Genomic DNA, 114535 nt, shown 5'->3' with positions numbered 1-114535 from the left:
GAAGGCCGGGCAATCCCCGGATTGCAGGGAATGGTGTATTCGGCGATGTCGACGCCGTAATGCGTCAGCCCCACAATCCACACGTCGCTGGGTTGTTTATCCAAGGTGACCAGGCTGCGATCTTTCAGGTAATCCAGTTCGCGTCGTACCTCATGTTGGGTGGCGTCGGGATAAATCCCCTGAATGGTCGACAGCACCAGCGCTTCGTGGGGGTCGACAGGGCGCGAGTTGTTGAGGGTTAACAGCAGATACCAGCGCATCGACTCTCGACGAGAACGAGCCATATCAATCATGTTCATGCTTTCGTGCTCCGCTCTTGGATGACTTCGAGCTTGGTAAAAACGCGGTCGATCTTGGCTTCGAGAATGGTTTGATTACGTACCCAATCTTCTCGGCGAACGTATTGGAGCGGCAGTTCGGCCTGCCATCGGAGAAACGATTTTTCCAGTTGCTGGACCGCTTCGGCGTCCTTGTCCTGACGTTCCAGCACTTTGGAAAAGTTGTCCTCCCAATGTTTACTCGCTTCCAGTCGGGCTTTTTCCTGCCCGGTAAATCGCTCGTTGAGCCGGCTTTCAAACTGCCGGAGCAGCAGCTTGAACAGGCCGAACACCAGCGTGGCGAACACTCCCAACAACGACAGCGCCCAGCCGATCAGTTGGCTGAATTCCATTTGCATGCTCATTTCCCTGTGACCTGATCAATTAAAAGGCCCAGTTGGGTGGCCGTGTTTCGGCAAAGCTCGGCGTACCGGAGATGATGGGCCAGGAGTCGAGATTGGCTAATACCGGAGTTGAGCTGTTCAACGGCCCGGGCGTTTTCGGGCGTTGCAGCAGCTCCGCCGGGATTTGTGCGGGCTGGCACTGCGGCACCGGTGGCTTCGTCGTAAACGCGCACCCAACCGGCAGTAAACACACAGTCAGGTAGAGGCTTAGGCGGCGCATCAAGCGCTTCGCGATAGAGGTCATTAACACGGGCAATCTCTCCGGAAAGGCGGTCGGTGGTGGTTCGGTTTTGTCGTTGTTGGTCGGCAAGGGTTGCGGCCAGCCGATCGGACCGAGCCTGTTCGCTCTGGAGCAATCGCACCGCGTCTTGGGCGCTCTTTTCGTTAGCGCGGGCCAGTACAGCTTCGGCGATGGCGTGTTCCAAGCGCAAATTGGCCAGGGCGGTGACGCCAATCGATTGGGCCTCGGTGAAGCCGTTTTTGTATTGCGCGTGGCCATACAGCAGGAGCGTGGCCACGCACAACACAGGCATCAGCCAGCGAGCTAGTGTCTTCATCCAGTCGAAGTTCATAGACCGGCCTCACACAAACGCTGTTCGGCGGCGCGGCGCAGTACCAGTCCTTTGAGGCGCTTGCCGCCCGCCGAAGTCCAAGCCGGCAGCTGTTGACAGGCTTCGGCGATGCGGCCTTCATGAAGCAGACGCAGCACCGTGGAGTTACGTCCGTCCTTGAGCCAGACAAAGCCGTCTTTGACACCGGGCTGGCCCGGTCCAAGGTTGTAAATGAACGACAGAAAGCCGGCTTTGGTGGTCGCTGAAGCTGCGCGGCGCACAGGCTCCGGTACGGCCTGATCGAAAACGCGCTCGGCCTCTTCGAGCCCTTGGCGCGTCAATTGATCGCACTGCGCAGGCGTGGCGGAATCACCGAGTTTCACACCCTTGGTCCAACCGTCGCAGATGGTCGGAATGCCGACCGGATCGACGTAGGCCAGGAGATTGCGGCCTTCGAAATAGCCCACTGTCGGAATAGCCAGGCTGACGGCCAAACTGACCGCCTTGAATTTATTATTCATGCCGCACCGCCGCATGCGGCACGCAGTTCCACCAACCGCTGTCGACCGAACTCCGGAGCAGACTTCTTGAGCGAGGAAACACGTAGCGTTGGCCGGTGCGGTGATGGATCGCTGAGGCGAGATTTGTGCACGAGACGCAGGTGCTCTTCCACCTTTGCTGCTTTATATAAGGCCAGTTTGGTCAGGTCGCGAACTTGGGCCCGCATCTCAAACGGACAGGCTTCAAAAATTTCGCGTTGAAGGGCGACATCACCGGCAGCCTGAACGATCAAGGCGGCATAGTGACGGGGACGATTGAGGACGCGGGGCGATTGACTGTTCATGCCGCCAGTGTTGATGGCGGCCATGATTCAATGTAGATAAAGAGGCTTCAGTAGACTGCTAGAGCCCGCTGTGGACGGGCACTAATTCAGCAAGAGCGGGGCTTGATCGAACAGGTCAAGTTCGGGATGAGTAGGCGTTTTGAGGATTTCCCAGATTCTTCGATCACTCAGTTTGTTACTGCGCGCCAGCTCGGCCACCAAGGTGTTGGCGCTTATGCCTTCGCGCACGCCCTGAACAAACTGGTTATTGATGTCATGGTCACGCAAGCAGCGTAACGCCGCGTCACAACGAGGGATGTACAGCTGCACATTGGCCCAGCGCTGAGCCATAATTTCCGCCGCTTCAATCCCGATCACGTTGACTAGGGCCGCGTGACGGATGATGCCTAAACGACGTTTGCCCTGGGCAACGGGCCACGTTGTTCCTCCCAGTTCGTCGACCAGACGCTGGGTGGCTGGCATGCCAATGGCATCGGCAATTTCCAGCACCTGCCGTGGCAGCATGCCTTTAACCTGGTCGATGTTCATCGGGTCGGTCTTCCTTTGCGTTGGGCGTCGTAGGCCAACGCGGCAATCAAACTGCGCAACTGGTCAAAGTCGCACCATTCAACCCGCTCAATTTTGAACATGCGCAGGGCCATGGCGTCGGCATACTCCCATGGCCGCGAAGCTTCGGCCAGAAAAGCTTCGATCTTGCTGACCAATTTTTTTCGCTCGGCGGCTGGGTTAGGAGCTGCTCGACTGGTCTTTTGCGCAATCTTTGGCACCCAACCAAGGCGGACAAACTCGGCAATGACAGCGACAATTTGGCGAGGGGACAAGTCTTTGGCTGAGCGCACACCGGCTACACGAGAGAGTAGCGCTCGGTAGGTGTCGTCATCCAAGCCCAGTTGTGATTTGGCGATGTGAATCTTGGCGAGGCTGCTCATGCGATGGATCTCGGGTCGATGGCGTGCTGGAAGGCGGACGGGTCGCGGCGAGCCATAGAGGCCATGAAGCGAATGCACAAGGTCAGTGCCTCGGCGCTTTCTTCAAAGCCTCCGGTCTGGCGAATGCATTCAATATCAACGGCCGTACCGGAGCCGATGACCAATTTCAGCTTGGTCGCGCCGATGGCTTGTAGACGCTTTTTCTTGAGCGCCCGGCATCGCGCCGAGCGGTCGCGACTCAGACGCTTTTTGCGGTCGTGCTTGGATTCGTGGGACATGTCTGGCTGCTCATCAGTACCGGACAACCACGTCCGGCAGACCAACCGGTGACCGGGTGGTTTCGCTATTTGAGTGAGGACTTGTCTAGGCGGGCTAAGCTGTGCGTGCAGGCTAGAGATCTGCGCACTATTTACCCTTACTGGAAAGTCCTCATGAATGAAGAAACACAAGTAAAACTGCTGGAACTTGCTGTGGGCATTACCCGTTCATTAATCGAAGCGAAAAACCTTTCGACTAGTTACATCGCCGCTAGGGACACACCACGAACCAAAGAGACGGATCCTGCGCAGGCGGTTAGCTACTACTTCAACCACCTCAAATCATTAATGGAACCCAACACCTAAGTTCCGCCGCTCGTAGCTGCTGGTCCTGGACATCAGGGCCAACAGCAAAACATCCGTGCTGATTCCGACCTCCAGCGCTGGATAGTGCAGGTCAATCAATGCGTTGATTTCCTGTGCCAGTAGCAGCTTCTCCTCAGGCGTTGGCTCGCGGTAGCTTTCATCACTCATAACTCTTCTCCATATCAGGCAGCTCATCAGTACCGGGCAACCACGCCCGGCAGACCATCCCGGTAATCCGGGTGGTTTCGCTTAATGGAGGGTGGCGTTGCTCGGCTGTCGACGACAGGCCGGCAGACCGCCCAGTCTTTCTTCGCAAGCGGCCATACCAAACAGTATTTGGGAGATGCGAAGTGCCTCGGTCTGCACCGTTTGCCCGAATGCCCCGACCCTGGCGCCGGACATGTCCAGAGATACAGTCGGTGTGCCGGCCTCACCGAGTTGGTCTTCAATAGTGATGGTGATCTTGGCCATGGGGTGTCCTATCGCTGAGCATGGAAAGTGATGTGATAGTCGCGGGCGATTTGCCGCACTCGCTTTTCGGTCATGTGGTTTTTCTTGGCGATCCATTTTGGTGAATTGCCCAAGTCGGCATCAGCCATGATCAGGGCTGCGAGTTTTTGCTCATCTGCCTGTACAGTCTCTGCCGCAGGCTCCTTTAACAGCGGCATGTCGGGCGCAGCCGTGGTGGCAGCGGAGGCGAATAAATGGGCGTAGACCGGCGAACGCTCCGGGTTGATGGTGAAGGTCGTGGGGGCGCTGCTCATGCAGTGACCGATCTCTAAAACCTTACCGCCACGCGAGATAAAATCAGCGGTTAACCGGGCAAGCCAAGCGCGCTCGATTGCATGCTGGGGTGTATGGATCGGCAGCGGGTCATTGTCGGTATTGTGAAAACGCTCCATGTCATACCCCTGCAATATCAAGGCTGATTGGCTGGTATTGATCGGTATCGCCGATGCGTTCATACACGCGGATGTAAGATTTGGAGCCGATCACCTGACAGGCTTCGCCAATGGCTTGCATGGCGCGCTGCCAGCGTGCATCGGCAATTTCTAAACGACGCAGGGCAAGGACTCGCGCCGTGCGGATGTCGCCTTTAGTGTCGGTGCGGAACGCGTCGTTGACCAGCGTTACCACCTCCGGGCGAGCCCCAGCAGTCCATTCTTCAAGGCATTCATCAATCAAGGCCCGCGCCGCCTGGAGACGTTCGTCGAACGCGATGCTCTCCTGAATGGCTCGTTGGATTTTGTAGCGACCATCGAAACTGATCAGGCTGACGTTGCCTTTCTTGCCGCCCAGCTTGGCGCCGTATTCCTCGGCACTCATCTCGACGAAGGCGTCGATGTCACCGAACGCAGCAGCCTTGAACAGGGCCAAACCTTGGCTGGCTGCTCGGGCTTTTTCGATCAGTTCCAGCACCAGGGCATCACGAGCCAGGTCAATCGGCTTGATCATGCTTTCGGCAATAAGACGGCGTTGCGCATCGACGCGATAGCCTTCGGGGATGGTGTGTTGTTGTGCAGTCATTACAAGGTTCCTCAATGAAAAGTCGGGTGTGCCCAGTCGTCAGGACGGTTGGCGCTGATGGTTTCGCACCACTCCAGGGTCACGCCCTGGAACAACACGGTGTAACGGGTGCTACCAGCGCTTGCATGGCGCTGATAACCGCTGACGGCGCGGGCGTCGATCAGTGCCCGACCAGCCTCGGGAACGATGGTCAGTCGATTTTGGATCGGGTCGAGTTTCAGCAGCCGGATCCGCATTGATTGCAATGTGCGGGCGGCGTGGTTGAAGACGCGCAGGTGTTCCGCCAAGGAGGGGGTCAACACTTTCAGCGAAGTGCGGTTAGTGCAGGCGAGCATGGGCAATCTCCTGATGGCAGCGGTCGGGGTTGTGAGTGCAGTGCTGGCAGGCGCGCCAGTGCTGCATGGCCTGCGGGTTGTGAGTCGGTGCCGGTTTTTCGCGAAAACTTTGGCACTGGTCGCTGGTAATCACGGCATCTAGCGCCACGCACTCAATGCGACCGAGGGTTTCCATCACCCGCCGCTCGACACCGGCCGTGCTCGGTGAGGCGTAGCGGTTGGCCAGGACAAGGCTGACGGCGGTGCGGCTCATACCGATGCGTTGGCTGGCTTTGGTTTTGTTGCTGGCGGCGACTTCGGCGGCGAGCAGTCGCACGAACAGCGGTGGCGTAGGCCCCCAGGCGGCGAGTTGAATGCTCATAGAACATCCTCAGTAGGTTCTTCCTGACGAAATACGACTTCGCCCAGGTTGGGGTCGAAGACCTGGCCGATGCGCTGAATCATCGGTGGGCGTGGGCCGGTGTATTTACCGTGCCCGAGGCGGTAACGCGCCTTTTTGCCGGGTTTGCTGGCTTGGACCTCGACGACATAGCCCGCACGCTTGAGCCATTTAAGATAAGACCTGGCTGTCCAGGTGGTGGTCGGCACCACAATGGAGGCTTGCGCGGCCAGTTCATCAGCATCCAGTTCGCCCAAGATGCGCAGAGAACGCCACATCGCTTCGGTGCCTTTTCCGGCGGTGCTGGGCTTGCCGTCGCGAGTGACGGCGGGCGCCTCAGCCCCAATGTCCTTGAGGAGGCGCAAGGTCTGCTCTTCGAACTTGGCCCCAGCGACAACCTCAACAAAACCACCTTTGATCAGCGATTGCAGGTAGCTGCGCACGGCGGTGTCGTCGGTACTGGCACGACGGGAAATTTCATAGGCTGTAAATCCGTTGCGCCCAACACGGATGGCTTCCCAGATGCGCTGGCGATTGCCTTTGGTGCCCTGCATTTCCAGATCAATCTGTTTACGACCACGTCCCCCAGCCATTACACGCCCCTCCGCACAGGAGCCTCGCCGGTAAACCAGCCACGATTACCCCAAGCTGCCAGGTCGATGTCGTCCATGGCCATGGCCTGGGTTTCGCTGTAGACCTTGTAGAGATTGACAGCGACGCGGCGCAAGCAGCCCCGCACTTTGTTGCGCAAGTCTTCCAGCAGGTCGTCGGCGATGGTCAGCGAGGGATAGCAGGCTTTGGCCAGGCTGCGCAGGTCATCAAGGGTAGCGGGTTGAGCAGGCACCCATTCCAAGACGCGGTTATGCAGGCGCTCCAGCTTGGCCAGGCTGCTGGGAACACGCTCCTCACCGATCAGGACGATGGTGCCCTGACTGGCGTTATAGATATCAGTCAGGACATTGGCCACGGCTTTTTCGAGCAGGTATTGCACATCATCGATCAGCAACGGACGGCCACTACGGGACAACTGTTCAGCCACCTGGTCGACCATCACTGACAAGGTCGCACCAGGGGCGATGCTCATCTCGCGCAGGATCGCCTGCAAGAAAGCTTTCTTGCTCCAGGTGTCGCGACATTCAACGTAATAGGCACGGTGCAGGTTGGCGGCGAAGGCGGCGCCCACGCTTTTGCCCAGGCCACTGGCGCCGTACATCACCACCAGACCAGGCAGGCCCAGCGGGCGGGAATGGGCGCGCTCGATAGCGGCTGACAACAGGCCGACGTTGGTCAGCGGGACGATTTTTGCAACAGTCATGTAAGGCTCCTTGAAGATCTTGTATTAAGCGCGGGCTTGTTCTGCGAACTCGAACATGCGGCGGATCGAGGCGAAGTCCGGGTGTTTGGAGTAGCGGCTGTGCCATTGGGCTTCTTCGCTTGTTAATACTTCGCCTTGACTCAGGCGGTCAGCGAATTGATGCCAAAGGTGATAGCGGGCCGTAGGGTCGGATGGCAGGTCGAAGGTCTGCACCTGCGGAGCTGCCAGTTGGGCGAAGCGTTTGGCTTCGGCGAGTTGCTCCGGTGGCAGCTCGTAGTTGTTCGATGCAGCGGTGATGACGCGCATTTCGACGTCCTGCCCGGTGATGGTCTTGGCCTTTTTTACCAAGCGGGACAGTTGGCCGCGCTCGCGTTTTTCGCTGGCTTTTTCGAGCATGGTTTTCGGCATGGCCGGGCTGGCGTTGCCATCGAGCAGCGCTTCGCCAATCAGCTCGCCGTCCAGGGTGTGGACCCACACACGGCTTGCGTCGCGGAAGTCATAGGCCACGCGGACCTCTTCACCGTGGAAACCGTCCAGGTCTCGCAGGAAGTAGGTGCCGCTGTTCCATTGCACCTGGCAGCGGTGAACAATGCGTTCAACTTGTGGGCGGGTCAGGCTTTCCACGATGTTGCCGTCTGCCAGCAGCGGCTCCCAGCCTTCGGCTTCTGCCGACTTCCAGGCCTCCATTGGGCTCTGATTGCGTTTGCGTAAAGTCTGGAGGTCGCGAAACTTCGGCAAGCCACGGTGAGGACGATGGTTGTACTCATCCAGTGCACGTTGTAGCTCGGCAAAGAACACGGAGAATTCGGGTACGACGGTCGGGGCAAGGCCCAAGGCAAGTTGCTTACGTGACAGCTTGTGGGTTTTCGTGGCGGCTTCCTTGTCCATATCGGCGCCAATGTAGCTATCGAACGTCTTGGCCAGCCTGACCAGGATGGTTTTGTGTGGTCGCTCAATCACGCCCCGCGCCTGGGAGTTGTAGGGCAGCGAGTGCGTGATGGTGCCGCCCAGGCGGTCGTTGACTTCATAGACGACGGCGTTGTCAAAGCCGCTGCCATTGTCGACGTAAAACACTTTGTACATGCCGCAGCGGGTGACGCTGTCGCGCACTGTGTCCAGCGTGGCCAAGGTCGATTCAGCCAGGTTCACCGAGAAACCGACGATGCGGCGCGTGGCCCAGTCGATGACCATGGTGATTTCCGGGCGGAAGATTTGGCCCGTCAGAGGATTGATGACTTCAGCGTCAAAGGTGTGGCCGTCAGCCACCCAGACGTCATTCGGCCAAAGCATGTCGGATTTACGGCGGTTGTAGGCTTTCAGAGCATTCAGTTCATGCGGCCCCATGCGCCCGTGTTCACGGACCGAGGGGCTGAGCTTTTTCAGCCAGCGCCGTACCGCGTGGATGCTCGGGCAAACGCTGCTGCGTACTTCACCATGAACCTGCTTGAACTGTTCGTATGCCGCTTCAACGCTCGGTTTCTGCGGACGCTGATAATGCTTGAGAAATTCGCCAGCCCAGGCTGGGACGCTCATGTCTTTCTGCCGACGAGCTGGCGCCAGACCTGTTTCACCGTGGGCGCGAAAGTCGGCGAGCCAGCGCTTGAGGGTGCGCTCCGAAAGGGAGCGGTCATCGGTCTTGCGGTCGTTGGCACGGACTACGCAGTCGGCCAGATAGGGGCTGAGGTCGTTGGATTTAGCCAAGGCAACCAAGGTCAGGACAGCGCGATTTTGACTGACCACTTGGCTCATGCGCTCGATTTCGCGGACAAAAGCCAAGCGGGCGGTCATGACGCTAGACTGCGAATCGTTTAAGCGTGACGCTGTTTTTACGTCACGCCCTGCAAGAATGACATGCGGTTCGATGGCCGGCTGAGGCGCCTCGTTGATGACGCTGGCAGTGATGAGGGCAGTTTGAGTCTCAATAGGCAGAACGGCGAAAGCATACTCAATGGCCTTGCTGCCAAGGCGTTGCTGGCCCTCCCAGCATTCTCTTTTGGAACGTAGTTGAATGGCACGCTCCGTACCCGGCATACCAGGCAAGCCAGCCAGTTCACCTGCTGAGTACCATTTACGCATGGCCGTCACCTAATGCACGCTTGAGTTCACGAGCCTTTCGCCCTGCGTCATCACGTATGCGCTCTAAGCGACCCAACTCTGCGTTTAGTGCGTCACGCCCGTAGGCAATGCGCCCGCCACGCTGCTTCGCCTGCCAATCAGTCAGCGCATGACAGCTGCAAACTTCTTCCAGTAATGCAGCCCTGTAAAAGGGCAGATTGTGGTCGGAGCGTGCGGGACTCGACCAGGCATCCAGCATGTGCTTGCTAACGTCATCTCCAGACAGTCGAGACATGCGAGCCGCGATCTCATAGCGGTCTAAATCCGACCCTTTGAGAATCTCGCTAATCAACTCACTGACCTGTGCAGCATTGTTTCCGTTACCTGGTATAGCCAAAACCGGCTGTGGGACGGAAAAGATGTCTAAAGTCCGGTCGTCGTTCATCTTGCGCATGTCTATCCCTCCGTACCGGTTTTACGGTGCCGAAGGTCATAAGCTAGGTTATGCTCTTGGCTATAAGTTGCGTTGGTCTCGGCACGTTGTGCGCGGATACGAAAGGGAGTGCCGTTTGCGTTCCATCGATCTGGCCACAAGTCGATGGGATCGAGACCTAAAGCTTTAGCAATTGCTCGCTCCATCCGTGGGTAAGCGGTCCGTTTGGCGTTCTTGACAGCGGTGTCTGATACTTCAAGGTCGCGGGCAAGCATTGCTAAAGATGTGCCATGGGCACGTAGTTGATACTTGATCCATTCCCAGCGTTGGGCTGGGCTGATGGGGATTTCGGTTTTGTTCATGCCATGCGTCCATTTTTAACCACCGGGAAGGGTGGCTTTTTTTGGGTGTCTAACGTCACCTTCGGCATAAACATAGCCACTTGTTTCCATGCGGTAAAGCGAAAAGTGTCATTTCGCTTTCCGTTTTGGCTTTGTATGAGGATGCTTATTGCTATGTCATTGAAATATATAGCTTTCCTTTTGAAGCGAAATTTCGCTTTCCCTAAACAAGCTCTTTCGTATTCCCCACAGGGGGAAACGAAATGAATGAAGGGATAGCGGGACGCGTACGTCAGTGCGCAGAGTTGGCCGGAAGTGGCGATGAGCTGGCTAGAATCACATCTATCCCTAGGCGCACGCTGGAGTACTACATGACCGGCCGTAGCGAGCCAAAAGTGGCTAGATGTGTGGAGATCGCTAAGGCCGTTGGAGTGGATCTCGGGTGGCTAGCATCGGGAGAGGGCGACAAGCACAAAGGGACAGCCACAGCCTCATGGGATGAGGACACCTATGTCTATGTCCCTCTCTACGATACGTATTGCAGTGGGGGGCATGGATCGTGGAATGCGGACGCGAAAATCCTAGCTATGCTCGCCTTCACAGCGTATTCCATTCGCAAGAAAGGCTTGGAACCGTCCCGGCTGTCAGCTATCCGAGTTGACGGTGATTCGATGGAAGGGCTTTTAAGTGATGGCGATACTGTCCTTATTGACCATGGACGAAGCATGCTTGAGGGCGAAGCTGTCTACGTTATTCAACTCGATGACCATCTGTACGCGAAGCGCCTGCAACGCCAGTTCGACGGGTCAATCAATATCATCAGTGAGAACAAGGCTTACAGGGATATGGTTGTGCCCAAAGAGCAACTGAACGATCTTCACATTGTTGGTCGAGTGGTATGGGCGGGAGGCTGGATTTAGACGTTGTTCGGTTAGTGCCAAGGAGCCCGCTAAATCTGGGCTCTCCGCTTACTTTTCCCTCCATTTTGCTTTGCGGCAGTCTTGGCACTAATTTTTGACCAGCTCGGTAGGAAGGCTTTTCTATACCCCTAGCCCTGTTGAACCAACCGCCCTCAGCCCACATAAACCCGGCTCAACCCACCGCCCCCTCCCCAATGCCAAAGCTGTCACTAACTCACACCACTGACACCAATAAGAACGGGCGAACTGCCTGTGATACCGAGCCCAAGAATCAGGCGGGCTGCTATACGAAGCAGTCGAAGGGCTGGAATTGGGGCGGGTTGAAGTTTGGGGTTGGGGCTTCGGACAAGGCCTGGAGTCCTACAGACGCCATGAATCTTGGGGATGTTTCCGACAGGTCCTGGCGGTTGTCGGGTAGGAAGATGAGCGGATAGGCTTTGTCGGTCGCTGCACATCAACGACCGGGCCTGGAAACCCGAGGTAGGAGCTATTCAGTAGTCCAGACGAGATACGGAGCTTCCCAATGTCGAAAGAAAAATTACCCACTCCCGAAGCCGATGACGTTTCCCCCTACGAATCCCTCGATTCCAAAAAACTCCACGACGCCGCCGACCGCGCGCTCAATCACTACCTCAATCCCTACGCCCTGAAATCCCCCGTAGCCCGCAAGCCGAGCACGATGTTTCTCGTTGCGCCGGATATCAAGGACGAAGACCTGTTGGCCCATACCTGTGAATCGTTGGCCCAGGCCAGTGTGATGGCGGGTGATTTTGCGGGGTATCTGGAAGGGCCGCATCGACACACGGCGATGGCGATTCAGCAGATTGTGATGCTGGCGGAACTGGCGGTGAATCGGATGCTGGACAACGTTGTCGTGCCGAAATCTGCGCCACACAGTTGATTCATTGTGGGAGCGAGCCTGCTCGCGATGGCGGTGTGTCAGTCGACATCCATGTTGAACAAACAATCGCTATCGCGAGCAGGCTCACTCCCACAAAAGCAGTCCGGTGCGTGGTTGGGAGTTAAAGGACTTTCAAATCCACCGACACATGCCCCCGCGTCATCCGCGAATACGGGCAGAGCTGATGCGCAGCCTCAGCCAGTTCCCGTTTCACCCCCTCCTCCAACCCGGGAAAATTGACGTTCAACCTGACCGCCAATTGAAAGTCCCCAGCACCGGTTTTACCCAGATCCACCTCGGCATCCACCGACGTGTCTTCCGGCAATTTGATTTTCATCTTGCCCGCCGCCACCTGTATCGCACCGATGAAACAGGCGGAATACCCCAGCGCAAACAGTTGCTCCGGATTCGTGCCCGGCTTGCCCGAGCCGGGCGAGCTGAATTTGACGTCCAACTCGCCATCGCTGGATTTTCCGGTGCCGGTGCGGCCGCCGACGGTGTGGGTTTTTGCGGTGTATAGGACGGTTTCCAGTGCAGTGCTCATGATCGTGACTCCTGATTGGAAGCAACAGATGATGGGGCCGGGAGTTCAAGCCTAGCAGCGCAACCCAGACTCACAAGTGACGTCAGTCGGACGAAAAAAAGGCACTGAGCGGGTAACCGCCAGTGCCTTTTTCACGCCCGAAACAACCGTCAGCGAGACAACATAAACGTGTCGTACTCCAGATCTTCCAGCGCCGTTGAAAGCCTGTGTAAACCCAGCAATACACAGATCAGCAACGACAGCGTAAACCCGTACCCGAAGAAGCTTGGCCCCAGGTACATGCTGAACAGCGTCAGCATCGCGTTCAACACCGCAAACAGCACACACAACTCAAGCACTACGGTGCGCTTGTCGAGGTAAAAGAACACGTTGAGCAACGCCATGAACACCACTTGAATGCTCACACCGATCAGGTCGATGTAGAACAGCGGCAGGTAATAACTGGAGATGCCCAGCCAGTCCAGCAGGCGCGGCGCGAACAGGAACAACAGCACCGCCGTCAGCCCCTGGACCTTGCAGATTTCCAGCAGACCCTGGCGGATCGACAAGGTCATTTCGGTTTTGAGCTGCCCGATGTGCTGCAGGGTTTCCCCCTCGCGGATCGCCCGGAACAAGCGGTCGTACCACTCCGCAAAATCAGTCTCGATGCGCACCAGGAACACCGCCATGCCAGGGATGATCGCCAGGTACGCGAGGAAGATCGGCAAGTCGTAAAGGATCGAGGCGCGCAGCGGGCCGACGATTTCGTTGGAGGTACCGGGATTGAACCAGAACAGGAATTTGTCTATCCAGATCCCCAGGTTGTAGAAGAAACCGGTGGCGAGCAGGCTGAGGAACACGTTGCGCCGGTCGAGGAAATCGAAGGCGATCAGTTTCTCGGCGCGGTACTCGCGCAGGATGTCGTAGAGGAACAGAAACAGCAGCGTGCTGTGCCCGATCAACAGCGCCAGCAGCAAGCCCGGCATCTGCAAAAAGCTCAGCAGGTAGGCGCTCGCGACCATCAGCGTGTAACCCACCAGCATCACCAGCAGAATGCGGTTATAGGCCTTCATCCCCGAGAGGAAGATGATCACCAGCCACAAGTTGCACAGCACCACGAAGTTCGCCAACACCAGCACGCGGTAAATCAGCGGCTCGTCGAATAACAGGCCCAGCACCACAATGCCCAGCAGTCCGGCGCCGAGGGTGACCAGCAACAACACGCCCAACAGGTTGGGCAGGATCTGATCGTACTTGTGCTCGAACAAGCGGTCGGAGACGAAGCGCGTGAAGAACAGCTGCAAGCCGCCCGTCAGGATCAACGAGGTGGCCATCAGGTACGTCACCGTCACCAGGAACTGCCCGACCAGTATGTTCGGCAGCAGCAGGCCGATGCTGATGATGCCCACCAGCATCACGCTGATGATCGACAACACCCACGGCCCGGAACTAATCAGCCCGGCGTAGACGTAGGCGTGCAAGGTCGCGGTGTAGGAATCGCGGGAAAGGATTTTTCGCAGTTCAAAGCCAATACCGGCCATTTAGCTGTTCTCCATGGCGGCTTGATACAGGTCGCGGTAACGCTGCAGCATCAAGGCTTCGGTGTAATAACGAGTAACCCGCGACAAGCCGCTGGCCTGGGCGGCCTGCCAGCGGCGCGGGCTGCGCAACAGTTCAAGGATCGCCGTGCATGTGGCTTGTGGGTCGGCAATCGCCACCACTTTGCCGGCGTGGCCGAGGTCGCGGTCTTCAGCGCTGCCGCCTTCGATCAGCTCGCGGCACGAACCCACGTCGCTGCTGACCACCGGCGTACCGGCGGCCCAGGCTTCGAGGATCACCAGCGGCTGCGCTTCACTGATCGAGGTCAGCACCATCAGGCCGAGTTTCGGCAGGATGTCCTGAATGCGCTGGAAGCCAAGAAAATGCACCTTGCCCTCCAGGCCCAGGCTGGCCATCAGGCTGCGGCATTCGCTGACGTACTCCGGGTCTTCCTCTTCCGGGCCGACGATCCAGCCTTCGGCCTGCGGCATGGCGCTGATCACGCCGCGCATCGCCCGCAAAAAGGTTTTCACGTCTTTGATCGGCACCACACGGCCGATCAAACCGACCACCGGCGCGATGCCGTGAGCGCGGGATTCCAGGGCCGCGGTCCACACCGGCAGGTCGATGCCGTTCGGAATGACTTGGGTGCGGGCCGCGAGGGCGCCGTCCTTGATCTGGCGCTGACGGTTGCCGTCGTAGAGCGCGATGATGTTGTCGGCGCTGTTGTACGTCAGCTGGCCGATGCGCTCGAAGAAACGCACCCACAACGTGCGGATGTAACCCGAGCCGGCATCGAGGCTGCGGTTCAGCGCCTGACCGGAACTCTCGGCAATCCAGCTGGCCTGGGCCAGGTCGATCTTGCGTTCCTTGGTGTAGATCCCGTGTTCGCTGAGCAAATAAGTGCAGTTCCAGCGCTGCTTGAGGATGCAGCCCAGAAAGCCCGCGTACCCGGTGGAAATCGAATGCAGCACCCGCGCCTTCGGCATCCGTTGCGCGGCTTCGGCGAGCATCAGCAACGGCGACTGCATCGCGCGCAGGGTCCAGAAATAATTGACGAAGGACGGGTCGGCGCAATGCTGGCGATAACCTTCGCTCAACGACTCCCAACTGGCCCGGCTGCGCAGCACGTCGTCGAGGGTCATGCGGCCCTGGGCGATGCAGTCGAGCAAGCGTTCGCCCAGGGCCGGGTCTGGCGCGTCCGGGTGATGCAGGAAGCGATATAAATCCTGCAACTGCTGTTCGTCGGCCTCGCGAGGCACCACCAGTCTGCCGGTCGGATGGGTCGCATCTTCGAGAAACACTTCTTCGATGTGCAGCACGTTCGCCGGAACTTCGTAGCGCCGGGTCGGATAGGCCTGACGCTGGCCGCCGATGAACATCACCGAAAAGGTCAGTTCCGGCAGGCCGAGGATCATCTGTTGAATCCAGCTGGAAACGCCGCCACGCACGTAAGGCCAGGTGCCTTCGAGCAGCAGACAGATGTCGGCAACCGGTGCCTGTTCCTTGTGACTCATGTCCAGCTCCTGACCAATGCGGCGAACGGCGGCCGCTGACGGGTTTCCTCGGGAAGACGGGCGAGCAAACCGGGAATTTCGTGGTAACGACCGGCCTCGAACGCCAGCTCCGCACGAAACGGCAGCACCTGCGCCGCGCCCATGCCGTTCTCTTGCGCCTGACTGAGCAGCACTTCGGCACGCTCGACGTCTCCACGCTCCAGCGCAATGCGCCCGGCCAGCAGAAACAGCTCACCGCCCTCGCCCGCTTTCAAGCCTTGCTCGGCATGTTCGCTGGCCTGGGTCAGCACATGGTCGAGCACACTGCCTTGCGCCAGGCCCAGGTACGCCAGCTCCCAATACCAGCGCGCCAGCCTGCCGTGCAGCGCTCCCGCCGCCTTGGTGTTGGCGTCGGTCAGTTCGCCGAGTGCGATCTGGATGTGCAGGTTGATATCGCTTTCCTGCTTGTCGAGCATCGAATACGCCAGCAGGCGCACATCGTCACTTGGGTCACCGAGGGCCAGTTTGAGGATCGGCACCGCTTCTTTGCCGGGCATGCGCCGAGTAGCCAATAGCGCCGCCAGACGCTGATCCGGATCGGGCGCATGCCGTAAAACATCCTGCAAACCGCCATCGGCAAAGATCGGCGAGTGCAGTTGCAACTGCGCGCGGAACGGCAGTTTCGGGATGCCCACCGCTTGCCACGCTTGCTTGTCGCGTTTGCGCGGCAGGTACAGCGCCGGGAAGATCGCCGCCACCACGCCGACCGCGCCGAGTACTGGCACGAAGAACGCCAGGCTGAAAATAAACAGCGGGCTCCACGGCAGCGGCGAACGGTAACGCGCCGGCAGCAACAGCCACACGGCCGCGCACAACATCACGCACGCCAGGCCGTGGCTGAGGGTAAACACCAGCAATTGTTGTAACTCGGGCGCCGCGAGCCACAAGCTGGCCCAACTGCCCGCCTCTAACAACAAGGCTCCGCTAAACAGCCACTTGCTGATCATTCAGGCCACACTCGTTGAACAGGAAATTACGCAGCCCGTTGCGTTCACAGCCAGGCTCCAGGTTGAACGGCAACACGCGCACGCCGAGGCTGTCGAGGCTGCTTTCAATGCCAAAGTGCTCGTGCAACATCAGGTTCATCCGCGCCAGATAGCCTTCGGTGCCTTGCGGACTGGTCAACGGCAACAGCACCAGCAACAGCTGATGATCGCGGTTGTTACGCAGCGGCAATTGCAGGTCGAGGCCACGCTGGCTGCGTTCGAACAGACGCGACAGCTCTTCGTTGGGACGGGTCATTTCGAAGGCAAAAAGACCGGCAGCCAGTTTGTGCTGCTCGACATCCACCAGCGAACGCTTGAGTTGCAGGGTGAACTGCTGCGCATCGGCGTCGGCCAGTTGCAGCACTTGCGGGTCGCGGCGCAGCAGGTCGGCGATGTGCCCGGCGAGTAATGCCAACAGGCTCAGGGTGCGATCCTGGAAAGCGAAGAACGGCATCTGCCGCACCGCCAGAATGGCCAGCAAACGACCTTCGGCATCGATCAGCGGAATACACGCCTGCAACGACGAGAACTGCGCCGAGCTGCCGGCATCAATCAGTTCCTGCCGCACGCTGACCAGCTCACCGCGCTCCAGGCACAACTTGACCAGACCGTCTTCGGTGCCCAGCGGCCCCATGATGCCGATGGTCGCCAGAGCTTCGGGCAATACGTTCTCTTCACGCTCATCGACGCGATACAACCCGGCCACGCGCAGCGCACCGTACTGTCCGAGCATGGCCACGATCGGGTCGGCCAGCGCGGCCAGTGCATCGCCTTCGTCCGGCATCACCCGCAGCTTGTCGCGCAAGCCCAGCAAGGAGCTGCGCAAACTTTGATCGCTGCCCGCTACACGCTGCTCCAGCAGGTCGTGGGAGACCCGCAGAATCTGGTGCGCGCGGGTGAATTCGTCGAGTCGATACTGACGGTAATCGTTGGCCATCTGCAGACGCTGCAAGCGCCGTTCCCACAGATCGCGAACCTCGCCCACCAGCATGCCGCTGACCAGCACGCCGACAATAAACGACGGATCCAGCTGCGCGTAGGCTTCATGCCCGATATAGCGAAGCGCAAACAGTGCCGCCACCAACAGGCTGGCGCTGAGCAAGCCGCGCACGAACCCGTAGCGCACGCCCAACAGCAGCGGCGCCAGCACCGGCCAGGGAAAACCGGCGTGCATTTGCAACGGGTCTTGCGGGGTCAGCCACAAGCCCAGGCCAATCGCCGCGCCGGTGACCAACAGCGTTTCCAGCCAAGACACCGGGCCGCTGGCACGCGGCGCGAGGCTGTAATCCATGTGAGGAGAATTCATTGCATTCACTCGAACCGAAGGGCGCCAACAAGTGTGTCGAGCACCGTTTGCGCGGTGCCGGCGAGGCTTTCACGGGACCAGCCCGCACGCGCGCCGCTTTTGCTCCAGAGCACACGACCGCTGCTGGCTTCGAGCACGCGCAGGCTGATGCCGACTGCCGGTTCGCCATCCAGACCGTTCTTGTACTGCCACTCTTCAACGCTGCCGGCGACCACATAATCGAGCTTCTGATCACGGGCCCAATCGAGGGCTCCGGCCAGGCGTTCGTTGTCGTCCATCAGTGCTTGTTCGCCCTGAGTACTGCCCGGGTAAACCCGTGGTTGCAGACCGTGGCTGCTGAGCACGCTGAGCAGGATCTGCTCGGCGCGTTCGCCGGCTTGCGGGGTTTGCGAGTAGTTGATCATCGGCACAGTGCCCCACTTCGCAGTACGCGAAAAATCAGGGCTGGTGTCGCCGGTGAAGCTGGCGCAACCGGCGACGAACAGGACGGCCAGAGCCAGGCTCAGATTACGAATTGCTTGCATCAGTTTTTCTCCCGTAAACATTTCATGATCAGCGTCCGAATCGCACGCCGTAGCTCACACCCAGTGTTCCGCCTGCCTGACCGTCCCCGCCTTGTGGCGCGGATTGGTAGCCTACGGTGAGGGCCAATTCGTCACCGCCCAGCACTTCGACGCCGATCCCGGTGTTGATGCCGTAGTTGAAGGTTTGATCCAGCCATTGCCAGCCCGCCGTCACGTCCACCAGCCAGGTGTATTGCGGGCGAGTGCGCACCAGCGCGCCCGGCAAACCGCGACGCCATGAACTGCCGACATACAGTTGGCCGTAACGGCTTTGCAGCAGATCGTTGGCCGTCACGACCGCGGGGTCGTCCGAGTCATCAACACTTTTCACCGGGCCGTCGTTGGCGCTGGACAGATAGTCCAGGGTGCGGTCCTTGACGTTGTTGTGCTGATAATCGACACCACTGCGCACGGTCCAGTTAGGTCCGGCAAATTCCAGCGTGTGGTTGTATTCCATCTTCAGCGCCTGGCCGTTGCCCAGAGAATCGCCCGCACGCGTCGAGAACGATTTCTGTGCCACTTCCCAGCTGATCTGATCCCGCGCCGAGAGCCCGTGACGACCGCCGACCCACACACTGTCGTGCTGGCCGAACGCGCGCATCAGGCCGCTGTCTTCGCTTTTTCGATGCCAGTCCAGACCGGTCTCGATCTGGTCACTGGCGCTCAATTGCCAGGTCCGGGACACGCCCAGGCCATTTCGGTCGTCGTCATCGCGCTGACTGGTGTCGGCAAACAGCTTGTAGCCGCCGTCCTCCACCGAACGTTGCAGGGTCAGCGCAGCGTTGCGCTCATCACCCATGCGCGATTCGATCAACTGATCGCTGTTGTAGGTGCCATTTTCCAGCTCCAGATTGGCGTACCACTGGGCGCCAAGGTTGTGCGCGATTTGCAGGCGCGGGGCGTTGAATTCCAGGCCACCGAAATCCTGTTGATGCCAGGACAGCTGCGCGCCTTGCGGCGTCAATTCCTGCAGCTCAACAGCCTGACGGCGCAACTGCTCGCGCACGGCGGCCGGTTGATCGTCACCCAGGGCGGACTGACTGAGATCGAGGGCTTCGTCGAAGCGGCCGAGACGACTCAAGGCCTGGGCGCGTTGCGCCGGATTGAGGTCGCTACTGGCCAACAGCGTTTCGACTTGCGCCTTGTTACGGCTGCGCAACGCCTGCTGGATTTCTTCGTAACGCTGGACCTTCAAGCCTTGGCTGCGCGCCCACTCCAGCCACTGGTCTTTCTGCGATTCCTGGTTCGTCGCGTCGAGACGCGCCAGCAACCGCTCGAACCACAATTGCAGCATCGCCGGCGAGCCGTCCTTCCACTTCGCGACTTCCTGCTGTGCCTTGGCCGGCGAATAACTGCTGGCCATCAAACGCAACCAGATCGCGTAACGCTGAGACGACGGCTGAATGTTTTCGCCTTCGGGACTGCGCAGCAGCTTCAGGCGCAACCGTTGGGCTGCGTCCTGATAACCGGCGCTTTCGAGGGCATCGGCGTAGGCCGCACGCACCAGCCAATCCTGCGGACTGTTCTTGAGGTACATGCGATACCAGGCCAACGCTTCGGCATCGCGACCGAGCATCTGGCTGGCACTGGCGAACGGCAACCAGAGGATTCGGTCCTGACGCGCCTGGGGTTTCCATTCGGTCAGCAAGGGCTTGAGCGCGGCGGTGTTGCCTTGATCGACGTACAGCCACATCAGGCGCTCGCGGAACAGGTTGTCATCCGGGAAACGCGACAGGCCCAGCAGGTACAAGCGCTGCGCCTCGTCGATATTTCCCTGCTGAACCGCCAACGCACCGCGAATCGCCAGCACTTGTGCTTGTTCGTTGGCGTCCGGGTATTGTTCGGCGTCTTTGAGCAGCGCGACCACTTGCGGCCAGTCCTGCAATTCCTGGGCTTGCTGCAAGGATTCAACCAGACGCTGCGGATCCCGGGTGCGGTGCCAACTGCCGACCATCATGGTCAGCGCCCGCTTCGGATCGCTGGTGCGATACATCGTAATCAGCTGACTTTCGTCGCCGCTGTTGAGCGAGCCTTTGAGGGCGAGGAGTTTTTCCAGGGAAACCTGCAACTCGCCGTCGAGTTCCAGATCCCAAGCCAGTGCCGCGCGCAAGCGCCAGTAGCCCGCATCGGTGATCTTGCGGTTATCGACCTGCAACACGTCCCACGCCTCCTGATTATCAAACAGCTTCAGGTCGGTATTGGCCCAGTCGATGCGCTCGGTCATGGTCAGCGCGAAGCGTTTCGAGTAACGCTGGTAAACCTCGGCTTTCTGCGCGAACTGCCCGGTGTTTTCCAGGTTTTGCAGCAGGCGTGACCAGGCCAGGCGATGCGCCGGGTGCTTGCGCAAGTAGGCGTGCAACCAGGCTTCGGCTTGCGTCGGCGTGCCGCGGGATTCGTGAGCGTAGATCAGCGCATCGAGTTCAACGTCGGTCAGTGCACGTTGCTTCATGATCTCGGCGAGCAAGGGAATCGCTTGGTCAAAGTCGTACTGCTGGCTCGCCAGACGCCAGGCGTGTTCACGGGTTTGCGGGTCTTCGTGCAGTTTAAGCAGGCGAATCCAGTAGCCCAAGGCAGCCTGACTGTCGCCACGCCATTCGCCAAGATGCGCCATTTGCTCAAGCAACGCCAAGTCATCCGGGTGCTCAGCCACCAGCTGCTGACCACTGTCCCAGGCACCGGCCAGGTCGCCGAGGGCCAGGCGCATGCTGAACTCCTTGCGCAGGATTTGTGGGTTGTCCGGCTGCAACACGCGCCACTGATCCAGAAAGCGCTGCGCCAGATCAAAGCGCTTGCTGCCAACGGCAACGTCGACGCCCTGCTCCAGCCATGCCGAATCGGTTTGCGGATCCTTGAGCTGATCCAGTTCATCGGCCAGTACGCGCGCGGCCTGTTCACCACGGCCGGCGGCCAACAGACTGTTGAACGCCAGTTGCGCGTATTCACGACGCTCGGACGCTTGCTGGCTGTCTTGCTTGAGCAGCAGATAAATGTCGGCGGCGCGGCCAGGTTGCTCACCGGCCAGGTACCACTGCGCGGCGGACTTGAGCGAAGCGATGCGCTGGCCTGGATCACGATCGGCGATTTCTTCGTAGACGCTGGCCGCAAACGCCGGCGCCTGTAGCGTGAGCGCCAGCTTGGCCAGGTTGTGCAGTTGCGGCAGCGGCAACAGGCGGTGATCGAAGCTTTGCAGGCGCTCGATCAAGGCTTTCTGCGCGATCGGATCATTGGCTTTCGCCGCTTCCAATGCATCGAGTTCCAGCCGGTAATAGGCCTGCAACTCGACGACCGGTTTCGGCCAGTTCTCGAGGTGCTGACGCGCTTTCGGGTAGTCGCCGAGACGAATCAACAGATCAACCAGTTGCAAGCGCAGGTGATCGTCATCCGGGTGCGCGGCCAGCAGCAGTTCGGCGTAATTGGCCGAGACCGCATCCGGCTCGCGGCCATCGGGCTGGAACACTTCTTCGCGCTGGAACGTCAGCCACAACAGGCCGCCCACTGCCACCGCTACCACCGCCAATGCCCAGGGATTGAGCAGGCGGCGGCTTTTAGTTGCAGAGGAGTTAGATGCAGTAGAGCTGACCATGACTCACCTGCTTCATTGGTAATTGAAAAGTCCACAGGCCGGCGGATGCCTTGCCTGCAAAAGTTTGCCCATCCACTTCCACCCGGCAGCTGCTCGCCGAGCGCACAGAGAAGGTCAGGTCGACTTGCCCGGCAAACGAAAAGCTCACGTGTTTTTCATCCACATATTTCCAGTCCAGCAACGGCAGGTTGGCCTCCTCCAGCGCCGGCCGTTCATCCCGATTGGGACGCAACACCAGCAACGCCTGGTCGCTGCTCAACGCCACATACCGGCCTTGCGGCAAGTCACGAACACCGGCGACGCCTTGCGAACGCAGCAGATCCGGCCAGCCCATTTGCGGGTCGAGTCGAAGGGTACGCAGTGCGTCCATGCCGCGAACCTGCCAGTCGCCCTCGGCGGTGCGCGCCAGACTGGCCTGATACAAACCGTGCACACGATCGAGGTAGTCGCTCATCCACAGCGACATCGGCTGCTGGTCCTTCATGTAGCCGTAAATCTCGTTCATCACCTTGATCGAGGCCTGCTTGGTGCTCGAATAGAAGTGGTAATACAGGTGCAGACCGCGCAAGCGCCGTGGGCTGTCGGTGAGTTCGAAGGTATCGATCACATCGCGGAAACCGTAATACGGCCCCTTCCACAGGTTGGTGTAGAGGTTCTCGTTGATGATCGGCGCGTAGTACTGCAAGCCGCCTTCGGTGGGGCGCAGTAATGGATTGAGGCCGGTCAGCGACGGATTGGCCTTGGTCAGCAGGGTCTCGGCGCCGTTGACGTTTTTCAGACCCGCGTCGTAGGCCAGCTTCAGGGTCGCTGCCGAGGGCAAGGCATCGCCCGGCCAGAAGACCAGCTTCACCGGTTTTTCCGGGGTGGTGAGCTGCTGGTTGATGTAATCGCGCGAGCCAAAAATCTCGCGACGGAAATCGATTTTGTCGTAGCCCGGGATGGCCATTTTCAAGCCGTATTCCGGGTTGAAATTCTCACGTTTCTGCGCCACTTCCGGCTGCATGAAAAACGGATGGCTGAAGGTGTGGGTGGCGACTTCGACTTTCGGGTTGGCAAACAACTCACGGGCAATGGGCTCCAGTTCGCGAGCCAGGAACGGGAACATGCCGCGCGGTGAAATCTCGCCTTCAACGATCGACACCGAGGTCAGGAACGGGTTGGGTCGAATGAAATCGTCGAGCACCTGCTTGCCGGCATACGGCGTGCCGCGCACTTCGGCGCGCGACGGAAAACCATCGCCGTCGATGTGCACGGTGGCGATGCGGCGGCCGTTTTCGGTGGTCGTGTCGGGGCGTGGCTGAACCGGCAGACGCAAGCTGGCCTGGAGGAAAGCGAACGGATCGAGAATCCAGCGGCTGCGCTCGTTGTTCGTTTCAAGAAGGTAGGGCGCAAGGGCGACGCCGCCCCAATCGGCTACCGCCACCGGGGCAAATGTCTGGCCGTCGGCAGCGGTCAGCAGTAACGCGGCTTTCGGACCTTTGGGCAGCAGGGAAATCGCGGTCAGGTCACGGGATCGGGGCTGTACCGGCGCTTCGAAGGCGCCGATCAGCGCCTTGTCCTGATAACTGATGGTCAAGGCCTGAGTGCCGATCGGCGCCGAGCGGTTCAAGCCCAGGCGCTTGAGCAGCAGCGGGTCTTGAATCGGCAGGCCGGAAAAGAACACCACCGGAACCTGTTCGTCCAGACGTTTGCCGATCCAGCTATTGAAAGCCGACGCGTCCTGCGGCGGGCCGCTGGTCATCCAGGTAACGATCCCGGCGTACAAACCGCTAAAACGGTGCTCCGGCAGCGAACTGTCGACGGGCAGGTAATCGACCCGGTAGCCTAGGTATTCGAGCAAACCGCCGAGCAAAGTGTGCCCGGCGTTGCGCACCAGATCGCCTTCGCGCGGATCGTAAAGCAGCGCGATTCGGCGCGGCTGGATTTCGATGCTGCTGATGCCCATCGAGTCCAGCTCAGGCGTACCGATGTAGGGAATGAAGCCCTCTTCGCGCAGACGCGCGGCCAGTTTGCGCGCTTCATCGCGGCGTTCTGGCGGCAAGTAGTCGATGGCGACCAGCGGAATGCCTTTGGCGCGCAACGGCTGGATCTGCGTTTCCAGCCACTCGCGGTCGGCTTCCGGTACAGGGCGATAACGCTTGGCGGAAGCGTCCCAGCCGGCGTGAATGGATTCGATCGCCACCGCGGCGGCCACGCCATCGAGGTCGGGCAACACTTCAAAGCCACGGTTGAAAAACAGCTTCAGGTTAGGCTGACGCTGGTGCAATTCCCGCAGGAAACCGGCGAGTGCCAGACGCTGTTTTTCTCGCGCCGACTCCGGCAGCAACTGGAAGCTGTCGAGGGTATCGAGAAACAACCCGGCGTAGCCTTCGGCCTGCAATGCCTTGGCTCGGCCGAACAGGTGTTCACGCCAGGCGGGCGCCGTGAGGTCCATGACTTGGCTGTCCCACGCGCCATTACGCACTGGGCTGACCGCACCGGTGAGGGAGGCTTTGTCGAGTTCGGCCTTGCCGCCATTGAACTCGCCCACCGACAGGTAGGCGAACGGTTGGCTGCCCAGTTTGCGCAGGGTTTTGACGTCGCCCGCGGTCATATGCCCCGGCTCGACCACCGACCAGTCGAACTGAGCCAATTCTGAAATGGGCGGTTGATCGGCGTACCAGAAAACTACGCTAGCGGGTTGCGGCAATGCAGCGGCCTGGACGGTGGGCCCGCTCACGAACAACGCTAAAGCGGCGAGCAGCCGATTAGCGGCCGCGCGGACACGCGTCCTGCGAAAAACGATTTCCATAACTCACTCTTGAATGGACTGAACCGATACTGCTTGGATGTCGGACAGTGAAACCGGCCGGGTTACAGGCTGCGAATAAGCTGCGACAGCCCCTTGCCGATGGCGGTCGGTTCCGGAAGCTTGAAACGCTCCAGCAGGCGACTGTTGTTGGCGCGCGAATGGCGAATGTCGCCTTGACGTGGCGCGTGATGAATCACCTTCAACGGGCTGCCGGTGACGGTGCCCAATTCGGCAATCAGATCGTTGAGGCTGGTGGAACGACTCAGGCCAACGTTTACCGCGCCGGGGGCCGGTTCACTGACTTCCAGGGACTGCACGAGAATGCTCACCAGGTCCTGGACATAGACGAAGTCGCGGGTCTGCGAACCGTCACCGAAAATCGCCACCGACTGCTCGGCCATGGCCAGCTTGGTAAAGATGCTGATCACGCCGGAGTACGGCGATGACGGATCCTGGCGCGGGCCGAAGATGTTGAAGAACCGAAAGATCATCGGTTCCAGGCCATGCTCGCGGCGATAGAAATCAAGGTATTGCTCGCTGGCCAGTTTGTCGCTGGCATACGGCGTGAGCGGGGATTTTGGCGTGTCTTCGTGAATCGCCGTGCCTTCGCCGTTGTTGCCGTAGATGGCCGCGCTGGAAGCGAATACCACGCGCTTGATCCCGGCCTTCACCATGCTTTCGCACACGTTTAGGGTGCCGACGAAGTTGCTTTGATGAGTGCTGACCGGATCATCCACCGACGCTTGCACCGAGGCCACCGCGGCCAGGTGAACGACAGCACCGCAATCTCGCATGGCCTGCGCCACGACGGCGCCGTCCGCGACATCACCAATGACCAGGTTCAGATTGGCATTATCCATCGGCAGATTGCTGACCTTGCCGGTCGACAAATTATCCAGCACGCGAACCTTGTAGCCTTTGCCAAGCAACGCTTCTACAAGGTGCGAGCCAATAAACCCTGCACCGCCAGTCACCAGTATTCGCTCAACAAACATGAAATATCTCCCTGAACATTAGAGCGGATACGAGTGATTAAAGTCCGCCGGTTCTATGGCGCAAGGCCATCAAAACGCGGCTGATAATGGGAGATCGGATTGGCACTGTCAATACTTTGTCTAACTTATCGCCGAGCGGTGTTTTCCACTAAAAACGTCATTTATTTGGCGACATTTATTGGCTACAAGCTGTCATACAATTGCCACCGCAGGCCGTCAAACTACGTTTAGACCGGAACTCACGCCATGCCTCAAGCCCTTCTCGGCGTCGAGCTTCGCCACGCCTTAGAGTTATGCAGACTTGCGACCGAAACAGGCTGCCTGGCGGCCGGGTTTACGCTGTTCGATGCGGGATTGCAGCCGACGTCGATTACGGAGTCAGCATCATTTCAAGCACACGAATCGATCAGATGAGCTGTAATCAATCGTGGGTCGGGCTATTGAGCGCTTGCGCTCTTGCAGGAAAACAAACATGAACATCTGGCTTGCCGCCGCCCTTGCGGCCATGGTTTCCCTATCTGCACAGGCGGTCACCAAAGTTACGCCGCGGGTCGAACGAGTCGCTTTCGACAAAGGCGCCGAAGCCGTCGAGTTCAACCAGTCCATCCAGGGCCCGCTCACCGCGCAATACCGTATGAGGGCGAAGGCGGGTCAAATACTGACCGTCGACCTCAAGCCCTCCAATGCATCGGCTTACTTCAACATCACCGCCAAAGGCGCGGACTATGCGCTGTACAACGGCTCGATCATGGGCAATCACTTCTTGGGGCCGTTGCCCGCCGATGGTGAGTACACGGTTCAGGTCTACCTCATGCGCAACGCTGCACGGCGCAATGAAGTGGCGAACTACAACCTTTCATTAAGCCTCAGCCCCGCTGATGCCACCGATAGCACTCGGCCGTTCGACCAAACCCTGGAATTGCAGGGGATTCGGTTTCATGTAGCGACCGAGGGAATCATTGACAATCGCGTGCTGCGCATTTCGCCTCAAGGGCTGGAGACCAATAATTCAGACATCACACGGCCATTGACGGGAAACATCGTCCGGGCAGAGGTGGCGGACCTTAATCGGGATGGTTCGCCAGAGCTTTACGTCTTCGCCCGATCACCGGGACGCGGATTGCCAGGTGAGCTCGTGGCGTATTCGGCGAATCGCAAAAAATCGCTTAGCGAAATTTATCTTCCGCCGGTGAGTGAGGACGCGAAAGCAGCCGAGGGCTATCAGGGCGAGGATGAGTTTGCGGTGGTAGAGAACGCGTTGGTGCGGCGGTTTCCGGTTTATGAAAGTGCGGATGCCGGGGCCGGGAGAACGGGGAAGATGCGGCAGATTCAGTACAGGTTGGTGCCTTGGGAGGCGGGGTGGGTTTTGCGGGGGGGTGAGGTTATGGAGTATTGAGCATTCGGTAACTGTAGAGCCTGCACAAGGTCGGTATACGGTCCTAGGAGATTTCCTTCAAGTTTTGGCGATTGTCATGAACTGGAGCTTTGTAAGCAAATCGTTATTCTTTCGTCCAAACAGATTCGTCGTCGTTTTCTATTCCCCCTGACATTTTGCTTAGCACAGGAATGAACAAATGACTCCTGCTGAACAGCTCATGCGAGACGAAGCTATCTATTTTGCGCGATCGAATAAGAAAGCCATAGCTAGGCGCCGGAAATCGACAATTCGAGACGTCTCTACAAAGCTGGGGTCGATAAAATTGACTACCGTATCCCTGAGCGACACACGCGAGCCGATTTAATGGCTCAGCTCGGGTTAGGATCAGGAGCACATTCATGATATCGATCAAGCTAGGTTTTACTAAGGGCACCAAGAGTCCCTTTGCCGACTTTATTCGTAACGCCAAGTCGGAGCAGAAAAAGCGTGTCTACAGTGAAGTGCTGACGGAGGCTACCAAGCAGCAAAACCTCGTGATGATGGAAGCTGAAGCCAAACGAGGTTAACTCAAGGTTCTGATAAAGAAGCCCGGCCAAGCGCCGGGCTTTTTTTATTTGTATGAACGCGGGCCTGAGAGGCGTGTAGTCCGTCCTAGGAAACGTCCCGCAACTCGTATCGGCTTTCATGAACTGGCGGAAGCGGTTCTGCATCGATAGCCTTCGGGTATCGCTGCAAATCAGTGATCGGCTTTGACAGGCTGACAACCAGAAACTTTCACTCGTCCTGATAAAACGGCATGCTTGCGCATGTGCAGTTTTTTCATGGCGGCTGTGCGTGGGGCATCTTCGGATGCACCGGCTTTCTGGTTTGCCGGTCTGTCAACCCGCGTACGGCTGCCACCCTTCCCTGTTTGACAGCAGGGGCATGGCAGCTCCTTTTACAAACCGGAGAAGCACCATGAAAAAACACAGCCCCAACCCGCCGGACTCGGCAAAAGAGTCGCCCGACTTATCGGATCTCTCCAAAGCCACCGAACGAACCATCAGCGCCCGCCTCCGCAACCCAAATCACCTCGACCCCATCAGCCACGTTTTCACCATCCTCCCCGACGTCGACACACCAACCTTGCTCGCTCACGCCTGCGAAACCCTGGCCTCGCTCAATGTCATGACCACCGAACTGGCCTGCGAACTCGAAGGCTCGCGGCGCAACGTGGCACTGGCGATTCAGCAATTGGCGGTGCTGGGCGAACTGTTGGTAAACCGAGCGCTGGACAACCTCGACCCGCCCGATGGCTTGTCCGAAGTTTCGTCCGCCAGCCACCACTGAGTGGTCGCGCTCTTTTACCGAATGGAGGTTTTGTCATGGATCGATACATGCCCGTCACCGGCATCGACTGCACCATCGCGTCGCTGCTGATCGACACCGAAGCACCGCTGGACGTACTGCATGAAACCGCGGCTTACCGCATCCGCACGGCGACTCAATTGCTGGAGAGCTTTGCCGTGAGCGAGGGGGTTCACAGTGAATTGGCGCGAGTGTTGGTGACATCACTGCGCGATAGCTGCGATTTGATGGATGTCGTTGGGCGAAGATTGCAGGCTCAAGTTTCGGCATAGAAAAAAAATGGGCGACCTAACTGAGGTTGCCCATTTTTTATGACTACTGGCTTTACATCTTGAAGCCAAAGTCCTGGACGCCATCCATTCCGGTCAACGCTTTCTCCGTCGTCACATATAACTCGCGTATATGTCCAACCAAAAACGTCCAGAACGCCGGTTCATTAACGGTTTGCGCGACCAAGTCTGCTGGCAGAAACCGATTCATCTCCTTGCGAAACTCGAACACCACTTTCGGATCAGAATCGAGCTGCTCTGAACGTTCCTTGAACAACCTCAAGAACTCATCCTGCTCGCAGTGATGATCGCTGAGTTTCTTTCCAATCAAATCCAGTTGCGGCGTTACGCCTTGCTGACGCAGCCAGACCATGTCCCAGAGATCCCTGTTCTTGATTCGATTAGGACGCAGAGCAAAAGCCACAATCTTGTCGGCATAAATTTCTTCGCGTGTTTCTGCCTGCAAAATCAGGCCACTCGTGCCCATGTCGACGCCATACGGATTCAACAGCAACATGGGTTGTGGCTGATAACTTGGAATGGAGCACACATCTATGTTGATGCGCTGCGCCGGAAGGTCTTTGCGCCCGGGTCGGGTCTGAACCTTCAGCTTCCAGGTGTCGACATTCCCTTCCTCACGAACAGGCTCACCGACTTCAACTTCAAGGCCATATTTGGTTTTCAGCGTTGAGACAAGAACGTGAGCAAGCTCAGTCAGACTCTCCCGATTGAAGTCAGCGCCACCAGTGAAATCCAGATCCTCGCTCAAGCGGTTTGAGCCGTAGCAGGCACGCAAGCAGGTTCCACCGATGAAGGTGAGTTTGGCGAGCATGCCGGCAGAGCTCAGTGCAAGCATGATGTCGTGGTGCAGCAATTCCTTTTCCACCACGACCCGCAATGGCGCCAGATCCTGTTTGTTTTTAAGTGCTTCATCTACCAGTTCATCAAACAAACTCATTGGGGACGCTCCAATCGATCAAATCCATGTTTCGTTTCGCGGCCTTCATGTCCCGCAATGCTTGTTGCGGTGATGCCCGCCATAGGCGGCAACGCGCGTCATAGTGAACCAGGCCAACCAGGTCCTGAGGTTTCTGGCGAGTGTGCACGAACTCGATGGTGCCCCAGCGCCCGCATGAAATGGTGCTGCTGCGACCGGAAGACATCAGCGTGATCCAGTTGATGGGGATCTGAGAAATAACGCCGCTATCGCTCAATGCCGTTTCAAGGCTGATGTAGTTGAACTCCTTGGCTCGTAGCCTGGCAGCGGCATGAAACAGCACCAATCCGCTGGACGGTTTGGCTGCTTCAAACAGGTAAAGCCCTCTGCACACCCGAGCCAGATGACCTTCCGAAGCTGCGCGGCTCAATAAGGTTTTGTAGGCACCTTCGGAAATATCGGGCACCAATGATCTGAGATCGTCTGGAGTGAATAGATAGCGTTCTTCGCTGGCCAAACTGGTCAGTTTTTGAAGAAGCCGTCCCATTGGCTGGGTGGATTTTGAGTGTGGATGCATACCCAAGGACTCTACAGAAGGTTTCACTTTCTGTAACTTACTGTTGAGTCCGATGGATTGGCAAATCATTTCTGCATCCATGAGTCAAGCACACTGAAAGCATGGGATGAATGCTCGCAGCCCTTCTACACTCAATCCCCACAAGACCCACTCTCACCAAAAGAGCTCCCATGACAGCCCTAAAAGAACGCTTGAAGCAAGGCAAGAATGCCCGCAAGAATTGCCCCCGCAATGCTCAAGCGTCCACGGGAAAAACAAACCGCGACCCACTCCCGCTGATCAAGGCCTCCAGCGAAGGCCGAATCAAATCCCTTGTAGAACTCCGCTACGGCCGCATGCTCGTCTCCCCCTTCACCTTCTATCGCGGCACCGCGCTTTTGCAGGCCCACGATCTAGCCTCCACGCCAAACATGGGCCTGACTTCGCCCATCTGCGGCGATTGCCACCTGATGAATTTCGGCGGGTTTGCCACGCCCGAACGCAATCTGTTGTTCGGCGTCCACGACTTCGACGAGGTCCATCCCGGCCCTTGGGAATGGGACGTTAAACGGCTGGTGGCGAGTATCGTGGTGGCCGCCCGCGATCTGCGTCATGGCGAAACGGTCGAAGAAGCGGTTTGCCGCGAAGTGGTCGCCGCCTATCAGGAAACCATGCTTGAGTGCGCCGAACAAAGCTCGCTGGAAACCTGGTACGAGTCCATCCGTTACGACGACTTGCGCAAGCAGGCGAACAAAAAAACGCTCGAGCATATCGAACGCGCCATCGAAAAAGCCGAGGGCCGCTCCCACGCCGAGCTGCTGCCGAAAATCAGCGAGCGTGACGCACACGGTCAACTGATCATTCGCGATGACCTGCCGGAAATTTTCCATCTGCACAAAAACACCACGTTGCTGGATGCCGACGATGACTGGCTGTGCCTCTCGGATTGGCGGCCGATCTTCGACGCCTTCATGCGCGAATATCCCGGCACGCTGCAGGCTGACCGACGAGCGTTGTTTTCACGCTTTCACGCCCAGGACATGGCATTCAAAGTGGTGGGAGTGGGCAGTGTTGGCACCCGTTGTCTGGTGGCCTTGCTGACTGACGATCAGGAGTTCCCGCTGTTCCTGCAATTCAAGGAAGCACGGCGTTCGGTGCTGGCCGATTACGTAAAGACGAAATCAAAAGTGCGGCATAACGGTCAGCGGGTGGTCGAGGGTCAGCGGTTGATGCAGTCGGCCAGTGACCTGTTTCTCGGCTGGACCACCGGCCCCAGCGGTCGACACTTCTACGTGCGGCAGTTGCGCGACATGAAAATCTCGGCCGAGCTCGAGACTTTCGATGCGGACACCTTCGCCGCGTATGGTCGCGTCTGTGGACGCGCCCTCGCCCGCGCCCATGCAAAATCGTCCGGGCAGGCCGCGCAGATCAGCGGTTACTTCGGTAAGAGCGATGCGCTGGCCGACGCGTTGTTCAAGTATGCGAAAAGTTATGCAACACAGAATGAGCAAGACTTTGAGCGATTCCAGCAGGCCTGCCGCAAAGGCCGGTTACAAGCTCGCTCCGAGGCAGACTTTGCGGCAGATCATTTGCCCTAAGCGGATAACGCGGTCCACCCACATGAATTTTTCTTCACCCCTTCAACCCTCTCCAACCGGTACATTGCCCTCGCTCATTCAAGAAACTACGGTTTGCCCGCCCTCCCGCGGGCTTTTTTTTGCCTTTTTATTGATTACCTGCGGTCCGTAATCCAATACCACGCCTAGAACTGTCGCAAATCACTCCCGACAACCTTATTGGGTGTACCATCGTTGTCTGTTCATCAGATATCAGTTAGCCATGTCCACGCTTAGCGAAGAGAGCCGTCAGATCGTAGCTTCTCTGACGCACCGCGTTGGCCCCAACGCTGACATTGCAAAGACCGCCCACGCGATCATTTCAACCTTGCAGGCCATGGACGTAGCCCTCACGCCCATCATCGGCCATCAAGGGGTTGTCGCGCTTTATCGCCGCAGCCTGCACCTGTGCGCCTCCACTCATCCGCGTCTGGCCGACACCTGCGACAGAGTGCCGGCCGGCATGGACCTGACAGCCCTCACCTCCGTACTCGTTGAGCAAAGCGAAGCCGATGCGCTATTTTTCGGCGAAGTGCTGCTGACCACTTTCTACGAACTGCTGACCACGCTGATCGGGCCCTCGCTCACCGCACGTTTACTTCGTGACGTGTGGGAACCTTCTTTGAGCGACACCCCTTCGCAGGAAAATTCGCCATGAGCACCAAAGTGACTATCAACCGTCTGGCCACCGGCGTGCCAGGACTGGACGAGGTGCTGGGCGGAGGTTTGCCGGAGTTTTCGTTCAACCTGATCGCCGGTCCTCCCGGCTGCGGCAAAACTACCCTGGCGCATCAGATGATGTTCGCCCTGGCGACGCCTGAACGTCCGGCGCTGTTCTTTACCGTGTTGGGAGAGCCGCCGCTGAAGATGTTGCGCTATCAGCAACAGTTTGATTTTTTCGACAGCGAAGCGATCAACCAGTCGATTCGCTATATCAACCTGGCCGACGACACCTTGGCCGGTAATCTGGACGAAGTGCTGCGACGTATCGTCAGCGAGGTCGAGACTCACTCCCCGGCGCTGGTATTCGTCGACTCGTTCCGCTCCGTGGTGCTGGCGAGCCAGACTCAGGACAACCCCAACAACAATCTGCCGCAGTTCGTTCAGCATCTGGGCATGTTGATGACCACCTGGCAGGCAACGACCTTCCTGATTGGCGAGTATTTCACCGAAACCGACACCAACCCGATTTTCACCGTGGCCGATGGCCTGATCTGGCTGCGCCAGAGCGTTCAGCGCAATTCCATGGTGCGCAAGATGGAAATCATGAAGATGCGCGGCCAGCCAACATTGCCAGGACTGCACACCTTCCGCATCGCCACCTCAGGGATCAAGGTGTTTGCGCCAGCGACGTTCGACGCGGTTGAAGCACCGCTGGAGTTCCCGATCAAGCGCCTGAAAATGGGCGTGCCGCAACTCGATGAGATGCTCGGCGGAGGCCTGCCTCGTGGCTATTCCTTGCTGGTGGCCGGACCGTCAGGTTCGGGCAAAAGCATTCTGGCGGCGACATTCCTGGCCGAGGGCGCGCGCAATGGCGAAACCGGCGTGATCGCGGTGTTCGAACAACGGCCAAGTCACTCCCAGAACACGACCCTTGCGGACCTGATTAAGAATGGACAGATCGGTCTGGTGGACAGCCGTGCACCAGACCTGTCCATCGACGAAGTCGTGCAGTTGCTGTTGAGCGAGATCGCCCGATTGAAAGCGACCCGCGTGGTCATTGATTCGCTGTCCGGGTTCGAACTGGCGCTGGCGCCGACCTTCCGCGAAGACTTTCGTGAGTCGCTGTCGCGCATGGTCACGGCTCTGACCAGCGCCGGGGTCAGTGTATTGATGACCTCGGAGCTGGAAGACCGCTACACCGATTTGCGTTTCAGCCCTTACGGAACTGCTTTTCTTACCGACGCGATCATCGTTCAGCGCTACATTGAAGTGCAGAGTCGCTTGTTGCGCATCATGGCCGTGGTCAAGTTGCGGGCCAGCACCCACTCCGATGAGTTGAGGCTTTACAGCATCGACGATAAAGGCCTGCAGATCGGTGAAATGTTGCCAGATCAGGAAGGTTTGCTCGGAGGCCGTCCCACTCGGCAGCGTTCGGGCAAAGACAATGGATGAGCAAAAAACATGAATGAGGCCAATGGCAAGAACGAGCGAGCGATGGCCACTGCCGCGCGCGAACTGTTCCTGCTCGGCCAGAAAACCGTCGAAGCGCGCGCGGTCCTGGCGGCGCTGAACAAGGAACTGAGCGAGGCCAACACCCAGCTCACCGATCACCAGCAGATTGACCAACTGATCGAGGCCAATCAGCAATTGGTCCTGGCGATTCTGTTGGCGCAGTCGGATGCAGAAAAACCAAAGCGCACGCAGGAAGAACAGCGACTGTTCCTGGAAATGCGTGAAGCCAACGCGCAATTGGTGATCGCTGCCCTGAGCGCGCAAGACCTGCAAGCATCAGCCGAACACACTCTGGAACAACAACGAAACATTCTCACCCTGGTAGCCCACGAACTGCGCAATCCGCTGACGCCCATCAGCATGATCGCCGGGCGTCTGATACGCGTGCCCAGTGAGGAACTGCCGCGTATGCAGGCGCTGATCGAAGGCCAGGTGCAGCACATGTCGCGGCTGGTGGAAGATTTGCTCGATGTATCCCGCGCCAGCACCGGCAAGTTGCGCCTCGATTGCCGCATCGTCGACATGGTGCAGATCATTCAGGACGCCATCGCCGTGTGCAGCCCGGTGATGATCGCTCAGCACCTGCATTTCACGGCTGAGTTGCCCACATGTGCGCTGGCGGTGAATGGCGATCCGGTAAGACTCACGCAGATTCTCGGCAACCTGCTGGGCAATGCGGCCAAGTACACACCGGCGGGCGGCACGGTCACGCTTTCGGTCACCACCGAAGACGATCTGCTGGAGATGAGCATTTGCGATACCGGCATCGGTATTTCCGCCAAGGCGCTGCCGTTTATCTTCGAGCCTTTTGTGCAGGACGTTCACGCCGTCGGTTTCAACGGCGCAGGTCTGGGCATTGGCCTGACGGTCGTTCGCGAGCTGGTCGAAGCCCATGGTGGCACGGTGATCGGCATGAGCGACGGCGACGGCAAAGGCAGTACCTTCATCGTGACGTTACCGCTGGAGGTTTGAGTTTTTTCGCTGGCCCCATGATGCTTGCGCGACGCCCCCCCCGAACCGGAGCGCCCTATGCCGTTGTTGTCCCTGCCCTGCAAACGCTTGACGCTGGCAGTGCTCGCCCCTGAACAGGCGGCACTGGAAAGCGATTTCTACCGACGCAACCAAAGGCATCTCGCCCGGTGGTCGCCGATTCGTCCCTCCGATTACCACAGCCCTGAAAACATTCGTCCGCGCCTTGAGGTGCAAGCCAGTGCGTTCGAGGCCGGCCTGGCGGTGCATTTCGCGCTGCTGGACCCGGACAACGGCCAGATGATCGGCGCCTGCAATTTCAGCGGCATCACTCGCGGGGCGTTTCAGGCGTGTTATCTCGGTTACCACATCGACGAATCCCGTCAGGGCCAGGGATTGATGCAGGAAGCACTGGAAGCAGGCATCGGCTACATGTTCGATGAGCAGAAACTGCACCGGATCATGGCCAATTACATCCCCGGCAATGAACGCAGCGCGCGACTGCTGGAGCGTCTGGGATTTGAACGTGAAGGCTACGCCAAGGCTTACCTGAGTATTGCCGGGCGCTGGCAGGATCACGTGTTGACCGCGTTGATCAATGATCGCTTTGAAGCCCCGGAACAGCGCTGGTCCAGGCGCCTCTCGTAATACTTCGCGGCCGTTCACACTTCATTAAGCATTCGCCCCGTATGCTCGGGCTTCCCGGTCAACCTGTTCGGTAGCCAGAAGCCTATGTCGCGTCCTGCCACTTCACTGTTTCTACTGGCTGCCCTGCTGTTTTTCTTTGCCTTGGGCAATCATCAACTGCAAGGCTCCACCGAGGCCCGGGTGGCCGGGATCGCCATGCAGATGCACTTGGACAACGACTGGGTGACGCCACGTTTGTTTGGCGAACCGTTTCTGGAAAAACCGCCTTTGAGCTTGTGGCTGGATGCCGGCGCCATCCGTGTATTTGGTGGCACGCCGTGGGCGGTGCGACTGGCCTCGGCGTTTGCCGGGCTGTTCAGCGTGATGCTGTTGTACGCGATGCTGCGGCGGTTCGGCCGGCCCAAGTCGCTTGCCTGGACAGCGGGGATCTTTCTGGCAACCATGGCCAGTTATTGGAGCAACGTGCGCGGCGTCGGTGAAGACGCGCTGCTCGCCCTCGGCGTGACCCTGGCGCTGCTGGCGTTCTTTCACGGGCAACGGCAATCGACGCCTGGCAACGCGCTGCTGTTTGCCTCGGGAATCGCTATCGCCACATTGAGCAAAGGCGTCCTGGGCCTGGCGATGCCGGGCGTGGTGATTTTCGCGTATCTGCTGGCCGATACCTTGATGGACCGGCGCCTGAAAATCTCCGACTGGTTGCGCCCCGGTTTACTGACGCTGGCTGGATTGATCCCGCTGATGATCTGGCTCGCCGTGTTGTATCAGCGTGGTGGCGCGCCGGCCGTGGGGGAAGTGTTGCTGACCAACAGCGTCGGGCGCTTCAGTGGAACGTTCGTCGAGGCCGGGCATTACGAACCGTTCTACTACTACCTGGCCAAGCTGCCCCAAGCGTTTCTGCCGTGGAATATTCTGGTGTACCTGGGGTTGTGGCATTTTCGAGAAAGCCTGGTGGCCAATCGTTATTTGCTGTTTTTCACCCTGTGGATCGTGGCGCAGTTTGTGATGCTGACGTTGGCGTCGAGCAAGCGCACGGTGTATCTCATGTCGATGACGCCCGCGGCGGCGGTGATTGCGGCGGAGTATGCGAGCGTTCTGTTCGATCGGCTAAAAGCACGCGAAGGTGCCTCGAACCTATGGGGTGGCATTGCACGGCATGGACGCGGCGTGGCCATTGGCGTGATCGCGTTGGTGATTGGCAGCTACCTGGCCGCCGCTCAATGGGCGCTGCCCCATGCCGATCGCAAACTGTCCTTCCTGCCGTTGACCTTACAGATCCAGACGATGCAGGCCAACGGGCAACACGTCGCCCTGTTCCAGGCGAACGAACGGGTGGGCGGTGCCAGCGTGTTCTACACCCGGCAAGTGCTCAATGGCCTGGACACCGAGGCGCAACTGCATGAGTTTCTGGCGGCCTCACCCGCCAACGTTGCGGTCATGTCGGGAGAAACCGAACCGGCCGCGCCGTTGAAAGTGCTCAAGACCATGAAGGTGGGGCGTCAGGCTTACTACTTTGTAAATCAGTAAGCGGCTCAGCGATTGGCGCTTCAGCCTTTTGCAGCACCGGCATCTCCAGCCGCGCTCTTCCATAGAATGCCAACGCTGTCAGCAAACAGGCCAGCCACACGAAGATCCCGGCCCAGAAGGTGTGGGACATGTAGTGCCAGCCTTGCAGGACACGTGTCGTGCCGTAGACGAACCCAAGCAGCAACGCGCCATACATCAGCGCCTTGGAGTAGCGCCAGCGGTAGCGGCGAGCCACGAAGTACAGCGCGAGCATGGTGAAACCGCCGGAAGCATGGCCACCCGGCCAGCAACGGCCATCACCGGCTTCCCTGAACAACTGGAAGTTGTTGTACCACTCCACGTGAGGCAATTTCCCTCCGTAGAGGGTCGTTTCAATCGGGCAGTACACGCTGGTGTGCGACTTGAGGAAATGGATCACACCGGTGCAAATGGCAAACGCGAAGACGACGAACAGGAAATCCCGACGATGTTCGCAGGCAAATCGCAGCACCGGCGCCGCTTTGCTCCGCCCCAGAAAACCACCGAGACGCGGGTGCTTTGAAGTGTTGATCAGCGGCCAGACAAACGACAGCATCGCGCCGATCAAGGCAATCTCAGCGGTCCAGTTCGGAATGATGCGCGCCCACTTGTGGGTGAGCTTTTCAAAGAAGTGAACCTTGTCGAGCGGAAAGATCTGGGCGACCGGATCAAACAGAAGATTACTGAAGGCGATGTCGATTTGGGTCATGTCGAACATCAGGAAAACCAAGGCCGCACAGGCCAACGGGATACCAAAGTTCGCCCAATAGAAGCGCTGGCGGGAAGAAGTCAGCATGGTACGTCCTGATCCTGAGGAAAAATCATTGGGTGGTCACCGAGCGCCAGTCGGAGGCTTCAATGAAACCGAGCATGCGCGGTGCCTGAGAGGGGTTGGCCGAGATGAACAACGAGGCGCCGTAACCGAGGGTAGAGGTCGACACCTTGAGGTCTTTTTCGAGTTGCGCCATGCATTCGCTGTGGGTCACCAGAATCAGATTGCGACCGCCCACTTTATGCGCCAAGGCATCACGCAGCATCGTGCCCCTGCAGCTGATCAGCCAGTCTTCGCCCACACCGACCTTGTTGAACATGTAGCTGGCTGTCTGTGAGGTGCGAGTCATCGGGCTGTTGTAGATATCGGTCTTGTCCAACCCCAATTGTTCGAACCGCGCACCGACACTGACCGCGACGCTGCGCGAGCGATCGGTAATGCCATCGTTGCCGCTCAGGCACGCGGCTTTCGAGTGATCACAGCGCTCGACATGGCGCACCAGCACAATCACATCGCCTTTGGCCCAGCCGGCGGCCAACGCTCGTGCGCCCGCCGCGGTGCCATGCGCCAGGTCCGGCACGGCGGCTGGCTGCAACAGCCATAGGCTCAATGGAATCACCAGCAGCGCCGAAGCCAGTACCACGGCGGTGTTTCGATATCGGGTCAAACGGCCCAGGTTAATTGAGCGTTTTATCCCGAACAGATTCAGTCTCAATTCCACATCAAGCCGCCTCGCCGGCATGCATTACTGTCATTAGGTGCCGCGAGGGTAGAGAGGCGCGCGTCGGCAGCCGGTGAAACCCATGTGAAAAAAAGCTGAAGCCGCCCACAAAAACCTTGTTACAGAATCTGTCCGACAAAATCCTTTCAGCTCTCACGATTGCTGCCGATACAAGCCTGCTACACACCCTTGCTGGCACCTAAAAAAACAACAATCTTCCAGCCAACCGACGATCGAAAGCGTAACGTTCCTGGAGGAATTTGATGAATAGCTGGTTCGGCAACATCAGCGTGAACATGAAACTGGGCCTGGGGTTCGGCCTGGTCCTGGCACTGACCTGCGTACTGGCCCTGACCGGCTGGACGAGCCTGGGTGGGTTGATTGACCGTAGCAACTGGATGAGCGACATCACCCAGCTCAACTCCGGCTTGACCAAGCTTCGTGTGGTTCGCCTGCAATACATGCTGACCAACGGCGATGAAACCGCCGCTCAGAACGTACAGACCACCCTTGACGCCTTTTCCGCTCAGCAGCAATCGCTGCTGTCGAAATTCAAGAGCCCGGAAAACCTCAAGCTGCTCAAAGAGCAAGGCACTTACATCGACGCCTACAAGACGTCGCTGAACAAAATGCGCAGCGCCTACCGCACCGGCAACAGCGCCCGCGACGCCATGGGCGCCAACGCTGAAACGGCCAGCAAGCTGATCGACGCCATCAGCACCCGCGTGCAACAAATGCCCCCGAGCGACCAGCGTTTCGAACAGTTCCAGGCCATCACCGCCGCCAAGGAAGCGTTCATCCTGGCCCGCTACGAAGTGCGTGGTTACACCGCCACCACCAATGCCGAGACCGAGCAGAAAGCCGTCGTCCAACTGGATTCAGCAATTGCCAGCCTGAAACCTCTCAACGTGCAATTTGCCGAGACCCAGCAAGACGCCCTGCGCCAGCTGGAAACCGCACTTGGCAATTACCGCAGCGCGTTGATCGCCTATAAAGCCGCCAACACCGATGCCGTGCAGGCGCGCAAGGAAATGACCGACCAGGGCGCCGCCATCGTGACCCTGAGCGATCAGCTGTATCAGATCCAGCTCGATCGTCGCGACGCCGAAAGCGCCCAGGCGCGCACATTGCAGCTGATCAGCACATTGCTGGCGTTGCTAGTGGGCATCATTGCTGCCGTGATCATCACCCGTCAGATCACCGGCCCACTGCGCGACACGTTGGCCGTGGTCGAACGCATCGCCAGCGGCGACCTGTCCCAGGACGTCAAAGTGACGCGCCGCGACGAACTCGGCGTGTTGCAGCAAGGCATCGCGCGCATGGGCGTGACCCTGCGTGACTTGATCAGCGGGATCCGCGACGGCGTCACCCAGATCGCCAGCGCCGCCGAAGAATTGTCCGCCGTCACCGAGCAAACCAGCGCCGGCGTCAACAGCCAGAAGATCGAGACCGATCAGGTGGCCACCGCCATGCACGAGATGACCGCCACCGTGCAGGAAGTCGCGCGCAATGCCGAAGAAGCCTCCCAGGCCGCAGCCGCTGCTGACGGCCAAGCCCGTGAAGGCGACAAGGTGGTCAACGAAGCCATCGCCCAGATCGAACGTCTGGCCACCGAGGTGGCGCGTTCCACCGAAGCGATGAGCGTGCTGCAACAGGAAAGCGACAAGATCGGCAGCGTCATGGACGTGATCAAAGCCGTCGCCGAACAGACCAACCTACTGGCGCTCAACGCGGCGATTGAAGCGGCGCGTGCCGGTGAAGCCGGTCGTGGTTTTGCGGTGGTTGCCGACGAAGTCCGCGGTCTGGCCCAGCGCACTCAGAAATCCACCGAAGAAATCGAAGGCCTGGTGGCCGGTCTGCAGAATGGCACTCAACAAGTGTCGGCCGTGATGAACAACAGCCGCGCGCTGACCGACAGCAGCGTCGCGCTGACCCGCAAGGCTGGCGTGTCGCTGGAAAACATCACCCGCACGGTGTCCAACATCCAGTCGATGAACCAGCAGATCGCTGCAGCCGCCGAGCAACAAAGCGCCGTGGCCGAAGAGATCAGCCGCAGCATCATCAACGTACGCGACGTGTCGGAACAGACCGCCGCCGCCAGCGATGAAACCGCTGCATCCAGTGTTGAACTGGCGCGGTTGGGCAGTCAGTTGCAGCAGATGGTGAGTCACTTCCGCGTTTGACATTCACTTTGTGGTGAATCTGATCGTTCCCACGCTCCCGCGTGGGAATGCCTCAATGGACGCTCTGCGTCCGCTTCGGCGTGTGACGCAGAGCGTGGGAACGATCAACTGTGCGGTGAATGAAAGAACGATTCGCGGGCAAGCCAGCCCACTCACCGCGTCCCGCGCTGACGTAATGACGACGGCATAAAATACGCGTCTTCCGGCACCGGCTGGGCGAAGTCCACGGTGGCCGACTCTTCGTTATCCAGGTTCTGCACGTAGTAACGGCGCGCCTGCAGATCGTGGAATACGTCCAGCGCGCTCCAGGTGGTGGGCAGGTCGTAGAAGTTCTTCAGGTACGCCATCGACACCCGCCACAATTCCCCTCGCCCGTCATATTGATCCACCAGCGCGGCGCCCCAGCTGTCCTCGTCCAGAAACAACACGCGCTTGGAATAGATATGCCGCGAGCCAGGCTTGAGCGTGCCTTCGACCACCCAGACCCGATGCAGCTCATAACGGGTGTATTGCGGGTTGAGGTGGCCCGGTGTGAGCAACTGTGCGTACTTCACCTCAGGGCTACCGACTGTGTAGCTGTTGTAGGGGATGTAGATCTCTTGCTTACCCTTGAGCTTCCATTCGTAGCGGTCCGGCGAGCCGTTGAACAGGTCGGTATCGTCCGCCGTGCGCAGGCCGTCGGACGAGGCTATCGGCGTGTCATACGCAAGGTTCGGCGCCCGGCGCACACGGCGTTGGCCGGCGTCGTAGACCCAGGCCTGACGCGGGTCCTTGAGCTGGTCCAGGGTCTCGTGGATCAATGCCGCACCACCGGCCAGCCGGGCCGGGCTCTTCACGAACGCCAGGTAATAAAACAGGATGTTTTTCAGGTCGGCAAACTGCCCGCCCGGGCGGTAATAGTTGAACAGCCCCTCCTGCTGCGAGGTCACCAGCGCGAAGCTGCCATTGCGTTGTACCGGCGCTTCGGAGGCACGACGGACCACATAGATGCCGCGATAACGGGTGATGTGGTTCCACAGCGCCTCGATCCCATCCTTGGGCACCGGGAACGGCACGCCGCCATAGGCATCGGCAAAACCGGTACCGCCATCGAGCAGCTTGGCCGCAGTGGCATTCTTGAAGGTGTTGTCATACAGCCACTGCGGCGCGGAGCCCGAGCGACGGCTGATGTACACCGGCATCTGGAAGGTGTCGGGGTAGCTGTTGAACAGTGCGATCTGGCCCGGGCTGAGGCGGGCCTTGTACTGCTCAAGGTTGGCCTTGGTGATGGTGAACAGCGGCTTGTCCGCCGCATACGGGTCCAGGTGATGCTGGCCGGGCGTATAGCCCTTGGGCGCCTGGGTAATGCCGCCATCCCACGCCGGAATGGTCCCGGCCGCGTTGCCGGCACGCTCGGCACCCAGCGGCGTCAGCGTGGTTTTCAATTGCTGGGCTTGCTCGGGCGTGATGGCGGACAGCGCGCTGCCGGCCGCCAGACTCAACACCAGCGCCAGGGTGGTCTTGATCAGTGCAGGGGTGTGGAACATGGACGTTCTCCGAAATAAAACCCGCAGTTAGGGAGTGCGGTCTGCAAAACACAGCAGATCCACTGTGGGAGCGAGCCTGCTCGCGCAAGCGGTGCGTCAGGCGACGTTTGTGTTGGCTGTGCGGCCTTCTTCGCGAGCAGGCTCGCTCCCACAGGGTCTGCACTTGCCCATAAGTTGTTCTGGGCAATCACAAGAAGTACTTGAGGTTGAAGCCGACGTTGTCACGGTCGCGAATACCGTTGTTCTGCCCACCACCGTAGAACTCGGTGTATTGCAGTTCGGCCTCCAGCCTGTTCTGGTAGTTGGCCTTGATCCCCAGGGTGTAGGCCTTGCGGCCTTCGATGGTGTTGCCCGCCTGGTAGCTGTTGCCCTTGAAGTCATCCTTGTAGACGACGTAGGGCGAGACGTTGACCCCGGCATACACGTCGTTCCAGGTGCCGTTGAACATCGCGGTGTAGCTGTAGGAGTCGCGGTTGACCTGGTCGCCGCGATCACCTCCGGAAACATAGGAATAGTTACCGGTGCCGGCGTAATAACGGGTGCTGCCGTCATAAGCGGTGTAATGCAGGCTGCTGCCACGCAGGTGCTCGGACGCCAGTTCGAACACGCCAAACATCGAGTCGAACGACAGGCTCGGGCCGAAGTTGTAGATGGTGCCCAGGGAGGTATTGAACGCTTCAACCCGTTCGGCGTTGTTGATCTGGCTGTCGAGCGTGACGCTCTGCCCGCCAATGTTGATGGTCTGGCCGGCCGCCGCTGCGGCAGCGCCGTTGGCCAGGTCGCCAATCAGGTCATTGGTGGCGGCGACCCCGATGGGCAGGTTCGGCCGATAGGCCACTTCACCGAACACCGACGCCTGGCCCAGGGTGGTGTTGAAACTGAAGCCGTACATGCGGATGTCTTCGGCGTAGCGACGATGCGCCTGAATATTGCCCAGCACATCCGCGGTCGCCAGGCCGTTGGCCAGTTGCCGGGCCTGACTGCCGGCGACACCGGCCAACAGATTGGTCAGGGCGTTCATGTCGATGCCTTGGTAATTACCCAGATCGGCGGAGACGGTCGGTTCCTTGGCGTGATAGTTGACCATGTACAACCCGAACTCGGTGCTGTTGAACTCTTCTGCGATATAGCGAAAAGCGAAGCCGAACTGGCCGTCGTTGCGCGCGTTGTAGTCCTTGCCGACCGAGGCCACCTTGAGGGTGTTGCCGAAGGCCGGGGTCACCCCGTTGGCGTACAGGCCGGTGGTGCTCAGAGCCTGGTTGAGCAACGGGTTGTTGCCCAGCGCGCTGTACAGACCGATCACGTTACCGAAGCCGGGCACCGGGGTGTCCAGCGCGGTACCGGTAAAGTTGTTGTAGGCGGTATTGCCGCCATCGGCGAACAGGTCCGTCTGCGAGTAGAACGTGCCAACCGGATCGATGCGGGTTTCCTTCCAGTTCATCTGGTAGAAACTTTCCATGGTCAGGGTGTCGGTCAGGCCGATGTTGAAGCTGAGCGCTTCCACCGGTACCAGCACTTCCTTGACCTCGGCCCCGGGCAAACGGTACTTGGCTGCGTCCACCGGGTTGGTGGTGTTGATCCCGCCGCGGTAGAAAATCCCCTCGCCCCAGTTGAACACCTGGCGCCCAAGACGTGCAGTGACCGGCATCTGTGCGACGTCCCAGCTCCCATGGACGTAGGCGTCGAGCATTTCCACCCGGCTGCCGGCAATGTCGCGGGTCTGACCAGTGAAGTGGTCGTCCTGGGGGTAACTCTGACTCGGTTGCGACGGGCTGTTGTTGCGGTAGTAATCGTTGCGCTTGTCCATCAGCTGGGTGTCATAGAACGCGGTGCCGCGCATGAACAGCCCGTAGTTCTGATAGTTGGCCTCAAGCTCCGAGGTGATCTTGTAAACCTCGGAAACCAGCCCGGTGTCGAAGTTGCGATTGCCATCGTTGGTATTGACGTCGTCGTTGCTCTTGTCCCGGCCCTGGACCCGCCACAAGCGGCCATAGGACAAGGTGCTGTCGAACGAGCCTGTGACCTGTTTGTCCAGCACGCTGAACTCCACAGCCTGCACCCTGTCGACCGCGCACAGTTGCAGCAGCCCTGCCAGCCCGACTCCGGGTAGCGCCGCGCCAGTCAGGCGCAATCGAATCCTCATGATCTGTTCCTCCTTCCCTATTCTTTATGTTTTTGAGTCCTGGCAATGTTGCCGCGATGGCTATGGCGCCAAGCCCGCTCTGACATAAATTCGGCTGTGCGCGCCGAAATGTCCCAGCAGCTTGAATAGCTTCTGATTCAGAGCGGGATGGTCGTAGTCTTCGCGCTGCACCTGATTGCTGTCGCTGAAATCGCTGGTGATCGGAGCCGTCTCCAGCCACTGCCCGATGGCCTCATCAAACGCTGCGGATTCGTCGGCGGACTGAGCACTCACCACGTCACGCAGGTAATCCACCGAGTACGGTGGGTAACTGGCGTCTTGTGCCAGATCGCCGTAAACCTCGAGCATCGGACGTGCCTCGCCGGCACGCACCAGGCGCCGAAGCCAGACCGACTGATATTTCTCCACTTCCATGTGCCGGGTGGCGACCCGTTCGATGGCCGCGTGTTTATCGGCATCAAACCCGGCCATCGCCTTGCCTTCGATCAGCAGCAGACTGGCCAGCTCGACGCCGGGCAACGGCTTGGCGTGATAAGGCTGGGTCAGGTCCTGGACGTGGTGCAGGCCCCAACCGAGAAAACGATAGCCCCAGTAAGGATGGCCACTGGCAAATGCCAGTCGCGCCAACCCCATGTACTGGTAGGCGCGCCAGTCCGGCCAGCTGCGCTCAAGAAATCCGGCAGCGGCATACACCACCGCGCTTTCATGGAAGAACCCCATGTGGAGCGGCGCCTGGGAGCTGTACTGAAACCGCGCATCGCCGAAAGGCTGCGGGCCGAAGCCGTACAACGCGGCCACCTCGCCGGGGTTGTCGCTGAACAGGTTGATGTCGTGGCCGTAATCGGGCTCGTCGGCGGCGCTGGCCAGCACGGCCAGGGGCGCTACTTTTTCGCCGTTTGCCACGCGGATGAAATGCTGGCGATTCCACGGTGAAAGGGTCTGTTCGACCATCACCTGCTCGGCCTGGAGGTGTTCACGCTCGGGCAAATCCTTGCCCGGCAGCGGCTGGATGACCATGGCCAGATGAATCTGAGGATTGATCCGCAACGCGGTGAGGAAATCGTGCTGCAGAGTGTCCCCAGGCACGGCGGGCAGCTTCAGGTCATCGGGGCGAGGCGGATACTGGACGAAGTGCTGACGGGCGAAGCGTTCCTGTTCTTCCAGCAGCGCGGTCACTGCTTCGTACTGCTGCGCGATAAACTGCTCCAGTGGCTCGACTTCGACCGAAGGTGCTTCGCGCAAGGCCGGCAGATCCTGCAACGCCAGGTAACTGCCCACCGTATGGTTGGACCAACCCCAGGCCGTCGGGGCCGCTCCACAAAGTAGCAGCAGGAGAAATGTCAGCTTCATTGCTTTTGGTTCTTATTAGATGTGCCGTGGGGGTTGAGCCTAACAACCGACCTTGACCCTGACACTGTCCAATCTCACCAAAAAAGTTCTCCGATAGCGCCACGCCGAGATGTCTTTTTTGTGGGCGCGGGTGTGTGCTGACACACGAGAAGAATGGGGCGTCAGGGGTGTTCAGGTTGTACACGGCCCCTGTAGGAGCTGCCGAACGCGGCCCGAACCTTCGCCAGTTCCTACAGGGATTGCATCTGGCGCGAAACACGCGTCAGGCCGGGTAGCCGGTGATCTTGCGAATGCTTTGGTACAGAGGCTTGAGCTGTCGGTACATGCGCAGGTAGACGTCTTTGTACAGTTGCTCATAGATCTGCTGCGCCTCGGGTTGCGGCATGAATACCGCGCCGACCCGGGTCATGGCAGCCATCGCCGTGGGAAAATCCTCGTGCAGCCCAAGCCCTACCGCGCAGCAAATGGCCGCTCCCAGACCGGACGCTTCGTAGACATGCGGACGCTCGGCCGGCAGGCCGAAAATGTCGGCTGTGAGCTGCATCGCCGCATCACTCTGGGAGCCTCCACCGGCGACTCGCAAGCACTTGACGGAGACCCTGGAACGCTTCTCGATGTTCTCCATGCCTTGGCGCAAGGCATACGCCAGTCCTTCGAGGATCGCCCTATAGATATGTGCGCGGGTATGCACATCACCGAAACCGATCATCGCGCCCTTGGCTTCCACACCCGGCTCGCGAATACCGGGCGACCAGTAGGGTTGCAGCATCAGGCCCATGGACCCCGGCGGCACTGCGTTAACCAGCGCGTCGAAGAGTTGCTCAGGCTCTACTCCCTGTGCTTTGGCCTGCTGCATTTCCCGCAGACCGAATTCGTTCTTGAACCAGCTAACCATCCAGTAGCCGCGATAAATCATGACCTCGCAGTTGTATTGATCCGGCACCGCAGATGGGTAAGGCGGAATCAAAGGGACGATTTCCAGGTAGCGCGACCGCGTACTGGTGATCGTCGCCGTGGTGCCGTAGGACAGGCACACCGTGTCCGCGTCGACCACGCCGGAACCCAGCACTTCGCAGGCCTTGTCGGCACCGGCGGCGATCAGGGGCAGGCCTTCGGGAATGCCGGTGTGGCGGCTGGCTTCGGCGCTGATATGGCCCAAGGTTTCACCGGGTTTGTGCAGGCTGGGTAATTGCTCGGGACGCACCGCCAGTGCCTGCCATTTCCAGTCGGCGGGAGCAGCCCAGCGCAGGCGTTTGAAGTCGAAGGGCAGGTAGCCGACGCAACAGCCCACCGAATCGACAAAACGCCCGCACAGGCGATGGGTGAGAAACCCCGAGAGCAGCAAAAATTTGTCGGTCGCCGCCCACACCTCAGGCTGGTGGCGCGCGATCCAATTGGCCTCGGCCTGGGCGCGAAAATAATCCACAGTGGCTTGCGCGCCGACCAGTTTGAACAGCCAGCCCCACGGCCCCTTGATGCCGCCTTCGACTTCGGTCTGGCGTTGATCGAGCCACAGGATCGCCGGGCGTAGCGCCTTGCCTTGGGCATCGACGTTGATCAATGTGCCGCGCTGGGTGGTCAGGGACACGCCGGCAATCTCTGTACGATCGATGCCGGTTTGCTGCCATAACTGCTGGCAGGCCTCCCCCAGTTTCGCCCAGTAATACTCCGGGTCCTGCTCGGCCCAGCCGGGTTGTGTCGAGTAATAGGCCTGCAGCTCGACCTTGCCTTTGCCCAGCAGATTGCCCTGCAGGTCAAAGAGCAGTGCGCGCACGCTCTGGGTCCCATTGTCGATGGCCAGCAGGTAACGCTTGTTCGGATGGTTATCCATGGAGCTCTCTTCAATGGGCATGGGTCGCGCACATTCCTGAATTTTTATAATCCGTAGCAGCCATAACCCGTAGCAGCTGTCGAGCGTAGCGAGGCTGCGTCCGAGAACAACGTTTTCGCCATCCCTGCTCCGGAGTTTTTTCTGAAACACCGAGTTGGATTTTTTACGAGGGCTTCGCCGCCGAACGGCGCCTCGCTGCGCTCGACAGCTGCTACAGGGCTACGGGTGCTCAACGCGGCAGCTGGGCAAACCATGATGGTGTTGCCATAACGCCTGATAGCGCTGCTGCTCCTGCTGCCAGCGCTCATCGTCCCAGCCCAGCCGTGGCTGGCAGAGTTGACGGATTTTCGGCCAATAGTCCTCGGCACCCCGAGGCAGCAACAGGCCCAGTCGGGTTCGGCGCAGCAGCAGGTCATCCAGGTGCAGAACCATTTCCGTGTCGCAGGCAAAGGCAAGCTCTGCCCACAAGGTGTCAGTGGCACCAACGGTGTCATGGCCCAGTTCTGCGAGTAGTTGCGCCAACCTCGGCAGGTCACGGCCATGCCGCCCGGCCAGGCGCCGCCACTGGCTGCCATTGAGCCCCGCAATCGCCAGCGGCGGCACGACGGCAAACACCGGCGCACCGTCATCACTGAGGGGGCGCCCGAGCATTGTCGCGCAGGCCTTGAGCACTTCGATGGCCTGCGGGCGAAAGGTGGTCAGCTTGCCGCCGGCCAGGGTCACGCAGCCGGGCTCCAGCCACAGCACATGCTCACGGGTTTCATTGGACGGTTTGCCCTGGTGCTCACCCGCAGCGCCGCCCACCACCGGGCGCACGCCCGACCAGGTCGACAGCACATCGGCGGCGACCACTTCGGCCCGAGGGAACTGCTGGGTGCAGGCGGCGAGCAGGTAGTCGAGTTCCTCGGGGCTGATGCTCGCGCTCTGGTCCAGATCCTCTTGATGATCGAGGTCTGTGGTGCCGACGACCGTGGCGCCCTCCCAAGGAAAAACAAACACCGGTCGACGGTCGCGCTCGTGCAGGAAGGTGAAGGCCTGTGCCACCGGCAGGCGCCATCCCGGCAGCAACAAATGACTGCCTCGCAATGGGCGCAACTGACGAGGGGCGTCGGGCGCGCGCAAGCGTTCGGCCCAAGCGCCGGTAGCCACGGCCAAAACGCGACACCGCAATGGCAGTGACGAGCCGCCTTCGCAGTCCTCGACTTGCACCCCGCAAACCCGCCCCTCTTCACGCAGCAACTGCTGCACGCGCATCCCGTTGAGCACCACGCCGCCGTCGGCCCGAGCCTCGCCCAAAACGCGCATCACCAGGCGGGCGTCATCGGTCAGTGCGTCGACAAAACAGGTGCCACCCAGCAAGTGATCTTCCCTCACCCCCGGCGCCAGATAACGCAGCTGTTGCGCGTCATGGAAGTGATGGTTGCGCCGCCCGGCCAAGGCGTCATAGATGCTCAACAATCCACCCAGCACCCGCGGGCCGGGAAAGCCGCCACGGTAATGCGGCATCATGAAACTCATTGGCTCCACCAGCCCCGGCGCTTCGTCGAGTAGGCGCTGGCGTTCGCGGACCGAATCGCGGGTCAGGCGCCACTGGCCCTTGGCGATGTAACGCAAGCCGCCATGGACCATTTTCGAGGACCGGCTGGAGGTGCCCCAGGCAAAATCGCGCTGTTCCAGCAGCAGGCAGCGCCAGCCTCGGCGTGCGGCTTCACGCAGGATGCCGGCGCCACTGATGCCGCCGCCAATGACAATCAGGTCCCAGGTTTCTTCCGCCAGCGTCGGCAGCACTTGCTGCCGCCACGCGGCGTTCCAGTCCAGGCTCATGGCCGTCACTCCTGCAGCAGCGTGCCAGGGTTCAGTCGCCCGGCCGGATCGAAATGCCGGCTCAGCGCCTGCAAGGTGTCCATCGCCAGCGCGCCCTTCTCCCGCAGTAGGTAGGGTGCATGGTCCTTACCCACACCATGCTGGTGACTGATGGTGCCGTGGTTGTCGACGATGGTCTGGCTGGCCGCCTGCTTGAGCGCCTGCCAGCGGGCAAGCGTGGCCGGGTAGTCCGCCGCGGGACGAAAGACATAGGTGGTGTAGATGCTCGAGCCTTCGCCATAGACATGGGACAGGTGGGTGAACACATGCACCCGCTCGCCTTCAGCGGCCAGTGCATCGCGCAGGCTGTTTTCGATCAGGGTGAGCAAGTTGTCGACATTGCTCCAGTCGGTGGCGGTTTCCAGGGTGTCCACCACATAACCGGCGTTCCACAGGTTCTCGCGCAGGTAGGGAAAACGGAAGCGGTTCTGCGCCCACTTCTTGCCGAGCAAGGTGCCGGTGAACACCCCGCCGAAAGCCTTCAGATGCTGCCGGGCCTGACTCAGGGACAGCGCATTTTGCCGGCGATTGCCGGTCACGCCGAACGTCAGCAGGCATTTGCCCACACCGGCACCACGCAGGGCCAGGTACTTTTCCAGCCAGGCGATCTGCTGCGGGTGACCGGCCAACGCCAGCTGGGTTTCGGTTTCCACCGCGTTGGACAAGCGCAACATCGACAGCGGCACGCGCGCCTGGGCCAACTGGCGGATGGCTTGCAGCGCCTGCGGCCAGTCGGGCAGAAACACCCCGTAAAAACGCTCATCGACCGGTAGCGCGCTGACCCGCACTTTGACCTCGGAAATAATCCCGAAACGGCCTTCACAGCCCAGCACCACCTCGCGCAAATCGGGACCGGCGGCCGAGGCCGGGAAGGTGGCGATTTCCAGAGGACCGGCAAAGGTTTCCAGGGTGCCACCAGCGAACAGTTGCTCGATTCGCCCGTAGCGCAGCGACTGCTGGCCACTGGACCGGCTGGCGACCCAACCGCCAAGGGTCGACAGTTCCCACGATTGCGGAAAATGCCCCAAGGTGTAACCACGGGCGCGCAGCTGACTTTCCACCTGCGGCCCCGTGGCGCCGGGGCCGAAAGTGGCCAGTAGGCTCTGTTCGTCGAGGTCCAGCAGGCGATTCATGCGGGCCAGGGAAACCGTCACCACTGGCCGCGCGGAACTCGGTGGATTGATGTGCCCGGCCACCGAAGTGCCGCCGCCGTAAGGAATCAGGCACAGGTCCTGCGCCTGAGCGAGCGCCAGCAACTGACGGATCTGTCCGGCGCTCTCGGGGAAGGCCACGGCATCGGGATAAATCCCCGGTGCTCCTTCGCGCAACGCCAGCCAGTCCGGCAGGCTCTGACCCCGTGCATGCAGCAAACGATCATGCGCACCCACGCTGTACAAGGGGTATTCCTGCAGCCGCGACGCCGGTACGCGGGCCAATGCCACCTCGAGCGTTGCATCGGGCAGCGTGCGACCGGCACCGAGCCGTTCAGCGAGAAATCCCGCGCCTTGGGCCGGCAGTTCGACCACCGTGGTTGCATCTCCCCAGCCGTTCCAGCGTCGCATGCGTGTGTCCTTTTGCGGTTCTTATCAGTATGTTTCAGGCCCCCATACTAGCCAGCTGCCCGAAAGTGTCACGGTCGTATCCGGCCAGTTCGAGTAGCCAATTGAGTCAAACGTCGCGCAAGTGTCAGCCATTTACTTTAGCTGTGGTTTCAAATTACCTTTCAGGGCATTCATCCGCGCACGCGGGCCTTGATCAAAGGAATACGATCATGCAATCCCTGGGCTTCACCTCGGTTCCTCCGCTGCTCAAATACCTGCGCCATGCCGAACAACTGGGCGTGGCCATCGAGCCTGCGTTGGCGGCTGCCGGGTTGCAGGCGCAGCAGTTGAGTGACAACAGCCTGCGGTTGCCGGGTGAGGCCCATGAACGGTTGCTCGATTATTTCTGCGAACACTCGGGCGATCCGTTGTTCGGCCTCAACTCCGCGCGTTTTGTGTTGCCCAACTCCTGGAGCGTGCTGGGCTACATCACCATGAACTGCGCAACCCTGGGCGATGCCATGAGCCGCATCATGCCGTTCGAGAAGCTGGTGGGAGACATGGGGGTCAGCCGCGCCGACGTGCAGGACGGCGACGTGCATCTGATCTGGACATGCCGCCATCAACGCCCGCGAATCCGTCGGCACCTGGTGGAAAACGTGCTCGGTTCCTGGCTGCAATACGCGCGCTGGATCGCCGATATCCAGCTGTCGCCGGCCGCCGTCTGGCTCGAACATGCACGCCCGGCCGACACGACGCTTGCGCAGTACGAACAGTTCTTCGACTGTCCGGTGCTGTTCGACCAGCCTTACTCGGCACTGATTGTCCCGTTGACGTATTTGCAGTTGCCATTGCGCCAGGCCGATGCGCAATTACTGCGCACCCTGGAAGAACATGCCCTGGGATTGATGGCCACGCTGGAGGATGCGTCGCTGGAGCAAAGGGTCAAAAACATCCTGCGCCAGTTGCTCAAGGAAGGGCTGCCGCGCAAGGAGCAGGTGGCCGAGCAGTCCGCGGTGTCGGTGCGCACGCTGCAACGCCAGCTGCATCAGGCGGGCACTTCGTACCAGCAGATCCTTGATGACCTGCGCCAGGAGCTGGCAGAGCATTACCTGCTGAACAGCACCTTGCCGATTCAGGACATCGCCCAGTACCTGGGTTTCACCGAACCACGTTCGTTTCACCGTACGTTCAAAAGCCGGCGCGGAATACCGCCTGGCGAGTTTCGCCAGACCCACCGGGTGTCGGATGAAGGCTGAGCGCTAAAATCCGACATACAAATCCTCGATTTTTGAAGTGCAATAAACACACTGCATCGCAGGTGTTTAAAGACACTCAACGTTACGCGACAAAGCCCACAAATCCTTGCGCCGCTGCCTACGACTGCGCCAGAATCCGCCGGTTTTTTGCGCTGGCGGGCTGCTCGGTAACTTGGATCTCGTCACTGATTCCCAGTGATCGAGCTTAGCGGCTCGGTAGGTATCCACGGTTGTACAAGTCCTATCCAGTCAGGCTCTCGCCTGCACTCGATGGTGGCTGTGCGCATGGCATCTTCGGATGCACCGGGTTTGGATGCTTACCGGTCCGCTAACTTGCGCACAGCTGCCTCCCTTTCGCTTAGCGGCGAAATGGACGCAGCCTCTTTAGAGGTAAGCATCCATGTTCAAGGAAACGCCAAACCCGCCGCCCACCGATCCGGCATCCCCCTACGAAACACCGGAATCAAAGAAATTCCACGCAGCCGCCGAGCGGGCCCTCAACCACTATCTAGGCCCTCCGGCCGCCCACGTCATGGCCAAACCCTACCACCCCAACCGCCTCTACATGGCCAACCCGGCGTCCGGCACCGAACCCTTGCTGACCGACGCCTGCGAAACCCTTGGCTCAGCCACCGTCATGCTCAACGACTTCGCCGCCTTGCTCGAAGGCTCGCACCGCAAAACCGTGCAAGGCATCGCCCAAGTAGTCATGGTGGCGGAAATGGCGGTCAATCAAGTGTCGGATAAACCAGTGCCCTCTGAGTGATCAATACGGTGACAACGCCGCTTGCTACATTGGCCTCTGCTCCATGAACGAAAAAAGCCCGCTGCCAAACCGCAAGGGTTTGGCAGCGGGCTTCTTTGCGCGGCTTGCAACTTTTCCGCTCAGAGGCTGATCGCGTTGGTGAACACCAACCGATTGCCGAACGGGTCGGCGATGGTCATGTCCTGGCTGCCCCACGGCATGGCCTGAATCTGCGGGTGCGAAAACGTGTATTCCTTGGCGATCAACTGGTGCTGGAACAACTCAAGCTCATCGGTCTCGATCCGCAAGGCTGAACCCGGCGTCGCATCGCCGTGGTGTTCGGACAGGTGCAGTACGCATTCGCCGCGAGACACCTGCAAGTACAACGGGAAGTTCGCTTCGAAACGGTGCTGCCAGTCGATCTTGAAGCCGAGGAAGTCGACGTAGAACTCCAATGCCTTGGTCTCGTCGAAAATCCGCAGGATCGGGGTGGTTTTGCCGAAGCTCATGGAGTTGCTCTCGCCAAGTGAAAAACGGCCGCATGCGGCGGATAGTGAATCAGAATCAACGTACAGTTCTGATGCTGTGTGTTTCATACGACTCGGGATTCTTGTCTATCCCCGCGAAGTAGAAGTAACCATAGTCTTGCAGGTAGTAGTACGTTTGCGTGCGAACGTACTTCCCTGACTGCACTCGACATTTAAGTTTTTTAGCGGATCCGCTCAGCGCGTTATGCAGTTCGCTGGCCACCAGCTCACTCATGACCGTGCAGTCCGTGCTGCTTTCATAACGATAGGTCTCACCGAGCACCGAGTTCACGACCCTGGATGTATCGCTGTATCCAAGTTGGCCATTAATGGGCATGTGCTGCCAATCGCCGTGAAAAGTCAGGCTGGTGATCATGTTCGTGTCCTTGACCGAAGTATCTTCCATCGACGTAAAGTACATTTGGCCGGTCAGCGTGAACATGCCTCTGAAACTGATGTTGTTGTGTTCATAACCGACATCCACCGAACGCTCACTCAACTGCTGTGAAGCCGGGTCGGTTTCAATGAAGATTTTCTGATTGATTTCACTGTTTCTTCCCGGGGAGATGTACTGGCCGACCACCTCAAGATAGTTCAACGCCTTGATCGGTGGCGGCATGTTCAACGCCTTGATAGACGCAGCAACATCATCGGCAAGCGGTGGTAATTGGACTGGCGCTTGTTTTTTTATCCGGGGAACAAAAAGAGGCAGTGTCAGAGTCGACTGAGGGTTGTCGCACACCATTGTGAACATCAGACGGTCATCCAGGGGACGACTGGACATGGACTGAGGGGTCCGCACAAAACCTTCCTTGCCATCGGTCACCGTATTGCTCGCATCCAAAGCGTAGCCCGTGAGCAGGCGGTAAGTCTGCTTTGTGCAATCAATGGCGAGGTGCTCACGCTTCTGCGAGTAGGGAGCACTGTACGGTACGTCAAGGGCGACCGCTGGATAATCCCGGGCGGCCCACAACTTGAGTTCGGCCCCTTCAGTTTTCAGGCTGTTGCGATCAATCAGCAACCACGGCTCATCACCGCTGTTTCTCACCACACGCCAATCGGGCACTGGCGTTTCGGCACAAGCCTTGATGAAGCCAGGGTTGCTTTTCAGCACAGGGTAAACAGAAGACGGAATCGTCTGTCCTGCCGTGTACTGTTGGTTATTCACGCCCAGATACCGGCGTCCTTGACCGCCGAAATACAAAAGGCGGGCCTGAGCAGCCATGCAAGAAGCCTCAAGCTGTGCTGTCAAACCTGCCTCTGCCGGCGTTCCTTCTGACTTGCTGAGTTGAAAGCTCAGTACATCGCCTTCGCGCAGAACTGAGTCGGCCACAATGGGGTTGACCAAGACACCACTGAACAGTCTTTGCGCCTCCGCAGCCTGCCGCGCCTGAGGGCTGACGCAACCCGCGAGTAACGAAAGGGCTACCAGTAAAGTAATGCGATGCATGAGATTCCCTAAGCAGTCGATGCCAACTCCATCAATGCATAACGATTCGGCGCGAAGGCGGGAATCTTTAGTCTCACAATGCCATCATTGAGGAAACGTTCACATAAACCCGTCACGCAAATCCCCTTCCCGCGCCAGAAACCGCCCTTCACGTTCCCCGTTCGCCTGCCCTTCGCTGTAACTCAACACGCCGTTGACCCATACACCTTCAATCCCCTCCGCCGCCCGTTGCGGGTCACTGAAGTCCGCCACGTCGCGAATGGTCAGCGGATCGAACAACACCAGGTCCGCCCAATGACCTTCACGGATCTCACCCCTTTCCTTCAAGCCAAAGCGCGCCGCCGACAGGCCGGTCATTTTGTGTACGGCGGTGTGCAGCGCAAACAGCCCGACGTCGCGACTGAAATGTCCAAGCACCCGTGGGAAAGCGCCCCACAAGCGCGGATGCGGGAACGGGTCTTCCGGCAAACCGTCAGACCCGACCATCGACAACGGATGGGCGAGGATTCTTCGCACATCGGCCTCGTCCATGCCGTAGTACACCGCGCCGGCCGGTTGCAGGCGGCGGGCAGCGTCAAGCAAAGGCACGTTCCATTCGGCGGCGATGTCCATCAGGTCGCGGCCGCCCAGCTCCGGGTGCGGCGTGGACCAGGTGATGGTGATGCGATGGGCGTCGGTGACTTGCTTGAGGTCCAGGGTCGAAGAACTCGCCGCGTAGGGATAGCAATCGCAACCCACGGGATGAGTCTTCGCCGCTTCCTCAAGCGAGGCCAGCAATTGCGGACTACGCCCCCAGTTACCGACCCCCGCGCATTTGAGGTGGGAAATGATCACCGGGGATTTCGCATGCCGGCCAATCTGGAACGCCTCGTCCATGGCCTCCAGCACCGGTTCGAATTCGCTGCGCAAATGGGTGGTGTACACCGCGCCAAATGCCGTCAACTCTTCGGTCAGCTGCATCACTTCATCGGTGGACGCCGAAAACGCGCTGGCGTAGGCCAGACCCGTGGATAACCCCAACGCGCCGGCCTCCAGACTTTCGCGCAGTTGCTCGCGCATCGCGCTGATTTCATCAGGCGTGGCAGTGCGAAACAGGTCGTCGAGATGGTTGCTGCGCAGCGCGGTGTGGCCCACCAATGCGGCGACGTTCAGCGTGGTGTTCGCGGCTTCGACCGCCGCGCGGTAATCGCTGAACTTCGGATAAACAAACGCTGCGGCAGTGCCGAGAAGGTTCATCGGGTCGGGCGGATCGCCCTTCAAACTTACTGGCGAAGCGCTGATCCCGCAGTTGCCGACAATCACCGTAGTTACGCCTTGGCTGAGCTTGGGCAACATCTGCGGCTGGCGGATCACCACCGTGTCGTCGTGGGTGTGCACGTCAATAAAACCCGGCGCCAGAACGTGGCCGGCGGCGTCGATTTCTTCGTGGGCGGTGGCCTCGTGCAAGTCGCCGATGCGCGCGATGCGGCCATTCAGAATCGCCACATCGGCGGGGTAGCCGGGGCGGTTGCTGCCGTCGATGATCAGGGCGTTGCGAATCAGCGTGTCGTACAGCATGTCAGTCTCCCAGCGGCAAGTGATCGTCGCCGCCGCGGTAATCGTCGAGGGCGAGTTTGATCCGCCGCAGACGTTCTTGATTGTCTTCAGGATTGGCCAGCGCCAGCTCGGTGGCAAGCACGTCGATGGCCAGCAGCATGCCGTAGCGCGCCGCCGTGGGTTTGTAGATGAACGAGGTCTCGACGCCTTGCAGCGGCAGCAGCACATCCGCCAATTGCGCCAGCGGCGAATCGGCGCGGGTGATGGCGATAATGCGTGCGCCGTAGTTGCGGGCCAGCGCGACCACTTCGAGCAACTCGGGCGTGATACCGGTCAGTGAGCAGGCGATGATTGCATTGTCGGGGCCGAGGCTGGCGGCGGTGACGCGCATCATCACCGGGTCGTGGCACGCCGCAATCGGGTAACCGAAGCGCACCAGCCGCACTTGCAGCTCATCGCTGCACAAGGTCGAGCAACCGCCCAGGCCGAAGGCATGAATCATCCGCGCCTTGCCCAGCAGTTTCACCGCATCGGCGAACCGCGATTCGTCGAACGCCGACAGATGCTGACGCAGGGTCGACTCGATATCGCCGACGATCTGCCCGTAAAACGCCGACTGATCCGGCGTCCCCGCCGGGTCGAGGAAACGGCTGCCGACGCCGCTGGCCTGGGCCAGTTGCAGGCGCAGATCGCGCAGGTCGCGACAGCCCACCGTGCGGGCAAACCGCGACAGCGTGGCGGTGCTGACCTCCGCCCTCTGCGCCAGCTCATCGAGGCTGGCGGCGGAGGCAAAGCCGACGTCGTCGAGCATCAGCCGTGCAATGCGTCCTTCACCGGCACTGAAGGAATCCTGACGGGCGCGGATCTGGTAGAGGATGTCCATGGCAGGCGGCTCCGGTTAAATCAGGTAAGAAAGACCCACGGTCAGCGCGAAAGCCACCACCGAAATAATGGTCTCAAGCACGGTCCAGGTCTTGAAGGTCTGGGCGACGGTCATGTTGAAGTATTCCTTGATCAACCAGAAGCCGCCGTCGTTGACGTGGGAAAAGATAACCGACCCGGCGCCGGTCGCCAGCACCAGCAACTCCGGATGCGGATAACCCAAACCGATGGCCACTGGGGCGACGATGCCCGACGCCGTGGTCATGGCCACGGTGGCGGAGCCGGTAGCGATGCGCATCAACGCCGCAAACAGCCAGCCCATGATCAGCGGCGACAGGTGAAATTCGTCAGCCAGGCTGACGATCTGATTGGTCACCCCGGCGTCCACCAGAATCCGGTTCAAGCCACCGCCGGCGCCGACCAGCAAGGTGATGCTGGCGGTCGGCGCCAGGCATTCGTTGGTGAACTTGAGGATCGATTCGCGGTTGAAGCCCTGGGCGATGCCGAGGGTCCAGAAGCTCAGCAGGGTCGCCAGCAACAGCGCAATCACCGAGTTGCCAATGAACAGCAGGAACTGGTTAAAGCCGCTGCCTGGTGTGGAAATCAGGTTGGCCCAGCCACCGATCAGCATCAACACCACCGGCAGCAGAATGGTCGCCATGGTGATGCCGAACCCCGGCAGGCTGTCGCGCGGTTCGCGGTCGAGGAACTGGCGTTCCAGCGGGTTTTCCGCCGGCAGTTGAATGCGCGGCACGATGAACTTGGCGTACAGCGGGCCGGCGATGATCGCCGTTGGAATGCCGATCAGGATCGCGTACATCAAGGTCTGCCCGACCGACGCCCCATACACCTGCACCGCCAACATCGCTGCCGGGTGCGGCGGCACCAGCGCATGCACCACCGAGAGCCCGGCGACCATCGGCAAACCGACCATCAAAATCGACACGCCAACCCGGCGGGCCACGGTAAAGGCAATCGGCACCAGCAACACAAAACCGACCTCGAAGAACAGCGGCAGCCCGACCAGAAACGCGATGCAGACCATCGCCCAGTGCGCGTTTTTCTCGCCGAAACGGTCGATCAAGGTCCGCGCCACCTGCTCGGCACCGCCGGACTCGGCCATCATCTTGCCCAGCATCGTGCCCAGCGCCACGACCAGCGCAATGTGCCCCAGGGTTTTGCCGACCCCCGCCTCATAAGCGCCGACCACGCCGGACGGCGGCATGCCCGCCAGCAGCGCGAGGCCGATGGAAACGAGAGTGATGACAATGAACGGATTGAGTCGGTAACGGGCGATCAGAACGATCAGGGCAATGATGGCGATGGCGGCATACACCAGCAGCCAATAGCCGAAGGACAGGGTCATGCGGTACTCCTCGAAAGGGTCACGTCGAATGGATTGTGAAACTCTTAAATCATTTCGATGCGTGACTTTCAAACGAGGTGAAAGTTATTTTCGTGCAGAGGTAAGGGTTGTCGCGCAGAGGTATGCGAGGTCGGTGGATATGAAAATCAGGCAGGCGAATTTTCATCCTGCCTGCCGGGATGGAGCGTCAGTCGTGATTCACACGAGCGCGCTTGAGCAGTTTCTGGGAATGCCCCAGCCTCAGCAGCCCGAACGCCAGCATGATCAGGCCACCGAGCAACACGGTGGCGAGCAAATACTGCACGCCGTGCTGCACCACCAGCGCGACGATCACCACCGCCATCGAACCCGCCGCACCGGACACCATCCCCGGCCGGCCGCCGAAGAGCGCGGTCAGTGTGCAAATGATGAACGCGCCGTAAAGCCCCATCAGCGGATTGAGGTGGGCCACCAGCGCGAAGGTAATGCATTCGGGGAGCAGGGCGAAAGAAGTGGTGAGTCCGGCCAGGACATCGGCGCGCAGACGTTTGGGTTTCATGGAGGATTGAACACGACAGGGAGAGAGGGCGCGGATGTTACGGAACTGAGTACAGCCCGGCCAGTTGTTGGGACTTCGCAAATGCATTCGCGGGCAAGCCTCGCTCCTACAGGTATTGTGCCGCTCGCTAATTCCAAGAACGACACAAAAACCTGTAGGAGCGAGGCTTGCCCGCGAAGAACGATGACGCGGTCTACAGCGAACTCACACCATCTCGTCACGAATCCATTCAACCACCGACGTCCGTTTCGGCACCCAGCCCAGCAATTCACGCGCATGCTTGCCGCGAACCCGGCTGTTCGAGCCCAGGCCATAGTTGGCCATTTCATAACCCCATTCGGCTTCGGCGTCTTTCAGCGGCCAGTCTTGCGCCTTGCCCAGTTTCAGGACTTCAGCCATGGCCGTGGTCATGTCGATGAAGGACGCCTCACCGCTTTCGACGAAGTAGAACGTGCCCGGTACATTCTTGGTCAGTGCCAGCAGATACAGGGCGACCACGTCTTCGATGTGCACGTTGGACCAGATGTTCTGACCCGTGCCGACATGGCGAACCACACCACTTTTACGCGCCTGTTTCAGCAAGCGCGGCAATTGCACGCTGTCGCGATTGACGCCCAGGCTGTGACCGTAGATCAGCGTGTTACAGATGACGGCCGAATTCACGCCGTCGTTGGCCGCCGCGAGGATCAGGTTGTCGATGGCCACACGGGCGGCCTTGTCGACGGTCGGTTCCGGCAGGTTGTCTTCGACGTAGATGACGTCACTGGATTTACCGCCCGACGCATCGCCGACGATGCTCGAACCGCTGGTGTGCAAGAACACTTTGTGGGAGCCGCGCAGTGCGTCGATCATGGCTTGCACCGCGCCGCGATGGTCGCTGCTGGCGGCGTTGATCACAGCATCGGCCGCGCGGGCCTGTTCGGCCAGTAGTGCGCTGTCGTCAAGAGTGCCGATCACCGGGGTGATGCCCAGCGCGCTCAGCTCATTGGCTTGTTCTTCACTGCGCACCAGGCCGGTGACCTTGTGGCCAGCGCGAACCAGGCCAGTGGCGATGGAGCCGCCGATGAAACCTGCAGCGCCGGTAACGAATACGTTCATGGAGAAACTCCCTGCGTTAATAAGTGATGCAACGAGTATCGAGGACCGCTCCGTGCCGAAACAGACCCTGTTGCCCAATTCACTCTTGCGCCGGAGTCACGAATCAGCCCTTGAAATCCGCATTCGCGTAAGCCGCCAATTTGCCCTGAATGAAGTCCAGGAAGCACTGAATCCGTAGGGCAAGTTGCGAGTTACGGTAGTACACCGCGTTGATCGGCTGGCGATAGCCGCTGTTGAAATCCGCCAGCAACACTTGCAATCGACCCGCGCGGATGTCGTCGATCGTCATGAAGTGCGACAGACAGGCAATGCCCTGGCCTTCCAGCGCCAGGTGCCGGATCGTCTCGCCACTGGAAGCGCTGATCGACGCCTGAATCGGCCAGCGATCACCGTGCACATAGCGCAGCGGCCACTGATTGAGTCCCTCGTTCTGGGTAAAACCCAGCAACGCATGCCCGGTCAAGTCCGCAACCGCCTTCGGTGTGCCGTGTTGCTCAAGGTACGCCGGGCTGGCGACGATGTGCAGCGGGCTGCAACCCAGCGAGCGTGCGTGCAACGTCGAGTCGGCCAGGGTGCCGATGCGGATGGCGATGTCGGTGCTTTGCTCCAGCAAATCGATGATCAGGTCGTTGCTGTTGAGTTCAAGCTGGATGTCCGGGTAGAGCCGGCGGAATTCATCGATGTACGGCACGATGGCGTGCAGCATGAACGGCGACGCGGCGTTGATCCGCAGACGCCCGGACGGGGTTTGCTGACGTGAGTTCAGGCGTTCTTCAAGCTCGTCCATCTGATCGAGAATCAGCTTGGCGTGTTCGAAGAAATACTTGCCCTCCTCGGTCAGGTCCATGCGCCGCGTGGTGCGGTTGATCAGCGTGGTATCGAGTTTGGCCTCCAGCCGCGACAACGTACGGCTGACCGCCGAAGGCGTTTGCCCGACCTGCTCGGCCGCAGCGGAAATCGACCCGCACTCAATCACGCAGACGAAAATCTGCAACTCATCGGATCTGGCTTTCACGTGTGTCCCTTATCGATACTCAGCACCGCTCTACTGTACAGAGGAAATCTCTTGTGGCGAGGGAGCTTGCTCCCGCTGGTGCGCGAAGCGGACCCAAAACCAGCGACTGCAGTGGTTCAGATAGATCACGCCTGCTGACTTTACGACGGCTTCGCTGCCGAGCGGGAGCAAGCTCCCTCGCCACAGGTTCGTGCCGGGTCAGCTATCGATAGTAGCCGAGCCTCACGCCTTGAGGCCAAACACCTCAGTCAAGTGCTGCTCATAGCGCGCCACATCAGCCTCGATATTCGGGCGTTTCATCACATCGACCGCCAGGAAGGTTGGCAAACCGGTCATGCCGAGGAATTCGTTGGCCTTGTGAAACGGGAAGTACACCGCGTCCACGCCCTTGCCTTCGAAGAAGTCGGACGGGTCGTCGAAGGCTTGCTGCGGTGCGTTCCAGGTCAGGGACAACATGTATTGCTTGCCCTGCAACAGACCACCGCTGCCGTACTTTTGCGACGCATCGGAGCGCGTGCGGCCATCACTGGCGTACAGGCTGCCGTGGCCTTCGGTGAAGACTTCGTCGATGTACTTCTTGACGGTCCAGGGCGCGCCCATCCACCAGCCGGGCATCTGATAAATGATGACGTCGGCCCAAAGGAATTTGGCGACTTCTTCAGCGACGTCGTAACCCTCGTCGATGAAGGTGGCTTTCACATCGACACCGCCGCGATCCAGCACGCTCAGCGCGGCTTCATGCAGGGTGGTGTTGTAGCGGCCATCGGAGTGGGCGAACTTTTTGCCGCCATTGAGTAACAGGACTTTTTTCATGAGAAGTCTCGGAAGGTTGGAATTCGATGGCGGCAGAGTAGCGATCTGCCTCGCGCGGAATAAGCGCTGAATTCACAAAATTCATTTGACCAATACGCACGAATCGACAGGCGATTGTTGCCATACACTTGCGCCGATTCTGAACTTGAGGAGATTTTCTGATGAGTGAATTGCAAGGTTTCATCCTGCACGCCAAGACCCGCCCGGAAAAATCTGACGCCTTCGAAGCGTTTTTCAGCGGCCATGTGCAAGCAAGTCGCGCCGAGCCCGGCTGCATCGAGTACCACATGCTGCGGGACAAACAGGACCCGACGCTGTTTATCTTCTACGAGATCTGGCAGTCCCAGGCGCACCTCGACGTGCACTCGAACCTGCCGCACATGCAGCAGTTCCGCGACATGCGCATGGAATACCTGGAACGGGATTTTGATATCCGCGCCATCGACATGCTCAGCACGTCGTCCGCTACCCGCTGATCAGCAAGTGGCCGCCGAGCACGCCGAGGCCGATGAAGAACACTCGTTTGAACAGCACAGCGCTGATCCGCTGACGCAGCCATTGGCCGAGCAACATGCCAAGTACCGCCGGGATCAGCACCAGCAGCGACGCACTCAATTCGCCACCGCCCAAAGCGCCGCGCCATAACAGCCCGGCGGCAAGGGCGAGCGTCGAGACGGTGAACGACAGACCTAGCGCCTGCACGAGTTCGTCCTTGCACATGCCAAGGGCTTGCAGATAAGGCACCGCCGGAATCACGAATACACCGGTGGCCGACGTGATGACGCCTGTCAGCACTCCGCACAGCGGCCCGAGCCAGCGTTCGGTGCTGCTGCCGACACGCAAGGTCGGCAGGAATAATCCGCTCAAGGCGTAGAGCAACAGCGCCGCTCCCAATGCCCGCACCACCCAGTGCCCCCCGGCCATACCAATCCACAACGTGCCAGCGCCAGTGCCGATGAAGATCGCCAGCAACATCGGCCACAGGCGTTTGATCAAGCCGAGCAAATGCCCACCGAATGCCAGCTGCCAGACGTTGGTCAGGGTCGCGGGGATGATCAGCAGCGCCGCAGCCTGCGACGGCACCATAGCCAGACCGAGCAAGCCCATGGCGATGGTGGGCAAGCCGAGGCCGATCACACCCTTTATCATTCCGGCCAGGAGGAAGGTGACGATGACCAGTAATGAAAGGGTCAGACCGAGGTTTTGATAGAACGCAGCGAGAGTATTCATGGGGCAATGGTGAGCCCTGGCTGGCTGATTGAAAATCTGCCATATACTGATTTTGCCTCTTGTTTTGGCAGAGGCTGAAGAATCTATTGATGCAACTGACGCCTTCGCGGGCAAGCCTCGCTCCTACAGGTTTGCGGTGCTGATCCGGACATCATCAAACCCTGTGGGAGCGGGCTTGCCCGCGAAGGCGTCCGCCCAGACAACAAACATCCAGAGGCCATAACAATGCACTTCGACCTGACCGACCTGCGCCTCTACCTGAACATCCTCGACACCGGCAACATCACCGCCGGTGCCGCCCGCAGCCATTTATCCCTGGCAGCCGCGAGCGCACGCATCCGCGCGATGGAATCGTCAATCGGCATCGACTTTCTGGACCGCGGTCGCCGCGGTGTCACGCCGACACCGGCCGGCAAAGCCCTGGCGAAACACGCCCGGGCCCTGCTGCAACAAGCCGAACGCCTGCAGCAGGACCTGGCCGAATACGCCAAGGGAGTCAAAGGTCAGGTGCGGTTGCTGTGCAACACAACGGCGATCACCGAATACCTGCCGGAGTTGCTCGCCGATTTTCTGCGCGAACATCCGAACCTCGATATCGATCTTCAAGAGTTGCCCAGCGCCCGCATCACCCATGCGTTGCGCCAGGGGGCGGCGGATTTAGGGATCGTGTCCGATGCGGTGGACACCGAAGACCTGCACACCCGGCCGTTTCGCGATGACCCGCTGGTGTTGATCTTGCCTCCTGACCACCCCCTGAACGAACAACCGTCACTGACCTTCGCCGACACCTTGAGCCACGACTACGTGGCCTTGGGCGCCAGCAGTGCCTTGGCGATCCACTTGGAAGAACAGGCCCTGCACATTGGCCAGCGCATGCCGATCCGCATTCGCGCTGACGGCTTCGACGGGGTCATTCGCATGGTCGCTCGCGGTGCAGGGCTGGCCATCGTGCCACGGGTGGCCATCGAGCGCTGGCCGCAGGTACAAGCGGTCACGTCCCGCTCTCTTCCCGAAGACTGGGCCAACCGCACACTGAAAATCTGTACCCGCGACGTCGACAGCCTGCCCGGTTACGCCCGGGCCTTGCTGGAGGCGCTGACGCCGGGAACGCCTTGACTCTACCGTTAGGGGCAGACTCTATGCTGCGGGCTTCATTTCAGGAGTACACGCAATGAGCAAACGAATGCTCGTGATTCTGGGTCACCCCTCCACCGACAGTTTCTGCGGGGCGCTGAGCGAAACTTACGTCCAGGCCGCCAAGGATGCCGGGCATGATGTGCGCCTGCTGCGGCTGGATGCGCTGGACTTCGACCCGGTCCTGCACGAGGGCTATCACACGATCCAGCCCCTGGAGCCAGACCTGTTGCAAGCCCAGGCCGATATCACCTGGGCCGAACACCTGACGTTCGTTTATCCGATCTGGTGGGGCGGGATACCGGCCTTGATGAAGGGCTTTGTCGACCGCATTTTCCTGCCCGGCTTTGCCTTCAAATACCGTGAAGGCAAGGCCTTCCCCGACAAACTGCTCAAGGGCCGGACCGCGCATCTGCTGGTGACCATGGACACGCCGCCCTGGTATTACAAATGGGTCTATCGCATGCCCGGCCTGCACCAGATGCGCAAGACCACGCTGGAGTTCTGCGGCATCAAGCCATTGAAGACCCTGACTTTCGGGCCGATCCTGGGCTCCAAGTCGAGCCAGCGCGACGCCTGGCTGGAACAGGCCCGCGTCACCGCCAGCCGCTGACGCGACCCCTCGCTGTTTGCTGACGGCACGCACTCGCCGTCAGCCCCTTCCCACGTCCCCCTCAAGCGGTCGTTCGTCGGTTGTGCGCGTCATTTACACGCCGCTGCAAACTTTGAATGTTATTCACTATATTATTCGCTCCGATCAGGCATGAGGCCTGGTCGCGCTACGCCCTGTTTGATCATCGAGACGGATCTATGTATATCGGCAAAGCCGCCCAGCTGTCGGGCACCACAGTCAAAAGCATTCGCCATTACGAAGAAATCGGCCTGTTGCCCGAGCCCAAGCGTGAAGGCAAGTACCGCATCTACAGCCAGCAGAGTGTCGAGGTGTTGACGTTCATCAAGTGCGCCCAGCAACTGGGTTTCAAGCTCAAAGAGCTGCAGGTGATGTTGAACAACTACCGCGGTGACGAATTTCCGTGGGACATGGCGCAAAAAGCGATCGCCGAAAAAAAGGCCGAGCTGGTCTCCCAGATCGGCGCTCTACAGCAATTGCACAACGGCCTCGAAGAATTCGAAAGCAACCTCAAAGATGCCCGAGAGGAATGTCAGTTCGAGCGTATCGCCCGCTATGGCGAAAAAAACCCGAGCAATACGCTGAACTGAAGACCCTGCTGCGCTGGATTAACCGGCTCGCAGGCCACTAAGGTGCCTGCGGTGCCGGTCATCAGGTCAGCTCAAGGCAGGCTTCCCCACTGCTCGATCTTTTTCCGGCAGCGGCGCCACCGGAACAATCGCCGCGAAGAACCACGGCGACACCAGCGTCACCAAGAGAATGGTCATGACACCGCTGGAAAACAGCGCCATCGCCACCAGTGCGCCCAGATCGACAATCGGCTTGAAGTCGGAAAACAGCAAAGCCATGAAGCCCACGGAGAAAATCACCACGTTGACCACCGTCGAACGGCCGACGCTGTGCATCGCCTGCAAAATGGCCGCATCGATATGAATCCCTTGCTCCACCAACAATTTGATCCGTGACAGCAGGTGCACCGCGTAATCGACCACGCCGACCACCAGGAACGTCACTAATGTCGTGCCGATGTTCAGTTCGATGCCGAACAGGAACATGAAGCCGTAGACCGTCACCGAGGTGGTCAACAGGGTCAGCATGCCGAGAACCCCCAACCTTACCGACTTGAGCCAATACATCATCATCAGCGTGACCACCAGCAACGCCAGGGAAAAACTCAGGACCTGGCCCTGGGTGATTTCCTGTAGAACGCCAGTCCAGATCAGCGGCGTGCCGGCATGCGTCACTTCGAGGTTGGCCGGTTTGTTCACCAGCAACCAGGCATCGAGGCGATCCAGCATGTCCTGATAGTCGCTGGCCACTGACGAGGTCATGGTGTACAGCGTCAGCGCCTTGGAGTAGTCGGCGTTGAGCACGTTATTGAGGTCCGAGCCACCGCCGTTTTCGAACAGCATCACGTGCTGCTCGATCAACGAATTGCCCGGCACCTCGAACCGCTCGACCTGTCCCTCTTCATTAGCCGACGTCACCTGCTCCAGCGCCTGGGGCACGCGCAAGTAGTCGGGGTTCATGTCGTTGAGCACCAGGTTCATGCGCTTGACGTAAGTGGCCAGGGAGTAGCCGTAACTGACGTGAGGTTGCTGCTTGATGAAGTGGTCGAGCTTGTCGATGAACTGCACCACCTCCGTGGTCAGCACCCCACGCGGCTCTTTGCTGTCGATGGCAATCCAGCCTGGTGCCGTGCCCGCGACCCCGGCCTGGTTGATGAACTCGTCCGAAACGCGAATATGGCTCTCGGGCTTGAAGTAGGCGATGCCCGAGTCTTCGATATCGACGCGAAAGGTGAACACCGTCATCAAGATCAGCAGCGGCAGTGTCACGATCAAGATCGGTTTGCGCCACTGGATTAACCGCGCGCAGAACGCCACCAGATAACGCGAAATGATCGACTCCTTGTGTACGGCAGCAAGGGTTTTCGGCGTCTGATCCTTGCCCCAGATCGAGATCCAGGCCGGAATCAGCAACAGCGAAATGATCAGCGCCGCCGTCAGGCCGATGGACATGAACACGCCGAAATTGCGGATGCTGACAATGTTGTTGGTGGTGGAAATCATGAAGGTGGCGATGGTGGTCACCGTCGTCAACACCACCGGCACCACCATCAGCCGTTGCGTCTGGCGATTGGCTTCGCGGTTACTTTTACCGGCGTTTTTCTGCTCGTAGTACTCGGCCATCACATGGATCGCATCCGAGCAACAAATGGTGAACAGAAACACCGGCAGGACGCTGGTCAGCAAGTCGAAGGGCACCCGCAACAAGGCCATCAGCCCCAGTGTCCAGATGGTGCAGAACAGGATGTTGAACAGCGGCAACAGCACGCCCAGCGGTTTGCGGAAGAAGAAAATCAACAGCAGGGTGATCAGTAAAAATACAATCGGAAACAGCACCGCCAGATCATGGTCGATGATCTCCTGCTGGGCCGCGATGAAGATCGGCATACCGGCAATAGAGATCTCGTCCTTGAACCCGGGGTGCGCCGCCTGATAGTCCGCGACGATGCCGCGCACGATCTGGTAGGCGCGCAGTTGCGCCTGGGCATCGTCTTGCTTGGTGCCCAGCTCGGCCACCAGCATCGCGACTTTCTTGTCCTTGGACACCACCCCGTCGACCATCAGCTCGTTGCCCATGATCTGCGACTCGACCAGCGCCGGGTCCATGTCGAAGGCGTTGAGGGTCTTGTGGATCAGCAACTCGCCATCGTGGGTCAGCACGATGTTTTCCAGGTCGCCCATGGACGCCATTTCGCGGATCGGGTTGATTCGCTCGGCGAGAAAGGTCAGGAACAGCTGATCATGGGCATCCCAGTTCTGGCTCTGGGCGTAATCACGCAGGGCCTTGGCCTGGGCATAATCGTTCTGGGAAAAACCGTTTTCCAGAATGTCGCGTGTCAACAGTTGCGCACGGCTGTCGTCTGGATGCTGCGCAACGATTTGCGTCAACTGCTCCTTGTCGGCGTCGTTGGCCAGGATCATCTTGCGCACCGATTGCGACATCGAAAACAGTGCGTTGAGGGTCTGCTTGTTGAACACCGTCTGCGGGTTGTTGATTGCCACCATCACCGAGTCGAACGTACCGGTGAACTCGCTTTGCAAGTCGATGATGGTCTTGCGCGCCGGATGGGTTTCCTTTAGCAGATAAGGGTTGGTGTCGGAGATCAGCGCGCCCAGCGTATAGGTGAAATACGCCGTGACCGCCACCAGCAGGAAAACGATCGCCCGCGCATAGCGCTCGACGAAGTTCAGGTATCTTTCCATGAGCATGCGTTCCAGAGTCGTCGGGGTCGGCGCTTAGCGGGCAGACACGGCAAAGTCCGGCACGTCGCCGGTTTTCAGCCCGCGCTTGATGGCGGTCTGGGTGAACAAACGGTCTTCCAACTGCACGTTGTATTGCAGGTGGTTGAAGCGCATCTCTGAACGCGTGCCGTCGATGAAGTGTTCGGTCTCGCTCAGCACGATGCTGTCGATCGAGTCGATGGTGTCGACCTTTTGCGTGCGCATCTGCTTGACCAGCACGCCTTTGACGTCGAAGAAGTCCTGACGCATGACCAGGAAATTCTGCTTGTCGATCCACACTTTCAGTTTGTTGTAGCCGGTCTTGGCCAACACCTCGGGCGACGCCGGCTCACGCTCGATCACGTAGCAGTCGCGGCCCTTGACCTGCTCTTCGCCGACCAGCGTCTGGGTGTAATCCTTGACCCGGATCTTGTCGAGGTCGGCGTAGGAGTACTCGCTGCCCATGAACGAGCCGCGTTTGTCGGTGGTGGAGATCCGCCGCGTCTGGCGACTGACCGGCAAGTACATCCACTGGCTGTCTTCCTGGCCCAGGGTTTCGTGGGGGTTTTCGATATGAAAGGCCACGTCGCGCACATCAGTGGGGGCGGAGAAATACATGCTGAATTTGTCGCTGTCCGGGTAATCCTTTTGCAAGTAGGTGAACTCACGAACCCGGGTATTGCCCTTCTTGTCGTGGAGGATCAGCGACACCTGGGACATGAAGCTTTTACCGTCGTTGCGATCCCGCACCTGGCGGATGATTTCATCGGCATTCTGGCCATCGGCGGCGGTGGCGCAAGCGCCGCTCAGGATCAGCGCGGCAGCGGTCAGACTTTTGAACAGAGGCAACATGGGAACTTCCCTTTTCGTCAGATGGATATGGTCGAGCCAAAGCGCGAGGGGCACGCAGGCGTCATGGGGTTAAAACAGGTAACCGGCGGACAGCCGCACTTGGTCGCGGTTGTCGTACTCGCCGAAGGGCTTGTCGGGCTTGCCGAAGAACACATCCACTTCCAGCCCGAGCTTGATCCAGTCCACCGGCTTGTAGGTGAAGATGCCTTGCAACAGCGCATCGTCTTTGAACGGTGGCGAGGCGGCGACCACCAGCCGGCTCTTGAGGCGGTCCTGCCAATGAGTGCCTTCGGCCGACAGGGTGAACAAGTGTTCGCGCTTGTCTTGCAGCATGCCGTCCTGCCAGTCGAGCAGTTGCTGCTGCTGCCATTGCAGGGAAATCAGCCAGTCGCGCAGCAGGTAGTCGACGCCCAGCAACGACTTGACCATCGGGGTGCTGTCGGCGCCGTAGGCACGGGTCGGATTGGTCACCCGCCAGTTGTCGAACCAGGCAATTTCGCTGCGCACCACGATGCTGTGACCGGCATCGATCGCCAGCCCCGCGCCGCCCATGGTGTAACGGGGAAACTGACGCTCCAGCCGAGTGCGACCGTCATCGGCCAAGCCTTCGACGGCGTAGACCGGGTCCTGCTGGCGTGCATTCAGCGCGACGAAACTGGTGTCCACCGAACCGATCCGCCCGTTGGCGCTCAAGCCATAGGAAAAGCCCTTATCACCGTCGTAGCCGGGCTTGGAATCCAGCAGAAAGTATTGCGGATCCGGCACGGCAAACAGCGGCGCGTCGAACTCGCTGCCTGCAACCGGCGGCTGGTTTTTCACAAAATCGGTGACCCACAACGCCTCCAGTTCCCACTCGCCCACCGGTTGCGCAAACCTCACCATGGGTACTGCGATCCGGCTGTCTTCCAGTAGCGGAGTCAGGCCATCGCGATAGTCCACCGGGTTGATCTGATCGAGCACCCGCAACTCATCGGCACGACCCCAGACCACTTGCTGCCAGCCGATGGTCACCTCGCCGTCTCCCACCGACTGGCCCCAGTACAAATGCCGCCAGTCAGCGTCGAAGCGGTATTTGTCCCGCGCCCGTTCGCTGTACGGATTGTTGCCGTCGTAGCGGGCGTCGTAACGCACCCTCCCCTTGGCCTTGTAGTAACCGCCGTCCCAGTTGTCTTCCAGGTTGGCCTTGAAATACACGGCTTTCTGGGTGACCTGATCGTCACCGTGCAAGCGCAACGCGGTGGCCACGCCGACTTCGGCGTCGGCGTAATCCGGCTTGAAGTCCTCGACCGTCAATTCAGCCAACGCCGGTTGCGCGGCCATGCACGCCAAAACCGCCCACGCAGTGCGGCTGATGTGTAATCCCTGCATGGCTACATTCCCAACCCGACACCGCCGTCGATCACCAGACTCTGAGCGGTTACCCCGCCCGCTTCGGGGCTGGCCAGGTAACGCACCATCGCCGCGACTTCTTCGCTTTGAATGAAGCGGCGCATCGGCAATTTCTTCTTGGCGTTGCGCAGGATCTGTTCCTGGGTAAGCCCGGCAATCGCCGCTTGCGCCGCCAGTTCACCTTGCAGCATGGGCGTATCAATCCATGCGGGCAGAATCGCATTCACCGTGATCAGCCGTGGTGCCAGGTCCATCGCCAGGGCCTTGGTCATGCCGACGATGCCGTGCTTGGAAGCGCAGTACGCGGTATTGCGGACCTTGCCGGCGCGGCCGAGGATCGACGACATGTTGATGATCCGCCCGCGATCCGGCATCAACGGCAGGCACAACGAGGTGACGTAGAACGTGCCGTTGAGGTTGACCGAAATCACCTTGTGCCAGTTGTGCAAATCTTCCGGTTCATTCTCGTTGCAGATGCCGGCGCTGTTGACCAGCACGTCGACGTAATCCACTTGCTTGGCGAGCATTTTGAAGAACGCTTCCATGCCCGGCAGGTCGGCAATGTTGGCCGCATGGGTTTCGACCCGGGCCTTGATCCGCCCGTGTTGCTCGTCGACCCAGCGTTGCAGTTCCGGCAAATCCAGATCCAGCAGGATCAAGCGGTGACTGGCGTCGGCGGCAAAATTCTCCGCGACCGCCCGGCCGATGCCCTTGGCGGCACCGGTAATCAGAATGGTCCGGCTCATGGCATTTTCAACCCGCCGTTGACCGGCAGGACCTCACCCGTCAGGTACAAGCCGCGATCGGCGATGTACAGCACCGCCTCGGCAATTTCATGGGGTTCGGCGTAACGCTTGATCAGCAACCGTGACTGGATTTCCTGTTCCTGACTGCCAATCAGGGCCGTACTCATTTCGGTGTTGACGATGCCGGGGGCCACCGCATTCACCCGGATGTTGCGCGGCGCCAATTCCACCGCCAGGGCACGGGTCAGCGCTTCGACGCCGCCCTTGGCCGCGGCATAGTTGCTTTGCCCCTTGCCGGGTTTCTGCGCCGCCACCGAACTGATGTTGACGATGCAACCGCTGCGCTGGCGCATCATGGACGGCACCACCTGCTGACAGCAGAGCAAGGTGCCGATCAGGTTGGTCTGGATCACCTCGATGATGTCGCGACTCGGCATCGTCGCCAGCAACCCGTCACGGGTGATGCCAGCGTTGTTGACCAGCAGATCGACGCGCTGGAAATGCTGGTCGACCCGTTCGAAAAAGCCCTTGATGCTGTCGCCGCTGCTGACATCGCATTGCAGCGCCAGGCATTCGAGGCCCAACGCCTGGACCTCGTCACGTAACGACATGGCGGCCACTTCGTCGCGCACATAACTGAACGCGATCTGATAGCCCGCGCCGGCCAGGGCCAGGACAATCGCCCGACCGATGCCACGACTGCCACCGGTCACCACTGCTACTTTATTCGGCATGACCGTTCCTTAGAGTGAGTTGTCTGTCTTGAACTGCGCGAGGCTGAAGCCGTGGGTCGCGGCCAGGGCACGAATCTGCTGCACTTGCTCGCGGCTGATATCGCCGTAGGAGTAGTGCTGTTTCATCCCGGACAAGCCCATCAACACCGACTCCGCCATGCAGGCGTACAGCTGACCTTCCTTGAGGTAGGCGCGCACGTTGCGGATCAGGCCATCGCCCAGCGGGGTCTGGACAATTCCGCCGTGCATGTAGAGCACGTCGGACCGTTGGCTGGAGAGGTTCTGATCGACGTTCAGCGGCACCGCGATGTCGCAGATCACGCTGTTTTCGGCGAAGTGTCCGGCACCGAGAAACGGTTGAGGCGCGTTCGCTGCACAGAGCACGATGCGCGCCTGTTTCAGCACATCTAGGTCATTGCTGACGGTGATGAACGCATTCGCGCCCAGGCGTTCTTCGACCAGGCGCTGCACGCGCAAACCGAGGTCGGTGCCAGCACCGTGGGCCTGCAACAACGCGTCGATGCCGTCGAGTTTCTGCAAGCGGTTGGCGAGGCGGTCGTGCTCGGCGACACCCTTGAGAATCGCGCGGGCGGCCTCGGCGTAAATCAGCTGGGCGGTCTTCTCCAGGCGCCGCAGGGAACCGTCGCGACCGCTACCGATCAGGATCAGGTGCTCGACACTGGTGGACAACAACGAGGCGTAAGTCGAAGCAATGTTGCCGGCCGCGCCGACCACCGCCGCCGTCTGTTCGCTCAGTTCCAGGCCTTGCTGTTTGCAGCCCTGCTCGATCGCTTCCAGGCCCATGCCGATGGTCAGCGCGTTGCCGGAAGTCAGCGCCATGTCGGGGATTTTCAACGCCTGACAGTTGTTGGTGACGATCGAGGTGTACATACCGAGACCGGCCACGCTGTAGCCATCGGCCCGGGCATCACGGATGCGATTGCCGACTTCGTCTCGGATGGTGTCCAGGTCGCCACTGGCGATGTACGCGGCCATGGCATCGGAGTCCATGCACAACGGGTACAAGGTGAACTCCACGGCGGTGCCGAGTTTCGAACGAATCAGCACCGGACCGATGGGGGCAGCACGCCGCTCGGGGGCCATGCGCTTGATGAACTCGCGCTTCTGATCGGCGCTGAGGGTAGACAGCGACGGGTCGACGTCACTGAGCATGTCCGAATCGATCAGGTGATTGATGAACGCCACGCGCGCCACCACGCGAACGCTCTCGTCAGGCTTTGGGAGGTTTTCAGGTTCCCTGAAACTCACCTCGCGAGCCGGTACTTCTTGGATGCTGTCGGCGCACACCCCGGCCGCCAGCGGGAAGGCATCGCGGCGACGCAGCATGTCGCAGACCTTTTGCAGCGAGCCGATCAATCCGTCGATTTCTTCGAAAGTGATGCACACCGGTGGCTCAAGGCGAATCACGTTGGCGTTGCTGCCCGACGGCGCGACCCGCAGCGATTCGAATTGCAGCAGGTAGCCGGCGATGATGTAACCCAGCGCATCGTTGTACTGCGCCGATGCCTGGACCAGCGAACTGGTGCCGCTCAGGTCGTGCAGTTCGAACCCCAGCAGCAACCCGCGACCACGCACATCGGCAATCACGTCCGGGTACGCGGCTTTGAGTTCGAGCAACGACGACTTGAGGTATTCGCCTTTCTTGCTCACGTCCTTGAGCATCGCGCTGTCGTTCGCAAACAAGCGGCGCAAGGCCGACAGGGCGATATGGCACGAGGCATCGTCTTCGGCGAAGGTCGAACTGTGGATGTAGCTGAAATCGGTTTCGTAGTGACTGGCGCGGATGACGGTCGCGGCAATTTTCATCAGGCCACCGCCCAGCGCTTTGGACAGGCAGTAGTAATCGCCCTGCAAGTTGAAATGACTGGCACCGAGCAGCGTGCCGGTGCGGCCGAAACCCGATTGCACTTCGTCGATGATCAGCGGGCATTGCTGCTCGTTGCACAGGCGGCGCAGGGCCAGGTAGAACTCGCTGGCGAACTCATTGATGCCGCCCTCGCCCTGGATCGGCTCCAGCAACACCGCCGTGATCGCGCTGAAGGCTTCACGGCGCACCTGCAAGGTCTCGCCGCTCCACTCCAGTTTCAGCCAATGCCGCATATGACGGGCCGGAAGATCCAGGAGTTGCTGGGGTTGTTGCGGATCGATGAATTCGACGTTGAGACCAAAACGAGCGAATGGCTGGCGGTACTGTTTGCCGTAGGTCAGCTGGACGGTGTTCACCAGTTTGCCGTGGAAGCTGCCGCGCAGGGCGACGAATACAGGCTCGACATGCAACTGCGCAAGGTTGTGTTGACGCACCGCTTCCACCACTTGGCGCACGGTCACGTAAGACAGGTTTTCCGGCAGCAACCCGGCGGGCAGATCAAGGTCGTCGACGTCCAGTTCGACATAGGCCTTGTCGCTGGCAGTCAGGTTGGCCAGGGCGAAATCCCGCTCGTCGAACTGCTTTTGCAAAGTTTTCTGGCGGCGGTATTCGGCGTGCTTGACGGCGATTTCCACCGACTCGGCGCCACTGTTTGAGAAGGTCGAAATGTAGCGCTCGCTGTTGTTCAGCTCACGGTTGAACGCTTCGCTGAGTTCGCGGCCCAGCATACCGGCCGCACTGCGCACGGACATCTGCGCATTGAACGGCACATCGGCGCGCAACAGGCCGCAGAGTTGATCGACGAACTGCGGGTCATTGTGGCCAAACAACGCAGCGCCGTAACCGCCGAGGAAGTCGGTGACGGTCACCTCGACACCCTGTTTGTCGCGGTAAAACAGCTTGCTGCCCAATGCTCGGTGGAACTGGCATTCCAGGCCCAGGGCCTGCATCAGTTCAACAAATTTTGGTCGAACGTAATCGCGGTAATCCATGACAGTCATATCCCTTGATCAGAAAAGTAGAGGCGATTCATTGCGCTCAAACGGCTAGTCGGTCGCCTGATAGTCGAGCTGGTAACAGGCGCTGAAACCGTTGTCGTCGCGGTTGACAATCAGGCAGTCACGCAGCACCGCGTCCCGTCCCTCACCGAGCACAAACGGCAGGTGCGGGTCCACCGGTTGCTGCAATCCAATGATCGGTGGCACGCGCTGGGCAAGCAGTGCGTTGCGCGCCAGGATCAGGTCGACCAGGCTCGGCGCGCCGCTGAGAATGCCGGTCACCGGCACGCTACTGGTGATGTGCGCGGCACCGGCGCGGGCGAGCGTGCGGGCCAGGTCGGCGTCCTTGTGCGGATCGCCGCTGGCGCTGCTGACCAGCAGATCGACCTGCTTGTCCGGCAGGTTCAACGACCCCATCCGCGGATGGGCGAACAGCGCCGACAGGCAGGTCTGCGGGCCATCCGGCAGATCGTCGGCCCGGCGCAGAATCAACGCCGCCGCCCCTTCACCGGCAATCCCGCCCGTGCCCTGGCGATCGAATGCACGCAGGGTCTGGGAACCGTCGGTGCTGATCACACCGGCCTCGGCCAGCGCGGCCAGCGCCAACGGGTCGAGTTCACTGCCGGCGCCGACCACAATCGCCGCATCGATACGACCGCTTTGCAACGCTGCGCACGCCTCGCGCAACGCCGCCAGGTTGCCGGCCACGCCTTGCATGTAGGCGTTGCACTCGCACTCCAGTTTCAGCGCCAGGCTGACAATTCCGAGCAACCCGTTACTCAGGCTTTTGAGCACCAGGAACGGGTCGAGCGCGCGCTCTTGCAACACCCGCTGAGCGAGGCGCCGCATGTCGGCACCGGACTCATCGCGGCACTCCTGAAGCAATTCGCCATAGGCCGCCAACGACGGATGGGTGTAACCGCCCTGGCAGCAATAGAGGCCGTAACGCAGCCCATCGTTACCCGGCTCAAGCCCGGCTTCGGCCAAGGCCTGGCGCACCGCGCTGACACCCCAGATCACGGCCGGCGGGCAGTAGCGCTGGAGGTTCTGGGCCACGTCCTGGCGACTGGTTTGATGGTCTTCATCACTGACATGCCCGAAGGCCGTCACGCGCTCACTGTGGAACAATTTCGACTGCAGCACGGCGATGCCGCTGCGGGCTTCACTGGCCGCCGACCAGAAGCGTTGCACGCCCCAGCCGCTGGGTAATACGCAACCGCTGCCGGCGATCGCAACACGCACAGTAGCGCCCGTCATTGTGAGTGCTCCCGATATTTGCCAAGGGCCAGCGAGGTGTTCAGGCCACCAAAACCGAAGGAGTTGCTCAAGGCAAAATCCACCCGGCGGCTGACCGCCTGCCCGGCGCAATAGTCCAGGTCGCACTGCTCATCGACCTCATGCAGGTTCACGGTCGGCGTGACCAGATCGTTCAGGCATGCCAGGGCCGTTACCATGCATTCCGGCGCACCGGCGGCGGCAATCAAGTGCCCGAATTGGGACTTGTTGGCACTGATGGCCAAGGACCGGTAGTGCTTGTGCTCGGCGAACACACTTTTGATCGCCAGGGTTTCGGCGACGTCATTGAGCGGCGTCGAAGTGCCGTGGGCGTTGATCAGATCGATCTGTTGCGCACGCAGGCCGGCGTCGTCCAGCGCGGCTTGCATCGCCAGCGCCGCGCCCCGGCCTTCGGGTTGCGGGGCGGTGACTTTGTAGGCGTCCAGGCTGCTGCCGAAGCCAAGCACTTCGGCATACGGCGTCGCCCCTCGCGCCAGTGCATGGTCAAGGCTTTCCAGCACCACGAAACCACCGCCCTCACCGGCAATCAGGCCACTGCGATCACGGTCGAACGGCCGGCACAGATTGACGCCCCAGCGCTGCTCGCTCGATGCCGCGCCGAGCAGGTATAGCGCGGCCATGGTGTCGAGGTTCAGCACCGAATCGGCGCCACCGGCAATCGCCACGCTCACTTCACCGCGACGAATCATCTGGAAGGCATTGCCGATGGCCTGGGAGGCTCCGGCGCACGCACTGCTGATATTGATCACCGGGCCTTCGCAGCCCAAACCGTCGGCAATCACCCGCGCCAGCCGATCATTGCCCTGACGCAGCGAGCCGTCGGCATTGACCTCCCCGGCACGCGGCATCAGGTATTGCCAGCCTGGCGCGCGGCCATCCGGTGCCTGGGTCAACAGCATGTCGGCCAGCATGTGTTGGGGCGCACCCGAGGCACAGAGCACGGCGGCTTCACGCAGCTGCTCAGGCGCAAGCCCGCTGTCGTTCACCGCTTGGGTGGCGGCCACCCAGCCGAAGCGACTGCGTTTTTCCAATGCAACGCTCCAGGCCGGATGGTCCTGCAGGGCCTCGGGCAACAGACTCATGTCCACGGCTGCGGCGTAGCGCACCGGGAACGTGCCGTCCTCCACTCCGTCGGGTTGCCATGGGCGCACACAATGTTCGGCGCCGAGCATTTTTTCCCAGAGGGTTTGCCATTCGAAACCGAACCCGGTCACGGCGCCCATGCCGGTGATCACAATCCGTGTCGCACTCATGTGTGCTCCTCCATGGTTTCACTGGCCAGGAGCAAGGCGCCCCAATGACCGGCGCGGCTATGGCTGACAAGCAGCGTGTAACCCGGTGTCGCCGAGGCGTTTTGGGAGTGGTGCAAGGCCAGCGCTATCTCGGTCAGCAAGGCGCTGGCGCCAAGGTCGCCGGTCATTGCACGGGGGCTGCGAACGTCCCGTGGGTGGTCGGCGAACAGGCTCATCAATTGCGCATCCTCGGGATTGGCGAGGATCTGCTCGACGTCACCGAGGCACAGTTTTTCCAGGCTCAGCGCCTGGTCGATCACCCGCTGGGCAACCGCTGTGCCACGTTGCGGATCAGCGCTGTAACCCCGGGCGAACCCGGCGATGCGCAAGGCGTTCGGGGTGTCGGGCGAAAGCGCCGAGCTGAGCAGCAGCGCCGCGGCACCCTCACCGAAAATCGCCTCGGCTGGCGGAGTAGGTTCACGCAGATACAGGGCCGGCGTCAGGTTCGGGCTGCTGCTGACTACCAACGCGGCGTCGGCGCGTTGCTCGACAATCTGCTGACAGGCTTCAATCAGAGCATCGAGCCCGGCGTTGTCCTGGGAACAGAACCCGCCCATCGGCCCGTGGCATTGCAACGCTTCGGCCACGTAGGCCATCACGCTGCTGTTGAGCAGCGTCAGGGCATGCAGCGGCGGCGTGTTGGCCAACAGTTGCGCCAGAGGCTTTTGCGGTTGTTCACTGATCGCTTGCACCGCATCCCAGCAAGGGCTTGGCGCATCGACCTCAGGAATGGCCGCCGTCAGGGCGATCCGTGCCGGCGGCAGTTGCAGGGCCGCCAGCGCGGGCGCCAGGCGTGCCACGCAATGCAACAGGCGTAGGCCTTGTGGTTCGACGCTGCGCTGGATCTTGCGGTCGAACAGCTCGCTGGCCAGACGCGGTGTCGGCAGCGGGTAAGCCCGTCGTGTCGCGTCGAATGCCAACGGTTGCGGCGAGGGTGGCGTCCCGAGCAGGTCGGCACATTCGCTGCCGGCGGCGTTCAATACGGCCGCCGAATGGATGTAAACGGCAATGCTCATGTCATGCCCTCCCCAGAACCAGCGAGCTGTTGACGCCGCCGAAACCGAACGAGTTGGACATCACCACGTTGATCGACTGGCGCATCGGCTCGCTGAGAAATTTCAGCGAGGGGTATTCGGCGCGGTCGTGATCGTAGTTCAGGGTCGGCAACAGCACGCCGTCCCGCAGGCTGATCAGCGACAGCACCGCTTCAATCGCGCCGCTGCCCGCCAGGGAATGACCGATGGCCGATTTGTTGGCGGTAAACGTCACGTGTTCCTGACACTCGCCGAACACCCGTTGCAAAGCCAAGGCTTCGCAACTGTCGTTGGCCTGGGTCGACGTGCCGTGGGTGTTGACGTGTTGCACGGCGCTGCTGAGCAGCCCGGCGTCTTCAATGGCGGCTTCCATGCATTCCTCGTATTTGCTGCCATCCCGGCTACTGGAGGTCATTTTTTGTGCCTCGCACACATTCGCGTAACCCAGCACACGCCCCACCGGCGTGGCTTTGCGACGTAGTGCATGCTCGGCGGATTCGAGAATGACCATGGCCGCGCCCTCGCTGATCACGAAGCCGCTGCGGTCCGGCATGAAGGGTCGGCTTTGCTCGCTTGCCGGCAGGTCCGCCTGGCACAGCGCGCCGAGGCTGTTGAACATGTAATACGGCAACTCGTTGGCCATCAGTTCGACTGCGCCGCAAATGGCCAGGTCGATTTCGCCGCGCTCGATCGCCCGATAGGCGCTACCAATCGCCATGGTGCCGGCGGCGCAGGCATCGGAGTGGGTCGAAATGTGATCGCGGATACCGAGCCGCTCGGCCAGGTGCAGGGTTTGCTGATCGACCCGGCGCCCGAAAACCGCGCGCGACGCCGCCGGGTTATCCAGCAGTAGATCCAGATCGACACGCCCGGCCTCATCCATGCAGCGACTGGCGCGATGCAGATCGTGACTGTCCGCGCAGTACTTGTTGGCCCCCAGGAACAATCCGCTGCGGGCATGAGCAAAGTCTGCCGGGGTCAGGCCGGCGTGCTGCGTGGCTTGTCGGGCGACAAACTCGGCCAGCACGCTTTGCCGCGGATGCAGCGTGGCATTGCCGCCGAATCCCGCGGCGATCTGCTTCCACTGGCCGTCGTCGATAAACCCGGCCGCGCTGTTGTTGAAGCCCAGCGCCTTGAACCGTGGATGTTCGCGAACACAGGACTGCTTCTGGCAGATCCGCTCGAACAACGTGGCGGCGTCCAGCGCCATGGGCGCCACCAGACCGAATCCGGTCACATAGACTTCTCGTGTCCGCATGAGAACTCCTACACCGTCTCTTTGACGTGAGTGGCCACAAATTGCTCCACCAGTCGGCGCGAAACCTCATCGCCATCGGCCGGCACCAGCCGCGCACTGCAAGCGCCACAGACCACTTGCTGACGTTCGTTCAACACGGCTTGATGAGCGCCGCAGTCAGGGCAACTTTGCGGCAGGTAGTTGAAGAGGTTGCGGCACTGTTGCGCCCAGTTGCGCACGGTGGTGGCGGCAAACACTTGCGCCGGTTGCATACCGGCCTTGAGTTGATCCGGGGAGTAGGCGCTCAGACTCTGTTCAAGCAAGGCCTTGCCGTTCTCAGTGATGCGACCGCTGACCAGGAACTCGCTGGCGTCGCCGCAAACAGCGACGGCGTGATCCAGCACACTGGTTTTGGGCAAGGTGCAGCCATACTGACGACCCAGTTGAAAGCTCAGGTCGACGATGTCCAGTGAATCGGCGCTGAGGTCCTCGACGATGCTGCTGTTCTCATCGATATCCTCGGCGCTCATCACCAACAGTTGCGCGAGGATCTCGCGGGTGCTGGCAATGACGTTTTCCAGTTCCAATGGATTGTTCATCTCTATCTCCTTATATCGTGATTGCTTCATGAATTCCGTATACGAGAAGTAACTATTCCCACAGAAACTTCTCACGCGGCAGAAATCTAAACTCTGCCCTTAAGGGGAGAGTCAACGAACTATTTAAAGTTTTTTAATGACTTGAGACCTCCGCACGGAGGGGCCTGCGCACTGCCCTCGGTTGGTGCGAAGCCTTGCGCCACTCGACTTATTTACTTAACAAAGGATGCGTATGGTGGGGCACGCAGTGTCTCGATGACTAAACATGGGCAGACCCAAAAGTATTAACTTCCGGCTCGTAGGACAGACGCATAAAGAGTAGAAATCTAACAAGTAAATTAGTTATAACTTTACAACTGTTGTTGTATATCAGCGCAGTCGTCAAACAATGCATCTGGAGGGATTACAAGCCAATCCGTGCAAACCGGCACAGCGCTTCTGGGTAACTGAGTGTCGAGCACAGACAACTGACCGAGTGCGGGGCGCTATAGGGTGCGGCTTCAGTTCTCTAATCCACTGCCCCGGAGTCCACATGACCGCACCTATTACCGTTCTTCGCGACACTCATCCGCTGCCGGTGCTCGATGCCTGCAAATGGGAAAAACTCGAAGGCGACCCGCACACCGTCAACCTCAACGCCTACACCAGCGAAGACGGCAGCAAGATCATGGGCACCTGGATCTGCACGCCGGGTAAGTGGTATGTGGAATACGTGAAGTGGGAATACTGCGATTTCCGCGAGGGGTATTGCATCATCACCCCGGAAGGCAAAGAGCCGATCCATCTGCGTGCCGGTGATATTTTCGTCATCGAGCCGGGGATGAAAGGCACGTGGGAAGTGGTTGAAACCGTGCGCAAGTATTTCGTGTTTGCCTGATGCAAAAAACCGGAAGACCACCCGACGTTGTCTCCCGGTAAATTCGCATAACCTGTGGCGAGGGAGTTTGCTCCCGCTCGGTTGCGAAGCAGCCGCAAAATCAGCAAATGCGGCCTTTCTGAAGCACCGCATTCGCTGAACCTGGGTCCGCTTCGCGAACCAGCGGGAGCAAGCTCCCTCGCCACAAAAGCTTCTAACCATTCGCCTCAGAAAAACTGCTTACTGAGGTTTTCGATAGCTGTTGATGATCGCCGAGAAGTCTTTACCGCCCTCCCCGCGCTGGCTCATCGCCTGATACAACTGCTGGGCCACTGCGCCGAGCACCACCGGCTGGTGCGCCTGACGGGCCGCCTCAGTCGCAAGCCCCAGATCCTTGAGCATCAGTTCTGCACCGAAACCGCCGGTATAACCGCGCGAGGCCGGCGCCGTTTCGACGATGCCGGGCCACGGGTTGTACATCTCCGAACTCCAGCAACGCCCGGTGGAACTGTTGATGATTCCCGCCAGCACGGTGGTGTCGATGCCGAGGGCATCGCCCAACGCCATGGCTTCACTGACGCCGACCATCGAAATCGCCAGCAGCAAGTTATTGCAGATCTTGGCGATTTGCCCGGTGCCGACTTCACCGCAATGAACGATGTTGCGGCCCATCTGCGCCAGCACCGGTTGCAGGGTGGCGAACAGTTCAGGGGTGGCGCCGACCATGAAAGTCAGCGTCCCGGCCGCTGCACCGCCCGTACCGCCAGAGACAGGCGCATCGGCCATGGCCACACCTTGCTTGGCCGCAGCAGCCGCCACATCTCGCGCCGTCTGCGGATCGATGGTGCTGCAATCCACGGCCGGCACGCCCTTGCCGATACCGGCGAGCACGCCGTCCTCACCCAGCCAGACGCTGCGCACATGCACAGCGGCGGGCAGCATGGTGATGACCAATTCCGCACCTTGCGCCGCTTCACGGGCCGAAGCGCTGATGCTGCCGCCCAGTTGTTCCAGCTCGGCCAGAACGGTTTTGTTCAGGTCCACCAGGCTCAGTGCGTGGCCGGCCTTGATCAGGTTGCGCGCCATCGGCGCGCCCATGTTGCCGAGACCGATAAAAGCGATTTTCATGTCCCGCCCCTTAACGCAAGTTGATGGTGGTGTTCACACCGTCGTTGACGCTGTCGTCATCGAACCAGCGACTGGTGACCGTCTTGGTCTGAGTGTAGAACTGCACCACTTGCTTGCCATACGGACCGAGGTCGCCCAGTTTGGAGCCGCGCGAACCGGTGAAGCTGAAGAACGGGACCGGCACCGGAATCGGAATGTTGATGCCGACCTGACCGACGTCGATTTCGGTCTGGAACTTACGCGCCGCCGCACCGCTTTGGGTGAACAGGCCTGTGCCGTTGCCGAACGGGTTGGCGTTGACCAGCGCGATAGCCTCATCGAGGGTGTCGACTTCCAGGACCACCAGCACCGGGCCGAAGATTTCCTGGGTGTAGATCTGCATCTCGGGCGTCACGCCGGAGAACAGTGTCGGGCCGACAAAGTTGCCCTTCTCGAAGCCTGGAACGGTCACGTCGCGACCATCCAACTCAAGCTTTGCGCCTTCCTTGATGCCGCTCTCGATCAGGTCGAGAATCCGCGCCTTGGCTTTTTTGGAAATCACCGGCCCCACATCAGTGCCCGGCTCGCTGCCGGCGTTCACCTTGAGTTTCTGCGCCAGTGCTTTCAGGTCAGGCAGCCATTGCTTGGCCGCGCCCACCAACACCACCACCGAAGTGGCCATGCAACGTTGCCCAGCGGCACCGAAACCGGCGCCAACCAGCGCATTGAGCGCTTGTACGCGATTGGCATCCGGCAGCACCACGGCATGGTTCTTCGCGCCCATCATCGATTGCACACGCTTGCCGTGTTTGCCGGCCAGGTCGTAGACGTGAGTGCCGACAGCGGTCGAACCGACGAAGGAAACAGCCTTAATGTCCTTGTGGGTGCAGAGCGCGTCCACCACGTCCTTGCCGCCATGAACCACGTTGAGCACGCCGGCCGGAACGCCGGCCTCGATCGCCAGTTCCACCAGCAGCATGGTCGACATCGGGTCCTGTTCGGACGGCTTGAGCACGAAGGTGTTGCCGCAGGCGATGGCCATCGGGAACATCCACAGCGGAATCATCGCCGGGAAGTTGAACGGGGTGATGCCGGCGCAGACGCCGATTGACTGACGCAGGGTGTAGGTATCGACGCCACCGGCGACGTTCTCGGCGAACTCGCCCATTTGCAGGCTGCCGATGGAGCAGGCGTGTTCGACCACTTCCAGGCCGCGGAAGATATCGCCTTCAGCGTCGGCGATGGTCTTGCCTTGTTCGTTGCTGAGCACCACGGCGATGCGCTTGGAGTGTTCGCGAATCAACGCCTGGAGCTTAAGCATGATGCGCATCCGCGCGCCGATCGGCGTCAGCTTCCAGGTCTGGAAGGCGCGATGGGCAGCGCTGATCGCGGCGTCCACTTCCTGCGCGGTGGCGAACGGAACCTTGGCCAGCACTTGCTGGGTCGCCGGGTTAACGATGTCGTGCCACTCGGTGGTCTGGGACTCGACCCACTCGCCGTTGATCAACAACTTGACGGTCTGGACAGTGGTTTCGTTGGGCGTGAGCGATGCGTTCATGCTGGTCTCCAATACTTATTGTTATGCAGGGAGCCAAGGCGGATAAGTCGCCTTGAGATGAGGCGTGTGTCGCGAATTGGTTGTCGGACTGTTTTTGGAGTATAGATGTGCAAACTTCTAATAAGAACGCACATAAAAGCCGGTCCATCATGCAAAAAAACATCACGTCGTTAGGCTCGTTGAACTGGGATGACCTCAAGTTTTTCCTCGAAGTCGCCCGCACCCGCAAGGCCAGCACTGCGGCCAAACGTCTGGCGGTGGACTACACCACCGTGTCGCGGCGCATCAGTTCGTTGGAAGCGGCATTGGGTACGCTGCTGTTCGAGAAGTCCCGGACCAGCGGTTTTGTCCTGACCGCCGAAGGTCAGCGGTTGCTGGGTTACGCGGAATCGATTGAAAGCACGCTGCACATGGCCTGCGAACAGGTTTCAGGCTCCGGCGTGGCGCTGTCCGGGCATGTGCGCATGGGTTGCACCGAAGGCTTCGGCAGTTTTTTCATTACCCCGCAGTTGAGCCATTTCGTCGACGCCTACCCGGCGATCTCGGTGGACATCTTGCCGCTGCCGCACTTCATCAGCCTGTCCAAGCGCGAGGCGGACATCGTCATCGCCCTGGAGCGCCCGGAGCATGGCCCTTACGTCTGCTGCAAACTCTGCGACTACAAACTGCAGCTCTATGCGACGCAGGATTACCTGGACAAGCACCCACCGATCCGCCGCCCGGCAGACTTGGGCAAGCATTCATTCATCAGTTATGTCGACGATCTGGCGTTCAGCTCGGAGCTGTTGTACCTGGCGAATGTGTTGCCCGGCGCCAGCGCCAACTTGCGCAGCACCAGCGTGATCGCGCAATTCGTGGCGGCGCAGCAAGGACGGTCATTGGCGATTCTGCCGTGCTTCCTCGCGGCTCAGGACCCGCGCTTGCTGCCGGTGTTGCCGGAAGAGATCAACATCACCCGGCAGTTCTGGATGTACTGCCGGGAGGACCTGCGCAAGCTCAAGCGGATTACCCTGTTGTGGGATTACATCCGCGCGGTGACTGAGCTGAATGGCCCGTTGTTGCTGGGCCAGACGCGGGAATTGCGGTTCACGGACTGAGGGTCTGGAAGAAGAAAGGGAAGTTCATCGTAGCTTGGTCCGCAGATGCTTGGCAACGGGTTGTGACAGGGTTGGTACAGTACTTGTGACACTCGAAAGATTCTTACGGAGGCACACATAGACGCTATGAAGCGCCATGAAGGCGGCTGAATCAGCACCTGCATAAAGGCGTACAGGGGGAACCGACGAGGGAGTGAGTCATTGAGGTGTCCCCTCGGAAATTTTTGCCAAATCCCCATTAAGAGCACCTGTAGGCCACACCTAAGAAACCAACCGCATTCAGCGGTGGACAGAGCTTTTGTAAGTACGTAATTTCGCACTTGGCCCTTGCCTGCCTCGAATTAAATGGACGTCAATCTCATATAGGCAACAAATGGATTCCAGCTAATCGATGACAAGGAATTTTACTCAAAGGTGGCGTCACTAACCAACCGCAGCCTGAAAGATCTGAGTGTAGAAATCATGAGCATCCCGAAAGTATTCATCTCCTATTCACACGACTCGCAAGCACATAAGCAATGGGTCTTAGAGTTTGCGACGAGGTTACGTAACTCTGGTGTCGACGCAATACTCGATCAATGGGAGTTAAAGCCAGGAGATGACCTTCCTCATTTCATGGAGCGAAATCTTGCATCTTCTAACCGAGTAATAATGATTTGCACTGAGCGTTATGTAGAAAAAGCCAACTCGGGTTCAGGCGGAGTCGGTTATGAAAAAATGATTGTTACTGCGGACTTGCTGAAAACCATTGACTCTAACAAGGTAATACCTCTAATTCGTCAAGCCGGCACTTATGAAACGCCCACATTTTTGAGGTCAAAATTATTCATCGACTTCTCAAGTGAAGATCAAAGCGAGTTCGCCTACGACGAGTTAATTCGGACTTTGCACGGCACACCGCTTTTCGTTAAACCCCCGATTGGAAATAGTCCTTTTACACCGGTAGTGAACAACCAACCGGAGCGGCAAGGCGACCCCATTCTCGAACTCATGAAAACTGTGGTACGCATCTTTGAAAGGCAAACCGAGGACTTTATGAATTATGGCGAAATACTTGACGAGACCAATATATCAAGATTGATGCTGGACGTACTGATCTCGCAAGCCATAAAAGATGGCCTTATCACTCAAGATTCGGACAAAGATCTGCGCCTAACAACAAAGGGGAAGCAGTACGCGCTACATCATAAAATCGTAAAATAAGGTCCTTACACGCCTCTTTTGGAATTTTTGTAGGCCAGTTGCTTCAGTCGCTGGCGCTCCTTCTCAGCGGGAGTCAGAGGACGGCGTGGAATCTTTTTGCTGGCCCTCTTAAGAGCATGGAGGGCCGCTTGCCGATTGTCTTTCTCACGTTCGATCAGATGAACCACAGCAGCCTGTATGGACACACGTTCAAAGCCTGCCCCCTCAAGCTCAAGCCAACGTTTGACGGTGAGATGGCGTAGCTTGACGCTGTATCCAGTGATGAGCGTAAAGGTTAGCTCCTTGTCGAGAATGACCATCGGTTGTGCTTTGTTCTGACTATTTTGGTAGCTGGTCTCGACGAAGGAGGACGCGTCAGTTTTGACGACTCCTATTAAGCACAACTCTTCGAGCATCTTCCGGGCGTCCTTCAGAACTCGGTCATGCCGCTTGCCGGTAATCTCAGCGATCTCCAAAGACGACATTCCGGGCAAACCGTTGAGGGTCGTTGGGGTTATCGCTCCAGCCTTTGTGATCTCCTCGAAGGTGGTTGCAGTAGTGTTGGTCATGAGCATTATTTTTTCTCCTTTTTGTGGCGCTCTTCAGATCGCCCCCACAGCCGGTCATCCGGCCCCAGATAAGGGAACCGGCGTGGCGTGAGAGGCAGCATCAGAACAAGCAGGATGGTTTGCCCTGCGACGGGCAAGATGGTGAAGCCAAGAGTTGCTGTGGCAATAGTGAGGGTATTTAAACGACACCTTTACCCCTGACTCCGATTGGCTCAGTTGCCAACACAGGCTCAAATTGGATACCCGTTCGACAGTCTTTGCGGAGTACTTCAAGTCGACCTAATGGAGCACGACGTTTATTGTCGAAGGTAACCACTCCAGATTCGTAAGTTCGAAAGGATGCATTTCAAATGGTTAAGACATGGCGAAGCTCAATCAGTTGAGGTAGTGAAGGTGCTGCGAAGCCCCATGACAGGGTGATGAGGTCGGCTTCAGTGAGCTGGGTAGGCGACGAGACAGGTCATGAGTTCTCCTTGGATACGATCGTAAAGATGACTTTTTGAGGAGGGGTTGTATTTATAATTACCCCCTCCCTCTGGGTCTGATCGATCCGGTGTCGATGAGCTGGAAGGTGGTCTGAGAGTTTTTTCTCTATTATCCGTCGTTAAGTCCGAGAGGCCTAAAGTAGAGCCTCTGCTTCGAAATTGGCTTCCAGTGCCGCTTTCAACTTCGGGTGTCTCTCGACATACGATGAGATCCCATGGGCGGCATGCCGGGCAGCCTTGGCAATGCGCTGGGCAGTGCGCAACGTGTACTCGCAGGTCTGGCAGGCTTCCGCTGAGATCTCCGAGAGGAAAAGCGCATGGATCACTGCTCGGGCTTTCACGTTGATCCTCCCGTTGCTGGTTTTGGCACTGGTCAAGATTGAACCGTGAATGATGTCGTCCACCCAAGCCTGTGCAGCTGTAAGGTCATCGTCTTCTTCATCTTGGTTGTCGCCAGTACAAGCCATCTGCTCAACAAAGGGTCCGACTCCGACAAGGAACGGCATGAAGGCAGCGGCAGGGTTCTTCACGATGGTCTTTGGTCGGCCACGGCTTTTCTTGGTGATGGGATCGACAACTGGGACGACCATCGACAGGGATGCTTGAGCGGTGGCGTGGTCGGTGGTCAGGTTCTCATCAGCACGGCGCTGGGCAGCCCATGCCTGATACTGTGCTTCTGGACCCTTGCGCCGGATCATGTCCTTGCGACTGATGATCTCGCCGGTGATCGGATCAACGTGAAGTATGTGCCCGGTCTCGTGGTCGACGTGGCGGTGAGGCAGGTTGGTGGGGATACCAGTCATTGGGAAGTCCTCATGTTGTGTGGTGGCAACAGTGAGGGGTTTTTGACAACAAACTTTCGTCCCGGTAGATACGGGTTTTCAAGGCATCCGGACGGTTTCTATCGCGCTACTACGCTCGCGCAGAAAGGCCAGGCCCCTCCGAGTCAAACAGAATTCACGTGGGAGCGCTTTGGCATGGAACGCTAAGGCATCTCAGCGAACTCAGCTCGGAGCTCCTCAAGTATCACTTCTGGGCGCTGGTCGATCAGACTCTCGGCAATCGGGTTGCTGGATTTCTCAGCGTTACACTTGCCAGTCTTGCAAATGCTCAGATGAACCATGCTGCACTCGCGCAGAGCTTCATCAGATGTCTACGCACCTGCTGTCCTGCCACTTACCCTTAGCTCTGTATACTTGAGCTCTACTATGCCGCTGAAGACACGTAAAACCATGATTCTCGCTAACGCTTATGCCGACATCAAACGAAGCCTCGAACTTTGGTGCGGCTATCCCATTCTGGCGGAGGCAATGCGAGCCTTTGAGGACCTGCAGGTATACGTGGCAGGAGGAGTTGTTCGTAACGCACTAATGGGAAATTCTGCAGTTCCCAAGGACTTCGACTTCTTCCTGCAGGGTACAAACGTCAAGGATGCGATCGACTATCTCGGGCTTAACGGTCGCCTGCAAGCTACTCCTTACGGCTCACCACGCTGGTATCCCGCAATTCATGAAAAGACGTACGCTGATCTAATTCCGGTCGCAGATTTTTCCCCTGGCCTCTGGGCTTGCGAAGACATCGTTGACGTCCTCGGCCAGTTCGACTTCACAGCCAATGCTGTCGCCTTCGACTTGCGAACCGGCGAAGCTTTCGACCCACAGAATGGCGCTCGTGATGCAGCTCGACACGTAATGAAAATGGTGCGTTTCGATTACCCTGAAGGGCCCTACGCAGCGTCCGCAACCCTAAACCGTAATGTTGTGCTCTGGTTCCGTATCATTCACTACACAAGTTCGCTCAAACTTACGCTCGAGCCGTTGACGCGGGAATGGCTTTGGGCTCGCCGCGATTACAAAGCGCAGCTTGACGACTTTGCATCACTGTTTTTCCGGCCTGACTTGAGCGCGCTGGAGACAATGCATGATTGAAACGGCGGACAATTCGATGCCCTACGTGCTTAACAAAGCTGCGGCAGGTATCGTCGAAGAACTGTTGAGTACACGTGTATTAGCCGTCGAGTTCCTGCATCAGGGCATGATGACTTTCAAATGTCGCGTGCGTACCGAGAACGATGACGATGTAATCGTACGTTTTTACCCCGCGAGCCGGTCGGGCATAGTGTTTCAGGAACCCGACCTATTGCTGCACTGTTATCGAGCTGGCATGTCTGTGCCAAAGCCGATTAGTGACTCGCGCTCAGGACCGTCTGCACCACTTAGCTACGTGGTCTATCGCCGTATCAGTGGCGAGACACTGGCTGACAGGCTGCCAAGTTTCGACAACGCGCGTCGTCGCGTAGCGGCAGAAGATCTCGCTTCGCATCTCTACCGGCTACAGGATCTGACAATCGAGGGGGCGGGGGAGATCGTCACTTGCATGGCAGCACGAAACTCCTCGTGGGACACTTTCGTCGAAGACGCTATGTGCACCGGTCTGGCGTCGATTAAGGACCATAAGCTGCTTGAGCCTTCTCTCACGAGCGAGATCGAACGTGTCATTTGCGCCGGGGCACCAGCTCAAGCGAGCGCGACGCAGCGACTCGTGTGGGGAGACATAAATTTCGGCAACATACTTGTCGAGGAAGATGGCCGTGTTGCCGGCCTAATTGACTTCGAGGGCTGTTTGAGTGGAGACCCACTTGCGACACTGGGTTACGCTGCTGCTGTCCACGGAACTGAACCGTTCTTCTCACAGTTACGGCAGGCTTGGCCTCGGACTCTATCGGAAGACGAGGAAAATCTCGTCGCTTGGTACACTCTCCTACGGGCGCTAAGGTTGGCCCGCTATGCGCACTTACCACTACCAACCGGGCGTCCGCGCGATCCGTTGGTCCATATCTTACCGGGCATCGTACCGGCCTTGCGGCGATTGGCCGCGAACTGCTGACCCGACCGCAAGGAGCACAACATGACCGAAACGAACCAGGACCTACCCCAGGCACCCGAGAAGGCTGCAGCAACTTCTGAACGCGGTAATAGCCCCCCGCAATTGGCTACTCAAATGCAGAAGATTATTCTCATTGGGAGCCATTTTGTGCTCGCGCTCGGCATGATCATCTGGACGTACTTCACTATCCAGAAGTACAACGAGGTCACCTTCGTAGAGAGCTCGACGTCATGGGAAATGCCGAACGGTGCACACCTCAAGGATAGCCCTGTCAACTTCCACTATGACCCAGAACGTCACACGCTAAATCACCGTGGACCGGTGGATGCGCAGCAGCAACTGCTGCTAAGGGACCTGCTCGAGTTTAATTCGGAATCCAGTGACACGGGCTCTGTGCCATCCATTACTCCTTCAGCGATCAATACGACCATTCGTTCGTACCAAGCAGCAATCGACAATCTTGCATACCAAGCAGGCGCTGCGCAGATCGGCCAGATTCAATTACTGCTGCTTCTTGGGTTTATGGGCGGAATTCTCGGCGCCATCCTGCGATCGCTTGTCGACTTCGTTGGGCACGCCTGCTACACCGATAAACTCGACCTGATGCATTGGTGGCCCCTCTACGCTACACGTCCAATAGTTGGAGCGATACTCGGGTTCCTACTCGTAATATTGCTGAAGTCGCGATTGTTAACCTCCGCTGAGATCCAACAAGGCAGCGATTCGTTCTGGTGGTTAGGTATAGCCGTGATTGGTGGCTTTAGTACTGTTGACGTCACGCAGCGTTTGCGCTTGACCGCGAAGGCACTATTCGGCACAGCGGATGACAAAAAGAGCAGCAGCCAAGGCTCAAACGGCTGAAGATGCAACCCACGGATATGAAGCAGGGTCATGGACGAGCCCCATGAAAGACAGGACACCGTTTCCCCCTTAAGATAAGGGATAGGCAAACGGTTATGTATATGACTAATAGTAGTGATAAGGGTGGGGAGCTGCTGGGCCAGGAGCGTCGTCGCCGTTGGAGCCCAGAGCAAAAGCTGGCGATGGTTCGCGAGAGTCTGCAACCAGGACAAAGTGTTTCGGTCGTGGCCCGGCGCCATGGCGTGAATGCCAACCAACTCTTCCAATGGCGCAAGCTTTATCAGAATGGCAGCCTCTCGGCGGTCAGTGCCGGAGAGACCGTAGTGCCGGCTTCTGAATTGGCCGACGCACTCAAACAGATCCGTGAGTTACAACGGATGCTGGGCAAGAAAACCATGCAAGTCGAGATCCTTCAGGAAGCCGTGGAGATTGCTCGGTCGCGAAAATGGATTGCGCACTCACCCTTGTTGCCGGGGGACGACCTGTGAAGCTGATCAGTGAAAGTCTCGGTGTAGCGCGCTCGCAATTAACGGTTCGACTCAAGCCAGCTGCACGGCCCGCAAGGCGTCGTCCAAGAATGGACGATGCCGCTTTGGTCAAAGAGATTCAGTCTGAAGTCAGTGAGTTGCCCAGCTATGGCTACCGCCGTGTGTGGGGTTTGCTCCGTCGTCGGCGCGAACAACAAAGTCAGGCGCCAATCAACGTCAAACGGGTCTATCGCGTGATGCGCGATCATCAGTTACTGCTGGAGCGTCGAATTAAACAGCCCGGAGTGGCGCGCCGCCATGAAGGCCGCATCGCAGTGGCCACCAGCGATACCCGCTGGTGCTCTGACGGGTTTGAGTTTCGCTGTGAAGACGGCGACAAGCTGAGCGTGACCTTCGCCCTGGACTGCTGCGACCGCGAAGCCATCGGCTGGGTGGCCAGCCCGACGGGGTACAGCGGCGACGATATCCGCGATCTGATGCTGGAAGCGGTGGAAACACGCTTCGGTGAAGAACCGCCTGCCACCCCGGTGCAATGGCTGAGCGATAACGGCTCGGCCTACATCGCTGAACAGACACGCCAGTTTGCCCGACAGATCGGTTTACAGCCGGTGACGACACCGGTGCGCAGCCCGCAGAGCAACGGCATGGCCGAGAGCTTCGTTAAAACGATGAAGCGCGACTACGTCGCGCACATGCCCAAACCTGACCGGGAAACCGCCTTGCGCAACCTGACGGTTGCCTTTGAGCATTACAACGAGGAGCATCCGCACAGCGCTCTAAAATACCGTTCACCGCGGGAGTTTAGGCGTTTGGCAGCGGCATCAATTTAACGGGGTATTGGTGTCCGGTTTAGCAGGGGCCAGTCCAGGTCAGACCCTGTGGATTGTATTTTTTATTGCACGTAAAAGCGCGCTCGAAAACCTCAGCGAGCACGAAGGTGTCTGCCAAGCAAACCACTTAACATCTCAGCAATGACCTCAACGGGCACCCCAGAACCATATGTGTCGAACGTAATAGTCCCCGAGGCATGTCCCATAACTGCCTGAGCGTGGACTGTAGGAACGCCCTTAACCTGCATCAGCGAAGCCAAGGAATGGCGAAGTGAGTGGTACGTGAGGCCAGCCTTGTGGTCACTTCCAAGAGCCTCAGGAATCGCTTGCCGGTTCGCCCAATCTCCTGCGGTCTTGTAGCCGATCTGCGCAAGTGATTTGTTTTGGTTTGCTTTGCAGGTCTCGACATATCGCAGGAATGCCGGAAGATCGAACCCATAGGCACCATCCGTCAACGGGATCAGCCTCTCACTACGCTTGTTCTTGATTGACTTGCCTTCCCCAACTTCATTGATATGGATGGCCGTGATCCCGGACTCATGGGTCTGAATGTCGCTCGTGGTCAATTGGGAGATTTCGTTTAGACGCCCGCCAGTGATGACTCCAAGACTGAGCAGCCAGCGCTTCCACGAGGTCTCAGGGAGGTTGCTCGCGTAGTCCATCACCTTGGTCACTTGAACCTGAGTGAACGCCCTACGAGTCGACTCAAGCCCTTTGGTGAGCTTCAATTTCTTGTCATATGTCTTGATCAGATGACCATTCTCGACCGCCCATGCGAACACTGCTGATAGCTTCACGATTAGCTTGTTGACCGTGGATGCTGCCCGAGTTGCATGTAGGCGATCTCTCATTGCTACAAGATCAGCCCTTGAGTGTTTCCGTAGGTCAAGGTCGCCCAGTTGTGCTGCGAGGACTCCATGACACAGCTTGGTTTCCTTTAGTGTCGAAGGCTTCTGGTCCTGCCCACGGTCAGCCAAATAGAGTCCTGAGAGGGTCTCGAAGGTCATTGGCGGCGACGCTAATACAGATAGGGAAGCAGGGACACTTTCCCCCATTTGCCCATGTTCGCCCTCAAGGTCCCGAATTATCTTCACCAAAGGTACGGAGTCGCCTTGTAGTCGTGCCTGAGCAGCAATCATCATCTGCTTTGCGTTCATCACATGCTCATGCTGATCGACACTGAGCGGCATCGTGGCAGCGATCTCAGCGAGGTTCGTCCTCACGTCTTCGTAAAGGTCGCCCCAGTCACGCAACGAATGAACCTCATGAGCAGTAGACAGTAGGTTCTCAGCCATCCAAAGCAGATGCTCCTTCAGCTCGCTAAACGTCGCCTTAGGATGGTCCAGATGGAATGCCTTGATGGTCTCTGCAAGTCGTTGTGAAGCGTCCATAGCGGCTCGTCTATCGGTGGTCTTGAGGGAAACGGAAGCACTTCGAGTGGTGCTCCCGGTTTCGCGGAGGCGCAGATAGTAAATGCCGTTGCGGCGATAGTGGTAGAGCTTGGCGAGCCGGGTAGTCGGCCTCAGATGAATGGCAAAACTTGTGACAGCACTTGTGACAGGACGATGCTCGGCAAGGATGTTCATGGCGGTTAGCCCCCGTATTCATTGGGTTAACCTTTCTTTCCTTCCAGTTCTGGATGTACTGCCGGGAGGACCTGCGCAAGCTCAAGCGGATTACCCTGTTGTGGGATTACATCCGCGCCGTCACTGAGCAGAATCAGAGTCTGTTGATGGGCGAAAACCGGGAGATGCTGTTCGCCGACTAATCGGCGCTCACCACGATCGATACCCGGCGGTTTTCGGTGCGGCCAGAGGCGGTGTCGTTCGACGTCACCGGCTGACTGCTGCCAAGACCGCGCAGCTGGATGTTTTCTTCTTTCATGCCCACCGTGGTCAGCACCTTGCCGACGCTTTTTGCGCGACGCAGGGAGAGTTGTTCGTTATAGGACTCTTTGCCCGAAGCATCGGTGTGACCGTCGACCCGCACTCGCTCGATGCCGACACCCAGCAGGGCCTTGCCGATCTGTTGGACGATCCCGGTACTGGCGGCGTTCAAGCTGTCGTCATCACTGCCAAACAGTACTTTGCCGGATAGACCGAACGCCCAGCCCTCATCAGTCAGCTCGAAGCCTTGCTGTTTGAGTACAGTGATTTGCGCCGGGGTCAGCCCCTTTTGCGGTGCGGTCTGGCACCCGGTCAATGCCAGCATGGCCATGAACAAGATGATTGCGAAAAATCGCAGGGAACGCTGGGTGATTGAGGACACGACCATTTAGCTCCTGGTTTGTACGTGGGCGACCGGGTGCTCCGACCCGGACGTGTGCTGCGCACCGCGGGAAAGGCGCTTGGCCTGGTACATCGCCGCATCGGCGGCATTGAGCAACGCGCCCGGGGTGGCACCATGATCCGGGTACACGGCAATACCGATACTGAGTGAAGTCAGGACCTGGGTATGACCCGGTAACGGGATTGGGACTTCCATGCTGGCGAGGATCTTGTCAGCAATCCGCTCGGCGTCTTCGGTTTTATGCAGCGGCGTCAGCAATACCGCAAACTCGTCGCCGCCCAGACGTGCAACCAGATCCTCTTCACGCAACTGCGCCCGAACCCTGCTGGCGACGGCGACCAGCACGGCGTCACCGGCGGCATGACCGAAGCTGTCATTGATTTCCTTGAAACGATCGCTGTCGAGAAACAGCACAGCCACGCGTTCATTGAGCTTGTGGGCATTGCGCAGCGCGCGAATCAGTCGGCCTTCGAAAAACGCCCGGTTCGGTAGTCCGGTGAGACTGTCGTGGCTGGCCTGGTGCGCCAGGGTTTCGTTTTCGCTTTGCAGGTGGGTCTGCCAGGACTCGAGTTCATCGAGCAAGGCATTGAAGTCGTTGCCCAGGTTGTCGAGTTCAGCGATATCGGCGGGTGGCACGCGCCGGTCGAAGGCTCGATCGCTGCGGGCGGCGTGGGCTACGGCGGCCAGGCTTCGCAGAGGCCCCGTAATCCCGCGAAGTTGTCGGCGCGCCAGATAGAGTGCGACCCAGGCGCTGATCGCTGTGCACAGGACGATTCCCACCAGACCGCTGAGCAAGAAGCGCAACAGACTGCCGCCGTGCCCCGTTAGCTGGATGCTGCCGATTTCCCGACCTTGATGAACGATCGGCATGTCGATGGGTTTTTCCAGAAAGGCTTTGGCGATCTGCAATTCCAGATCGGAGAACAATCCGCTTTCCGGTCGCTGCCAACGGGCCAGTAACCGGCCTTTTTCATCCAGCACCTTGGCGTCAGCGACTTCTTCAGTGGAGGCGATCAATGCCAGGGCCTCAGTGGCTGCGGCTTTGTCGTTGAACACCACGGCGGCTTCCACTGTGTAATTGATCGAGCGTGCGATCAGGTGCAGGTTGTGGTCGGCATACACCCGCAAGGCCAACACACCCAACAGTGTCAGCGAGAGGCTGGCCATGGCCACGCCTACCAGGGCGACGATCAAATGTCCGCGGCCAATGACCGAGCGTAACGTTGGGCGACTACCCGGTTTGAATAGACTCATGGCGCCGCCGGCTTGCGGCGGGACAGTTGCAGCACACTGGGGTGAATGCGCACGCCGCTGCGGGCGACGGAGTCGAGGTTGACCTCGAAAGACACCTGATCATCAGTGACCCTGAGGCAAAACAGACTGCCGACGGTGCATTGATCATCGCTCTCGCTGATGCTCAACACCGGGCGTCCTGTCAGCGAAGCAAAGAGTTGGCGGCGCTCGTCGTCGGTCAACTTGCCGATGTACACCGCATCGCATTCACCGACAATCGACGGATTGTCGGCCAACAGCCGACGCACGGTGACGGACCGGCCGGTGGCCTGGGTCGTGCCCTTGACCAGATCGTCGGTGTATTCGGTAGGGCCGACCACACACAGGCGCAGTCGTGCAGGCTCAACAGGCCAGCGCGCGTAACTGAGAATTCCGAGGACAACCTGAGTGACCGATCTGGCGCGTTGGTCGGCCATGCTCACCGGGGTTTCCGATTGAGCGAACACAACACCGGTCAGCAAACAGAGAAACCCCGCGAGCAGCACTTGCTTGCGGCCAACGACGCGCCCTGTCGTCCAGACAGCCACCTTCATGCGGGATTCTCTTCGATGTTACGAAATGATGCCGCAACGATAGCATAGCGTTGGCACCCCAGCGAGGCGGCGCACTACGGCACTTCAGACAGTTTCCGTCGTCCAGCGCCACCCATTCAATGGCTCGGCTCAATCCCATCTTCCAACTCCAGCATCAACCCGCTCAAGCGTTTGACCTTGCGTCGCACCGCCTCCTCGAACACCCCGGCACGCGGCTCGATCAAGGTGAACCAGTTCTTGGCCCGGGTGATCCCGGTGTAGATCAGTTCCTTGGTGAGCACAGGGTTCAGGGCATCCGGCAGAATCAACGCCGTATGGGCAAACTCCGAGCCCTGGGATTTGTGTACGGTCATGGCATAAACCGTCTCGACATCGTTGAGTCGACTGGGCAGAACGAATCGCACGCCACCTTGGCCATCATTGCGCGGGAACGCCACACGCAGGACTTGCTTGCCTGCATCGGGTCCATCACGTTCCGGCAGTTTGAGGGCAATGCCGATATCTCCGTTCATCAACCCCAGGCCATAGTCATTACGCGTCATCAATACGGGTCGGCCTTCGTACCACTGCTGGTCGCTGTCGATCAGTCGAGCCTTGAGCAGCGCGGCGGTCACACGTTGATTCAATCCCTCCACGCCCCATGGCCCTTTGCGTACCGCGCACAACAACTGGAAGGCGTCGAAAGCTTGCAATACCTGACGCGCCCAATCGGTCCAGCGTGAGTCTTCGAGCAGACTGTCGAGCGGTGGCCGTTGGCTGCGAAGCAGACTCAGGTAATGGCGATAGCCTTGCGGTCCGTCGCCATGGCCTTCGAGCAGCAAGCTTTCGAGCGCCCGATCGTGCTCACCTTTGAGGGGCAGGGAAAACACGTCGGCATGACTTCGAGCAGCCAGCAACGTGCGGGCTTCCTCCGGTTGTTGCTGGTTGACCCAACGCGCCAACTGGCCAATGCCACTGCCCTCACCGAACCGGCGCGAGTGACGCAGCATCACCACTTGCTGGGCCAGGGGGTGACTTGCGTCAGCGTCTTCCTGCAAACCGCTGGCCACCAGGCTTTCACCACTGACTGTCTCCAGCCACTGGCGCGTCTGCGGGCTGTACCAACCGGCCTCGGCGTCGCGGCACAAATCACCGAGCACGGCGCCGGCCTCTACCGATGCCAACTGGTCCTTGTCACCGAGCAACACCAGCCGGGCATGGGCCGGCATCGCGTCGAGCAGATTGGCCATCATCTCCAGGTCAATCATCGAGGCTTCGTCCACCACCAGCACATCCAGCGGCAAGCGATTACCGGCATGGTGACGGAAGTGCCGGGTACCGGGGCGACTGCCAAGCAAGCGGTGCACGGTAGTCACGTCAGAGGGGATCTTGTTTCTTACGGATTCATCGACTTCCAGCGTCCTGACTTGCTGGCTGATGGACTCTGTCAGCCGTGCCGCCGCTTTGCCGGTGGGTGCGGCAAGACGGATGCGCAGCGGTTTACCAGCCTCCACTGCCGGGGCCTGGAGCAATGCCAGCAAGCGCACGACCGTGGTGGTTTTACCGGTCCCCGGGCCGCCGGTGACGATGCTGAATGCACTGCGGGTAGCCAGGGCACAGGCGAGTTTCTGCCAGTCGATCACGTCGCCGGGGCTGGCTGGACCGAATAAGCCAGTGAGTCGCCCGGGCAAGTCATTGGGCGTTGTTTCGTGTTCAGCCAGGCGCAGACGCAGGGCGTTGTCGATGCGCCTTTCGTAAGCCCAGTAGCGACGCAGGTACAGGCGCTTGCCCGATAAAACCAAGGGCCGTGATTGCGCAGCCTCACGACCATCGACCGCCAGAGCCACCAGACGGCTGGACGCCAGGACCTTGCACCAATGGGCGCCATCCAGCGTTTCAAGCAATTGCGATGGCAACACCATCGCGCCGCTTTGCAGATCGCCCTCCGGTGGCAACGACAGGGCGAAATCCGGCTCCTTGAGCGTCTCGAACAGGTCCAGGCAGACATGGCCGTGACCCAATTGGTGACTGGTCAATGCGGCGGCGAGCAACACCAACGGATCGTCGTCGGGGGCAAGCTCGTGGAGGAAGGCCACAAAGGCCTTATCCAGAGCCCGCAGCCAGCCGCGTTCAACCCAGCGTGCCAGTAACAGTAACAAGTCATCGGCGCGACTCAGGGGCGCCAGATCCGCCAGGCTTTCGGCTGCCAATGGCGTGGGCAGCAAATCGGCGAAGGTGCGGCTCATAGCAGTACTCCCTGTTCCCAGGCGGGTTCGGTCTTGGGCACTGGCTTGCCCTGGAAGAGTCGATCCAGACGCTCGATCAGCTCTCTGGGTGGACGGGCGAAATAGACGCCCTGGGTTGATGCCCGTGTGCCGCGCAAGAACAGGTACAGCGCGCCACCGACATGCCGGTCGTAATCGTAGTCGGCAAGCCGCGCCTTGAGCTGGCGATGCAGGGCCAACAGGTACAACACGTATTGCAGGTCGTAACGATTGTCGAGAATCGACTGCTCCATGGCCTGCTCGGTGTACGCCGCGTCATCGGGCCCCAGCCAGTTGGATTTGTAGTCGGCGACGTAATAACGACCGTCGTGCTCGAACGTCAGGTCGATGAAGCCCTTGAACATGCCGTTGAGCAAGACCGGTTCAGCGGCGACCCGAGCGACGCCGTTGTGCGTATGTTGACGCACCAATTCATCAAGCTTGAGCACGTCGACTTTATGACTGGCGAACCAGAATTCCATCTCGACGCGGTATTGAGTGAGCTGCTCGAACACGACCGGAGCCAGCCCCCCGCCAAGGTGCAACGAAGACTTGAGCAAGTGTTGCAGCCAATCGCTCAGGGTGCTGATCCAGCCTTCCCAGCCACGGCGATTGCAGCGGCGGGCAATGGCATCTTCCACGACTTGTGGTGCAGCAGAAAAACCTTCATCACCGGCCCACTCCAGCAAACCATGGAGAAAGGTGCCGGGGTTGGGGCCGCGGGGGAATCGATGGATATCGGCACCACCGGCAGCCACTTCTCGTGGCGCCTGCGGATCGAGGCGTTCGTCGTCAAAGAGCTTTTGCGCCTGCGGGTTCTCCGGGGCTTCGTCACTGCCCACGCTCAGACTGTCGCCGATGCGCAAGGCACTGTACGAAGCAATCCACCAGTTTTCACTGGCTTTGCGCTTGGGTATCAGCGGCGCAAGCAACGTCGCGTCATTGCGTGGCGGATGGTAATGCTCGGCCGTTGCTGGCGGCATATCACCGTATAGAAGTGCCGGGCAGTCCTGTTGTAGATCTTCGAGCCAGCGTTTCAAGCCTGCGGATTCAGCCAATAGCGCCCCGCCGCCCAACAAGTATCCCAACGCAGAAAGGTGCAGCACCGAGCTGTTGTTATTGCCGCGTTTGAGATCGGTTACACCCAGCCAGCAGGCATGTTGCGCCCGGGTCAGGGCGACATAGAGCAACCGCAGATCCTCGGCCAGACGCTCCTCATCGGCCAGGGCGATCAACTCGGCAGTCGGCTTCAAGGTCACCTGCGCCTTGCCGTTTGCATCGTGGTAATGCAGCGGCAAACGGCTGCCATCCACCGGTTTCGCCGAGCAAATGAACGGCAGAAACACCAAGGGATACTCAAGCCCCTTGGACTTGTGAATGGTCACGACCTTGACCAGTTGCTCGTCGCTTTCCAGACGCAGGATCTGTTCTTCACCGGCCTGACCGGATAACGCCAGATGCTCAGACAAATGACGAATCAACGCTTGCTCGCCGTCGAGTTCGGCAGCGGATTGTTGCAATAGCTCGGACAGGTGCAGCAAGTTAGTCAGTACACGTTCGCCGTCGCTGCGCGCGATCAACGACCGGGGCAACTGGAAGTCATGCAGCAAGCGCCGCAACATGGGCAGCACGCCTTGCTTGCGCCACAGCTCGCGATAACCGCGGAACTGCATGACCCGCGCTTCCCAGGCCAGTTCGTCCTGATTCAGCCGCTCCAGTTCCGCCAGGGAAAGGTTCAGCGTGATGCTGGCCAAAGCGGCTCGCAGCGGTCGCTCGACATCCGGTTCGGCACAGGCTTTGAGCCAAGTCAGCAGGTCGTGGGCTTCTTGAGCGGCGAACACCGAATCCTTGTCCGACAGATAAACGCTGCGCACCCCGCGTGCAGACAGTTCGCTACGCACGGCCTGGGCCTCTTTGCCGTCGCGAACCAGAATGGCGATGTCCGCGGGCAGCAGGCCCCGGAAATCCTTGTCCTTCTCTATGAAACCTGCCCGACCTTCCTGGCCACCATTGAGTAACGCGGTGATTTCACTGGCGCACGCGGCGGCGAGTTTTTGTCGGTATTGCGCGCCGGACAGCGGCTGATCGGCGGACAGGTGCCAGATGTTCAGAGCCGGCACGAGATGGCCATTGATGTGCAGAACTTCTTTGCGCCCTTGGGACTCGACGGGCAGGAACGGTACCGGGTTCTCACCATTCTTTTCACGAAACAGAAACGCACCGCGCCCCAGCTCACGAGACTCCGCGCGCTCGAACACATGGTTCACCGCATTGACCATGCCATGGCTGGAACGGAAATTCGTCCCCAGGGTATGCAGACGGCCGGCGGTGGCCTGGCGGGCGCGCAGGTAGGTGTAGATGTCGGCGCCGCGAAAGGCGTAGATCGCTTGCTTGGGGTCGCCGATCAGAAACAGGCCGCATTCAGGGTTGTTGTCTTCGATGCGATAGATGCTTTCGAAAATCCGGTACTGCACCGGGTCGGTGTCCTGGAACTCATCGATCAGCGCCACCGGAAACTGCTCGCGAATCAGGGTCGCCAGGCGTTCACCACCCTCGGATTGCAACGCCGCATCGAGGCGCAGCAGCATGTCATCGAAGCCCATTTCCGCGCGGCGACGTTTTTCTTCCTCGAACCGGGCTCCGACCCACTGCGCGGCATGTTGCAGAACGGCAGCGTCGGGGGTTGGCAAGCCGTCGAGGCTGGCCTTGAGCCTGGGCATGGCGTCCAGCCCCGGATGACTGGGGGCGTCGCCTTTCCAGGCTTCGGCCATGCCGTCAGGCGTCAGGCGAGTGAAGCCGGTGCCGATGTCCAGTTGCTCAAGGGATTCATCTTCGGCCCAGGCTTTGAGCTTTTCGAACCAGGGTTCGAAATAACGTGCCTGCATCTTTCGACCGTCGACACTTTTGCTCGCAACACCTTGGTGACAGATGGCAAGCAGCTCGTCCGCCCATTGGCGCCAGGGCATCTTGAGTTCGAGCAAGGCCAATCGCCGTTCCTGCAAGCACTCAACGATCAGCTCGGCAGGCTCCTTGCCTTCAACGCTGTCACGCTCACTGGCAAACAAACTGCGTACTCGCGGCAATAACGCCGCCGGCCCCCCCCAATTACCCCGCACCCAGTTGAGTGCATCACCTTGCATCGGGTAACAGAACAGCCGCCAGTAATCGCGCAGGACTTCGCCCAGCAAGTCACTGTGATCGGTTTCCAGGGTCTGGGTAAACAGGCTGCCACTGTCAAAGGCGTGCTCGCGCAACATGCGCTGGCACCAACTGTGAATGGTCGAGACGGCGGCTTCATCCATCCACTGTGCGGCAATGTCCAGACGGTTCGCACAGCCGGACCACTGTTCAGGGAGGTACTGGTCACGCAATTCCGCGATGAGGCTATCGGGTGCCTGAGTCTCGTCACGAAAGTATCGGGCCGCCTCTGCCAGACGGGTGCGAATACGTTCGCGCAGCTCTTTGGTCGCGGCATCGGTGAACGTGACAACGAGGATTTGCGGCGGCAACAGTTCACGCCCAAAACCACTCGATTCGCCACCGTGACCGAGGACCAGACGCAGGTACAGCGCAGAAATGGTGAACGTCTTGCCGGTACCGGCGCTGGCTTCGATCAGTTGGCTGCCGCTCAAGGGAAAAGCCAGGGCCAGTGGTGTTTTCGTGGTCATGAGCGCGCCTCCTCGCTGGTCAATGAACGCCAGGGGGCTTCAAGCATTGGTTTGTACAAGGCGTTGCACCAATCGGGAAAGGTCTCCTCGGCGGTCAGAGCGTCGTAGTCGGCGAACTGCCGGGCCAGTGCCGGGCTTTCACGGCGTTCGCCGTCGGTGGTTTGACCGTCACCTTCATAGGCTTTGCGAGCGGCGGCATCGGCTTTGACCGGGTCAGTTTGAGAGAGCCATGCGAAGGCGGTTTTCACGGCAATCGGGAGGGATTGGCGCATGCCGGTTTGCCATGCTTGCAACAGGTTACTCAGGGCATGACGTGCAGCGCCCTGCTCCAAAGGGGCCAGTAGCAGACTGTCGTCACTGGCGACCAACGCGGTGGTCATCGACATGCCGCTGGCGCAAGCGACAATGTGATTGACCCAAGGTCGCGTCAGCCGATGCCACTTGCGGGTCTTGATCGAGCCGATGCTGTTGGGAATCGTGGTAACCGCCAACAAACCGCCATCCGCACGTTGGTGCAGGTCACTGAGCCAGCCTTCAAGGCGCAGACCTTCGAACTCCAGGTTGACTGGCAACGCACTGGTTAGCGGTGTCGGCCACAACGCAAGGAGTTGTTGATAACGCTGCAACAGATCCGGCAATGGCTCGATCAATTCTCGCTGCAGGCATTCGCCGAAACCGGCCATGGGCAAGAGCCCACTGTTTTGCAAACGTTTAGCCTGGGCCTCAAGCGCTTGATCGGCGTGATCCAGTTGTCCTAGCGCCGCTTCGAGCAAGCTGTCACTAAGGCTATAGCGCTGGAGGGCATCGAGTACAAAGGGCTCTTCATCGGCCAACGGTGCTTCAGCCGCTTCGAAGAAAACCTTGAGTCGCTGACTGAAAAAATGTCGCACGGGATTGCGCAGGAAGTCCTGCAATTGACCGAGGCTCAACGGCTCTTCCTGAACATAGGCATCAAGGACCTTGATGTCCGTTGCCTGTTCACTGGCTTGATGAAGCACCTGCCACTCGCTGGCGAAGCTGAACAGGTCACCACCTTCATGAAAATAGCGAGCACTGAAGGGTTGCAGCGGGTGTTCCTGAGTCAAGGATTCCAGCAGCTTTTCACTGTCGACCTGTAATCGCCAGCCGCCTGCGAGATGATCGCGCAGTTGGCCAATCAGTACCGAGGCCGGGCGCTCGCTATTGTCACGAATGCTGCGGCCGACCCAACTGATATAGAGTTGGTCACGTGCCGACAACAGGGCTTCCAACAAGAGATAGCGGTCATCCTCACGCCGGGAACGATCACCTGGGCGGTAGTCGCTGCCCATGAGATCGAAGTCCAGCGGTGGTTGTGCGCGCGGGTAATCTCCGTCATTCATCCCGAGCAGACAAACGAGTTTGAAGGGGATCGCCCTCATCGGCATCAAGGTGCAGAAATTGACCGCCCCGGCCAGGAAGCGCTGGGACAGGCGGCCCTGGTCGAGGCCTGCCAGCCAGGCTTCACGGACCACGGTCAAAGGCAACTCATCATGCAAGCCCACTGATTCGCAGGTATCGAGCCAGGTTTCCCGCAGCTCTTCAAGTTGGCCCAGCAAGTAGTCGTCATGCTCATTGCTGGCCTGAAAGAACAACTGCACCAAAGCCTGCATCCTGACGGCCCATTGCTTGGGCGGTGCCGGTTGAGTCAGCTCCTGGTGGGCAATTTCCAACGCGTCCAGCAGCGCAACCAAAGGACCGATGAGCGCAGCATCCAGACCGCCAATCTCGTCGTAAGGCTCAATGCCTTCGCAGGCAGCGGCAGTGCCGACGGCATAACCGAGCAGCATCCGGCGCAGGCCAAAACGCCAACTGTTTTGCTCCAGTTCTTCAGGCAAGCCCAAACCCGCACGCTGCTCGGCATTCATTCCCCAGCGAATACCAGCACCTTCGATCCAGCGATGCAGGGTGGGCAGGTCACGTTCCTCTACACCGAAGCGAGCGCGCAATGCGGGAACGTCCAGCAAATCGAGGATCTCGCTCACGGGGAAGCGGCTGTCAGGTAGCTTGAGTAGATGTTCGACAGCAATCAGCAGCGGATCACGACCGCGCTGGCCTTGATCCGCCAGTGTGAAGGGAATGAAGCGCGGATCGAAGCGATCAAGTTGACCGAATACTGCACGGATATGCGGAGCGTAGCTGTCGATGTCCGGAACCATCACTATTACGTCGCGAGGTTTCAAGTCTGGATCGGCACTGAAGCGTGCGAGCAACTGATCGTGGAGGATCTCCACTTCGCGCTGGGCGCTATGAGCGATGTGGAAACGAATGGATTCGTCCTGATTGAGATCGACAGGCGGCCAGAGTTCGCGGGTTTCGTTCAGGGGGCGCAGTTCAAGGATGTCGTCCTGCAACTGGTTAAGCAGGGTCTGTGGCTGGCTATCACTGAACAAGTCGATTCGCCCATCACGAAATGCCGAGCGGTAGCTGTTGGGATCGTCGTAGCTGTCGAGCAGATTGATATAGTCCCGCCCCTGCTTGCCCCATGCCGCCAATAGCGGGTGAGCATGTTGGTGAAGAGTTTGCGGATCAAGCACAACAGGCATACCGCTCTTGCGAGCCTGGCGTTTGTATTGATGCCGCAATAGGTCTTTATCGGCGACGATGTCTGCCCAATGGTGACGACATGGGTTGTGTACGCAAAGCAGAACCTGGCTGAATCGCGCTAGTCCGGCGAGAGCTTCGAGCGCTTGTGCCGGGAGAGAGGAGATCCCGAAAACGATCACCCGAGAAGGTAATCCACTGGGTGCCACGTCGAGGCTCTTGATACGTTCGATGAACCGTTGATGCACACCGGCACGGCTTTGCGCCATGCCTTGCTCACCCACATCCAGCAACAGCGCACGCCACAACTCTGCCTGCCAGCAGTTGGCTGGGGTCAGGGGCTTGGCTTCGCCTCGGCCGTTTCGCAATTGATGACGACCTTCCGCCCAGTCTTCGAGCCAGTCGGCTCGGTATACCTGATATTGGTCGAACAGATCCGCCAGCCGCTCGGACAACTGGTAGCGTTTACGTAGATCGGAGTCATTGGTAAGGAAGCGTTCCAGCGGTTCGAAATGCGGTTGATTGATCAGCTGCGGAAGCAGACGCATCAACCGCCAGGTCAGTGGGGCCTTATCGAGCAGGGATTTAACCGGAATTTCATCACGGCCCAAAACCATGCGATAGAGCTGCCACATGAAGCTGCCCGGAAGTTGAACGTCGATGGCTGCTGCAATGCCGCAGCCGCCCATGTCGTCTTCTTCAGGGTCTTCAGCCAGAGCCAGTTTCAGCCACTGGGCGATGCCGTTGCTCTGTACCAGGGCGATTTCATTTTCCAAGGGAGCCAGCGGGTAGCGGCGCATCCAGCTGACCACCAGACTGCGCAACTCGTCCAGGCGATTACCGTGAACCACCATAAAACCAGCACTGAGGGACGTCGCGTCCGGCATAAAGGCTTCCTTGGGAAAATACAAAAGCTAGGGCCGAACCTTAGCATTGTCGGGAGACTGTGACAGCCGGGAGCCGTCCGATGTTGCTGTACGAACTTTCCTGCGGGCAAAACAAAACCCCTACCTGCATACGCAGATAGGGGTTTCGGAATTTAATCTTGACGATGACCTACTCTCACATGGGGAAACCCCACACTACCATCGGCGATGCATCGTTTCACTGCTGAGTTCGGGATGGGATCAGGTGGTTCCAATGCTCTATGGTCGTCAAGAAATTCGGTAGCCAGGTCGTTCTCCTTACGGATTACGCTCCAGCGAATGGGTATGTGATAGATCTCGGTGTTTTGTGAGTTTTTCGAACTTTCGGCTCGTTTCGTCTTCACACACCGCAATCTGGTGCTCTTTTGCTTTTCAGCTCAAAGCTTGCAAATTGCTTGGGTGTTATATGGTCAAGCCTCACGGGCAATTAGTATTGGTTAGCTCAACGCCTCACAGCGCTTACACACCCAACCTATCAACGTCGTAGTCTTCGACGGCCCTTCAGGGGACTCAAGGTCCCAGTGAGATCTCATCTTGAGGCTAGTTTCCCGCTTAGATGCTTTCAGCGGTTATCTATTCCGAACATAGCTACCCGGCAATGCCACTGGCGTGACAACCGGAACACCAGAGGTTCGTCCACTCCGGTCCTCTCGTACTAGGAGCAGCCCCTCTCAAATCTCAAACGTCCACGGCAGATAGGGACCGAACTGTCTCACGACGTTCTAAACCCAGCTCGCGTACCACTTTAAATGGCGAACAGCCATACCCTTGGGACCGGCTTCAGCCCCAGGATGTGATGAGCCGACATCGAGGTGCCAAACACCGCCGTCGATATGAACTCTTGGGCGGTATCAGCCTGTTATCCCCGGAGTACCTTTTATCCGTTGAGCGATGGCCCTTCCATACAGAACCACCGGATCACTAAGACCTACTTTCGTACCTGCTCGACGTGTCTGTCTCGCAGTCAAGCGCGCTTTTGCCTTTATACTCTACGACCGATTTCCGACCGGTCTGAGCGCACCTTCGTACTCCTCCGTTACTCTTTAGGAGGAGACCGCCCCAGTCAAACTACCCACCATACACTGTCCTCGATCCGGATAACGGACCTGAGTTAGAACCTCAAAGTTGCCAGGGTGGTATTTCAAGGTTGGCTCCACGCGAACTGGCGTCCACGCTTCAAAGCCTCCCACCTATCCTACACAAGCAAATTCAAAGTCCAGTGCAAAGCTATAGTAAAGGTTCACGGGGTCTTTCCGTCTAGCCGCGGATACACTGCATCTTCACAGCGATTTCAATTTCACTGAGTCTCGGGTGGAGACAGCGCCGCCATCGTTACGCCATTCGTGCAGGTCGGAACTTACCCGACAAGGAATTTCGCTACCTTAGGACCGTTATAGTTACGGCCGCCGTTTACCGGGGCTTCGATCAAGAGCTTCGCGTTAGCTAACCCCATCAATTAACCTTCCGGCACCGGGCAGGCGTCACACCCTATACGTCCACTTTCGTGTTTGCAGAGTGCTGTGTTTTTAATAAACAGTCGCAGCGGCCTGGTATCTTCGACCGGCATGAGCTTACGGAGCAAGTCCTTCACCCTCACCGGCGCACCTTCTCCCGAAGTTACGGTGCCATTTTGCCTAGTTCCTTCACCCGAGTTCTCTCAAGCGCCTTGGTATTCTCTACCCAACCACCTGTGTCGGTTTGGGGTACGGTTCCTGGTTACCTGAAGCTTAGAAGCTTTTCTTGGAAGCATGGCATCAACCACTTCGTGTTCTAAAAGAACACTCGTCATCAGCTCTCGGCCTTAGAATCCCGGATTTACCTAAGATTCCAGCCTACCACCTTAAACTTGGACAACCAACGCCAAGCTGGCCTAGCCTTCTCCGTCCCTCCATCGCAATAACCAGAAGTACAGGAATATTAACCTGTTTTCCATCGACTACGCTTTTCAGCCTCGCCTTAGGGACCGACTAACCCTGCGTCGATTAACGTTGCGCAGGAAACCTTGGTCTTTCGGCGTGGGTGTTTTTCACACCCATTGTCGTTACTCATGTCAGCATTCGCACTTCTGATACCTCCAGCAAGCTTCTCAACTCACCTTCACAGGCTTACAGAACGCTCCTCTACCGCATCACCTAAGTGATACCCGTAGCTTCGGTGTATGGTTTGAGCCCCGTTACATCTTCCGCGCAGGCCGACTCGACTAGTGAGCTATTACGCTTTCTTTAAAGGGTGGCTGCTTCTAAGCCAACCTCCTAGCTGTCTAAGCCTTCCCACATCGTTTCCCACTTAACCATAACTTTGGGACCTTAGCTGACGGTCTGGGTTGTTTCCCTTTTCACGACGGACGTTAGCACCCGCCGTGTGTCTCCCATGCTCGGCACTTGTAGGTATTCGGAGTTTGCATCGGTTTGGTAAGTCGGGATGACCCCCTAGCCGAAACAGTGCTCTACCCCCTACAGTGATACATGAGGCGCTACCTAAATAGCTTTCGAGGAGAACCAGCTATCTCCGAGCTTGATTAGCCTTTCACTCCGATCCACAGGTCATCCGCTAACTTTTCAACGGTAGTCGGTTCGGTCCTCCAGTTAGTGTTACCCAACCTTCAACCTGCCCATGGATAGATCGCCCGGTTTCGGGTCTATTCCCAGCGACTAGACGCCCTATTAAGACTCGCTTTCGCTACGCCTCCCCTATTCGGTTAAGCTCGCCACTGAAAATAAGTCGCTGACCCATTATACAAAAGGTACGCAGTCACCCAACAAAGTGGGCTCCCACTGCTTGTACGCATACGGTTTCAGGATCTATTTCACTCCCCTCTCCGGGGTTCTTTTCGCCTTTCCCTCACGGTACTAGTTCACTATCGGTCAGTCAGTAGTATTTAGCCTTGGAGGATGGTCCCCCCATATTCAGACAAAGTTTCTCGTGCTCCGTCCTACTCGATTTCATGACTAAGAGATTTTCGCGTACAGGGCTATCACCCACTATGGCCGCACTTTCCAGAGCGTTCCGCTAATCTCAAAGCCACTTAAGGGCTAGTCCCCGTTCGCTCGCCACTACTAAGGGAATCTCGGTTGATTTCTTTTCCTCAGGGTACTTAGATGTTTCAGTTCCCCTGGTTCGCCTCTTAAGCCTATGTATTCAGCTTAAGATAACCATCTTATGATGGCTGGGTTCCCCCATTCAGACATCTCCGGATCAAAGTCTGTTTGCCGACTCCCCGAAGCTTTTCGCAGGCTACCACGTCTTTCATCGCCTCTGACTGCCAAGGCATCCACCGTATGCGCTTCTTCACTTGACCATATAACCCCAAGCAATCTGGTTATACTGTGAAGACGACATTCGCCGAAAATTCGATAATACTCAATTAAGAGCAACTCACAAATTTTACCTTAGCCTGATCCGTTACCAGTGAAAGTAACGTTCAGTCTATCTTTCTATCACATACCCAAATTTTTAAAGAACGATCTAGCCAAAGACTAGAAATCAACATTCACCATCATCACAATGGAATGCTCATTTCTAAGCTTTCAACAAACAGAAGCAGTAGTGGTGGAGCCAAACGGGATCGAACCGTTGACCTCCTGCGTGCAAGGCAGGCGCTCTCCCAGCTGAGCTATGGCCCCGTATTTCTACAGGTTCCCACACAAAATTGGTGGGTCTGGGCAGATTCGAACTGCCGACCTCACCCTTATCAGGGGTGCGCTCTAACCAACTGAGCTACAGACCCAATTTCGGGCTGCTTCTTATCGTCTTCTTCAATGAATCAAGCAATTCGTGTGGGAACTTATGGAGCAGCTGATGTCGTCGATTAAGGAGGTGATCCAGCCGCAGGTTCCCCTACGGCTACCTTGTTACGACTTCACCCCAGTCATGAATCACACCGTGGTAACCGTCCTCCCGAAGGTTAGACTAGCTACTTCTGGTGCAACCCACTCCCATGGTGTGACGGGCGGTGTGTACAAGGCCCGGGAACGTATTCACCGCGACATTCTGATTCGCGATTACTAGCGATTCCGACTTCACGCAGTCGAGTTGCAGACTGCGATCCGGACTACGATCGGTTTTCTGGGATTAGCTCCACCTCGCGGCTTGGCAACCCTCTGTACCGACCATTGTAGCACGTGTGTAGCCCAGGCCGTAAGGGCCATGATGACTTGACGTCATCCCCACCTTCCTCCGGTTTGTCACCGGCAGTCTCCTTAGAGTGCCCACCATTACGTGCTGGTAACTAAGGACAAGGGTTGCGCTCGTTACGGGACTTAACCCAACATCTCACGACACGAGCTGACGACAGCCATGCAGCACCTGTCTCAATGTTCCCGAAGGCACCAATCCATCTCTGGAAAGTTCATTGGATGTCAAGGCCTGGTAAGGTTCTTCGCGTTGCTTCGAATTAAACCACATGCTCCACCGCTTGTGCGGGCCCCCGTCAATTCATTTGAGTTTTAACCTTGCGGCCGTACTCCCCAGGCGGTCAACTTAATGCGTTAGCTGCGCCACTAAGAGCTCAAGGCTCCCAACGGCTAGTTGACATCGTTTACGGCGTGGACTACCAGGGTATCTAATCCTGTTTGCTCCCCACGCTTTCGCACCTCAGTGTCAGTATCAGTCCAGGTGGTCGCCTTCGCCACTGGTGTTCCTTCCTATATCTACGCATTTCACCGCTACACAGGAAATTCCACCACCCTCTACCATACTCTAGCTTGTCAGTTTTGAATGCAGTTCCCAGGTTGAGCCCGGGGATTTCACATCCAACTTAACAAACCACCTACGCGCGCTTTACGCCCAGTAATTCCGATTAACGCTTGCACCCTCTGTATTACCGCGGCTGCTGGCACAGAGTTAGCCGGTGCTTATTCTGTCGGTAACGTCAAAACACTTACGTATTAGGTAAATGCCCTTCCTCCCAACTTAAAGTGCTTTACAATCCGAAGACCTTCTTCACACACGCGGCATGGCTGGATCAGGCTTTCGCCCATTGTCCAATATTCCCCACTGCTGCCTCCCGTAGGAGTCTGGACCGTGTCTCAGTTCCAGTGTGACTGATCATCCTCTCAGACCAGTTACGGATCGTCGCCTTGGTGAGCCATTACCTCACCAACTAGCTAATCCGACCTAGGCTCATCTGATAGCGCAAGGCCCGAAGGTCCCCTGCTTTCTCCCGTAGGACGTATGCGGTATTAGCGTCCGTTTCCGAGCGTTATCCCCCACTACCAGGCAGATTCCTAGGCATTACTCACCCGTCCGCCGCTCGCCACCAGGTACAAGTACCCGTGCTGCCGCTCGACTTGCATGTGTTAGGCCTGCCGCCAGCGTTCAATCTGAGCCATGATCAAACTCTTCAGTTCAAACATCTTTGGGTTTTTAAGAAACCCTAAACTTGGCTCAGCAATCGTTGGTTACATCTTTGATTTCTCGCGGAGTAACTTGTGATGCTGATAATCTTGTTGACTATCAGTCTGACTCCACAAGCACCCACACGAATTGCTTGATTCAGTTGTTAAAGAGCGGTTGGTTAAGATCTTTCGTCTCAACCGAGGCGCGCATTCTACAGCAGCCTCTGTTGCTGTCAAGCGGTTATTTTCAGAAGCCTTCAAAGTTTCCTTTGCAACTTCAACCACTTGCGCTTCCGATCTCTCGTTAGCGGGAGGCGAATTCTACAGCGTTACTCGCTGCTGTCAACACCTCTTTTTCTCCGCTTTCGACCGAGAAGATCGAATCGTCAATCAAGCTAAACAACCCTGCCTGATCAACTCCTTCTGGGCTTCGATGACCTGAAGCAACTCGCTGCCGAAAACTGCGTAACTCTTTGTTTACCAAGGAGTTTTCCGTTTCGACTGCGCCGGAAGTGGGGCGAATTATAGACTTCCAGAATCTGCCGTCAACACCTAATTTCACATTTCTGTCATATAGGTCAAAAAACCCCGAAAACACGAAGGCCGAGCCCCAAAAGGGCTCGGCCTTCTGCCCTTCTACTTACAAGCTAGGGAATGCGAATTGCGACGCTTCATGGCTCGCACGCTGTGGCCAGCGCTGGGTAATGGCCTTGCGACGGGTGTAGAAACGCACGCCATCCGGGCCATACGCATGCAGATCGCCAAACAGCGAACGCTTCCAGCCACCGAAACTGTGATAAGCCACTGGCACCGGCAACGGCACGTTGACGCCGACCATGCCGACTTCGATCTCATCACAGAACAACCGCGCCGCTTCCCCGTCACGGGTGAAGATGCAGGTGCCATTGCCATACTCGTGATCGTTGATCAGCTGCATCGCCTCTTCCAGGCTGTTGACCCGAACGACGCAAAGCACCGGCCCAAAGATCTCTTCTTTATAGATGCGCATCTCACGCGTGACGTTATCGAACAGGCAGCCACCCAGGAAGAAACCTTCCTCATGTCCGGCCACGCTCAAACCACGACCGTCCACAACCAGGGACGCACCCGAAGAAACGCCGTCTTCTATATAGCCACTGACTTTATCGCGCGCCTGCCCGGAAACCAGCGGCCCCATGTCCAGCCCACAAGAAGTACCCGCACCGATTTTTAGCGCCTTGATTTGCGGCACCAACTTGGCCACCAACGCATCCGCCACCTGGTCACCCACACACACGGCCACCGAGATCGCCATGCAACGCTCACCGCAAGAACCGTAGGCTGCGCCCATCAGTGCGCTGACCGCGTTGTCCAGATCCGCATCCGGCATCAGCACCGCATGGTTCTTCGCGCCGCCCAGTGCCTGGACGCGTTTGCCGCGCTTGGTACCTTCGGCATAGATGTATTCGGCAATCGGCGTCGAACCCACGAAACTCAGCGCTTTGACTTCCGGCGCTTCGATCAGCGCATCCACTGCCGCCTTATCACCGTGCACCACACTCAGCACACCTTTAGGCAGACCTGCTTCGATCAACAACTGGGCAATCAGCAGCGTAGAGCTCGGATCACGCTCGGACGGCTTGAGGATGAAGCAGTTGCCGCAGACAATTGCCAGCGGATACATCCACAGCGGCACCATCGCCGGGAAGTTGAACGGAGTGATACCGGCTACCACGCCCAACGGCTGGAAGTCCGACCAGGCATCAATGTTCGGACCGACGTTACGGCTGTACTCACCCTTGAGGATTTCCGGCGCTGCGCATGCGAACTCAACGTTCTCGATACCGCGCTTCAACTCGCCCGCCGCGTCTTCCAGCGTCTTGCCATGCTCTTCACTGATCAACTGAGCGATGCGTGCTTCGTTCTGTTCCAGCAGTTGCTTGAAACGGAACATCACCTGCGCACGTTTGGCCGGCGGCGTGTTACGCCAGGCCGGGAAGGCAGCCTTTGCCGAGTCGATGGCTTTCTGAATGGTTTCGCGGCTGGCCAACGGCAGCTTGTGGATGGCCTGGCCAGTGGACGGGTTGAACACGTCAGCCGTGCGACCGTCTTCGGTCACCAGTTCGCCATTGATCAAATGCGGGATAAGGCTCATGCGCAGCTCCTGAAAAGTTGTCCACGGGCACCCTTCGAAGGGCGCCTCATATAGAGGGGAATATCAGTCGATTTTGTTCAGCACTTCGCCGACCGCGTCGAACAGACGATCAAGGTCTTGCGGCTTGCTATTGAAGGTTGGGCCGAATTGCAGGGTGTCACCGCCAAAGCGCACGTAGAACCCGGCTTTCCAAAGCGCCATGCCGGCTTCGAACGGACGCACAATGGCATCGCCGTCACGTGGCGCGATCTGGATCGCGCCGGCCAGACCGTAGTTACGAATGTCGATAATGTTTTTCGAGCCCTTCAGGCCGTGCAGCGCATTTTCGAAATGTGGCGCGACTTCGGCCACGCTCTGCACCAGGTTTTCCTTTTGCAGCAGGTCGAGTGCGGCCAGGCCAGCGGCGCAAGCCACCGGATGCGCGGAGTAGGTGTAACCGTGCGGGAATTCCACCGCGTACTCTGGCGTCGCCTGGTTCATGAAGGTCTGGTAGATCTCGGAGCTGGCAATCACCGCGCCCATCGGGATCGCGCCGTTGGTGACTTGCTTGGCGATGCACATCAGGTCCGGGGTCACGCCGAAGCTGTCGGCACCGAACATGGAACCGGTACGGCCGAAACCGGTGATCACTTCGTCGAACACCAACAGGATGTTGTGTTGATCGCAGATTTCGCGCAGACGCTTCAGGTAGCCCTGTGGCGGAACCAGCACACCAGCGGAACCGGCCATTGGCTCGACGAATACCGCAGCGATGTTCGAAGCATCATGCAGCTCGATCAGTTTGAGCAGTTCATCCGCCAGAGCGATACCGCCCTCCGTCGGCATGCCACGGGAATACGCATTGCTCGCCAGCAACGTGTGCGGCAGGTGATCGACGTCCATCATCGCCTGACCGAACATTTTGCGGTTGCCGTTCACGCCACCGAGGCTAGTGCCGGCGATGTTCACGCCGTGATAGCCACGGGCACGG

99 protein-coding genes, 2 tRNA genes, 3 rRNA genes, 2 other RNA genes and 3 pseudogenes (2 of these 109 running past the window's edge) are annotated in these 114535 nt (G+C 59.0%); 30 read left to right on the top strand and 79 right to left on the bottom strand.

Going from position 1 to position 114535, the window contains the following annotated elements; genetic code table 11:
• The 9 genes from ACA068_RS04165 to ACA068_RS04125 form a co-directional block, all read right to left on the bottom strand.
• Positions 1-299: the 5' portion of a hypothetical protein gene (locus ACA068_RS04165; protein WP_497307846.1), read on the bottom strand. It extends 13 nt beyond the left edge of the window; 299 of the gene's 312 nt are visible here — the first part of the coding sequence; it begins with the start codon at positions 297-299; its stop codon lies off the left edge, out of view.
• The gene (locus ACA068_RS04160) at positions 296-676 is read right to left on the bottom strand and encodes a hypothetical protein (RefSeq protein WP_497307844.1); all 381 of its coding nucleotides are present in this window, start codon (positions 674-676) and stop codon (positions 296-298) included. The genes ACA068_RS04165 and ACA068_RS04160 overlap by 4 nt, the downstream gene beginning before the upstream one ends.
• Before the next feature lie 2 nt (positions 677-678).
• The gene (locus ACA068_RS04155) at positions 679-1293 is read right to left on the bottom strand and encodes a DNA-packaging protein (protein ID WP_497307842.1); all 615 of its coding nucleotides are present in this window, start codon (positions 1291-1293) and stop codon (positions 679-681) included.
• Positions 1290-1793, bottom strand: coding sequence for a lysozyme (locus tag ACA068_RS04150; protein ID WP_497307840.1), 504 nt, complete (start codon positions 1791-1793; stop codon positions 1290-1292). Before ACA068_RS04150 ends, ACA068_RS04155 begins: the two co-directional genes overlap by 4 nt.
• Positions 1790-2140: a hypothetical protein gene (locus tag ACA068_RS04145; RefSeq protein ID WP_497307839.1), complete on the bottom strand. Its 351-nt coding sequence runs from the start codon at positions 2138-2140 to the stop codon at positions 1790-1792. Before ACA068_RS04145 ends, ACA068_RS04150 begins: the two co-directional genes overlap by 4 nt.
• A 57-nt stretch (positions 2141-2197) precedes the next feature.
• Positions 2198-2644, bottom strand: a complete 447-nt coding sequence (locus ACA068_RS04140; protein WP_497307837.1) for a Mor transcription activator family protein — start codon at positions 2642-2644, stop codon at positions 2198-2200.
• Entirely contained in the window at positions 2641-3045 is a 405-nt protein-coding gene (locus ACA068_RS04135) for a gp16 family protein (RefSeq protein ID WP_497307835.1), read from the bottom strand. Before ACA068_RS04135 ends, ACA068_RS04140 begins: the two co-directional genes overlap by 4 nt.
• A complete protein-coding gene (locus tag ACA068_RS04130; protein ID WP_497307833.1) occupies positions 3042-3323 on the bottom strand; it encodes a hypothetical protein in 282 nt (93 codons plus the stop codon). Before ACA068_RS04130 ends, ACA068_RS04135 begins: the two co-directional genes overlap by 4 nt.
• Positions 3324-3391: hammerhead ribozyme type II (locus tag ACA068_RS04125), an RNA gene on the bottom strand.
• Between the two features lie 85 nt (positions 3392-3476).
• Here ACA068_RS04125 and ACA068_RS04120 point away from each other — a divergent pair.
• Positions 3477-3668 (top strand): hypothetical protein, encoded by a 192-nt coding sequence (locus ACA068_RS04120; protein ID WP_497307831.1) that lies wholly within the window; start codon positions 3477-3479, stop codon positions 3666-3668.
• Here ACA068_RS04120 and ACA068_RS04115 read toward each other — a convergent pair.
• The 12 genes from ACA068_RS04115 to ACA068_RS04060 all read right to left on the bottom strand — a co-directional run bounded on the left by ACA068_RS04115 (position 3648) and on the right by ACA068_RS04060 (position 10074).
• Complete coding sequence (locus ACA068_RS04115) at positions 3648-3836, bottom strand: hypothetical protein (protein ID WP_497307830.1); 189 nt, start codon at positions 3834-3836, stop codon at positions 3648-3650. The genes ACA068_RS04120 and ACA068_RS04115 overlap by 21 nt on opposite strands.
• Positions 3837-3849: 13 nt before the next feature.
• Positions 3850-3919: hammerhead ribozyme type II (locus ACA068_RS04110), an RNA gene on the bottom strand.
• Positions 3918-4139 (bottom strand): hypothetical protein, encoded by a 222-nt coding sequence (locus ACA068_RS04105; protein ID WP_497307828.1) that lies wholly within the window; start codon positions 4137-4139, stop codon positions 3918-3920. Before ACA068_RS04105 ends, ACA068_RS04110 begins: the two co-directional genes overlap by 2 nt.
• Positions 4140-4147: 8 nt before the next feature.
• A complete protein-coding gene (locus ACA068_RS04100) occupies positions 4148-4570 on the bottom strand; it encodes a hypothetical protein (protein WP_497307826.1) in 423 nt (140 codons plus the stop codon).
• Position 4571: 1 nt separating this feature from the next.
• Entirely contained in the window at positions 4572-5195 is a 624-nt protein-coding gene (locus ACA068_RS04095; RefSeq protein WP_497307824.1) for a DUF3164 family protein, read from the bottom strand.
• Positions 5196-5206: 11 nt separating this feature from the next.
• Positions 5207-5530 carry a hypothetical protein gene (locus ACA068_RS04090; RefSeq protein WP_497307822.1) on the bottom strand — a complete coding sequence of 108 codons (324 nt, stop codon included), beginning with the start codon at positions 5528-5530 and terminating at the stop codon, positions 5207-5209.
• A complete protein-coding gene (locus ACA068_RS04085) occupies positions 5514-5891 on the bottom strand; it encodes a hypothetical protein (RefSeq protein WP_497307820.1) in 378 nt (125 codons plus the stop codon). The genes ACA068_RS04090 and ACA068_RS04085 overlap by 17 nt, the downstream gene beginning before the upstream one ends.
• Complete coding sequence (locus ACA068_RS04080) at positions 5888-6502, bottom strand: hypothetical protein (protein WP_497307818.1); 615 nt, start codon at positions 6500-6502, stop codon at positions 5888-5890. The genes ACA068_RS04085 and ACA068_RS04080 overlap by 4 nt, the downstream gene beginning before the upstream one ends.
• Positions 6502-7224: an AAA family ATPase gene (locus tag ACA068_RS04075; protein WP_497307816.1), complete on the bottom strand. Its 723-nt coding sequence runs from the start codon at positions 7222-7224 to the stop codon at positions 6502-6504. Before ACA068_RS04075 ends, ACA068_RS04080 begins: the two co-directional genes overlap by 1 nt.
• A gap of 24 nt (positions 7225-7248) precedes the next feature.
• Complete coding sequence (locus ACA068_RS04070; protein WP_497307814.1) at positions 7249-9300, bottom strand: Mu transposase C-terminal domain-containing protein; 2052 nt, start codon at positions 9298-9300, stop codon at positions 7249-7251.
• Positions 9293-9733: a hypothetical protein gene (locus tag ACA068_RS04065; RefSeq protein WP_497307812.1), complete on the bottom strand. Its 441-nt coding sequence runs from the start codon at positions 9731-9733 to the stop codon at positions 9293-9295. Before ACA068_RS04065 ends, ACA068_RS04070 begins: the two co-directional genes overlap by 8 nt.
• 2 nt (positions 9734-9735) lie before the next feature.
• The gene (locus ACA068_RS04060; RefSeq protein ID WP_497307810.1) at positions 9736-10074 is read right to left on the bottom strand and encodes a helix-turn-helix domain-containing protein; all 339 of its coding nucleotides are present in this window, start codon (positions 10072-10074) and stop codon (positions 9736-9738) included.
• 242 nt (positions 10075-10316) lie between these two features.
• Between ACA068_RS04060 and ACA068_RS04055 the strand changes: the two genes are divergently transcribed.
• Both ACA068_RS04055 and ACA068_RS04050 read left to right on the top strand, forming a co-directional pair.
• Positions 10317-10973, top strand: a complete 657-nt coding sequence (locus ACA068_RS04055; protein WP_497307808.1) for an XRE family transcriptional regulator — start codon at positions 10317-10319, stop codon at positions 10971-10973.
• A 523-nt stretch (positions 10974-11496) separates the two neighbouring features.
• On the top strand, positions 11497-11874 hold the full coding sequence (locus ACA068_RS04050) for a DUF6124 family protein (RefSeq protein WP_497307806.1): 378 nt from the start codon (positions 11497-11499) through the stop codon (positions 11872-11874).
• Between the two features lie 121 nt (positions 11875-11995).
• Here ACA068_RS04050 and ACA068_RS04045 read toward each other — a convergent pair whose 3' ends face one another.
• The 9 genes from ACA068_RS04045 to ACA068_RS04005 form a co-directional block, all read right to left on the bottom strand.
• Positions 11996-12418 carry an organic hydroperoxide resistance protein gene (locus ACA068_RS04045; RefSeq protein WP_497307805.1) on the bottom strand — a complete coding sequence of 141 codons (423 nt, stop codon included), beginning with the start codon at positions 12416-12418 and terminating at the stop codon, positions 11996-11998.
• A 149-nt stretch (positions 12419-12567) separates the two neighbouring features.
• A complete protein-coding gene (gene pelG, locus ACA068_RS04040) occupies positions 12568-13938 on the bottom strand; it encodes an exopolysaccharide Pel transporter PelG (RefSeq protein WP_497307803.1) in 1371 nt (456 codons plus the stop codon).
• Positions 13939-15453, bottom strand: a complete 1515-nt coding sequence (gene pelF / locus ACA068_RS04035) for a GT4 family glycosyltransferase PelF (protein ID WP_497307801.1) — start codon at positions 15451-15453, stop codon at positions 13939-13941.
• Positions 15450-16439, bottom strand: a complete 990-nt coding sequence (locus tag ACA068_RS04030) for a tetratricopeptide repeat protein (RefSeq protein WP_497307799.1) — start codon at positions 16437-16439, stop codon at positions 15450-15452. The genes pelF and ACA068_RS04030 overlap by 4 nt, the downstream gene beginning before the upstream one ends.
• On the bottom strand, positions 16417-17784 hold the full coding sequence (locus ACA068_RS04025; protein WP_497307797.1) for a PelD GGDEF domain-containing protein: 1368 nt from the start codon (positions 17782-17784) through the stop codon (positions 16417-16419). Before ACA068_RS04025 ends, ACA068_RS04030 begins: the two co-directional genes overlap by 23 nt.
• A 5-nt stretch (positions 17785-17789) precedes the next feature.
• Positions 17790-18308 carry a penicillin-binding protein activator LpoB gene (locus ACA068_RS04020; protein WP_497307795.1) on the bottom strand — a complete coding sequence of 173 codons (519 nt, stop codon included), beginning with the start codon at positions 18306-18308 and terminating at the stop codon, positions 17790-17792.
• Between the two features lie 28 nt (positions 18309-18336).
• Entirely contained in the window at positions 18337-21930 is a 3594-nt protein-coding gene (locus ACA068_RS04015) for a tetratricopeptide repeat protein (protein ID WP_497307793.1), read from the bottom strand.
• The gene (locus ACA068_RS04010) at positions 21908-24721 is read right to left on the bottom strand and encodes a bifunctional glycoside hydrolase/polysaccharide deacetylase family protein (protein WP_497307791.1); all 2814 of its coding nucleotides are present in this window, start codon (positions 24719-24721) and stop codon (positions 21908-21910) included. The genes ACA068_RS04015 and ACA068_RS04010 overlap by 23 nt, the downstream gene beginning before the upstream one ends.
• A 62-nt stretch (positions 24722-24783) precedes the next feature.
• The gene (locus tag ACA068_RS04005; RefSeq protein ID WP_497307789.1) at positions 24784-25716 is read right to left on the bottom strand and encodes an NAD-dependent epimerase/dehydratase family protein; all 933 of its coding nucleotides are present in this window, start codon (positions 25714-25716) and stop codon (positions 24784-24786) included.
• 261 nt (positions 25717-25977) lie between these two features.
• Between ACA068_RS04005 and ACA068_RS04000 the strand changes: the two are divergent.
• The 5 genes and pseudogenes from ACA068_RS04000 to ACA068_RS03980 all read left to right on the top strand — a co-directional run.
• Positions 25978-26094: pseudogene (locus ACA068_RS04000) on the top strand (hydrolase); the annotation flags it as partial.
• Positions 26095-26188: 94 nt separating this feature from the next.
• Complete coding sequence (locus ACA068_RS03995) at positions 26189-27112, top strand: hypothetical protein (protein ID WP_497307788.1); 924 nt, start codon at positions 26189-26191, stop codon at positions 27110-27112.
• Positions 27113-27492: 380 nt separating this feature from the next.
• Positions 27493-27660, top strand: coding sequence for a hypothetical protein (locus ACA068_RS03990; protein WP_172792220.1), 168 nt, complete (start codon positions 27493-27495; stop codon positions 27658-27660).
• Between the two features lie 391 nt (positions 27661-28051).
• Complete coding sequence (locus ACA068_RS03985) at positions 28052-28423, top strand: DUF6124 family protein (protein ID WP_497307786.1); 372 nt, start codon at positions 28052-28054, stop codon at positions 28421-28423.
• A gap of 35 nt (positions 28424-28458) precedes the next feature.
• A complete protein-coding gene (locus ACA068_RS03980; RefSeq protein WP_497307784.1) occupies positions 28459-28713 on the top strand; it encodes a hypothetical protein in 255 nt (84 codons plus the stop codon).
• Between the two features lie 52 nt (positions 28714-28765).
• On the opposite strand, the gene ACA068_RS03975 is transcribed toward ACA068_RS03980, so the two are convergent.
• Positions 28766-29668, bottom strand: coding sequence for a nucleotidyl transferase AbiEii/AbiGii toxin family protein (locus ACA068_RS03975; RefSeq protein WP_497307782.1), 903 nt, complete (start codon positions 29666-29668; stop codon positions 28766-28768).
• Positions 29655-30305 (bottom strand): type IV toxin-antitoxin system AbiEi family antitoxin, encoded by a 651-nt coding sequence (abiEi, locus tag ACA068_RS03970; RefSeq protein ID WP_497307780.1) that lies wholly within the window; start codon positions 30303-30305, stop codon positions 29655-29657. The genes ACA068_RS03975 and abiEi overlap by 14 nt, the downstream gene beginning before the upstream one ends.
• Positions 30306-30394: 89 nt before the next feature.
• Here abiEi and ACA068_RS03965 point away from each other — a divergent pair, with 89 nt between their 5' ends.
• From ACA068_RS03965 to ACA068_RS03940, 6 genes are all read left to right on the top strand, one after another.
• Entirely contained in the window at positions 30395-31801 is a 1407-nt protein-coding gene (locus tag ACA068_RS03965) for a DUF2252 domain-containing protein (protein ID WP_497307778.1), read from the top strand.
• A 241-nt stretch (positions 31802-32042) separates the two neighbouring features.
• Positions 32043-32477: a hypothetical protein gene (locus ACA068_RS03960; protein ID WP_497307776.1), complete on the top strand. Its 435-nt coding sequence runs from the start codon at positions 32043-32045 to the stop codon at positions 32475-32477.
• Positions 32474-33934, top strand: coding sequence for an ATPase domain-containing protein (locus ACA068_RS03955; protein WP_497307774.1), 1461 nt, complete (start codon positions 32474-32476; stop codon positions 33932-33934). The genes ACA068_RS03960 and ACA068_RS03955 overlap by 4 nt, the downstream gene beginning before the upstream one ends.
• A 9-nt stretch (positions 33935-33943) precedes the next feature.
• Positions 33944-34966: a sensor histidine kinase gene (locus ACA068_RS03950; RefSeq protein ID WP_497307773.1), complete on the top strand. Its 1023-nt coding sequence runs from the start codon at positions 33944-33946 to the stop codon at positions 34964-34966.
• Positions 34967-35023: 57 nt separating this feature from the next.
• Positions 35024-35611 (top strand): ribosomal protein S5-alanine N-acetyltransferase, encoded by a 588-nt coding sequence (rimJ, locus tag ACA068_RS03945; RefSeq protein WP_497297327.1) that lies wholly within the window; start codon positions 35024-35026, stop codon positions 35609-35611.
• A gap of 84 nt (positions 35612-35695) precedes the next feature.
• The gene (locus ACA068_RS03940; protein ID WP_497307771.1) at positions 35696-37135 is read left to right on the top strand and encodes an ArnT family glycosyltransferase; all 1440 of its coding nucleotides are present in this window, start codon (positions 35696-35698) and stop codon (positions 37133-37135) included.
• Here the strand turns inward: ACA068_RS03940 and ACA068_RS03935 are convergent.
• The gene (locus ACA068_RS03935; protein ID WP_497307769.1) at positions 37086-37949 is read right to left on the bottom strand and encodes a phosphatase PAP2 family protein; all 864 of its coding nucleotides are present in this window, start codon (positions 37947-37949) and stop codon (positions 37086-37088) included. The genes ACA068_RS03940 and ACA068_RS03935 overlap by 50 nt on opposite strands.
• 25 nt (positions 37950-37974) lie before the next feature.
• Entirely contained in the window at positions 37975-38646 is a 672-nt protein-coding gene (pmrG, locus tag ACA068_RS03930) for a lipopolysaccharide core heptose(II)-phosphate phosphatase PmrG (protein WP_497307767.1), read from the bottom strand.
• A 263-nt stretch (positions 38647-38909) separates the two neighbouring features.
• Here pmrG and ACA068_RS03925 point away from each other — a divergent pair.
• Positions 38910-39971 (top strand): annotated as a pseudogene (locus ACA068_RS03925) (methyl-accepting chemotaxis protein); the annotation flags it as partial.
• Positions 39966-40829, top strand: coding sequence for a methyl-accepting chemotaxis protein (locus tag ACA068_RS03920; RefSeq protein ID WP_497310533.1), 864 nt, complete (start codon positions 39966-39968; stop codon positions 40827-40829). The pseudogene ACA068_RS03925 and the gene ACA068_RS03920, both read left to right, overlap by 6 nt.
• A gap of 152 nt (positions 40830-40981) precedes the next feature.
• Here ACA068_RS03920 and ACA068_RS03915 read toward each other — a convergent pair whose 3' ends face one another.
• The 6 genes from ACA068_RS03915 to ACA068_RS03890 form a co-directional block, all read right to left on the bottom strand.
• On the bottom strand, positions 40982-42355 hold the full coding sequence (locus ACA068_RS03915) for a DUF1329 domain-containing protein (RefSeq protein WP_497307765.1): 1374 nt from the start codon (positions 42353-42355) through the stop codon (positions 40982-40984).
• A gap of 187 nt (positions 42356-42542) precedes the next feature.
• On the bottom strand, positions 42543-44498 hold the full coding sequence (locus tag ACA068_RS03910) for a DUF1302 domain-containing protein (RefSeq protein WP_497307763.1): 1956 nt from the start codon (positions 44496-44498) through the stop codon (positions 42543-42545).
• A gap of 60 nt (positions 44499-44558) precedes the next feature.
• Positions 44559-45848 carry a phospholipase gene (locus ACA068_RS03905; protein ID WP_497307761.1) on the bottom strand — a complete coding sequence of 430 codons (1290 nt, stop codon included), beginning with the start codon at positions 45846-45848 and terminating at the stop codon, positions 44559-44561.
• A gap of 262 nt (positions 45849-46110) precedes the next feature.
• Entirely contained in the window at positions 46111-47679 is a 1569-nt protein-coding gene (locus ACA068_RS03900) for an FGGY-family carbohydrate kinase (protein ID WP_497307759.1), read from the bottom strand.
• A 219-nt stretch (positions 47680-47898) separates the two neighbouring features.
• The gene (locus tag ACA068_RS03895; RefSeq protein WP_497307757.1) at positions 47899-49503 is read right to left on the bottom strand and encodes a glycerol-3-phosphate dehydrogenase/oxidase; all 1605 of its coding nucleotides are present in this window, start codon (positions 49501-49503) and stop codon (positions 47899-47901) included.
• A 5-nt stretch (positions 49504-49508) separates the two neighbouring features.
• On the bottom strand, positions 49509-51104 hold the full coding sequence (locus tag ACA068_RS03890; RefSeq protein WP_497307755.1) for an FAD-binding oxidoreductase: 1596 nt from the start codon (positions 51102-51104) through the stop codon (positions 49509-49511).
• A 209-nt stretch (positions 51105-51313) separates the two neighbouring features.
• Here ACA068_RS03890 and gliR point away from each other — a divergent pair, with 209 nt between their 5' ends.
• Positions 51314-52342 carry an AraC family transcriptional regulator GliR gene (gliR, locus tag ACA068_RS03885; protein ID WP_497307753.1) on the top strand — a complete coding sequence of 343 codons (1029 nt, stop codon included), beginning with the start codon at positions 51314-51316 and terminating at the stop codon, positions 52340-52342.
• Positions 52343-52742: 400 nt separating this feature from the next.
• Positions 52743-53108 (top strand): DUF6124 family protein, encoded by a 366-nt coding sequence (locus tag ACA068_RS03880; protein ID WP_497307751.1) that lies wholly within the window; start codon positions 52743-52745, stop codon positions 53106-53108.
• A 119-nt stretch (positions 53109-53227) separates the two neighbouring features.
• On the opposite strand, the gene ACA068_RS03875 is transcribed toward ACA068_RS03880, so the two are convergent.
• From ACA068_RS03875 to mdaB, 9 genes are all read right to left on the bottom strand, one after another.
• The gene (locus ACA068_RS03875; protein ID WP_497307749.1) at positions 53228-53596 is read right to left on the bottom strand and encodes a glyoxalase superfamily protein; all 369 of its coding nucleotides are present in this window, start codon (positions 53594-53596) and stop codon (positions 53228-53230) included.
• A gap of 55 nt (positions 53597-53651) precedes the next feature.
• A complete protein-coding gene (locus tag ACA068_RS03870) occupies positions 53652-55064 on the bottom strand; it encodes a hypothetical protein (RefSeq protein WP_497307747.1) in 1413 nt (470 codons plus the stop codon).
• Between the two features lie 99 nt (positions 55065-55163).
• Positions 55164-56621 (bottom strand): N-acyl-D-amino-acid deacylase family protein, encoded by a 1458-nt coding sequence (locus ACA068_RS03865; protein WP_497307746.1) that lies wholly within the window; start codon positions 56619-56621, stop codon positions 55164-55166.
• A gap of 1 nt (position 56622) precedes the next feature.
• Positions 56623-57483, bottom strand: coding sequence for a MurR/RpiR family transcriptional regulator (locus ACA068_RS03860; protein ID WP_497307744.1), 861 nt, complete (start codon positions 57481-57483; stop codon positions 56623-56625).
• 15 nt (positions 57484-57498) lie between these two features.
• On the bottom strand, positions 57499-58848 hold the full coding sequence (locus ACA068_RS03855; protein ID WP_109627859.1) for a GntT/GntP/DsdX family permease: 1350 nt from the start codon (positions 58846-58848) through the stop codon (positions 57499-57501).
• A 187-nt stretch (positions 58849-59035) separates the two neighbouring features.
• A complete protein-coding gene (locus tag ACA068_RS03850; protein ID WP_497307742.1) occupies positions 59036-59386 on the bottom strand; it encodes a SulP family inorganic anion transporter in 351 nt (116 codons plus the stop codon).
• 204 nt (positions 59387-59590) lie between these two features.
• A complete protein-coding gene (locus tag ACA068_RS03845; protein ID WP_497307740.1) occupies positions 59591-60484 on the bottom strand; it encodes an NAD-dependent epimerase/dehydratase family protein in 894 nt (297 codons plus the stop codon).
• Positions 60485-60587: 103 nt separating this feature from the next.
• Complete coding sequence (locus ACA068_RS03840; protein ID WP_497307738.1) at positions 60588-61499, bottom strand: LysR substrate-binding domain-containing protein; 912 nt, start codon at positions 61497-61499, stop codon at positions 60588-60590.
• Between the two features lie 222 nt (positions 61500-61721).
• The gene (mdaB, locus tag ACA068_RS03835) at positions 61722-62312 is read right to left on the bottom strand and encodes an NADPH:quinone oxidoreductase MdaB (protein WP_497307736.1); all 591 of its coding nucleotides are present in this window, start codon (positions 62310-62312) and stop codon (positions 61722-61724) included.
• A 161-nt stretch (positions 62313-62473) separates the two neighbouring features.
• On the opposite strand from mdaB, the gene ACA068_RS03830 reads away from it, so the two are divergent.
• Positions 62474-62788: a putative quinol monooxygenase gene (locus ACA068_RS03830; RefSeq protein WP_497307734.1), complete on the top strand. Its 315-nt coding sequence runs from the start codon at positions 62474-62476 to the stop codon at positions 62786-62788.
• Here the strand turns inward: ACA068_RS03830 and ACA068_RS03825 are convergent.
• Entirely contained in the window at positions 62778-63542 is a 765-nt protein-coding gene (locus ACA068_RS03825) for a sulfite exporter TauE/SafE family protein (RefSeq protein WP_497307732.1), read from the bottom strand. The two genes, ACA068_RS03830 and ACA068_RS03825, sit on opposite strands and share 11 nt — an antisense overlap.
• Positions 63543-63767: 225 nt before the next feature.
• Between ACA068_RS03825 and ACA068_RS03820 the strand changes: the two genes are divergently transcribed.
• The 3 genes from ACA068_RS03820 to ACA068_RS03810 all read left to right on the top strand — a co-directional run bounded on the left by ACA068_RS03820 (position 63768) and on the right by ACA068_RS03810 (position 65897).
• Positions 63768-64658 (top strand): LysR family transcriptional regulator, encoded by an 891-nt coding sequence (locus ACA068_RS03820; RefSeq protein WP_497307730.1) that lies wholly within the window; start codon positions 63768-63770, stop codon positions 64656-64658.
• Positions 64659-64713: 55 nt separating this feature from the next.
• On the top strand, positions 64714-65289 hold the full coding sequence (locus ACA068_RS03815; protein WP_094469238.1) for an NAD(P)H-dependent oxidoreductase: 576 nt from the start codon (positions 64714-64716) through the stop codon (positions 65287-65289).
• Positions 65290-65486: 197 nt separating this feature from the next.
• Complete coding sequence (locus ACA068_RS03810; RefSeq protein WP_497307728.1) at positions 65487-65897, top strand: MerR family transcriptional regulator; 411 nt, start codon at positions 65487-65489, stop codon at positions 65895-65897.
• A gap of 66 nt (positions 65898-65963) precedes the next feature.
• Here ACA068_RS03810 and ACA068_RS03805 read toward each other — a convergent pair whose 3' ends face one another.
• From ACA068_RS03805 to ACA068_RS03755, 11 genes are all read right to left on the bottom strand, one after another.
• A complete protein-coding gene (locus ACA068_RS03805) occupies positions 65964-68579 on the bottom strand; it encodes an efflux RND transporter permease subunit (RefSeq protein ID WP_497307726.1) in 2616 nt (871 codons plus the stop codon).
• Between the two features lie 33 nt (positions 68580-68612).
• Positions 68613-69449, bottom strand: a complete 837-nt coding sequence (locus ACA068_RS03800; RefSeq protein WP_140895556.1) for an outer membrane lipoprotein-sorting protein — start codon at positions 69447-69449, stop codon at positions 68613-68615.
• Positions 69450-69518: 69 nt separating this feature from the next.
• Positions 69519-70817, bottom strand: coding sequence for a DUF1302 domain-containing protein (locus ACA068_RS03795; protein WP_497307724.1), 1299 nt, complete (start codon positions 70815-70817; stop codon positions 69519-69521).
• Positions 70818-70819: 2 nt separating this feature from the next.
• Positions 70820-71584, bottom strand: a complete 765-nt coding sequence (locus ACA068_RS03790; protein ID WP_497307723.1) for an SDR family NAD(P)-dependent oxidoreductase — start codon at positions 71582-71584, stop codon at positions 70820-70822.
• Positions 71581-72318 carry a 3-oxoacyl-ACP reductase family protein gene (locus tag ACA068_RS03785; protein WP_462025394.1) on the bottom strand — a complete coding sequence of 246 codons (738 nt, stop codon included), beginning with the start codon at positions 72316-72318 and terminating at the stop codon, positions 71581-71583. The genes ACA068_RS03790 and ACA068_RS03785 overlap by 4 nt, the downstream gene beginning before the upstream one ends.
• Positions 72319-72327: 9 nt before the next feature.
• Complete coding sequence (locus ACA068_RS03780) at positions 72328-75198, bottom strand: aminotransferase class III-fold pyridoxal phosphate-dependent enzyme (protein ID WP_497307721.1); 2871 nt, start codon at positions 75196-75198, stop codon at positions 72328-72330.
• Between the two features lie 54 nt (positions 75199-75252).
• Positions 75253-76461, bottom strand: coding sequence for a beta-ketoacyl synthase N-terminal-like domain-containing protein (locus ACA068_RS03775; RefSeq protein ID WP_497307719.1), 1209 nt, complete (start codon positions 76459-76461; stop codon positions 75253-75255).
• A complete protein-coding gene (locus ACA068_RS03770; protein ID WP_497307717.1) occupies positions 76458-77753 on the bottom strand; it encodes a beta-ketoacyl-[acyl-carrier-protein] synthase family protein in 1296 nt (431 codons plus the stop codon). Before ACA068_RS03770 ends, ACA068_RS03775 begins: the two co-directional genes overlap by 4 nt.
• Complete coding sequence (locus ACA068_RS03765) at positions 77750-78808, bottom strand: beta-ketoacyl-[acyl-carrier-protein] synthase family protein (RefSeq protein WP_497307715.1); 1059 nt, start codon at positions 78806-78808, stop codon at positions 77750-77752. The genes ACA068_RS03770 and ACA068_RS03765 overlap by 4 nt, the downstream gene beginning before the upstream one ends.
• Position 78809: 1 nt before the next feature.
• On the bottom strand, positions 78810-80084 hold the full coding sequence (locus tag ACA068_RS03760; protein ID WP_497307713.1) for a beta-ketoacyl-[acyl-carrier-protein] synthase family protein: 1275 nt from the start codon (positions 80082-80084) through the stop codon (positions 78810-78812).
• An 8-nt stretch (positions 80085-80092) separates the two neighbouring features.
• Positions 80093-80662, bottom strand: a complete 570-nt coding sequence (locus ACA068_RS03755) for an acyl carrier protein (protein ID WP_497307711.1) — start codon at positions 80660-80662, stop codon at positions 80093-80095.
• A 532-nt stretch (positions 80663-81194) separates the two neighbouring features.
• On the opposite strand from ACA068_RS03755, the gene ACA068_RS03750 reads away from it, so the two are divergent.
• Positions 81195-81539 (top strand): cupin domain-containing protein, encoded by a 345-nt coding sequence (locus tag ACA068_RS03750; RefSeq protein WP_007946320.1) that lies wholly within the window; start codon positions 81195-81197, stop codon positions 81537-81539.
• Between the two features lie 219 nt (positions 81540-81758).
• Here ACA068_RS03750 and mmsB read toward each other — a convergent pair whose 3' ends face one another.
• Both mmsB and ACA068_RS03740 read right to left on the bottom strand, forming a co-directional pair.
• Positions 81759-82646, bottom strand: a complete 888-nt coding sequence (gene mmsB / locus ACA068_RS03745) for a 3-hydroxyisobutyrate dehydrogenase (protein WP_077747330.1) — start codon at positions 82644-82646, stop codon at positions 81759-81761.
• A gap of 10 nt (positions 82647-82656) precedes the next feature.
• Positions 82657-84183, bottom strand: coding sequence for a CoA-acylating methylmalonate-semialdehyde dehydrogenase (locus ACA068_RS03740; RefSeq protein WP_497307709.1), 1527 nt, complete (start codon positions 84181-84183; stop codon positions 82657-82659).
• Positions 84184-84332: 149 nt separating this feature from the next.
• Here ACA068_RS03740 and ACA068_RS03735 point away from each other — a divergent pair, with 149 nt between their 5' ends.
• Together ACA068_RS03735 and ACA068_RS03730 are read left to right on the top strand one after the other, a co-directional pair.
• On the top strand, positions 84333-85280 hold the full coding sequence (locus ACA068_RS03735; RefSeq protein WP_497307707.1) for a LysR family transcriptional regulator: 948 nt from the start codon (positions 84333-84335) through the stop codon (positions 85278-85280).
• A gap of 414 nt (positions 85281-85694) precedes the next feature.
• A complete protein-coding gene (locus tag ACA068_RS03730) occupies positions 85695-86483 on the top strand; it encodes a toll/interleukin-1 receptor domain-containing protein (RefSeq protein WP_497307705.1) in 789 nt (262 codons plus the stop codon).
• 5 nt (positions 86484-86488) lie between these two features.
• Here ACA068_RS03730 and ACA068_RS03725 read toward each other — a convergent pair whose 3' ends face one another.
• Positions 86489-87037, bottom strand: coding sequence for a Rha family transcriptional regulator (locus tag ACA068_RS03725; protein ID WP_497307703.1), 549 nt, complete (start codon positions 87035-87037; stop codon positions 86489-86491).
• Positions 87038-87650: 613 nt separating this feature from the next.
• On the bottom strand, positions 87651-88319 hold the full coding sequence (locus ACA068_RS03720) for a hypothetical protein (RefSeq protein WP_497307701.1): 669 nt from the start codon (positions 88317-88319) through the stop codon (positions 87651-87653).
• Between the two features lie 405 nt (positions 88320-88724).
• On the opposite strand from ACA068_RS03720, the gene ACA068_RS03715 reads away from it, so the two are divergent.
• The 4 genes from ACA068_RS03715 (at position 88725) to ACA068_RS03700 (ending at position 92581) form a co-directional block, all read left to right on the top strand.
• Complete coding sequence (locus ACA068_RS03715) at positions 88725-89444, top strand: hypothetical protein (protein WP_497307699.1); 720 nt, start codon at positions 88725-88727, stop codon at positions 89442-89444.
• A complete protein-coding gene (locus ACA068_RS03710) occupies positions 89437-90402 on the top strand; it encodes a phosphotransferase family protein (protein WP_497307697.1) in 966 nt (321 codons plus the stop codon). Before ACA068_RS03715 ends, ACA068_RS03710 begins: the two co-directional genes overlap by 8 nt.
• Before the next feature lie 21 nt (positions 90403-90423).
• Positions 90424-91263 (top strand): hypothetical protein, encoded by an 840-nt coding sequence (locus ACA068_RS03705; protein ID WP_497307696.1) that lies wholly within the window; start codon positions 90424-90426, stop codon positions 91261-91263.
• A gap of 101 nt (positions 91264-91364) precedes the next feature.
• A protein-coding gene (locus tag ACA068_RS03700) for an IS3 family transposase (RefSeq protein ID WP_497304932.1) occupies positions 91365-92581 on the top strand; the annotation gives its coding sequence in 2 pieces (ribosomal slippage) (positions 91365-91710 and positions 91710-92581; 1218 coding nt in all).
• A gap of 92 nt (positions 92582-92673) precedes the next feature.
• On the opposite strand, the gene ACA068_RS03695 is transcribed toward ACA068_RS03700, so the two are convergent.
• Positions 92674-94167 (bottom strand): tyrosine-type recombinase/integrase, encoded by a 1494-nt coding sequence (locus ACA068_RS03695; protein WP_497307694.1) that lies wholly within the window; start codon positions 94165-94167, stop codon positions 92674-92676.
• 41 nt (positions 94168-94208) lie between these two features.
• On the opposite strand from ACA068_RS03695, the pseudogene ACA068_RS03690 reads away from it, so the two are divergent.
• A pseudogene (locus ACA068_RS03690) lies at positions 94209-94349 on the top strand (LysR family transcriptional regulator); the annotation flags it as partial.
• Here ACA068_RS03690 and yfiB read toward each other — a convergent pair.
• The 13 genes from yfiB to aptA form a co-directional block, all read right to left on the bottom strand.
• Positions 94346-94855: an outer membrane lipoprotein YfiB gene (gene yfiB / locus ACA068_RS03685; RefSeq protein ID WP_497307693.1), complete on the bottom strand. Its 510-nt coding sequence runs from the start codon at positions 94853-94855 to the stop codon at positions 94346-94348. The pseudogene ACA068_RS03690 and the gene yfiB overlap by 4 nt on opposite strands.
• Positions 94856-96124: a diguanylate cyclase DgcN/YfiN gene (gene dgcN / locus ACA068_RS03680; protein ID WP_497307691.1), complete on the bottom strand. Its 1269-nt coding sequence runs from the start codon at positions 96122-96124 to the stop codon at positions 94856-94858.
• Entirely contained in the window at positions 96121-96696 is a 576-nt protein-coding gene (yfiR, locus tag ACA068_RS03675) for a regulatory sequestration protein YfiR (RefSeq protein WP_497307689.1), read from the bottom strand. Before yfiR ends, dgcN begins: the two co-directional genes overlap by 4 nt.
• A 116-nt stretch (positions 96697-96812) precedes the next feature.
• Positions 96813-98921 carry an exodeoxyribonuclease V subunit alpha gene (gene recD, locus ACA068_RS03670; protein ID WP_497307687.1) on the bottom strand — a complete coding sequence of 703 codons (2109 nt, stop codon included), beginning with the start codon at positions 98919-98921 and terminating at the stop codon, positions 96813-96815.
• Complete coding sequence (gene recB / locus ACA068_RS03665; protein WP_497307685.1) at positions 98918-102607, bottom strand: exodeoxyribonuclease V subunit beta; 3690 nt, start codon at positions 102605-102607, stop codon at positions 98918-98920. The genes recD and recB overlap by 4 nt, the downstream gene beginning before the upstream one ends.
• The gene (gene recC, locus ACA068_RS03660) at positions 102604-106056 is read right to left on the bottom strand and encodes an exodeoxyribonuclease V subunit gamma (protein WP_497307683.1); all 3453 of its coding nucleotides are present in this window, start codon (positions 106054-106056) and stop codon (positions 102604-102606) included. Before recC ends, recB begins: the two co-directional genes overlap by 4 nt.
• 156 nt (positions 106057-106212) lie before the next feature.
• Positions 106213-106328, bottom strand: a 5S ribosomal RNA gene (gene rrf / locus ACA068_RS03655).
• 173 nt (positions 106329-106501) lie between these two features.
• Positions 106502-109393, bottom strand: a 23S ribosomal RNA gene (locus ACA068_RS03650).
• A gap of 249 nt (positions 109394-109642) precedes the next feature.
• Positions 109643-109718 (bottom strand) — tRNA-Ala (locus ACA068_RS03645).
• Between the two features lie 27 nt (positions 109719-109745).
• Positions 109746-109822: transfer RNA gene (locus tag ACA068_RS03640), tRNA-Ile, on the bottom strand.
• Positions 109823-109904: 82 nt separating this feature from the next.
• Positions 109905-111443 (bottom strand): 16S ribosomal RNA (locus tag ACA068_RS03635).
• The 16S, 23S and 5S rRNA genes sit together here with 2 tRNA genes alongside, the layout of an rRNA operon.
• Positions 111444-112071: 628 nt before the next feature.
• On the bottom strand, positions 112072-113565 hold the full coding sequence (locus ACA068_RS03630; RefSeq protein ID WP_497307681.1) for a CoA-acylating methylmalonate-semialdehyde dehydrogenase: 1494 nt from the start codon (positions 113563-113565) through the stop codon (positions 112072-112074).
• A gap of 63 nt (positions 113566-113628) precedes the next feature.
• Positions 113629-114535: the 3' portion of an omega-aminotransferase AptA gene (aptA, locus tag ACA068_RS03625; protein WP_497307679.1), read on the bottom strand. The gene runs 443 nt beyond the window's last position; only the last 907 of its 1350 coding nucleotides appear in the window; the start codon falls outside the window, past its right edge; it ends in the stop codon at positions 113629-113631.

The organism is Pseudomonas sp. LBUM1660 (assembly GCF_059695935.1).
The sequence above is the reverse complement of the archived record's forward strand: the minus strand, read 5'-3'. Positions and strand labels throughout refer to the sequence as shown.

What these genes read in the sequence shown, in the direction of transcription:
- ACA068_RS04160 (WP_497307844.1), bottom strand. Translation starts at nt 676, where the DNA reads ATGCAAATGGAATTCAGCCAACTGATCGGCTGGGCGCTGTCGTTGTTG.
- ACA068_RS04155 (WP_497307842.1), bottom strand. Translation starts at nt 1,293, where the DNA reads ATGAACTTCGACTGGATGAAGACACTAGCTCGCTGGCTGATGCCTGTG.
- ACA068_RS04150 (WP_497307840.1), bottom strand. Translation starts at nt 1,793, where the DNA reads ATGAATAATAAATTCAAGGCGGTCAGTTTGGCCGTCAGCCTGGCTATT.
- ACA068_RS04145 (WP_497307839.1), bottom strand. Translation starts at nt 2,140, where the DNA reads ATGGCCGCCATCAACACTGGCGGCATGAACAGTCAATCGCCCCGCGTC.
- ACA068_RS04140 (WP_497307837.1), bottom strand. Translation starts at nt 2,644, where the DNA reads ATGAACATCGACCAGGTTAAAGGCATGCTGCCACGGCAGGTGCTGGAA.
- ACA068_RS04135 (WP_497307835.1), bottom strand. Translation starts at nt 3,045, where the DNA reads ATGAGCAGCCTCGCCAAGATTCACATCGCCAAATCACAACTGGGCTTG.
- ACA068_RS04130 (WP_497307833.1), bottom strand. Translation starts at nt 3,323, where the DNA reads ATGTCCCACGAATCCAAGCACGACCGCAAAAAGCGTCTGAGTCGCGAC.
- ACA068_RS04120 (WP_497307831.1), top strand. Translation starts at nt 3,477, where the DNA reads ATGAATGAAGAAACACAAGTAAAACTGCTGGAACTTGCTGTGGGCATT.
- ACA068_RS04115 (WP_497307830.1), bottom strand. Translation starts at nt 3,836, where the DNA reads ATGAGTGATGAAAGCTACCGCGAGCCAACGCCTGAGGAGAAGCTGCTA.
- ACA068_RS04105 (WP_497307828.1), bottom strand. Translation starts at nt 4,139, where the DNA reads ATGGCCAAGATCACCATCACTATTGAAGACCAACTCGGTGAGGCCGGC.
- ACA068_RS04100 (WP_497307826.1), bottom strand. Translation starts at nt 4,570, where the DNA reads ATGGAGCGTTTTCACAATACCGACAATGACCCGCTGCCGATCCATACA.
- ACA068_RS04095 (WP_497307824.1), bottom strand. Translation starts at nt 5,195, where the DNA reads ATGACTGCACAACAACACACCATCCCCGAAGGCTATCGCGTCGATGCG.
- ACA068_RS04090 (WP_497307822.1), bottom strand. Translation starts at nt 5,530, where the DNA reads ATGCTCGCCTGCACTAACCGCACTTCGCTGAAAGTGTTGACCCCCTCC.
- ACA068_RS04085 (WP_497307820.1), bottom strand. Translation starts at nt 5,891, where the DNA reads ATGAGCATTCAACTCGCCGCCTGGGGGCCTACGCCACCGCTGTTCGTG.
- ACA068_RS04080 (WP_497307818.1), bottom strand. Translation starts at nt 6,502, where the DNA reads ATGGCTGGGGGACGTGGTCGTAAACAGATTGATCTGGAAATGCAGGGC.
- ACA068_RS04075 (WP_497307816.1), bottom strand. Translation starts at nt 7,224, where the DNA reads ATGACTGTTGCAAAAATCGTCCCGCTGACCAACGTCGGCCTGTTGTCA.
- ACA068_RS04070 (WP_497307814.1), bottom strand. Translation starts at nt 9,300, where the DNA reads ATGCGTAAATGGTACTCAGCAGGTGAACTGGCTGGCTTGCCTGGTATG.
- ACA068_RS04065 (WP_497307812.1), bottom strand. Translation starts at nt 9,733, where the DNA reads ATGCGCAAGATGAACGACGACCGGACTTTAGACATCTTTTCCGTCCCA.
- ACA068_RS04060 (WP_497307810.1), bottom strand. Translation starts at nt 10,074, where the DNA reads ATGAACAAAACCGAAATCCCCATCAGCCCAGCCCAACGCTGGGAATGG.
- ACA068_RS04055 (WP_497307808.1), top strand. Translation starts at nt 10,317, where the DNA reads ATGAATGAAGGGATAGCGGGACGCGTACGTCAGTGCGCAGAGTTGGCC.
- ACA068_RS04050 (WP_497307806.1), top strand. Translation starts at nt 11,497, where the DNA reads ATGTCGAAAGAAAAATTACCCACTCCCGAAGCCGATGACGTTTCCCCC.
- ACA068_RS04045 (WP_497307805.1), bottom strand. Translation starts at nt 12,418, where the DNA reads ATGAGCACTGCACTGGAAACCGTCCTATACACCGCAAAAACCCACACC.
- pelG (WP_497307803.1), bottom strand. Translation starts at nt 13,938, where the DNA reads ATGGCCGGTATTGGCTTTGAACTGCGAAAAATCCTTTCCCGCGATTCC.
- pelF (WP_497307801.1), bottom strand. Translation starts at nt 15,453, where the DNA reads ATGAGTCACAAGGAACAGGCACCGGTTGCCGACATCTGTCTGCTGCTC.
- ACA068_RS04030 (WP_497307799.1), bottom strand. Translation starts at nt 16,439, where the DNA reads ATGATCAGCAAGTGGCTGTTTAGCGGAGCCTTGTTGTTAGAGGCGGGC.
- ACA068_RS04025 (WP_497307797.1), bottom strand. Translation starts at nt 17,784, where the DNA reads ATGAATTCTCCTCACATGGATTACAGCCTCGCGCCGCGTGCCAGCGGC.
- ACA068_RS04020 (WP_497307795.1), bottom strand. Translation starts at nt 18,308, where the DNA reads ATGCAAGCAATTCGTAATCTGAGCCTGGCTCTGGCCGTCCTGTTCGTC.
- ACA068_RS04015 (WP_497307793.1), bottom strand. Translation starts at nt 21,930, where the DNA reads ATGGTCAGCTCTACTGCATCTAACTCCTCTGCAACTAAAAGCCGCCGC.
- ACA068_RS04010 (WP_497307791.1), bottom strand. Translation starts at nt 24,721, where the DNA reads ATGGAAATCGTTTTTCGCAGGACGCGTGTCCGCGCGGCCGCTAATCGG.
- ACA068_RS04005 (WP_497307789.1), bottom strand. Translation starts at nt 25,716, where the DNA reads ATGTTTGTTGAGCGAATACTGGTGACTGGCGGTGCAGGGTTTATTGGC.
- ACA068_RS03995 (WP_497307788.1), top strand. Translation starts at nt 26,189, where the DNA reads ATGAACATCTGGCTTGCCGCCGCCCTTGCGGCCATGGTTTCCCTATCT.
- ACA068_RS03990 (WP_172792220.1), top strand. Translation starts at nt 27,493, where the DNA reads ATGATATCGATCAAGCTAGGTTTTACTAAGGGCACCAAGAGTCCCTTT.
- ACA068_RS03985 (WP_497307786.1), top strand. Translation starts at nt 28,052, where the DNA reads ATGAAAAAACACAGCCCCAACCCGCCGGACTCGGCAAAAGAGTCGCCC.
- ACA068_RS03980 (WP_497307784.1), top strand. Translation starts at nt 28,459, where the DNA reads ATGGATCGATACATGCCCGTCACCGGCATCGACTGCACCATCGCGTCG.
- ACA068_RS03975 (WP_497307782.1), bottom strand. Translation starts at nt 29,668, where the DNA reads ATGAGTTTGTTTGATGAACTGGTAGATGAAGCACTTAAAAACAAACAG.
- abiEi (WP_497307780.1), bottom strand. Translation starts at nt 30,305, where the DNA reads ATGGATGCAGAAATGATTTGCCAATCCATCGGACTCAACAGTAAGTTA.
- ACA068_RS03965 (WP_497307778.1), top strand. Translation starts at nt 30,395, where the DNA reads ATGACAGCCCTAAAAGAACGCTTGAAGCAAGGCAAGAATGCCCGCAAG.
- ACA068_RS03960 (WP_497307776.1), top strand. Translation starts at nt 32,043, where the DNA reads ATGTCCACGCTTAGCGAAGAGAGCCGTCAGATCGTAGCTTCTCTGACG.
- ACA068_RS03955 (WP_497307774.1), top strand. Translation starts at nt 32,474, where the DNA reads ATGAGCACCAAAGTGACTATCAACCGTCTGGCCACCGGCGTGCCAGGA.
- ACA068_RS03950 (WP_497307773.1), top strand. Translation starts at nt 33,944, where the DNA reads ATGAATGAGGCCAATGGCAAGAACGAGCGAGCGATGGCCACTGCCGCG.
- rimJ (WP_497297327.1), top strand. Translation starts at nt 35,024, where the DNA reads ATGCCGTTGTTGTCCCTGCCCTGCAAACGCTTGACGCTGGCAGTGCTC.
- ACA068_RS03940 (WP_497307771.1), top strand. Translation starts at nt 35,696, where the DNA reads ATGTCGCGTCCTGCCACTTCACTGTTTCTACTGGCTGCCCTGCTGTTT.
- ACA068_RS03935 (WP_497307769.1), bottom strand. Translation starts at nt 37,949, where the DNA reads ATGCTGACTTCTTCCCGCCAGCGCTTCTATTGGGCGAACTTTGGTATC.
- ACA068_RS03920 (WP_497310533.1), top strand. Translation starts at nt 39,966, where the DNA reads ATGGGCGTGACCCTGCGTGACTTGATCAGCGGGATCCGCGACGGCGTC.
- ACA068_RS03915 (WP_497307765.1), bottom strand. Translation starts at nt 42,355, where the DNA reads ATGTTCCACACCCCTGCACTGATCAAGACCACCCTGGCGCTGGTGTTG.
- ACA068_RS03910 (WP_497307763.1), bottom strand. Translation starts at nt 44,498, where the DNA reads ATGAGGATTCGATTGCGCCTGACTGGCGCGGCGCTACCCGGAGTCGGG.
- ACA068_RS03905 (WP_497307761.1), bottom strand. Translation starts at nt 45,848, where the DNA reads ATGAAGCTGACATTTCTCCTGCTGCTACTTTGTGGAGCGGCCCCGACG.
- ACA068_RS03900 (WP_497307759.1), bottom strand. Translation starts at nt 47,679, where the DNA reads ATGGATAACCATCCGAACAAGCGTTACCTGCTGGCCATCGACAATGGG.
- ACA068_RS03895 (WP_497307757.1), bottom strand. Translation starts at nt 49,503, where the DNA reads ATGAGCCTGGACTGGAACGCCGCGTGGCGGCAGCAAGTGCTGCCGACG.
- ACA068_RS03890 (WP_497307755.1), bottom strand. Translation starts at nt 51,104, where the DNA reads ATGCGACGCTGGAACGGCTGGGGAGATGCAACCACGGTGGTCGAACTG.
- gliR (WP_497307753.1), top strand. Translation starts at nt 51,314, where the DNA reads ATGCAATCCCTGGGCTTCACCTCGGTTCCTCCGCTGCTCAAATACCTG.
- ACA068_RS03880 (WP_497307751.1), top strand. Translation starts at nt 52,743, where the DNA reads ATGTTCAAGGAAACGCCAAACCCGCCGCCCACCGATCCGGCATCCCCC.
- ACA068_RS03875 (WP_497307749.1), bottom strand. Translation starts at nt 53,596, where the DNA reads ATGAGCTTCGGCAAAACCACCCCGATCCTGCGGATTTTCGACGAGACC.
- ACA068_RS03870 (WP_497307747.1), bottom strand. Translation starts at nt 55,064, where the DNA reads ATGCATCGCATTACTTTACTGGTAGCCCTTTCGTTACTCGCGGGTTGC.
- ACA068_RS03865 (WP_497307746.1), bottom strand. Translation starts at nt 56,621, where the DNA reads ATGCTGTACGACACGCTGATTCGCAACGCCCTGATCATCGACGGCAGC.
- ACA068_RS03860 (WP_497307744.1), bottom strand. Translation starts at nt 57,483, where the DNA reads ATGGACATCCTCTACCAGATCCGCGCCCGTCAGGATTCCTTCAGTGCC.
- ACA068_RS03855 (WP_109627859.1), bottom strand. Translation starts at nt 58,848, where the DNA reads ATGACCCTGTCCTTCGGCTATTGGCTGCTGGTGTATGCCGCCATCGCC.
- ACA068_RS03850 (WP_497307742.1), bottom strand. Translation starts at nt 59,386, where the DNA reads ATGAAACCCAAACGTCTGCGCGCCGATGTCCTGGCCGGACTCACCACT.
- ACA068_RS03845 (WP_497307740.1), bottom strand. Translation starts at nt 60,484, where the DNA reads ATGAACGTATTCGTTACCGGCGCTGCAGGTTTCATCGGCGGCTCCATC.
- mdaB (WP_497307736.1), bottom strand. Translation starts at nt 62,312, where the DNA reads ATGAAAAAAGTCCTGTTACTCAATGGCGGCAAAAAGTTCGCCCACTCC.
- ACA068_RS03830 (WP_497307734.1), top strand. Translation starts at nt 62,474, where the DNA reads ATGAGTGAATTGCAAGGTTTCATCCTGCACGCCAAGACCCGCCCGGAA.
- ACA068_RS03825 (WP_497307732.1), bottom strand. Translation starts at nt 63,542, where the DNA reads ATGAATACTCTCGCTGCGTTCTATCAAAACCTCGGTCTGACCCTTTCA.
- ACA068_RS03820 (WP_497307730.1), top strand. Translation starts at nt 63,768, where the DNA reads ATGCACTTCGACCTGACCGACCTGCGCCTCTACCTGAACATCCTCGAC.
- ACA068_RS03815 (WP_094469238.1), top strand. Translation starts at nt 64,714, where the DNA reads ATGAGCAAACGAATGCTCGTGATTCTGGGTCACCCCTCCACCGACAGT.
- ACA068_RS03810 (WP_497307728.1), top strand. Translation starts at nt 65,487, where the DNA reads ATGTATATCGGCAAAGCCGCCCAGCTGTCGGGCACCACAGTCAAAAGC.
- ACA068_RS03805 (WP_497307726.1), bottom strand. Translation starts at nt 68,579, where the DNA reads ATGGAAAGATACCTGAACTTCGTCGAGCGCTATGCGCGGGCGATCGTT.
- ACA068_RS03800 (WP_140895556.1), bottom strand. Translation starts at nt 69,449, where the DNA reads ATGTTGCCTCTGTTCAAAAGTCTGACCGCTGCCGCGCTGATCCTGAGC.
- ACA068_RS03795 (WP_497307724.1), bottom strand. Translation starts at nt 70,817, where the DNA reads ATGCAGGGATTACACATCAGCCGCACTGCGTGGGCGGTTTTGGCGTGC.
- ACA068_RS03790 (WP_497307723.1), bottom strand. Translation starts at nt 71,584, where the DNA reads ATGAGCCGGACCATTCTGATTACCGGTGCCGCCAAGGGCATCGGCCGG.
- ACA068_RS03785 (WP_462025394.1), bottom strand. Translation starts at nt 72,318, where the DNA reads ATGCCGAATAAAGTAGCAGTGGTGACCGGTGGCAGTCGTGGCATCGGT.
- ACA068_RS03780 (WP_497307721.1), bottom strand. Translation starts at nt 75,198, where the DNA reads ATGGATTACCGCGATTACGTTCGACCAAAATTTGTTGAACTGATGCAG.
- ACA068_RS03775 (WP_497307719.1), bottom strand. Translation starts at nt 76,461, where the DNA reads ATGACGGGCGCTACTGTGCGTGTTGCGATCGCCGGCAGCGGTTGCGTA.
- ACA068_RS03770 (WP_497307717.1), bottom strand. Translation starts at nt 77,753, where the DNA reads ATGAGTGCGACACGGATTGTGATCACCGGCATGGGCGCCGTGACCGGG.
- ACA068_RS03765 (WP_497307715.1), bottom strand. Translation starts at nt 78,808, where the DNA reads ATGAGCATTGCCGTTTACATCCATTCGGCGGCCGTATTGAACGCCGCC.
- ACA068_RS03760 (WP_497307713.1), bottom strand. Translation starts at nt 80,084, where the DNA reads ATGCGGACACGAGAAGTCTATGTGACCGGATTCGGTCTGGTGGCGCCC.
- ACA068_RS03755 (WP_497307711.1), bottom strand. Translation starts at nt 80,662, where the DNA reads ATGAACAATCCATTGGAACTGGAAAACGTCATTGCCAGCACCCGCGAG.
- ACA068_RS03750 (WP_007946320.1), top strand. Translation starts at nt 81,195, where the DNA reads ATGACCGCACCTATTACCGTTCTTCGCGACACTCATCCGCTGCCGGTG.
- mmsB (WP_077747330.1), bottom strand. Translation starts at nt 82,646, where the DNA reads ATGAAAATCGCTTTTATCGGTCTCGGCAACATGGGCGCGCCGATGGCG.
- ACA068_RS03740 (WP_497307709.1), bottom strand. Translation starts at nt 84,183, where the DNA reads ATGAACGCATCGCTCACGCCCAACGAAACCACTGTCCAGACCGTCAAG.
- ACA068_RS03735 (WP_497307707.1), top strand. Translation starts at nt 84,333, where the DNA reads ATGCAAAAAAACATCACGTCGTTAGGCTCGTTGAACTGGGATGACCTC.
- ACA068_RS03725 (WP_497307703.1), bottom strand. Translation starts at nt 87,037, where the DNA reads ATGCTCATGACCAACACTACTGCAACCACCTTCGAGGAGATCACAAAG.
- ACA068_RS03720 (WP_497307701.1), bottom strand. Translation starts at nt 88,319, where the DNA reads ATGACTGGTATCCCCACCAACCTGCCTCACCGCCACGTCGACCACGAG.
- ACA068_RS03715 (WP_497307699.1), top strand. Translation starts at nt 88,725, where the DNA reads ATGCCGCTGAAGACACGTAAAACCATGATTCTCGCTAACGCTTATGCC.
- ACA068_RS03710 (WP_497307697.1), top strand. Translation starts at nt 89,437, where the DNA reads ATGATTGAAACGGCGGACAATTCGATGCCCTACGTGCTTAACAAAGCT.
- ACA068_RS03705 (WP_497307696.1), top strand. Translation starts at nt 90,424, where the DNA reads ATGACCGAAACGAACCAGGACCTACCCCAGGCACCCGAGAAGGCTGCA.
- ACA068_RS03695 (WP_497307694.1), bottom strand. Translation starts at nt 94,167, where the DNA reads ATGAACATCCTTGCCGAGCATCGTCCTGTCACAAGTGCTGTCACAAGT.
- yfiB (WP_497307693.1), bottom strand. Translation starts at nt 94,855, where the DNA reads ATGGTCGTGTCCTCAATCACCCAGCGTTCCCTGCGATTTTTCGCAATC.
- dgcN (WP_497307691.1), bottom strand. Translation starts at nt 96,124, where the DNA reads ATGAGTCTATTCAAACCGGGTAGTCGCCCAACGTTACGCTCGGTCATT.
- yfiR (WP_497307689.1), bottom strand. Translation starts at nt 96,696, where the DNA reads ATGAAGGTGGCTGTCTGGACGACAGGGCGCGTCGTTGGCCGCAAGCAA.
- recD (WP_497307687.1), bottom strand. Translation starts at nt 98,921, where the DNA reads ATGAGCCGCACCTTCGCCGATTTGCTGCCCACGCCATTGGCAGCCGAA.
- recB (WP_497307685.1), bottom strand. Translation starts at nt 102,607, where the DNA reads ATGACCACGAAAACACCACTGGCCCTGGCTTTTCCCTTGAGCGGCAGC.
- recC (WP_497307683.1), bottom strand. Translation starts at nt 106,056, where the DNA reads ATGCCGGACGCGACGTCCCTCAGTGCTGGTTTTATGGTGGTTCACGGT.
- ACA068_RS03630 (WP_497307681.1), bottom strand. Translation starts at nt 113,565, where the DNA reads ATGAGCCTTATCCCGCATTTGATCAATGGCGAACTGGTGACCGAAGAC.